The following is a 112,688-nucleotide window of genomic DNA, read 5'->3' as shown; positions in this document are numbered from 1 at the left end:
CGCTGGCTGACGGGCTGGGTGGGCGCGGAGACGGACGGCACGGAACCGGAACAGCGGCTGCGGGCCGCGGTCGCGGCCGCCGCCCACCTGCACCGGGTGCGCGGCACCCGCCGAGGCCTGTCGGAGGCCGTCCGGCTGGCCTTCGGCGTGACACCGGACATCTCCGAGAGCGGCGGCGCGAGCTGGACGGCCCGCCCGCTCGGCCCGTTCCCCGGCGCCCCCCGCCCGCACCTCCACGTCACGCTCCGCCTCCCCGACCCGCACCCCGCGGACACCCACCGCCTGGACGCCCTCGTGGCCGCCGCCCGCCCCGCTCACATGCCGTACACGGTCAAGGTGACCGCCGCCGAAAGGACCCCGGAGAGATGACCACCCAGAACTGCGCCGAGTGCGGCACGCGGGCCGAGCCCGGCCAGTCGTTCTGCGACGCCTGCGGGGCCGTGCTGAGCTGGACGGACCGGACGGACCGAACCCCGGCACGGGCGAGTACGACGGCGGGCGCGGACGCGGGGTCGTCCTCCCCGGCAGCGACACCGACACCGGCACCGGCCGCCCCCGAGCCCACGCCTCCGCCGACAGTGGTCCCGCCGAACAACCGTGACGACCACGACCCCGACCCCGACCATGACTCGGACGACGAGGACACGACGGAAACTCCCCTCCCGGTAATCCCCCCGGAAGAGCCCACGGCAGAAACCACAACGCCGGCGCCCGCTCCCGCTCAGGCGACGCACGAACCCGCCCCCACGCCCCCCGCTCCCGCGGCTCCCACCGCCGACGACGAGGCGATGGCGGCCCGGGCCCGCTCCCTCCTCGTCCCGGTCGCCGACACGGAACCCCGCCCCGACCCGACCCCGTCGGTCGCCCCGGTCCTGCCGGGCAGGCCGATCGCGGACCGGCCGCAGGTCCGCGCCCCGGGCCCGGTCCAGGGCGAGATGCACGGCGTCGCCTGCCCGTGGTGCGCGACCCCGAACAACCCCGACCGGCACTACTGCATGCGCTGCGCGATGCCGATGACCCTGGAGGACCGCTCCACCCTGCGCCTCCCCTGGTGGCGTCGCCTGTTCAACCGCAACGGCGAGGCCCCCTGGGCGGGCGACCGTCCGCGTCTGCGCCGTACGTTCGACCGGATCGTCACGTGGGTGGTGGCGGCGGTCGTCCTCACGCTCGTGATCCTGGCGGCGGTGAACACGCCGGCCGCGATCCAGGCCACGAAGGACCACTTCGCCAAGCGCGCCCCGGTCTTCGCGGACTCGTACGCGGCGTCGCGCTCCTACCCGGGGCACAAGCCCGAGCTGGCCTTCGACCGGATCAACAACACCTGGTGGGGCCCGGGCGTCTCGGAGTCGGGCGAGGGCGAGTGGATCGAGGCCCGCTTCGACCAGCCGATCCGGCTGCTGGACGTGGTCATCACCTCGGGCACGACGACCCGCCCCGACCAGTTCACCCAGTCGGCCCTCCCGCACCGCATCAAGGCGACGATCACCTTGAAGGACGGCACGATCACGACCCGCGAGCTCACTCTCGACCAGAGCGCGGGCGGCCAGCCGCGCTCGTTCCGCGTCGGCGAGGTGTCGAAGGTCCGCTTCACGATCGAGTCGTCGTTCCTCGCCTCGGGGGACAAGCAGGTGGCGATAGCCGAGATCGAGTTCTTCGGCAGGTCGAGCGCGAACTCGACGTGACGTCGAGGTAGGCGGGGACCAGCCGAGACAGCCGGCCGCAGGGATGGAACGCGGCCGGCTTTCTCACGCCGAGAACTTGCTTGCGTAACTCAAGCAACAGCTTTATAGTTGCCTAAGTTAAGCAACCGATCCACTGACCCGCCGTCTGCTGCCTGCGGAAGGACCTCGCCATGCTCGCCTCCTTCATCCGCTTCGTCGTCTTCGGCGGCGGCACCGGAGTCCTCTGCAGCCTGGCGGTCCCGGCCCTGGCCACCCAACTGCCCTGGACCCTGGCGAACGCCCTGATCACCATCGCGTCCACCCTCCTCTGCACGGAGCTCCACGCCCGCTACACCTTCCGCACCGGCCGCGCGGGGTGGCGTCGGCACTGGCAGTCGGCGGGCTCGGCGGCAGCGGCCTACGCGGCGACGAGCATCGCGGTCCTCACCCTCCACGCACTCCAGCAGTCCCCGAGCATGCTGAGCGAACAGGCGGTCTACCTCTCGGCCTCGGCCCTGGCCGGCATCGCCCGCTTCCTGCTCCTCCGCCTGGTGGTCTTCGCAACCCCCACGCCCACGCCCACGCCCACCCCCGCAACCCCCCTCGGCCTCCGGACCCCACTCGCCCTCACGGCGTGAGACTCTCCTGCTTCGCCAGGAGCATGACCGCGCACAGCAGTACGGCCGAGCCTGCGGCAGTGGCAGGGGTGAGCCGCTCACCGAGCAGCGTGACGCCGAGGAAGAGCGCCGCGACCGGTTCGAGCATCATCACCACGGAGACGGTGGTGGCGCGGACCGCCATCAGCGCCGAGAAGAACAGCGCGTAGGCGAGCGCGGTCGGGATCGCGCCCAGGTATCCGAGCAACGCGATCGACGTCGCGACGTCCCCGTCGGCGGGCAACAGCGCGCCGGACGGCGTCGCTGTGACCAGCAGGCACACCGCACCGACGGCAAAGCCGGCCAGCGCGCGGTCGTAGGGCTGCCCGGCCCGGCCGCGCCGTGCTTCGGCCTGGGTCAGCAGGTTGATCGCGGCCGATCCTGCCGCCGAGGCGAGCGCGCACAGGAATCCCCACAGCGGTTCGGTGCCTCCCGCTCGGGCATCGGCGCCGAAGGCCAGCAGGGCGAGCCCGGAGAGGGCGAGCAGGATGATGAGCGCGCCACGACGGCCTACCCGCTCGCTGAAGACGAGCCGTGCGCCCAGGGCGGTGAAGACCGGCCCGGCGCCCAGCGCGACCGCCGTGCCGACGGACAGGCCGGCGAAGGCGACAGCGGCCAGGTACCCGGTCTGGAAGACCGCCATCAGGACGCCGGTCGCCACCAGCGCGATCGGCCGGGCGCGCCCGTTGCCGACGGCCGGTGCGAGGAAGGCGCGTCCGGCGAGCAACAGCACGGCGCCGATGGCGAATCGCCAGCAGGAGACCGCAACCGGGCCGAGGCCACTGGTGCGGTAGAGCAGTGCGGCGGCGGCGCCGGCACTGCCCCAGGAAGTGGCAGCGAGGGAGATGTAGAGCAGGGGACGTAAGGGTGCAGCCCGCATGGATGACTCCGGTCGGTGGTCGCTGACGGCGCGTGGACTCGGCACGCGGGCAGCAGGCACCGCTCCGGCGGCTCCTTCAAGGAACGCTCGGAGGGAGTGGAGATCCGGTGGGGCCGCCCGCTAGAAGGCGGGCGGAGGCAGGACTGCGAGGGAGTACGGCTTCATGATCAGGACCCTACCCGGTTGGACCGCTATCTTCGAAGGATGTCGAATTTTTCGGACTGGCAGGACAGGATGCTGCGAGCGGTCTGGCGGCACGGCGAAAATATCCCGGAAGAAGTACTCGCGTGGATGTCCGAGCTGCATGGCAAATCCGGGGAAATACCGGAAATGGAATTCCGCGAACTCTGGACCGCGCGAACCTTCTCCATGGCGAGAACAGCATTCGAGGTAATCAGGAGGTCGGCGGAGGGCGAGACGGGGAAGAAGGTCACCGGGGAGGAGTTTTCTTACATCGACTATCTGCACGACCCGGAATTGGGGCCGGTCGGCACGGTTCGCATTAAGTCCGCGGAGGTCTCGACGCCGGATTGGGGAGATGTTTTGGGCGTCATGGCGGAAGGAGTGCAGGAATTTATCATGAGCCACTATCAAATGGTCTGGCCCGTCTGCGATCACCACGGCCGCGGTCTGCATACAGATTATTTTCATGAGACTGCAGTCTGGAAATGCACGGCAGGGATTTCAGATGGTCATGTGGTAAGAGCGATTGACCCTGCCGTTCAGCTGTAGATCACGGATTCTCGGTGCGTTCGTCATGAGACGAACTGCTGCCCGCCGTCGATGTCGTATGTCGCGCCGGTCAACGCCGTGTTGACCATGAGGTGGACGGCCAGCGCCGCGACGTCCGCGGGTCCGACGACGCGGCCGATCGGCAGCGTCGCGCGCAGCTCGGCGCGGCGTTCCTCGATCCGGTCGCCCAGCAGCGAGGCCGAGAGCGGGGTGTCGACGAAGCCGGCCGCGATGAGATTGACGCGTACCGGTGCGAGTTCGAGTGCGAGGGCCGCGGTGAACGGAGGCAGCGCGTTGGTGGCGGCGGAGGCGACCCCGAGACCTCGGCCGACGCGCCGTGCTCCGGTGCCCCCCATGAACACCAGGCTGCCTCCGGGTCTCACCCGGCCGACGGCGTTGCGCGCGACCTCGAGCTCCAGCACCGCGTGATCACTGATCGCGTCCCGTACGTCTGCGGCGCTCATGGCGAGCAGCGGCCCGTAGCTCGGGCCGCCGGCCGTCACCATCACATGGTCGATCGGGTCCGGCAGGTCCTGGAAGAACGTCGCCAAGGCCGCGGGATCGGTTGCGTCGAACGCCTCGGTGCGCTGTGTGCCGAGCTCTTCGGCCGCGCGCGCCAGCCGACCGGGATCGCGGCCGACAAGGACGAGTTCGGCACCCTCGGTCCGGGCACGCCTGGCCGTCTCCAGCCCGATGCCGGCGCTACCGCCGATGACAACGACGGTCCGGCCGAGCAGCTCGGGCTCGCGCCCTGGGATTGTCACTGCCGACTCCTCCTGCGGACCGGCAACACCACGACTTCGAGTCGCATCTCACCGGCTTGCACCGGAGGCGTTCCGGCGCTCCCGGAGGGTGTCGCTTCCACGCTGCCCATCTCCGCCTCCAGCGGTCGGTGGCACGGTTGGCAGCCCAGAACGCACGCTTCCCAGGTTCTGCAGCAGGCACCGTGGTCGCGCCGACCCCGCTCCTCGGAACCGAGAACGCGCCCCACACCATGAGAACCGCCCCGACCGGCCCCCGCAAGCCAGGGTCCCATTGTCGGCGGCGAGGGTTCAGCGCGAGCTGGAGGCGTTCCCCGAGCGGGGGTTCACCGTCACCGGGCAGGAATTCCACAGGTGCACGCCGGCCGTGAGCAGTTCCAGGACCGCACGTTGCTCGGCGGGAGTCCATTCCGCGGACTCGCCTCCGAACAGTTTCTCGTAGGCGCTGTTGTGCGGCTCTTCCTGGTGGGGCAGTTCGTGGGGCGCGTAGAGGCCTCGGGCGAGGTCCTCGAAGAAGTTCCATGCCTCCAGCACCGCGCCCGGTGGCAGTTTTCGGCGGGCCGGATCCTCGAGCCAGTGCTGGACTCGGGCCAGCTCCAGCACCCCCGGCTCGAAAGGGTCCGGCCTCCGGCCTCGTCGGCTCGCGTACGCCCGCGCCTGCCGGACGGTCACGAACAGTGGCACCTGTGGGCCGGCACCCGTTTCCGCAGGTAGTGCGAGTACGCGGTCGAGTTCGTCGTCCCGCCCGGCGATCCACAGGACCACTCCGCTGCGCACTCGCCCGCGCACCCGGTACGGATAGGGACCGTAGGCCCGAGCACCGCTTCCGGGCGCGAATATGTCCACCGTTGCGTTCTCCGTCACGCCGTCACATTGACACGGCCCGGGAGATCCGTCGCGGCATTTACCGGCGGTCGGCTTTACGGGACCTTGAACTCGATCTGGGCGATGGCCGGTCCGTCGCCCGTGACCTGACCCTCGCCGATCTTCTCGGTCCAGGAACCGTCCTTGTGGAGTTTTGCCAGAACGGTGGAGGAAAGGCTGACGGTGATCTGAATGCCGCCCTCGGCCGCCGGTGCGCGATCAATACTCACTTCGTGGCTCATGCGGACGACGTTACCGCCAACAACTCCCGCACCAACGGCTGTTGAGGTTTTATCCAAGGTAATGGCGTATGCGCCGATCACGCCCCCGCCGTCCCCGTCCCCGTCTCCGTCCCTGTCCCCGTCCCCGCTGCCCTCGCCCCGTCCATCGGGATCTCCACCTGGGCCACGAAGTCGGAGACCATGCGGTCGAAGAGGGTTGCGAGGTGGTGGAGGTCCTCCGGGGCCCACTCGACCAGGGCGGCCTGCATGCCCAGCAGGCCCGCGTCGCGGACTCGTGTCACTGCCGTTCGGCCCTCCTCCGTGAGCCGGATGAGCTGGGCGCGACGGTCGTCGGGGTCGGGGACGCGCACCACGAAGCCGGACTTCTCCAGTTGCCTGAGCTGACGCGTGACATGGGACGCCTCCACGGACAGGCGGACGGCGAGCACGCCGGGGCGCAGCAGCTCGTCCGTGGCCAGGTGGCGCAGGATCGCCACGGCGGCCCGGTCCAGCGGGAGTCCGACGAGGGACATCAGCCGTTCGTGCTGGCGAGCGCGACCGGCGAGGTACGTGATGCGGGTCAGAGCGCGCTCGATCGTGATCACGTCTGCGGAGACCGGTGCTGCGGGTGGCGGTGTGGGCATTACTCCACAGTACAGATACTTGCCAAACTCAAGCAAGATCCCCGCTCCGGCCTCACGCCGCCAGTGCGGCCCATCGATCGTTGCTTGACTTAAGTAAGCTCAATCTGGTTGCCTAACTTAAGCAATGAAGAGTCCAAGGGTGCGAACAAGTGCCTGAAGCAGCAGGAGCGTCCCCCATGCCCTCCATGACCGCCCGGCCGCCCAGACCCCACCTGGCCCCCAAAGCCCCCGGAGTTCCCGACGCGGCCGTCGCCGTCGCCCTCTTCGCCTGTTCGTTCCCCGGCAGTGTGATCACGTTCCCCGGTCAGGACCTGGACGTCCCCTGGTGGCCCGGCGTGGTGCTGGCCGCGGTCTCGTGCGCGGCGCTGGTCCGGCGTCGCGACCGCCCCCGCGGCACGGTCGCCGTGACCCTTGCCTGCGCGGTGGCCGCCTCCGCGCTCGGATACCTGCTCACGGTGCTGCTGCTCGCGCCGCTCATGGTCGCCCTGTACTCGCTGGCCGTCGCCACCGACCGCAGGACCGCCAACACCTTCGCCCTCACCTGCATCGCCGTGCTCGTCGGCACCGGTCTGTTCGCCGGGCCGGTCGGCGAACCGCTGGTGCTCAAGCTGCTCGGTCCCACCGCCTGGCTGCTGCTGCCCACCTCGCTGGGCACGGTGACCCGGCTGCGCGCCGCCTATCTGGACGCCGTCCAGGCCCGCGCCGAGGACGCCGAACGCACCCGGGAGGAGGAGGCGCGCCGTCGGGTCGCCGAGGAGCGCATGCGCATCGCCCGTGATCTGCACGACGTCGTCGCCCATCACCTCGTCCTGGCCGGACTGCAGGCCGGGGCCGTCGCCCGGCATCTCCCCGCCCGCCCGGAGGAGGCCGCCCGTCTCACCGCCGACCTGACCGGCACCACCGCCTCGGCGCTGCGCGAACTCAAGGCCACCGTCGGCCTGTTGCGGCAGGCCGGGGATGCCGAACAATCCGTCACCGGCACCTCCCCCACCCCGGGGATCGACCAACTCCCCCTTCTGGCCGCCTCGTTCAGGGGAGCCGGTCTGGACGTGACGCTGCGCACCGAGGGTGAGCCCGGTCCGCTCACCGCCGGCGCGGACCTCACGGCGTATCGGATCGTGCAGGAGGCCCTCACCAACGTCACCAAGCATGCGGGGGCCCGTACGGCCGAGGTGCGGATCGTGTACGCGGGGGACCGACTGGCGGTCACCGTCACGGACGACGGGAGTGCCCGCCCGAAGTCGCCGACCGCGGCCGGATCAGCCGGGTACGGGCTGATGGGGATGCGGGAGCGGGCCCGGTCGGCGGGTGGGCGGGTCCGGACGGGGCACCGGCCCGGCGGCGGCTACGAGGTCGTCACCGAACTGCCCCTGCACACAGGGCAAAAGAACGAGTCCCACCCCGCCTGACCGGGGATGGGACTCGTTCTCGATCTCGTTCTCTATGGAGCGCCGGGCAGGCCTTGCACCTGCATCTCCCCGCAGGAAGCGGGGCATCTTTCCTTGGACGACCAACGCAGAGGACGTTCACCGTTTTTGCTTTCCGGTGACCGGCTCAAGATCAAGCTTACCCCACCTTTGAGGCGCCGATGACCACCGTCGCCCACCGATGACCACCGATGAGCAGCCGTGATCAGGCGACGTCGTCGACCTTCAAATCCGGTCCCACGACCAGGGTGATGACGTCGGCCGCGGCCGAACTGTCCGCCGTCGGCTGCAGGCCGGGCAGTCGGGAGGCGAGGACGGCGGCCTTGGTGTCGAGGCCCGTCGGGTAGGTGACGGTCGTCTTCGTCACCGTCGCGGGCGCGTTGCCCGTGCCGGTGACGGTGTAGCCGGCCTTCGTCAGCTTCTCGGCGACGTCGGCGGCGCGTCCGGAGACCCCGGTGCCGTTGAGGACCTGGACCTTCACGGAGGAGGCGTACACCACGTTCTTCTTCAACTCGTCCAACTGCGCCTTGGTGACCTCCTTGTCCTTGGCCAGGGAGGTGAACAGGTTGGCGGCCTGCGGGTACTGCCAGACGACGTTGGCCCTGTCGGTGGGCTGGTCGGCCTCACGCCCGTAGTTGGGCACGGTCAGGAAGCTCAGCCGGTCGCTCGGTATCCCCTTGAGCTCGTTGGCGAGCCCGGTCAGCGGCTGGATGCCGGCCATGTCGGGGTCGGTCGTCAGCGACTTGGTGGCGGACTGCAGGAAGCCGAGCATCGCGCTCGGGCTGGAGAGCTTGGACTTGGCCTTCTTGGCCAGGGCGTCCATGAACTCCTGCTGGCGGCCGATGCGTCCGATGTCGGAGTTGTCGCCGACGCCGTAGCGGGCGCGGACATAGCCCAGCGCCACCTCGCCCTTGACGGTCTGGCAGCCGGCGTCGATGTTCAGGTTGGCCTTCTCGGAGCGGATGGCCTGCTCGGGGCAGACCTCGATGCCATCCAGCGCGTCGACCATGCCTTTGAAGCCGGAGAAGTCGACCGACATGAAGTGGTCAATGCGCAGGCCGGTGTTGGACTCGACGGTCTTGATGGAGCAGGCGGCAGCCTCGGCGACCTTGCCGTTGCTGCCGCCGATCGCGAACGCCTCGTTGATCTTCGCGTGGTGCAGGGAGGACGAGTTGCCGTCGCCCTTCTCGCAACCGGGTATCTCCACCCACGAGTCACGCGGGAAGGACACGACCGAGGCCCACTTACGGTCGGCCGGTATGTGCAGCACCATCAGCGTGTCGGACTGCATGGTGGTCAGGTCCTTGCCGTACTTGGCGTTGGCGCCGTCGCGGCTGTCGGAACCGACGATCATGATGTTCTTCGAGCCGGGACTCAGGTTGACCGGGCGGTCCTCGCCCAACTTGTCGTCCACGTCGGCCGAGTTGATGTTGTTGTTGAGGTCGTTGTAGACCCAGGCGCCGACCCCGCCCATCCCGAGGATGACGACGGCGGTGACGCCCGCGCTCCACGCGAGGATCCGTCCGCGCCGGGTCAGCCGCGTGCCGCCGCCCTTGGCTCCGGCCGCCCTGCCCCTGTTCCCCCGGCCGGACGTCGCCTCCACCGCAGGCCGTCCACGCCTTCTCGTTCCGCTCACCGGCGCTCGCCCCTCCGCTTCGGCCGTCTCACCCCGTACACCGTGCTCGGATCGTCGGCGTTGGTCACCGCCGAACGACGGAACCCTACATGCGTGTAGGAATACGTCCGAGAAGCACAGGCGACTCAGGAGACTCACGGAGACACACAAGGGTTGCCCCCGCGCGCCCCCGAACTGCCCTCACACGCCCGCCGTCCGCCCCACGTCGAAACACGGCCCACGAGAACCGGACGGCAAGGATCGACGAACGCACACCCACCACCCGTGTGCATCCCCCTTCGCTCCCACCCGTTCGTCGGAAGGCTCACCCGTGGCTGCCCCCACGCCCCTCGACCACTCGGCCTCCGGTTACTCCGTCGCGCACGCCTACTGGCTGGCCGAGGCCGCCCGCGCCGCCTACAAGTCACCGGAGGAGGCCGAATACCTCTCCCACTCCTGGGGCTTCGACCGCTTCCGCCACTTCTCCTCGCCGCACACCATGCCGTTCCCGATCGACGACACCCAGGCGTACGTCGCCGCGAGCGACCGGATGGTCCTGGTGGCGTTCCGCGGCACCGAGCCGCAGAACCTGCGCGACTGGCTGAGCGACGTCAACACCCCGCCCGTGCCCGGCCCGGCGCGGAAGGGGTTCGTGCACTACGGCTTCCACCGGGCGCTGGACGTCGTCCATCCACAGGTCCGTGACACGGTCGCCGAGTTCAAGGACGACGGGCAGACGGTCTGGTTCACCGGCCACAGCCTCGGCGGGGCGCTCGCCATGCTGTCGGGGGCGCGCATGCACTTCGAGGCCCCGAACCTCGTCCCGCACGGCGTCTACACCTACGGCCAGCCGCGCACCTGCGACCGCGACCTGGCCAAGGCCTACGACACCGCGCTCAAGGGCCGCACGTTCCGCTTCGTCAACAACAACGACATCGTCCCGCAGGTCCCGCCCACGCCCGCCTTCCAGCACGTGGACGCGGTCCGCTACTTCGACGCCGCCGGCAAGCTCCACGACCGTATGCCGGCGCTGGGACTCCTCGCCGACAAGGTCAAGGGCGCGACGGCCGATCCCTTCGCGCCCGCGTCGGACGGCGTGCGCGACCACTTCATGGACACGTACGTCACGCTGCTGGAGCGGAATCTGTAGCGGGACCTGGAGCGGAACCTCCCAGCACGATGAAGACGGCGATGTCGTGGGTGGGGCAGCAGCCCGGTTGCACCGGCCCGTGCCCCGGCGGCGGATTGCGGATCACGTCCGCCGCCTCGGGTTCCGGTCCGACGGGACCGGGCTCGATGGCGTAGACGATCAGCAGCTGGTCCGGGTCCTCGGGGAGGAGCAGCGTCCGGAAGGTGGAGGTGAGCTCGCCGAGCAGCGGGTGCCGGAGACGGTATGTGCCGTGCATGGGGTCGACGACGTCCTGTTCGTTCCACAGCCGCAGGAAGTCGGGCTCTTCCGAGGCGAGTTCCGCGATGAACGCGTTCGTCTCCTCGTCCTCGGGATGGCGGCCCACCTCCAGGCGCAGCCAGGCGATGACGTTGCGCGCCAGGACCGGCCAGTCGAGCACCAGTTGCCGGATGGCGGGCTGCCGGTACACCAGGAGGGCCAGGTTGCGCTCGGGCACGGGGTCGAAGTCGAGGAAGATCTTCGACGCCGGGCGGTTCCACGCCAGCACCTGCGTCCGGCGGCCCATGATGAACGCCGCCGTGTCCGGCATGTTGTCCAGCAGCCACTGCGCCCCTTCCGACACACGGTCCGCGGCGGGCGGTTGTCGGCGGTCGGGGCGGGCGAGGTGGTGCAGATGGACGCGCTCCAGCTCGTCCAGGCGCAGGGCGCGGGCCACGGCGTCGAGCACGGCGCCGGAGACCTTGTGGTTGCGGCCCTGCTCCAGCCGTATGTAGTAGTCGACGCCGACCCCGGCGAGCTGCGCCAGCTCCTCGCGCCGCAGCCCGGGGACCCGGCGCATCCCGCCGAACGTCGGCAGACCCACGTCGGCCGGGCTCAGCCGGGCGCGCCTGGAGCGAAGGAAGGCGCGGAGTTCGGTGCGTCTGTTCAAGACCTCTCGACCTTTCCCGGCAGGCTCAGCCGTTCCCGGCAGGCTCAGCCGTTCCCGGCAGGCTCAGCGGATGCATGCCGCAGCATTGTGAACCAGAGGCCCATCCGGCCCCTCCCTCACCCCTGGCCGACTGGGCAGACTCGGTCCCGGCCGCTCACAGTCCCGGGCCGCCGAGAAATGTGACGCGCGGGGGTGGTCACAGCTTTCGGCGGTCCTGGGACGGCGGGCACTCGTGTCCGTTGTCCGGCAGGCCCAGGGCGTGCAGCGACGGCTCGCCGGCCGCCGGGACGACGAAGGTGAACGCGGCGGAGGTCGAGGGGATCCGGAGTGTGCGCTGGTCGCCGAAGGTGAGCGCGGGGTGGGGCTCCCAGGGGCAGCCGGCTCTCTCCAGCGCTGTGACGACGTCCGCGTAGGACGGGGCGCCGGGGAAGGAGCCCGTCCCGCCGGTGAGCTCCGGCGGCAGGTCCACGGTCTCGCGCCAGGTCGGAACGCTCACCAGTCGCACCTCGCGGCACCGGCAGACGGATATCTCCAGGTCGCCGTATCCGTAGAGCCGGGGCAGGCGGCTGCGTGGGCGCGTCGGGTAGCCGATTTCGCTGGGGTCGGCGGCCAGGGCCGACGTGACGGCTTCCCAGGATGCGCCGACGTGCACCGGGCCGAGGCGGGCGGTCAGCGCGGTGGAGGCGAGGAGGTCGACCAGAGCCAGAGCCATGGGTGGAGCGTTGCAGCAGGTCAGTGGGGCTGTCCAGCGGATTCACGGGACGGCCCCGGTCCGCGCGGGCGGGCCGGGGCCGTGCTTGCGGGTGAGGTGGGTCGGTTACGGGGCGTTGATCAGGTCGACCGGCGGGACCGACACCGTGCGGGCGCCCTCGGTGCCGCCGAGGACGACCTTGCGGAGGGAGACGTTGTTCTTGGTGTTGGTCTCCTGGAGGCGGTTCGCCGGGTTGGCGATGACCTGGATGTAGTAGGTGCCGTTCGGCAGGCCGGTGATGTCGAAGGACTGGCCGGGACGGTACTGGGTGTACGTGTCACCGGAGCCGACGTCGAGGACCTCGCGCACGGAGATGGAGTTCTGCTGGCCGCAGGCGGTCGACAGATCGGTGTTGTAGGGGTGCCAGTTGGCGTTCTTCACCGTGTAGTCGACGGCGTCGGTGTTGGCCAGGCAGAAGGCCTCCTTGCCGCTCTTCACGATGTCCTTCTGGTCCGCGGACAGCAGGTGGTAGCTGGCGAAGTCCGTGAAGTGCCAGTGCTCGTGGCCGATGCGCGGGTCCCACTCCATGGTGCCGGCCGGGGTGTAGCCGATCTGCTTGCCGGCGGCGTCGTAGAAGTACTGGTACGAGTCCATCAGGTCGGCGCCGGGCTTGCGGAAGCCGTCCACGACGAGCGGGGCGGGGCCCGCGTTCCAGACGTTGGCGCTGAAGGCGAGGTAGTCCTTGCCGGGCGCGTCGCCGTCCTCGCCGTCGGTGACGGCGATGTCCCAGGCCGGGAGCGAACGCAGGTCCGGCTTCGGCACGTTGGCCGGGAGGCCCGCCCGGCCGGTGGGCCGCTTGGCGTTGGCCTTCAGCCCGGGCGCGATCCGGGAGCCGTCGGTGTGACCTGCGCCGTCGCCGAGGTGGTGGGCGAGACCGCGGTCCTCCAGGGCGTGGGAGAGCGCGGAGGGGGTGGGGGCGTCGGCGCCGCGGGGGCCGTAGTGGTGGTTGGCCCCGGGCGCTCCCATGGCTCCGGCGGAGTGCCCGCCGTGCCCGCCATGGGCCGACGACGATGACGAAGAGGACGACATCGACGAGCGCATGCCGACGCCGCCCTCGCCGCCTTCCCCTCCGTCGTCGTACTGCCGGACCGTCACCTTGATGGTCTGCTGGTCGTTCGGGATCCCGAACAGGTCGCGGTACTTCTTCGCGACCGACACCTGGGCCGTGTACTCGCCCGCGGGCAGGTCGATCTGCCGGTCGTAGTCGACGGCGGTGGTGTTGGCCGCCCAGCCCTTCTCGACGCCCCACACCGAGCCGAGCGTGAACGGGTTGGTGGGGCAGCTCTCCGGATAGTGCGAGGTCGCCGGGGCGTCCGGACGCAGCCGCCCGGAGGCGTTGTTGGGACAGAACGCGCCCGTGGTCTTCTGCACCTCGGCCCCGGACGCGTCCTTGACGGACACCTCCAGGAAGCCGGGCAGCCCGCTGAAGTCCTTGACGGTCCCGGCGGGCAGCGTCTTCGTCTTCACCTTCGATCCGTCGCGCAGGATCTGCTGGGCGACGACCGGGTCCTTGTACGACTTGCGCGTCACCTTGATCTCGAGGGGCGCGTTGTCGACCGTGACATACGTGCCGAGGTCGAAGTCGAGGTTGAACCCGCCCTCCCACTCGTACCGGTCGAGGATCACGGATTTCGACGCGGCGACGAGCTTGAGCGTCGGCACGCCGGGTGTGCTCGCGGGCGCCGCACCGGCGCCGGGAGCGGCCCCGGCGACGGCGACGACGGTGAGCGCGGCCCCCGCGGCGAACGCCGCACGCTGAAGGCCCTTGCGATGGTGCTGTCTGGTCATCGGTTCCTCGTCTGCGAGTGCCATGGTCAGTGGCATCGGACTGGACAGCCCACGATCCGGCCACCTACCCGGACGCACCCCACGCGCCCCGGCCATGACTGTGAGCACCCTGTGAGAGTCCCAAACGGCAGTTCCGGGTTGCCTGTTGCCAAGCATCAGCGGAAGAACCACCGTCAACTACCGCCCCCCACAGCCCAGTTCCCCAAAAGTTCACCCATCCGAGTGAGCCCCGCCGCCTCGCCCACAGAACGTTCCACGAAAGCCGCACGGCGACGGCCGGTTAGGTCGTCGCCGTGGGCCTGGAGCCGGGGGGGTGGGTCAGAGGCCGTATCTGGATTTCAGGTGGCGCCAGAAGTCTCGGAGCATCCACTTGTCGAACTCGGTGATCTGGGTGGCGGTGCCGGCGTTCATGAGGAAGCAGCACTGGCCGGTCGGGGTCCAGTCGTAGAAGTCGTCGAGGCCGAAGGTGTGGCCGACTTCGTGCAGGTAGATGTGGATGTTCTCCTGGTTCACGACGGACGTGAAGTACTCCTGACCGACCCGCTGGCCCCAGTCGCCGCCGGCGCCGCCCTGGAAGCCCTTGGTGAGCCAGAGGGACTGGTCGTAGTGGCGGGCGGTGCCGCCGGGGCAACGGGAGTAGTTGCCGTCCTGGTGGAAGAAGCGGCCGCAGTCGGGGGCGCACTGCGGGGCGCCGGCCTCGTCGAGGACGTTGGTGTAGACGTCGACCGAGTTGTCGGTCCACTGGAGGGTGGCGCGGTTCTTGACCGCCCAGCCGACGATGTTGACCGGGACCGTGGTGTACGGCCAGTTGTTGTAACCCCGGCCGTTCTCCACCTGCGCGGCCGTCCACTTGGCGAACTGCTTCTTCAGGGCCGCGTGGATCTGGTCGCGCAGCGCCGTGCCGACGGGGGCGTCGGACTCCCAGCGGACGCAGTAGTTGATGCTGCCCCGGTTGGCCATGACCTGGTCCCAGCCGTAGTTCCGGAAGCCGTAGAGGTCGGGGTAGGTCGTCGAGACGTGGTTCCAGACCTGGTTCAGCGGCTGGACGAGGTTCGACGGCGGGCTCCACTCGTCGGCGGCCTCGGCGCGGGGAGCGGCGACGCCGGTCGAGTGGAAGAGGAACGCGGCGAGCGCCGCGAGGACGGTGAGCAGTCTTGCGGAATGCCTGTGCACGGTGAACTCCTCGTGTGGGGTACGGGATTCACTTGCTTTCGCGGTCGTGCTTCGTTCCCTGCTTCGTTCTTCTCCGGGTTGCCGCCGGGGGCCGTCCGGGTTGCCGTGTTTCGGCCGTGACTTCGTCCGGGTGGTTCCGTGGCGAGTCCGGGGTGGGGAGGGGGGCGTGGACGTCATCATGAGCCGGTGTTTCACTCCCTTCGCTCCCTACATCCCTTTCGCTCCCTTCGGGTTCCGCTGACCGCGCTGCTCACCGCCCTCGCCCTGCTCGTCGGGCCCGCGTGCGTTCCCGTCGGGCACGGGGCAGGTGCGCCGCCCGGGGCGTTCGGGGCGTACGTCGGGTACGACGACGCCGCCGTGCGGCGGATCGCGGGGCTCGACGCCTGGCTCGGCGCGGCCACCCCTCGCGTCGGGCACGCGTATCTCCCGGGGGACCGGTGGAGCAACATCGAGGGCGCGCCCGGGTATCTGGAGTACTGGGCGCGGTGGCGGAAGGCCCGCGCCGACCGGATGTTCGTCCTCAACGTGCCGATGCTGGAGGGCACCGAGGAGGACCTGCCGGACGCGGTCGTGCGGGAGGAACTGCGCAGAGGCGCTCGCGGCGACTACGACGAGCACTTCCGGACACTGGCCCGGCGGCTCGTCGGACTCGGGGTGCCCGATGCCGTGCTGGTGCTGGGGTGGGAGATGAACGGGGTCACCTACACCCATCGGTGCGGGCCCGATCCACAGGCCTGGAAGCGGTACTGGGTGCGGATCGTCCAGGCCATGCGATCGGTGAACGGGGGCGGGCGCGGCGGGCAGGGGTTCCGGTTCGAGTTCACGCCCAGTCGGGGGCTGGACGCCGTCCCGTGGACCGAGTGCTATCCCGGCGACCGGTATGTGGACGTCGTCGGCATGGACGCCTACGACCAGCCGCACGGCATGTCCTTCGAGAAGCAGGTCGCCGAGCCGTACGGGCTCGCCGCGCAGGTGCGGTTCGCGCGGGCGCACGGCAAGCCGGTCTCGTATCCGGAGTGGGGGCTGTACCGCAACGGCGACAACCCGGAGTACGTGCGGGGCATGCTCACCTGGTTCGCCGAGCACCGTCCGCTCTACCAGACCGTCAGCGACTACTGCCCGCACGGCGTGTGGCGGTGCCCCGACAACCCCCGGTCCTCGGCGGTCTACCGTGCGCTGGTCGCGGGGCCGTTCGGCTGAACCTCGCCGACCCGCCCGGCCCCTTCCCCTCCCCGGCCGCGCCACCGGTCCGATGATCCCAGGATGGGACGAGAACACCACGCGCACCTTCGCGCCGCACCCGGGGTCCGGGCCACCCTGCTCGCCCTCCTCGCCCTGCTCCTGCTCGCGCTCGCCGCCGTGCCGGCCGGAGCCGGAAGCCACGGGAACACCGGGTACAGCGGGTACAGCGGGTACGACGGGTACGACCGGAACAACAGAGGCGGCGATGCCGCCCGCGCCGTCCGCGCGCACGAGGCGGCCCGCAAGCGGGTCGAACGGCTCCGGGAGTCCGACGCCACGGCCTCGACGATCAAGGACGCCGAACGCCGACGTCGGACCGTCCGCGACGGGCTGTGGGACCGGCTGCGGGCCGGGGCCCGGGGCTCCGGCGACCCGGTCGCCGTCGACCCGTCCGGGCGGGGCGGCCGCTGCCGCTTCGGACAACGCAGCCGCTCACCCCAGCCCAAGCCCAAGCCAGAGCCAGAGTCAGGGTCAGAACCCAAGTCCGAGCCCAAGCCCGCGGCCGAGTCGCGCGCCGACCTCTGGACCGCTCCGATGCGGCGCTACTGGCTCTCCGCCGGCTACGCCGCCAAGGGCTCCCGCTGGGCCCGCCGCCACACCGGCCAGGACTTCGCCGTGGACTCCGGGACGCCCGTGTACGCCGTCGGCGCCGGCACCGTCCGCGCCACGACCTGCGGCGACGGCTTCGGCAACCAGGTCCTGATCCGGCACGGTGACGGCTACTTCACGCAGTACGCCCATCTGTCCCGCATCGACGTGCGCAAGGACCAGCGCGTGACGGCCGGCCAGCGCATCGGCCTCTCCGGCGCATCCGGCAACGTGACCGGCCCGCACCTGCACTTCGAGGTACGGATCACCCCCTATCTCGGCTCCGAGGTGGCCCCGCTGCCCTGGCTGCGCCGGAAGGCGGTACCGGTGTCGGGAACGCCGGCGCTCCCTTGACGGCCGTAGGGGTCCAGCCTGTCGACGGAACTAGTGAGTCCCGTGAGACGAGTGGGGCCGGTAGACGGACAGCGCCCAGATCACGAAGACGTCGATGGAGATCTGGATGACCGCCCAGAACGGTGCGTACGGCAGGAACAGAAACTGCAGGATCAGGCTCAGCGAGGCCAGCGTGATGCCGCTGACCCGCGCCCACTCGGCCTTCTCGATCCCGCCGAGCAGCGCCCAGCCCGTCAACGTCGCGACCACGCCGACGGCGAGCAGCAGCCAGCCCCATCCGGTGAGGTTCATCTCGTAGGCGTAGCTGCCGACCCGGGCGTAGACGTCGTCCTCGGCGATCGCCGCGATGCCCTGGAACACGGCGAGGACCCCGCTCACGAACATGAGCACGCCTCCGAAGACCACCCCGCCGGCGGCCAGCCCACCGCCCGCGGACGGAGCCGACGTCGAGCCGGGCGTGCCGGTGCCCTGGTGGGACGGGTCCCAGACAGGGGACTCCTTGCGCCTCGACGGCGGGGGCTGGGAGTGCGGCTGATCGCTCATGTTCCGACCATCCGTCCGGGGGAGGGTCGCCACCACGGGGGGTGCGCCGTATGGGTGAGCCGGCATGCGGGCGGGCCGGTCGGCCCCTTCACTGGAATCTCCGGAGGATTGATCTTGGAGGCGAGATGGCACGGACGAGCCTGAAACGGACGAGCCTGAGGAAGGGCGTACTGCTGGTGGCGACGGCGCTCTGTTGCACCGCGTTGCTGACCGGCTGCTCCGACGAAGACACGCCCTCCTCCGTGTCCAGTGCGGCCAGCAAGGCGGCCTCCGCCGCCGAGTCGGCCGCCAGATCGGTGGCCGGCGAGGCGACGGCGGCCGCGTCCTCGCTCGCGTCCTCAGTCGCGTCGTCGGCCTCGGACGCGTACGCGTCGGCGACGGCGGAGGTGGGCCGCGAGCTGGACGAGATCAAGGGCGGCACGGACGTCAAGGACGATGTGAAGCTCGGCACGCCCGCGGCCGACGGCGACCGCAGCGCGGTCGAGGTGACGGTCACCAACAGCGCCGACTCGACGAAGTCCTTCGCCGTGCAGGTGGACTTCGAGGACGCGAGCGGCAACCGGCTGGACGCGGTCCTGGTCACCGTCTCCGACGTGGCGGCGGGCAAGACCGGCAAGGCCACGGCCCGCAGCAACCGCAAGCTCTCCGGCGAGGTGAAGACGGAGGTGGCGAAGGCGGTGCGCTACTAGGACATACGGGTGACCGCCAGGGCCTAGGCCATCCAGAAGAAGACGGCCGTCATCCGCTTCTCCTCCAGCGTGGTGCCGGAGTAACCGGTCGCGGTGTGCACGAGGTTGGCGTTGTAGAGCAGCAGCCGGTTGTACTTGTGGGGCACCCGGACGTCCTCCTCGAAGGCGTCCGGCGCGACGAACCGGGTGCCGAGGGCCTCGACGAGGCTGTTGTGCGGCGCTTGGACGACGTTCCCGCCGAGCCGGCCGCCGGGCAGGGACTGCCGGTAGAAGCTGGTCCCGCAGTCCTTGGGGACGGACGGGTTGAGGTACAGCACGGCCGCGTACCGGCACAGCGACCGCGAGTCGGAGTGCGGCCGGGGCGTGCTCTCGCCCTCGCCGACGACCTGGATGCAGTTGTGGTTGAGGGTGCCGCCGCCGGGAGCCTGCTGCACCCACAGCTTCTGCGCGCCGGTCGCCTTCCTCACCAGCCGCTCCACGCGCCCGAGTTCGGCGGGCTCCAGCCCCGGCATGGTGCGCAGTCCGGGCCAGCTCTCCGCCGTGTACGGATACCCCTTGACCCAGTCGTCCTTGGCGAGACAGCGCGCGCGGATGGCGGCGATGTCGGCGTCGGGGAAGACGTCGTCGACGACCCAGTAGTCCCGGCCCTTGGTGGGCTTGCGGTAGGGCAGGACGGGAAGCGGTGCGGCCTGCGGGGCCCGCTGTGGCATGGACATGCAGCGAATCTAGGTCGGGGCTCCACCAGGACTCGCCCGCGTTCTGGTCGGGATTCGCCCGGGAAGTGGTCAACGTTCCGTCAACCGAGACAGCGGCATATAGGACCGATTCTGTCCTCCATGGGTGTCAGAGTGCCTTCACGGACGCGCGACCTGTCACGCGTCCCGCCACGCATCTCGTCACGTATCCCGTCACGATCGGAGCAACCCGATGAGCCGCCACATCCAGGTCACCTTCGACGCCCATGACCCGCGGGCGCTGTCGTCCTTCTGGCGCGACGCACTGGGCTACGTCCATCCCGCCCCGCCCGGGGTCGACCTGCCCGAGGGGTCCGACCCGCTGGCCGCGTGGGACGACTTCCTCGCGCGGATCGGCGTACCGAAGGAGGAACGCAACACGAGGTCTGCCATCGAGGACCCGGACGGACGCGGCCCGCGGGTGTTCTTCCAGCAGGTGCCGGAGGACAAGGTCGCCAAGAACCGCGTCCACCTCGACGTCCGTGCGGCTCCCGGGCTGGAGGGGGAGGAGCGGATGGCGGCGCTGGAGGCCGAATGCGACCGGCTCGTCGCACTGGGAGCGACGCGCGTACGCCGCCACGAGCCGGCTCCCCCGATGAGCGCGGGCTGGATCGTGCTGACCGACCCCGAGGGCAACGAGTTCTGCCTGGACTGACGCGAGGGAACCCCGTCCGCCCCGGACGGGGTTCCCTCGCCTCGCTACTGACCCCGGTAGAAGAAGACCGAACGCAGCTGGAGCCGGTCCGAGGCGGGACGGCCGTGCGGACGCAGGGTCCAGGTGTCGCCGGAGCAGTCGGGCTCGGTGAAGACGATCGCGAACTCGTCGGTGTCGTTGTGCGGGGCGAAGGCGGGCGAGGAGGCGTCCGGATCCGCGACTTCGGGAAGCGTGATGCACTCGCCGCTTGCCGGGTCGGAGAGGCTGACCGGCAGCGGCTGCCCGTCGAGACCGATGACCTTGTACCCGAAGGTGCCGGTCGCGGCCTGGGCAGGGGTGGCCAGAACGGCCGTGAGGGCGAGGGTCCCGCAGGCGGCGGCGAGGGAGTGCCGAAGACGCACGAAGTTTCTCGTTTCGTGAGAAGAGCCAGGTTCGCCTGCACCCTTGCCACCGGCTGCGCCCCCTACGCGACGATCAGCAGCGGGAAGGTTTCTCTGTCATCCGTTCGGCCCAGCGAACAGATCATCGGCGACGGTGGCATGGACAGCCCGCTCGGACCAGACGGTGAGCTGCTCGCGGACGTGATCAGGAACCTCGATGCCGCGCCAGCGCAGGATGCTCAGCGTCATTTCAACGCTCTTCTCGATCTTTCCCTGCTCGACGCCCTGCCCCCGCACCTCTTGGGCGAGCGGGTGCCGCCAGAAGTACTGCATCGTCGTCATCAGGTCCCTCCACATCTGCTTGGCCTGGGGGTCTGCCAGGCACGAGTCGACGTGATCAACGAGCTACGCCGCGTTCAGTTCGCACCAAACGAGCTTGCCCCCGTGCCCCATCCGGGACAGTGGCTGCCAGTGCCATAGGTCCGAGCAGGCCCGTACCAGCGCCATACCCCGGCCGCTTTCCGCCTCCCCGAGCGACTCCAACCTGCTTGGCGGGTCCGGCGGTTCGGGGTCCGCGTCCCAGGCACCGATCTGGAGGACGCCGTCCCGGAAGCGCAGCCGGAGGCAGGCCGGGCCCTTGGTGTGCAGGACGGCGTTGGAGACCAGCTCCGAGGCGAGGAGCTCGGCGGTGTCGATGAGGTGAGCGAGGCCGTTGACGGTGAGGACCGCGCGGAGGGTGTGGCGGGAGACGGTGACGGCTCTGGGGTCGATGGGGACGTAGAGGGAGTACTCCCAGGAGTCGGCGGCGGGGACGGTTTCGGGCATGGGTCGGCTCCAAGTTGGTGGGGGGTGGCTGGACGCGGTGGCAGTGCCGCAGCCGTCATGGCAGGACGGAACGGTGCGCTTCCGCAGAGTGAAGCTCGCGTCACCGACGGTAGATCTAAATATAGAGACGCGGCAAGCCGATCCCGTAATCTGAAGCCGAACGAGTCGCGCTCACGGGCGCGTTGAACCTAGGAGCGGTCGAGAGCTGTGAGGCGCGAAGCAACGGCACGCCAACTGCGTCTGGCGACTGAACTGCGCAGACTCCGCGAGGCGGCAGACCTCAACGCCCGCCAAGCGGCCGCGCTGCTCGGCGTGAGCCCCACCCAGATCACTCACATCGAGTCCGGACTCGCGGGCGTCAGCGAAGAGAGACTGCGTCGCCTTGCGTCCCACTACGCCTGCACGGACGGTGAGTTCATCGACGCCCTCGTCGCCATGGCCACCGACCGGACGCGTGGCTGGTGGGAGGAGTACCGAGGCCTGCTGCCGACATCGTTCCTGAACCTGTCCGAGCTGGATCACCACGCCACGTTCCACCGTGAGGTGGCGATCGTGTTCGTGCCCGGCCTGTTGCAGACGGAGGACTACGCTCGCGCCGTTTTCTCCTCCCGGGTCCCCGAACTCACCCCTGAGGAACTTGAGTTGCGCGTGCGCTATCGAATGGCCCGCCAGAAGAAGATCACCTCGTACGACGTCGTGATCCACGAAGCGGCACTGCGCATCAGAGTCAGCGACCGCAGCGCATCGAGGGTTCAACTCACACGGCTCGTGGAACTTTCCGAGGCGGACCACATCACTCTGCGCGTCGTCCCCTTCGACCTGGACGGCTTCTCCAGCGCTTCAGGCGCGATGACGTACGTGGGTGGCAGCCTGCCCAAACTGGACACGGTGGTGCGGGACGCACCGCACGGCACAGTTCTTGTCGACTCCGAGACTCAACTCGACGCCTATCGAACGCGCTTCCGTAGAGTGCAGGCTGCGTCACTCGAACCCAAACCGTCGCGCGACTTCATTCACAAGCTGGCCGACGAGCTTTGAGGAGCCGATGAATCTCCCCGACAACTGGCAGAAGTCCTCTCACTCCGGCGAAGGCGACGGCAACACCTGCCTCGAACTCGCCTCCACCTCCGCCACCCTCCACCTCCGCGAATCCGACGCCCCCGCCGTTGCCCTCACCGCACCCCCCGCCCCCCTCGCACATCTCCTTCACTCCATACGCACAGAAGCCCCCGGAATTGTGGCCTCCATCACAGCGCGCCCGGAACACCCCTGCTGAAGTGACCGAATGATCGGTCTTCTGCTTCGCGCGCTCCCGTTCTGGGTGCGCGAGCCTCTGCTCGTCGTCTTCGGCGTCGTCTTCAGCGGCTTCCTGTTCTACGCGGCCGTTCGCGACGACGAGTGGAAGATGGCCGCCCTCGGGGCCGCCGTGGTCCTGTTCACCGCCATCCGCGTGCACACCATGAACCGCGCGCTCAAAGCCCGTCGGCTGCTCAAGGACATCGAGGGCGCGCCGTCCGCGTGATCTCGTCCCCCACCGATACCTTTCCCGCCCGTCGCACGGCGAAGTACGCGCCGAAGGCGATGCCCTTGTCGGTGTCCGCGTCGTCGTCGGTGCCCCTCGTGCGGCGGTAGGTCGCCAGGGTGCGTAGGGGTTCCGGGCCGTCCCGGCGGCCGGTTTCCTGGTCGACCATCGTGATCGCGCAGCGGATCGTCCGTTCCGTGAAGGTGAGTTCGGTGTCGGCTATGGACAAGTGAGGCGCGTCGTCCTCGGTGTGAGGGGTGGGCCAGCCGTCGATGACCAGGTTGGGGCGGAAGCGGTTCATGGGGAGGGGCGCGGAACCGCGTTCGGTCAGGCGGTCGTTCAGGGCCGCCAGGGTGGCGCGGGAGATGACGTGCAGGCGGTTGCTGTTGCCTGCCGGAGGACTGACCCGGACCAGGGTGCTGGGGACGCCCAGAAGGTCGGTGAGCCAGGCGTTCGCCGCCGCGCCCTCCCCCTTGACCGGATCCCGACCCGGCGCGCTCAACGTCAGTTCGCCGTCGACGAGTTGCGGGGTGATCAGCGCCAGGCCCGGGTCGCCCCACTGCCAGCGGACGTCGCCCTTCTCGTCGAGGATCGCGTAGGCGCGGTCGTCGACGAGACCGCTCGGGGTCACCGTCGCCTCCGTCAGAGCGATGCCCGCACAGCCCTTCACCGGGTAATACGTGATGCCTGCCAGCCTCGCTGCCGTCATCCCTGACTCCCCCTCGCGCCTTCCCGGCTCTTCCCGTCCAAGAACTTTTTGCCGAACCCTGTGAGTCCGAACCGCTTCCCGCCCGTATTCCTGTGTGTCGGAGCCCACCGGGCAGCGACATAGCGGCGGATTCCCCGACCGGGCAGGAGGAACGGTGCAACTTTCGCGGAACGCGATGGGAACTCTCTTCGTGGGCGGCGCGATGACCCTCACGCTCGGAGCGCTCGCCTACCCATCGATGCTCGGGCTGGACACGGTGTCGACGTCCACCGACCGGATCATCGCCAACACCCAGTGGGGGCCGCTGACGGAAGGCGACCGCAACTTCGTCGTGGCGGTGCGCGCGGCCGGCCTGTGGGAGTACCCGGTCGGGCAGATCGGGCTCCAGAAGGGGCAGAGCAAGGCTGTTCTGATCGCGAGCCAGCACCTGATCGACGGGCACGCGGCGCTGGACGAGACCGTTCGCAAGATCGCGCCGATGCTGAACGTCACGATCCCCAACGTGGCGAGTCCGCAGCAGGAGGGGTTCGTCACCACCCTCAAGGCGGACCAGGGCAAGCAGTTCGACGTCGACTTCGCCAACATCCTGCGCCAGACGCACGGCTCCATCTTCAACACCGTGGCGAAGATCCGCTCGACGACGAAGAACACGCTGGTGCGCGCCCTGGCCGACCAGGCCAACGACACGGTGCTGGACCACATCACGGTGATGGAGAACACCGGTCTGGTCGACTTCGACACGACGCTGTTCAACCAGACCACGCCGCCGAAGCTGCCCAAGTCGGACATGACCCCGCCGGTCCCGCCCGCCGGTCAGCCGCTGGTCGTCCTGACCCCGCCGCCGAACGCCACGTCCACCCCGGTGGACCTCAGCGCGGCCGTGGGCGGTCAGCAGCAGCAGTCCCAGTAGGCGCTCTCAGCACCACCGCTCCTCACTCAGGCCAGCCAGACCGTCGTGTCCGGGGGGAGGGTTCCTCCTCCCGGTCCATGGTCGTCCAAAGGCATGCTGGTCAGGAGCACCTCCCCCGGTGGGAGCGGTACCGGTGCGTCCGACAGGTTCGTCATGCAGCGCCAGCCGTCCGAGCGGGCGAAGAACAGGACGCCCGGGGTGTTCGTCGTCCCGTGCCAGGTGAGCTCCTCGCCCGACAGCAGCTTGCGGCGCAGCCGCAGGGCCGTTCGGTAGAACTCCAGGGTGGAGCCTTCCACGCCGGTCTGCGCCTCGGCCGCATAGCGTGCGAAGTACGGCGGCTGCGGCAGCCATGCGCCGCCCGCGCCGAAGCCGTACGACGGTCCTGTCGTCGTCCAGGGCAGTGGCACCCGGCAGCCGTCCCGACCCTTGTCGGCGTGACCCGTCTGCTCCCAGAGGGGGTCCCGGAGGGCGTCCACGGGCAGATCCGCCACCTCGGGCAGACCCAGTTCCTCGCCCTGGTAGACGTACGACGATCCCGGCAGCGCCAGCATCAGCAGCGTCGCCGCTCGGGCCCGGCGCAGACCGGCCTGCTCGTCCACGCGCGGGACGGTGCCGTCGGAGAGCAGCCAGGCGTTGCGGTCCGTGCCCGGCGGGAGCATCAGGCGTGAGGGGTGGCGGACGACGTCGTGGTTGGAGAGCACCCAGGTGGCGGAGGCGCCGACCGCTCGGGCCGTGGCCAGGGAGTCGGTGATGACCTCACGGAGCTGCTCCGCGTCCCAACCCGCCTGCAGATACTCGAAGTTGAAGGCCTGGTTGAGTTCGTCCGGGCGGGCGTAGAGCGCTCGGCGGGCTCCCGGGACCCAGGCCTCGGCGACGGCCGTGCGGGGCGGGGTGTAGGAGTCGAGGATCGTGCGCCAGTCGCGGTAGATCTCGTGGACCTCGTCGCGGTCGTAGAAGGGGTGCGTGCCGGGCGGCAGGTGCGACAGGGCGTCCTCGCCGCTCGACTCCGGGCCGCCCAGGTCGCGTAGGGGCTCGGTGAGGTCCTTGGCCAGGGCGTGGGCGACGTCGATGCGGAAGCCGTCGACGCCTCGGTCGGACCAGAAGCGCAGGGTGGTGCGGAAGTCCTCGCGGACCTCCTCGTGGGACCAGTCGAGGTCCGGCTGCTCCCGGGTGAAGAGATGCAGGTACCACTGACCGTCGGAGATTCTCTGCCACGCGCTGCCGCCGAAGACCGACTGCCAGTCGGTGGGCGGGAGTTCGCCGCTCGAGCCGCGGCCCTCGCGGAAGACGTAGCGGTCGCGGGCCGGGGAGCCGGGGCCGGCCGCCAAGGCCTCCTGGAACCAGGGGTGCAGGTGGGAGGTGTGGTTGGGGACCAGGTCGACGATCACCTTCAGGCCGAGGCGGTGGGCCTCGGCGGCCAGCGCGTCGAAGTCGGCCAGGGTGCCCAGGCGCGGGTCGACGTCCCGGTAGTCGGCGACGTCGTAGCCGCCGTCGGCCAGCTCGGAGGGGTAGAAGGGCGAGAGCCAGAGGGCGTCCACGCCGAGGCCGGCCAGGTGGGGCAGCCGGTCGGCAACGCCTCGCAGGTCTCCGAGGCCGTCGCCGTCCGCGTCGGCGAAACTGCGCGGATAGACCTGGTAGACGACGGCCTGGCGCCACCAGTCGGGGTGGTGGGAGGAGAAGTCGGTCACGAACGGAATTCTGTCCAACTTGCCGGGAAAGCGAACCTGCGGGTCATTCGGAGTAGATCATTCCGTACCCGGTGGAAGTGCGGTGAACGTGTGACGCATTCTTGAACCCCCCGAGGTTTGACACAGGTTGACAGCGGTCTGACCTGCACACGACGATGACCTCACACTGCGACGCCCGTTACCAGAGGGCCCAGTGTTTCTCCTGAGTTTTCCTTCTGAGCTTGCTGTCTTCTGAGTTTTCCTCCTGATCTTTCTGATCTGACCAATCAGCCCTGGCGACTCGCCGAGTAGGGGATTCGCCAAGAATGGGATTCGCATGTCCATAGCGAGACGTGTCACCGTGCGCCGCCTGCTGGGGACGGGCGCCGCTTCGCTCACCCTGTGCGCCGCTTCCGTCGCCGCCGCGTCCGGCGCCTTCGCCGGTACCGGGACGCCCGGCGGCGACGGCTGGAAGTCCGGCGGCCAGTACCAGCCGGGGACCGGCGCGGGCACCGAGACGGGGACCGACCGCTGCCAGTTCTCGCTCGACGGCAAGAACTTCTTCGACTCCGTGCGGGTCGACGACCAGACCCTCAAGCCGAGCCAGGACGGCAAGATCCACATCACCGTCCGGGCGGCCGCGAACGCCGGCACCTGCACCGCCTCCCTCGCCTCCTACCTCGCCCACGGCGCCACCTTCGCCACCTCGGGCGAGCAGGTGTTCGTCGACTTCGACAGCGTGACGGTCAAGCCCGGCCAGACCGACACCCTCGACATCGCCGTGCCCGACGCGGGCTGCTACGCGCAGATCGACCTCTACCGGGGCGCGGTCAAGTTCGACGGCGAGCTCGACGCGAAGGACGGGTTCGTCCACGGCGAGCTGCCCAAGGGCCCGGACCGTCCGGTCATCAAGGACAAGCTGATCGCGGCCTGGAACGGCGGCACGAAGGACTGCACGGTCACCGAGGAGCCGCCGGCCAACAACCCGCCGACCGTTCCGTCCACGTCGCAGCCGCCCACCACTCCGGCCGCGAACACGCCGTCCGGCACTCCCTCCGGCTCGCCGTCCGGCAGCCCGTCGGAGAACACGTCGACGTCCCCGTCCCCCTCGGACTCGACGAGCCCGACCCCGTCCGCCTCCGAGTCGACGACCGCCCCGGCCCCGACGCCCAACGGCGGTGGCGGCGACCTCGCCGAGACCGGCGCCAACAGCGACACCCCGCTGATCGCGGGCGGCGCTGCGGCGCTGCTGGCGGGCGGCGCGGCCATCGTCGTCGCGACCCGCCGCCGCAAGGCCGCGACCCGCGCCTGACGCCTGCTCGTTCGATCGCCCCGGCACGCTCTTGGTGCCGGGGCGATCGCACGTTGCGGCCGGGGCCGCGTCCGCTCGAAAACCGGTGGAGCCGCGCCGCTGAGCGCCGCTACCGTGCTGCCGGACCAAGTCGTCTGGGCAAGGACGTGCCGTTGTACACCGTGTGAGACCTCCCGAGTGCTGATCTGTCGCGCGTCGCGCATGTGCGCCGCGCTGCTTTTTGCTGCGGACTTCTCACTGAAACCGGTGTACTTCTGTGCTCGAAAACTGGGTGGTCATGCCCACCTGCCTGCCGCTCGTGCTGCGCCGTTGCCATACGTGCGCGTCCGACCGCTTCCGGGCGAACGGCAAATTTCGCGTCAACGCAAACCACAAGCTCCTCGACGCCTGGCTCCTCGTGCTCTGCACCGGGTGCGGGGAAACGGCGAAGCTCACGGTCCTGGAGCGGATGCAGGTGCGCTCCGTACGACCTGAGCTGCTGGACCGGCTGCACGACAACGACCCCGCTCTGGCAGCCGAGTTGCTCCAGGATCCGGTCGTACGGCGGCGTAATCGCATCGCCCTCGACTGGGACGACGCCTGGCGCCTCGACACCGGCGGATCGGATCACCCGGACCGCGAGGTGAGCGAGGTGATCGATGCGAGCGAAGTGATCGACGTATCGGTCCGCTTCGCGGCCCGGATCCCGGTCCGGCCGGTGCGGCTGATCGCTGAAGGCTGCGGTCTTTCGCGGGCCGAGGTCGAGCGACTGCTCACGGAGGGGAGTCTCGTCTCGGCGGTCCGGCTGAGCGGCAAGCTCTCCGACGACTTCACCTTCACGCTCAAACGCTGAGCCCTGCCGTAGGTCCCCCAGGGCCGTAAGGGTCCTGGGGGACCTACGGATCCTAGGGGGACTACGGGTCCGCACAGCACGTTCTTTGGAAAGTCCGCGGCAACCCACAGCCGTCCTCGCTAACTTCCGCGAGGTGTACAACCAACGGACTGTCGCCGACGGCCTGCGGCTTGCCGTGCGCGCGTCCGTGTACGCCGTGCTGGGCGGCGCCGCGCTGCTCGCCATCGCGACCGTCGTGTCCGTCCTCGGACCGCTGCTCGCGCTCGACCTCTACACCCCGCCGGTGGCCGCCTGGTGGACGGTCTTCACCGCCGTCGCCGTCCAGGGCGTGCCGTTCCTCCTCCTCGGGACGGTCGTGTCGGCGGCGATCGGCGCCTTCGTCCCGGAGCGGGTGTTCCGTCGGCTCCTGCCGCGCAACCCCGCGCTCGCCGTGCCGGTCGCGGGGGTCGCCGGGGTCGTGCTGCCCGGCTGCGAGTGCGCCTCCGTTCCGGTGGCCGGGAGCCTGATGCGGCGCGGGGTCGCCCCGGCGGCCGCCCTCGCCTTTCTGCTCTCGGCGCCCGCGATCAACCCGGTCGTGCTCGTCGCGACCTCGATCGCCTTCCCCGGCCAGCCGAAGATGGTCCTGGCCCGGCTGCTCGCTTCGCTCGCCACGGCCGTGGTGATGGGCTGGCTGTGGGCGCGGTTCGGGAAGGAGAAGTGGCTGCGGCTGCCGAAGCCCCGGACGGCCGGGCAGGAGTCCCACGCCACCGGAGGAGCCCGCGCCTTCCTCACCGGCCTGCAGCACGACTTCCTCCACGCCGGCGGCTTCCTGGTGCTGGGCGCGGCGGCCGCGGCGACCTTCAACATCGTCGTCCCGCGCTCGGTCCTCGACGTCTTCACCGGCTCCCCGTGGCTCGCGGTGCCGCTGCTGGCCGTCCTGGCGGTCGTGCTGTGCGTGTGCAGCGAGGCCGACGCGTTCGTCGCCGCCTCCCTGAGCGCCTTCCCGCCCACCGCGCGGCTGGCGTTCATGGTGGTGGGCCCGATGGTCGACCTGAAGCTCATCGCCCTCCAGGCGGGCACCTTCGGCCGGTCCTTCGCCGTACGGTTCGCGTCGGCGACCTGGGTGGTCGCCCTGACCGTCAGCGTCCTCGTGGGGTGGTGGCTGCTGTGAGGCGGTACGGACCGGCGGCACTGCTCCTCCTCACCGGCGGGGCGGTCCTGCGGATCACCCTCGGCAGCGAGCTGTACCTGCGGTATGTGCAGGCGGGCCTACGTCCGTACCTCATCGTCTCGGGGGTCGCGCTGGTCCTGCTGGGCCTGGTGACGGCGGTCCTGCGCCACCGCACCCCGGAACACGACGATCACCACGAATCTCATGAACCCCACGAACCCCACGAATCCCACCTGGACGATGAGCAGGAGGTGGGCCACGAGGGGCACTCGCACGGCCCCGCCGGCCCCCGGGTGGCCTGGCTGCTCACCCTCCCCGCCCTCGCCCTCCTCCTCTTCCCGCCCCCCGCCCTCGGCTCCTACAGCGCCGGCCGCGAGGCCGCCCAGCGGGCCGCGCAGGGCGTCGGCGCCTTCCCGGCGCTCCCGGCCGGAAACCCGCTGACGCTCACCGTCGGCGAGTTCAGCTCACGCGCGATCTACGACAGCGAACGTTCGCTGACGGGCCGTACCGTCCGCCTGACCGGCTTCGTCACCCACGGCGACGACGGCGCCTGGTACGTCACCCGCCTCACCGTCACCTGCTGCGCCGCCGACGCCACCACCGGCAAGGTCGAGATCCGGGGCGCGGACGACGACGTCCTGCCCGCCGACACCTGGGTCACCGTCACCGGAACCTGGCTGCCGAAGGGCGAGCTCGGCTCCGACGCGGCCTGGCCGCCGCTGCTGACGGCGACGACGGTCACCCGGGTGAAGCAGCCGGCGGACCCCTACGAAAAGCCGTAGCGGCCGCCGATTCCCGGTTCACACCTGCACGCGCCCCTGCTTCCGGACGTCCTCGAGCCGCCGTACGCCGAGTTGCACGGCGGCCTGGGTCGCCGCGTTCGGGGCGTCGTCGAGGCCGCCGTTGGTGAGGCCGAAGGCGTCCTCGCCGGCCCGGACGGCGGCGACGTCCAGGGTGAGGACCGTCGGGTCGCCGCCGTTCTCCTCGGCGGTCGCCCAGACGGTCAGGCTCACCCGCAGGCCCTGGCGGACGTCGCCCACCTCCGGCAGCGGCAGCTCGGAGACCTGCACGTCCAGCACGGTGTCGCCGGTCGCCTCGGCCGTGAACCGGGCGCACTTCTGGGGCATCGTCTTCAGCCAGGCCAGCTTGCGGTCGACGTCCGCCGGGCGGTTGCCGGTGAGCTGGTAGCGGAGCTGGGCGCCGGCGTCGGGGTCGTCGAGTGCGACGACCGCGCGGGCGGGGCCGCCGAGCAGTTCGTCGGCGTAGAGGTCGTCCAGGAGCTTCTGGCAGTCGGCGGTGGGGGTGGTCGCCTTCAGCATCCCGTCCCGCCAGGTGGCCGCGCCGTGGGTGGGGGTCCAGGGCGCGCCGAGGTCGGTCTCGGTGATGAGAGCGGCCTGCGCCTGCGCCTCGGTGAGCACGGGCGCGGTGGTCGGCGCGGTCGGCTTGGCCGAGGACCGCACGACGGTCGGCGTGGCGGGCGCGGCGGTCGGGGGATGCTCCAGCCCGAGGGTGGCGCAGCCGGTGAGGACGCCGAGGAGCAGTGCGGAGGAGGCCAGGAGGGTACGACGGCTCATCGGGGGATGCCTCCAGAAGTGCGCGCGGGGTCGTGCCGGGCTGCCTCCTCTCACGGCAACACCGGTACTACGCCCCGACCAGCGCGGCGGGCCGTACGGGTTACCTACGTTGCTGCGACCGAGTGGGCCACCGGGCATCGACCGGGCTCGGGGACGCGGCGGGGCGGTGCTTGGCGGGGACGGGGAAGCGCGGGCGCACGTGAGGGGGCGGCCGCCGGTGCGCTACCGGGCTGCCGATGTGCGTCGCCGGGGCGGGGTGCGGGGGTGTGGCGGCCGGTACGGCTGCGGTCGGTGGGGGTTGGGGAGTGGGGCGGGCGGCCGTCGTCTCAGGGAGGCGGGGGCGGGTGCGGGGGACTGGGCTGTGGGAAGGATCGTGTCCGCATAGGGTCGGGAACGACCGGGTTGGTGTGCGGAAGGAGTCCTTACGTGACCGAGCAGAGCAGCGAGCTGCCCATCCCCGTGATCATCGACTGCGACACCGGCGTCGACGACGCCCTCGCCCTGCTGTTCGCCGTACGCCATCCCGGCCTGGACGTGCGGGCGGTGACCTGCGTCGCCGGGAACACGGACGTGGACGGCGTCGTCCGCAACACGCTGACCGTGCTGGAGCACGCGGGCGCCGGCGACATCCCGGTCGCCCGGGGCGCCGAGCGCCCGCTGATCGAGCCCGCCCGTTCGGCGTCGCATGTGCACGGACAGGACGGCATGGGCGACCTGGGCCTGCCCGCCCCGACCCGCCGCCCGGTCGACGTGGACGCCGTCACCCTGCTGCGCCGCGAGATCCTGGCCTCCCCGCGCCCGGTCACCCTGATCCCCACCGCCCCGCTGACGAACATCGCCCTCCTGCTGCGCACCCACCCGGAGGTGACCCGCAACATCGAGCGGATCGTGTTCATGGGCGGCGCGGTGACGACCGGGAACGCCACCCCGGTCGCGGAGTTCAACGTCTGGCACGACCCGGAGGCGGCGGCGGTCCTGCTCACCGCGGGCGTGCCGATCACGATGTACGGCCTGGACGTGTTCACCCGGGTCCTGGTCCCGGCGGCGGACGTGGCCCGGCTGCGGGCGAGTTCGGAGCCCCGGCTGCGGCTGGCCGGCGAACTGCTCGCCCACCGCGACCCGGCCACCTCCGGCGACCCCACCCCCACCGGCGGTCTCGGCGACGCGGGCGCGGTCTGCGCGGTGGCCGACCCGGCGGGCCTGACCACCGAACGCCTCCCGGTCGAGGTCTCCCTCGCCGCCGGCCCGTCCCGCGGCCAGACGATCGTCGACCGCCGCCCCCGCCACGGCGAGTCCGAGATCCACGACGGCATCCGCGAACAGGCCCTGGTGGACGTGGCGTTGGACGTGGACGTGGAACGCTACGTAAAGCTGTGGCTGACGACCCTGGAGGGCCCCTAGGCGTCTGGGTGCCGGGTACCCATCTGCTCAGTGCTCGCGCGGTCGCGCCGGGGCGCGGCGCAGCGACGCGAGGAGGCGGTCGAGGTCTCCGCGTGCCGTGTACGTGCGGATCGGGTCGATGTAGTCGCGTGACTCGATGATCCGACCGTCCCGGATCCGCATGACGAAGACGCAGGGCACCTTGGCCGGGGAGCCGTCCGGCGACATGAACTCATAGGCGAACTCGGCGACGATCACCTCTGGGTCCGCGGTCTCGTGCACGACGACATCGACGACCCGCCTCTTCGGCAAGGACTCCCGGGCCTCCGGCGGCACCGTGAAGTGCTCCCGGAGCGCACTGCGACTCGTCAACGGCTCGGACTGCGGCGTCGCCATCGGATGGCGGACATCGGTGACCTCGCCGTACAGGTCGGGCAACTCGTCGAAGTTCCCGTCGGCGACCCCGTGAACAAGCCGGAGAAACACCTCGCGCGGGCTCGGGCTCGGGCTCACAGCGTCTCTCCCATCCGTTGTCGTACGGCTACAGCGGCGGCTGGGCCGGGGCCGGGCCCAGGGTTGTCGTGCCCGGGGCCGTGCGGTGGCCGAGGCCGGTGCGGTAGGCGTCCAGGGCGGCCTCGACGCGGCCGGTGCGGCGCAGCAGGTCGCCCAGCAGACGGCAGAGGTCGGCGAGGTCGCCCGCCGCGCCCGCACGCTCCAGGAGGCTGAGGGCGCGCACGTAGTGCTCCTCGGCGGCCTCCGTGTCGCGGGCGTCCTCGGCGATGATGCCGAGCAGCCGGTGCGCGCCCGCGGAGTGCACGGCGCCGCGCTCGGGGGAGAGGTCGCCGAGGACGTCGTGCAGCAGGGCGGCGGCCTCGTCGGACTTGCCCCTGCGGTGCAGTACGTCGGCCAGTTCGACGGCGACCTGGCTGCTGTAGAGGGCGGCGCGCTGGGCCGAGAGCATGGCCTGCGCCTGCTTCAACTCGTCCTCGGCGCACTCCAGTTCGCCGTTCTGCGCGTACACGTAGCCGCGCATCCAGTGGCAGTTGGCGAGTTCGGTGCGCAGCTGGAGCTGGCGGTAGAGCTCGGCGGCCTTGGCCAGCGAGGCGTCGGCCTCGGCCAGGCGGCCCTCGGCCAGGAGGGTGCGAGCCACGGAGCGGTGCATACGGGCGACGAGCGCGGGGTCGCCGACCTGGGGCGCGAGGGCGAGGGCGAACTCGGCGGCCTGTGCGGCGCGGGCCGCCGCGCCCATGTCCATGTACGGGCCGATGATGGAGGCGTAGAGCAGCAGCAGCGCGTCCGGGTCGTGCAGTCCGCCCCGGTTGAGCTCGTCGAGCGTGGACTCCAGCAGGTAGACGGCGTACCGGAGTTCACCGGCGAGGTAGTGGGAGACGGCGCGGCCGCGCAGGGCCGGGACGCGGGCCGGGAGCGGGGCGTCGGCGAGTACGGCCTCGGCGCGCTCGAAGCAGCGGCGGGCCGCGTCCAGGTCACCCGTGTCGATCCCGCACTCGCCGAGCCCGAGCAGTGCGGTGGCCTGCTCCTCGGCCAGGCCGTGCTGCTCCGCCTCCGCGAGCAGCTCGGTGTACTGCCGTGCCGCCTCCTCGGCCTCGCCGGTGGCCAGCGCCCGCTGGGCCTCGGTGAGGCGCAGCCGCAGGTCGGTGACCAGCCGGGCGGGCCGGCCGGTCGCCAGCTCCTCGAAGTCGACGCCGAGCCGCTCGGCGATGTGCTTGAGCGCCTCGTCGGAGGGCCGCACCCGGCCTGCCTCCAGCGTGGACACATAGGCAGGGGTGTAGGTCGGCTCGGCCAACTGCCGTTGTGTCAGGCCCCGTTCGACGCGCAACCGCTGCACCCGCCGGCCGACGACCTCCGGTTCGTCCCGCTCTCCCACGCTCGACTCCCCCAACTCCCCCTGTGCCTCTTGCCGTTGGACTATCTCAGCCCCTAGGTTAAACAGCGAGTTAAGCACGCTTAATGGCTTGCTGACGTGAGTATCGCAGTCGCCGACGTTGCGAGGTAGCCGTGCCCGGACGCACAGCCGCACGCCCTTCCGCACGCCCTTCCGCGCCCTACGTCAGGGCCGTCGCCGCAGCGCTCCTGGCTGTCACGGCCCTGATCACCGCCGCCAACGCGGGCCCGGCAAGGGCCACCGACTCCGCGCCGGCCTCACAGCACGAGACGACCGAGCGGCGCTAGGCGGTGTCCCAGGAGGAACGTGACGCCAGGCTGGGCCTCACCGGTCTGACCGGTGCGGAGCGGGAGGCTCGCCTACGCCTGCTGAGGGAGCAGATCGACCGGGAGGTCGCCGCGGCGCGGGCCGCGCTGCGGGCCCGGCGGGCCGAGCGGGCCGAGCGCACAGGGCAGGGCGAAGACCCGTCCTAGACCAGTCCTAGGCCGTGTCCGACCTAGCGCGCGATGTCGGCGACGCCCTTCCGGCCGCAGACCTTCCGGTGGGCCGCGTCCGGTACGTAGGTGCGCCACTGGGACGGCGTCAGCTCGGTGTCGCCCGCGCGGAGGCAGACGCGGGCCACGGCGCGGTCCGGGTCCACGGCGTAGCGCTGGATCGGGACGTGCCGAGCCCCGGCGTACAGGGTGGTGTCGTCCCCGCTGAAGGCGAGGGTCTCGACGGCCTCGCCGGGGGTGGGCAGGGGGCCGCCCAGGGGTTGTTGGGTGGCCGTGTCCCAGAGTTGGAGGGTGCCCGCGTCGCCGCCGACGGCAAGAGTGCGGCCGTCCGGGCTGAGGGCGAGGGCGCTGACGGCCTCCGGGGTGTCGCCGAGCGGCGCGGGGAAGACGTTGCGCAGGACGCCCGAGCGGTGGCGCAGGTCGCCGTCCCACAGGGCGACCCGGCCGGTCTTGTCGCCCGCCGCCAGTCCGCTGCCGCCGGGGCTGAAGGCGAGCGCGTTGATCTCCTCGCCCTGGACGAGGTCCTTCGGCGTGCCCGTGCCGCCGGGCAGCCGGGCGGAGCGGTTGTCGCCGACCAGCAGCCCGCCGTCGGGGCGGACGGCGAGGTGGAGGCCGGCCAGGTCGGAGCCGGTGACGACGCTCTTGCGGCGATGGCTCGCGGTGTCCCACGCCTCGTTGCTCAGCGTGCCGATGTCCGGGGTGCGGGTGGTGTAGAGGGTGCGGCCGCCGGCGTCCAGGGCGAGGGTGACGACGGCGGTGCCGGCCGCGGACGTCGACAGGTCCAGGGAGCTCTGCCGCCAGTCGTGGTGGACGTCCCAGACGGTGAAGCGCTGCGGGGACGCCTGCCGGCCGGCGACCGCGATGCCGTAGGCGAAGGAGCCGCCGTCGGGGCTGAAGGTCATGAGCGGGGCCGTGTCCTGCGGGACGACCGGCAGGGCGGGGTCGTCGGAGACGGGCATCGAGGGGGCGGGGAGGGCGCGCAGGAGTCTGCCGTCCCGGGTGTCGTGCAGTTCGAAGCGGTAGCGGCTGCCCGAGCGCCGGGCGGTGGCCAGGGTGCGGCCGTCGGGGCTGAGCAGGACGCCGTCCAGGGGCTGTTCGCGCCACTGGGAGGTCATGGCGGTCGTGAGGTCGAGGGTGTGGACGGTGCCGCCCTCGAGGTAGCGCAGGAAGGGCCGGTCGGGGTCCCAGGCGAGGCAGTCGTAGACGTGCTGGTTGTTGAGCGGGTACCGGAAGACGGGGGCGTCGGGCTTCGACAGCCGCCAGATCCGGATCTCGTCGGCGCCGCCCGTCGCCAGGAAGGCCCCGTCCTTGCTGAGGGAGGCGTACTGCACGCCCTGGTCGGCGACCTCGCCGACCAGCCGTCCTGACGGGATGTCCCAGACGTGGACCCCGGTCGGGGCGACCACGGCGAACCGGTCCGGGCTGCCGTAGCCGTACGCCGCCATCGTCGTGTCGCTGTCGCAGAGGGCGCCCGCCTTCTCCCAGTCGCCGGGCAGCGTGCGGTGGGCGGCCGTGTCCCACACCTGGGGGGCATGGCCGGTCGGGCAGACGACCACCTTGCCGTCGTCGGCGCTCGGCATCACGTTCGTCCGGTCGGCGTCCCGGGTCTCGAACAGCAGCCGGTCGTCCGTGAGGGAGCGCAGCTGCACGCCGTCCTCGTACGTCCGGCCGAGCAGGTAGGCGCGGCCGCTCGGGGCGAGGCCGATGTCGTGGTCGCCGGTGGTCCGCCCGGCCTTCGCCCAGGTCCCGGCGGCCGTGTCCCACAGCCGCACGCCCTCGTCGTCGGAGAGCGCGAGGATCCGGCCGTCCGGTCCGGCCGCGAGCGCGTCGCCCGCCGGGAGGCTGCCCCGGCCGGTACGACGGTGGGTGGCCACGTCCCAGGTCTGCCAGACCCGGCCGCCCACGCCGAGCAGCGTCCGCCCGGAGTCGACGAGGAAGCGCCGCTCGCTGTAACCGGAGGCGGGGTCGGTGAAGGCGTCCGGCTCCGGCTGGGCGAGCGAGCCGAGCAGGGCTCGGCGGGTCTCCGGCAGCGGGGCGATCCGCCACGCGGCGACCCCGAGCAGCAGCGCGGCCCGCGGGTCGGTCGTGCGCAGTCCGTCGGCGACGGCGGCGATCCGGCGGGCGGTGTTCTGCGTGCGCTGCCGGTCGTTGTCCCGATGCTGCTCGAACGCGGCCAGGACGACCACCAGACACACCGCCAGCACCCCGGAGAGCGCTCCCACCAGCATCCGGCCCCGGCGCCTGGACCGGGCCGCGGCCAGCCGCTCCGCCTCCCGGGCGTCGAACGCGGCGAGGAGGAACGACCGCTCGACGGCGGTCAGCCCCGGGTCGGTCGCATGGTCGGGGAAGAGTTCCTCCGCCCGCGCCAGCCGGCTGCCCCGGTACAGCGCGCCCGGGTCGCGGTCGTGCTCCAGCCAGGCGTGCGCGCCCTCGCTGAGCCGACGGTGGTGTCTGAGCCGCTCCCGGTCCTCCTCGACCCAGCCGTGCAGCCGGGGCCAGCAGCCGATCAGGGCCTCGTGGGCGAGATGGACGCCGTCCTCGTCGGCCGTCAGCAGCCGGGCGACGGCCAGCCGTTCCAGCACCACCGGGGCCTCGGGGTCCGCGTACTCCCTGAGCTCGGCCCGGGTCAGCGGGCGGCGGGTGTCCGGCGTCCCCTGCCCCGGCTCCACCATCCGCAGCAGCAGCCGGCGGGCGGTGTGCGCCTGCGCCGGGGAGAGCTGCCGGTACACCTCCTCGGCGCTCGCCGCGATCGCGCCGCTGACCCCGCCGACCGCCTCGTAGGCGGCCAGCGTCAGCATCCGCCCCTTGCGCCGCCGCCAGGTCTCCAGCAGCGCGTGCGACAGCATCGGCAGCGCGCCGGGCTGGTCCAGGACCTCCTCGACGATCCGCGCGGTCAGCTCCCGCTCCACGAGCAGCCCCGCCGCCTGCGCGGGCCGCACCACCGTCTCCCGCAGCTCGTCCGCCGACATCGGGCCGACCAGCAGCGCGGACGACCGCAACGCGTCCGCCAGCCCCCGGTGCTCGGCGCACCGGGCGTAGAAGTCCGCGCGGACGGCGACCAGCACCTTCAGCCGGGAGGCCGGGTCCCGCGCGGCCAGCAGCAGCTCCAGGAAGCGGGCCCGCTCCTCGGGGTCCCGGCAGAGGGTGAAGACCTCCTCGAACTGGTCGACGACCACCCAGGCCTCCGGCTCGCCCTCCGCCGGGGCCAGCAGATGCCCGTACGTGGCGGCCGGCCGCGGCCCGGGTGTGAGCACCCGCAGCACCGCAGGACCCCCGAGCTCCGCGATCTTCTCCCGCAGCCGGGGAATCAACCCCGCCCTCAGCAGCGACGACTTCCCGCTCCCCGAGGCCCCGAACAGCACCGCGAACCGGTGCTCGCCGCACACCAGCCCCTGCACCTCGTCGAGCAGCCGGTCCCGGCCGAAGAACAGCGCACGGTCGTCCGGCTCGAACCGGGCCAGCCCCCGGTACGGCGGGGTCGCCTCCCCCTCGTCGTCGGCCGCGGCCTGGGCGAGTTCGGCCTCGGCCTCCTTCCACCGGGGCTCCCACTCCCCGGGATCCGCCCCGCAGGCCCGCGCATACCCCTGGACCACCGCGAGCGACGGCAGCCGCTCGCCGGCCGCCGCCTGCGAGAGCGTCGTCGCGGAGAAACCGGCCGTCTTCGCCATCGTGCGGTACGAGGGGGAGCCGGCGGACGCGCGCAGCTCACGGAGGTCGTTCGCAAGGCGTTGCACGGGACCGGCCTTGGGGTCCAAGGGTCGTTCGGGGCGTCCCACGGGCTCAAACTACGTTTCGTCGTGATCCGTCGTACACCAACGCCTGGTGTGAGGTTGATGACGTGCAGAAACCGCGCCCGGACAACGCACGGGAATTGATCGCCCCAGGGAAAGGGGCTGCCGATCAACTCCGGGCCCGCCAGCCTCGAACTCGTCCGAGCACTCGAGGAACTGGAGAGCACCCGCATGTCATCCCTGGCAACCAAGACGTCGCGCCTCGGCCGAGCCGCCGTCGTCGCCGGCACCGCCGCCGCGCTGACCCTCGGCCTGACCGGCAGTGCCGACGCGGCGATCCTCACCCCCTTCCCCTACATGGGCGCCGGCGCCCCCACGCAGGAGAAGTTCCAGCCGCTGTTCGACTACGACAGCGACAGCTGCTTCCCGGCCGCCGCCGTCGACTCCAGTGGCCGCCTCAACGGGGGTCTGAACAACTCCGGCTCGATCACCGGCGGCTGCCGCACCAACCACCTCGGCAAGGCCAACACCTACTCGCGGTCCAAGTGCGACAAGGGCACCGGCTGGTGCGCCGTCGTCTACACCCTGTACATGGAGAAGGACCAGGGCAACGCCGTCGTCGAGATCGGCCACCGGCACGAGTGGGAGGCCGCCGTGGTCTGGTGGCACGGCAACGACGAGTGGCCGAGCTATGTGTCGACGTCCGCCCACGGCAACTACACGACCAAGCGGTTCAACGACGTCGAGCGGGTCGGCAAGCGCTTCAAGGTCGTCTACCACAAGGAAGGCGAGTTCGGCACGCACTCCTTCCGCTTCGCCAAGGTCGGCGAGAAGGCGGAGGCCTGGGGCGGCGACAACTGGGACCGTCCGGCCCTGGTCCCCTACGACACCCTGTGGAGCCAGAACCGCACGGCCTTCAACGCGCTCGCCAACTCCGACTGGGGCCAGGCCAACTTCCCGCTCCAGGACAAGAACGACCGCTTCCGCAACACCCTGAACAAGGCCAAGCCGTCCGGTATCGGCTTCAACGCCTGGAGCTGACCTCCAACTGCCGCAACTGCTGCTGGACGTGATCCAGGGCGCCCTCGCGGCGACCGGGCACCCTGGCACGCAACTCGGCGAGCGCCGGCCCGAGCTCACGCGCTCGGGCCGCGCTGTCGATCCGCCCCCACTGGTGGTGCGCCCGGTCCACGGCCGCCTCCACCGCAGGAGCGTCGACCGGCTGCCCCACCTCCAGCCGGACGACGGCGACGGCCAGCCACGTCCGGCAGCTCCGCTCGGCGTCCCCGGCGAACATCGCCAGATCCGCCCGGACCTCGGCCCAGTGCAGGGCCTCCTCGGACCCCCGCCCGTGGGCGACCACGGCTGCCTGCTCCCAACGGGCGGCGAGGGAATCGGCATCGGCATGCCGCCCGGCCTGGACGGCCCCGGAGATGGCGGTATGGGGATCGGCGTCCTGGTCTTTCGGCCAAGGTGCGGCAGGGGCGGACAGCACCAGGTCCGCCGTCTCCCCCTCCCCGGCGAGTCGAGTGAGCGCGGCCTGGTGCAACCGCGAGATCTCCGGCCGCTCCCCACTGCGCAGTATCGTCGCGACCGCCTTCATATAGGACGGCGCCGCAACCCCCCGCCGCCCCGCGGGCGGAGGCGCGACCCGCCCGTACACGGCGGCCCCGGGCCCGCAGTCCAGCACGTTCGCGCGCAGCCACTCCCAGACTTCGGCGTCCGCATGCAGATCGAGCACCACCGTCGTGGACCCGGCCGCCCGCAACCGCAGCTCCTCCCGGAACCAGTGCCACGGCAGCGCCGTGTACCGCACGGTCGACGGCGTCGTCCGCGCCAACGCGAGATGCGGCAGCCGCTGACGCCGGTCGAGGTGCAGTTGTCCGGCGACGAACAGGGTCAGCGGCCCGGGCGCGGCCGCCGCGGCCCGCAGCCGGGTCAGCACGGCCTGCGGCTCCAGCGGATCGGCGAGTTCGACGACGTTCGCGGTGTCGGTGCCGGCCAGCACGGAGGGCGTCACGGCCGCCAGCACGGGGAGCACGGAGGCCGCGTCCACCAGACGTCCCTTGCCCATGGGCGAGGCCGCGAGCACCAGCACGGTTCCGGTCATGGTCCCCTCCCCTGTCGATCACGTACGTCAGCACGGTAACCGCTGCTGCTGCAAAGGGAGGTCTCAGGCCTGCAGACGCCGTACGGCGAAAACGGTCGTGTCGTCGTCGAGGCGCCCCCCGCAGTGGCGCAGCGTGCCGTCCCGCACGAAGGCGACCAGACGGCCCGGTTCGGCGTCGTGCGGATCGCGGGCGAGGGCCGCCGCGACCTCCTCGGCCAGCGGGTAGAACTCCCCGGCGCGGTCGCGTGCCTCGGTCACCCCGTCGGTGACCAACAGCAGCGTCGCGCCCGCGGCGACGGTCACCCGCAGGACCTGCGGCGGCCCGGCCTGCCCGACGACGAGCTCACCGAGCCCGAGCGGAAGCCGGTCGCCCTGCGGCAGCGCCCGTACGGCGCCCGCCGCCCCGCCGACCGCGAGCACCGGCTCATGCCCGAACCCGACGATCTCGATGTCTTCGATGTCGTCGGTGTCGTCGGTGTTTTCGATGTCCTCGGCGTCCTCGGCGTCCTCGGCGTCCTCGGCGTCCTCGGTCCTCGCGACGGCTCCCTTCGCGGCCTCCTCCCGCACCGGGAAGGCGATGAGCACGGCCGTCGCGAACCGGTCGCCGTCCGCCCGCCCGAGCGCCACCGTGTGCTGCCGATGCCGTCGCATCCGGGTCTCCAGCCGCGCGGCGACGACGCCCAGGTCCGCCTCGTGGTACGCGGCCTCGCGGAACGTGCCCAGCAGCGCGGCCGCCGTCTCCACCGCGCCCAGCCCCTTGCCCTGCACATCGCCGAGGAGGACACGGGTGCCGTGCGGGCCGGGCTGGATGTCGTAGAAGTCGCCGCCCATCCGGGCGTCGGCGTCGGCGGCGAGGTAGACCGCCGCGTGGTCGAGGCCGCCCCAGCCCGGCGGCAGCGGGCGCAGCACCGTACGGCGGGTCGTCTCGGCGATGTCCATCATGTGCAGCATCCGCCGCTCGGCGCGCACCCGGACCGACGCGGCCAGCACGGACAGCAGACCGCCGACGAGGACCAGGACGAAGTCGGCGGGGCCCTCCCGGTACTCGGAGGGCCAGGCGGCGTCGCTGGTGGCGTAGGCGACGAGGGCGAGCGCCGCGAAGAGCGCCGTCGTCCAGACCCCGCACAGCGCGGAGGCGATGGCGGCGACGAACACGCACCACGAGACGATCCGGAACTCGCCGGTGCTGTTGAAGTCGGCGTAGGTGATGACGACGAGCACGAGCAGCGGCACCAGCCAGGTGATGCTGCGGCCCTTGATCTGGAGCAACTGGTGACGTTGCAGGACGTCCCGGCGCCGGGCCCGCGGACGGCGGTCCATGAGACGAGCGAAACACGGGCCGGGACCGCCCGCATCCGGGAACCCGTCCCGCACGGCCCCGGCCACCGACTTGCCAGCGCCCCGCCCCAGGTGTGCCCTGGAGGGAGGCGGGGCGAGGAGAGAGGAGTGCTCCCATGTCTCATGCGGTGCCCACGTCGGGAGTACCGGCCGAGCGGAACCCGTTCGCACGGCCGCGGACACCCAACGTCTTCAGCGAACGGTTCCACCGCAACGCCCAGGCGTCGACGGCCGTGGTACTGGGGCTCGTCTACGGCTACTGGGTCGCGGCCAACAACCGCTCCGGCGGCCCGATCACCGGCTGGAACGTCCTGCTCGGCTTCGTGAGCGCGTTCGCGTTCGCGGCGCTGTACCTGGGCATCCACGCCCTGGCCCCCCACATGCGGCGCGAAGTGCACGCCTTGCTGTGGACGGCCTTCGCCGGCTGCGCCTTCGGCTTCCTGTACAGCCAGACCGGCGCGTCCGTCCTGCGCTCCACGGGCATGGCGCTGGCGGTCTCGGCCGTCACCATGGCCACACTCTTCTACCGCTACTACACGCACGAGGACGCGGAAGGACACCGCATCCGCTGACTCCCGCCACATGGGCCCCGGCGTGGTACGCCGGGGCCCATGCGTTCCCTCATCCCTCCACTCACCGGCCGACCGGGATCCTCTCCCAGCCGTCCGACGAGGTCTGTCCCCCAGAACCAGGAAACACCCGTTCGGGCGAACCCTCCACCGGAACATGTCACGGTGCGCCACCCGTACGGCCGCGATGGGCTCGCGCTCACCGCCCCGACCCCGTTGCCTTGAGGCGTGTCCCGAAGCCTGCGGACCGCTCTCTCGGCCGCCCTCATCGCGCTGTCCTGCCTGTTCACGCCGTTCGGCGCGCTCGCGGCCTGGGCGGCGTACGGCCTGACCGACACCCGCGGCTATGTGACCACGATGGCGCCGCTCGCCTCCGACCCGGCCGTGCGGGACGCCGTCGCGGACACGGTGGGTGACGGTGTGGCACGCGAGTCCGGGCTGAACCCGGTCTTCCTGCGGGAGGCGGTCCGCTCGTTCACCGCGACCCGCGCCTACCGCAGCGCGTGGGACGCGGGCAACGAGGCGGCGCACACGGCGGTCATGCACGCGCTCCGCGATGACGGCCGCGACAGCCGCGAGGGCCGCGCCGACGAGCCGGTCACCGTGGACCTGGCGACCGTCACCGCTCCGCTCAGACGCCAACTGACGGTCGATCACGTGCCGTTCGCCGAACGCATCCCCGTCGAGCACACGCGCGTGGCGCTGCTCCCCTCCGACGACCTGACCGCACTCCGGAAGGGCTATCGCGTGCTGGACGTAGCCGGTTTCTGGCTTCCCCTGACGGCCGTCGTGTTCGCGGTGGCCGGTATCGCGGTCGCGGCCTGCCGTCGCCGGGCGATCACCGCGACCGCCCTCGGCACGGCCCTGGGCGGCGCGTTCCTGGGCCTCGCGGTCGCCGTCGGCCGCCGGCTGACCCTCGCCGACCTCCCCGACCCGGCCCACCGCCCGGCCGCGGGCGCCGTCTACGACGCCCTCACCGCCACCCTGCGCACGGCCTCCTGGCTGCTGCTCGCGCTGGGCCTGACGATGGCGGCGGCGACCTGGCTCAGCCGGCCCGGCTCTCCGGCGGTCCGGCTGCTGCGACGCCGGCGAGCGTCCGCAGCGCCCGCGCAAGCTCCGGAGGCGGAGCCGACGCGAGTCCGAGCCTGACCGCGTCCGGCGTGCGATGCGGGTCGACGGCGAAGGCGGTACCCGGGGTGACGGCGATGCCGTGCGCGGCGGCCGCGGCCGTGAAGGTGTCCGCCCGCCATGGCGCGGGCAGCTCCCACCAGGCGAAATAGGCGCGCGGATCGGTCCGTACGGTGAACCCCGCGAGGTGCTCGGCGAGGATCGCCTGCCGTCGGGCGACGTCCGCCCGCTTCTCCTCGACGAGCCGGCGCACCACCCCGTCGCCCGTCCACCGCACGGCCGCCTCCACCGCGAACCGCCCCGCGCTCCACCCCCCGGACCGCACCGCGGCCCCCACCGCCTCCACCCGCTGCTCGGGCACGACGAGAAACCCGACGGTCAGCCCGGGCGCGACCCGCTTGGACAGTCCGTCGACGACATGGGTGAGCCCGGGGGCGTGGACGGCGAGCGGAACGGCGTCCGGGTGGAGGAACGACCAGATGCGGTCCTCGACGACGGGCAGCCCCGACTCGACGACCAGCCGCCCGAGTTCGTTCCGCCGCCGCTCGCTCATGGTCGCCGCCGTCGGGTTGTGCAGGGTCGGCTGGAGGTAGAGGGCGGAGAGCGGAGCGGCGCGGTGGACGGCGGCGAGCGCGTCCGGCCGCACGCCTTCCGCGTCGCCGGGGAGCGGCACGAGCACCAGCCCCAACCGCCCGGCGATCTCCTTGACCAGCGGATACGTCAGCTCCTCCACCCCGACCCGGCCGCCCGGCCGGACCAGGGAGGCGAGAGCGGCGGCGATGGCCTGACGGGCGTTGCCGGCGAAGAGGAGCCGGGAGGGCTCCGGCCGCCAGTCGGGGAGAGCCAGGAGGTCGGCGGCGGCCTCGCGGGCCGCCGCGGTCCCGTCGGCGGCGCCCGGACGCATCGCCTCCGTCAACGCGTCGGCCCGCAGCAGCGGCGCGAGGGAGGGCGCGAGCAGCTCGGACTGGCCCGGCACGGCCGGGTAGTTGAGCTCCAGGTTGACGGGCGCGGCGGTGGCCGACTCGATGAGCGCGCGCCCCTGCGCCCCGCCCGGCGCGGCCCGCACGAAGGTGCCCCGGCCGACCTCCCCCACCACCAGCCCGCGCCGTACGAGTTCGCCGTAGACCCGCCCGGCGGTCGAGGGCGCGATGCGATGCCGGCGCGCGAACCACCGCTGCGGAGGCAGCCGTTGACCGGGGCGGAGCCGCCCGACGGCGATGTCTTCGGCGATGCGGTCGGCGATGGACCGGAAGTCACCCACTCCCGCCCCCCTTCTTTCTGGGATTGCTGGGATTGCACCGAGGGCAAAGATCTTATTGCACCGAGGATTTCGGCCGCCCTACTGTCGATCACATGGCGCTTCCCCTTGTACTCGTCCACGGCCACCCCTTCGACCACACGATGTGGACCCCTCAGATCGAGGCGTTCTCGCCCACCCGCCGGGTGATCGCCCCGGACCTGCGCGGCTACGGAACCTCCCCGGCGGTCCCGGGCATCACACTGCTCTCCGACTTCGCGCAGGACATCGAGTCGCTGCTGGACGAGCTGAAGGTGGAGACCTTCGTGCTGGCCGGTCTGTCGATGGGCGGCCAGATCGCGATGGAGTGCTACGCGCGGCTCGGCGACCGCGTCCGGGGCCTGGTCCTCGCCGACACCTTCGCCGAGCCGGAGACCCCCGGCGGCCGGCTGGCCCGCAACGCCATGGCCGACCGGCTGCTCGCGGAGGGCATGGCCGGCTACGCCGACGAGGTCCTGGAAAAGATGGTCGCCCCCTACGCCGACCCGGCCGTCAAGGCGCACGTCCACCGCATGATGACGGCCACCTCCCCCGAGGGCGCGGCGGCGGCCCTGCGCGGCCGGGCCGAACGCCCCGACTACCGGCCCCTGTTGACACAGGTCACGGTCCCCGCGCTGGTCGTGGTCGGCGAGGACGACGAGTACACCCCGGTGTCGGACGCGGCGGCGATGCACACGGCGCTCCCCGACGCCGAACTCCATGTCGTCGCCCGCGCGGCCCACCTGCCGAACCTGGAGCGGGCGGCGGAGTTCAACGAGGTGCTGGAGAACTTCCTGGCGAAGGTCGAGGCGTAGCCTGGCCGGGATGCGTTCGACACGCGTGCGGCTCCTCGGCGCCTGGTGTGCGGGGCTGCTGCTGGCCGGGGTGAGTGCGGTCGTCGGGTGTCGGGTCGCCGACGCCGACGGCGTCACGCCCGTGCCGCAGCTGCTGGCGTTTCTGCCGTGGCTGATCGTGCCCACCGGGGCCGGGATCCTCGTCACGATGCTGGCCCGCTGGTGGACCGGGCTGCTGTGGGGAGTCGTCGTGCTCGGGCTGCTCGCCTGGTTCGTCGAGCCGTACGGGACCGGTGACGAACCCGGGGGCCCGGCGCTGGCCCGGCTGCGGGTGCTGACGTCGAACGTCGAGTTCGGATGGGCGACCGACGCCCTGATCCCGGTGGTCCGGCGCGAGAAACCGGACCTCGTGTTCGTACAGGAGTGCGAGTACACCTGCCAGGCGGCCGTACGGAAACAGCTCGGGGACGCATACCCCTACCGGCAGGCCGTGCCCGGGGACAGCTCCGTCGGCTCGGTCGTCGTCAGCCGGTATCCGTTGACGGCGGCGGAGGGCGTGCCCGGCGAGATGGGGATGCCGGGAGCGGTCGCCGACGTCGACGGAGTGGCCGTACGGCTCCAGCTCGCGCATCCCAAGCCGCCGCTGCCCGGCCAGGTGACCGTGTGGCAGCGGGAGCTGGGGCGACTGCGCGACTTCGCCGCCGCCCACCGGGACGGCCCGCTCATCCTCGCCGGCGACTTCAACGCCTCCCAGGACCACGCCGTCTTCCGCCGCATCCTCGACACCGGGCTGCGCGACGCGGCCCGCCTGGCCGGCGAGGACCGCGAGCCCAGCTGGCCGAGCAGCACCACGCCCGCCTTCGGCGCGCAGATCGACCACGTCCTCGTCTCGAAGCAGTTCGCGGCGAGCGACGCCCGCTTTCTCCGCCTCGACGGCACCGACCACCGCGCGCTGCTGGTGACCCTCACCCTGCACCAGGCCTGACGGCAGCGCCCCGAAGGGGCGCGGGGCGCTCACATTTGCGGCTCCGCCGCGCGGGCGCGACCAGCCACGACGGCGCCGCAGCAGAACGACGGCGCATCGCGGCAGATCGCGGCACTTCCAGCGGAGCGCCTAGCGACCGATGTCCTGGCCGTCCTTCCGCCAGACGGCCACGACGGCCGGGCGGACGTACTTGCCCGCGCCGTCCGGCCAGGCGCTGGCCGGCTTGTCGACGGTCGCGCCGTCGATCTCGCCCGGGTGCTGCACGGCGACGAGGACCCGACGGTCCTGGATGAGCGGACCGCAGGTCTCCGCGCCCTTCGGGACGGTCAGGAACTGCTTGAGCTCACCGCGCCGCGGACCGGTGGTGGCCACGCCGAAGAGCCCGTCGTGCGAGCCGAGCTGGGAGCCGTCGGTGGAGATCCACAGGTTGCCGTACGGGTCGAAGGCCACGTTGTCCGGGCAGGAGATCGGGCTGACGTCGTCCTTCGGGAAGCCCGCGAAGTAGGTCGCCGGGTCGTCGGGGTCACCGGCGACGAGGAACAGCGACCAGGCGAAGGCCGTGCTCTCGGGACGGTTGCGCGCCTCGGTCAGCTCCAGGACGTGCCCGTGCTTGTTGGCGTTGCGCGGGTTGGCCTCGTCGGCCTTGGCGTTCGAGCCGACGCCGCGGTTGGTGTTGTTGGTCAGCGCGATGTACACCTTGCCGCTGACGGGCGACGGCTCGATGTCCTCGGGCCGGTCCATCTTGGTGGCGCCCACCTTGTCGCCGGCCAGCCGCGTGAAGACGAAGACCTCTTCCGCGGTCATGCCCTCGACGTGCGAGACGGCGCCCTCGGCGGTGGCGGTGGCGATCGGGATCCACTGGCCGCTGCCGTCGAACTCGCCGTCGGCGGGCAGCTTGCCGGTGCCGTCGATCTCGATGGCGGGGGAGTCGCCGGTCAGCTTGGCGACGTACAGGGTGCCCTCGTCGAGCAGCGACAGGTTGTGCTCGCGCACGGCCCGGCTCGACCCCTTCTTCATACGCTTGCTGCCGACGAACTTGTAGAAGTAGTCGAACCGCTCGTCGTCGCCGGAGTAGACGACCGGCCGCCCGTCCGCGGTCATCCGCACGGTCGCGGCCTCGTGCTTGAACCGCCCGAGAGCGGTGTGCTTGCGGGGCGTCGAGGTCGGGTCGTAAGGATCGAATTCGACGACATAGCCGAACCGGTGGACCTCGTTGGGCTCCTGGGCGACGTCGAACCGCTTGTCGAACCTCTCCCACTTGCGCTCGGTGGCCCCGGTCCCGATCCCATAACGCTTGTCGGTGGCCCGGCTGCTGTTGGCGAAGTACTGGTTGAAGTTCTCCTCGCCGTGGAGCGTGGTGCCCCAGGGGGTCGTCCCGCCGGAGCAGTTGTTGAGCGTGCCGAAGACCTTGCGACCGGTCGGGTCGACGGAGGTCTTGAGCAGGTCGGACCCGGCGGCGGGCCCGGTGAGCCGGAACTCGGTGGTGGCGGTGACCCGCCGGTTGAGGTGATGCCGGGGGACGGCGGTCAGCTTCCCGGTCCTGCGGTCCTCCTCCACGACGACAGCGGCCAGCCCATGGGCCGCCCAGGCGACCTCGACCTGCTGCCGGGTCGGGTTGGCGGCGTCGTAGCCGCGGAACATGAGGATCTCGTCGGTGTACTCGTGGTTGGCGACGAGCAGCTGCCGGTCGCACTCGCCCGGGAGGGGCAGCAGCGCCAGGAAGTCGTTGTTGTACCCGAACTGACCGGCCTGCGCGGCGGCGGTCTGGTTCTCCGGGTCGAAGGCGGGAGCACCGCGCAGAATGGGCTCGCCCCAGCGGATGACGACGTTCTGCCCGTACCCGTCCGGGACGGTGACGGCGTCGAGGGTGTTCGGAGCGACGGAGCTGTAGCGCAGCCCGCGGGCCGCGCTGCCTGCGCCGCCGGGTTTCTTGGAGGCCTGCGCGGCGGCGACCGGCAGCGCACCGGCGGTCCCGGCAGCGGCCGCGACGGTCACGACGGCGGCGGCGCGCATCATCGTCCGGCGGCCGATGGCCCCCGCGATGACGTCACCGACGTACTCGTTGTCGCTGGTGTTGGGCACCTCGTGGAAACAGGCGTCACCACACCGGAAACGGCAGGTCATGGCGGAGCGACCGCCGGGATGGGACTGGGACGGCGTTCCGATCAACGGCAGAAGCTTGCGCACCTTTAATCTCCCCTTGCATGCCCTTGGTGTGAGCGTGACGGTAGGGGCACGTATGTGCGGAGGCGCTGCCGCAGCATGAACGAAGGGTGAATCCCAGGCATCCACAAGGGTGTTGGACTTGCGCGGAGGCGGCGGGGAGGCGGTATTGACACACCTGGATTCCCCACACTCACCCCTGCCCAAGATCACCACCCAGGGCCGCTAACCTTACGTGTCCGTCCTGGCCAGGGATTTACGGGCATCAACTCATGCGAAGGGTTGCGCATATGGGCATTCTCACTCTCCTGCGGAACGCGTTCGGCAGGTCCCGCAAGGGGCGTCCCGCCGAGGCAGAGGGTGCGGAACAGGTTCCTTCGCAGGAACGAACCGCCGCCCCTGAGGAGCGGGACCACGAGGCGACCGCGCCCACTCCGGCGCCGAAGCCGGAACCGACGGTCCCGTCCCCGTCCCCCGAACCCACCCCGAAGCCCACCCCGACCGCCCAGGTCCCCGAACCCCGCCCGTCGACCGACGACGAACACGACCTCGTCGCGGCAGCCTTCGACAACGTGTCGGTCCCGAAGCCGACGAGGTCGGAGGACCAGACAGGAACAAACGATCAGCCTGTGGCTGTGGCTGTGGCTGTGGACGCGGATGCGGACGGGGCTGCGGCTGCGGACACGGCTGCGGCTGTGGAGCCGGCTGCGGACGCGGATGTGGAGCCCGCTGCGGATCCGGCTGAGGCTGCGGACGCGGTTGCGGACGCGGCTGTGCCGGACGCCGAGGCTGAGACCGAGGTGACGACCGCGGAGGAGGCTACGGCTGACGCCGAGGCGGCCCCCGAGGCTGAGGCGGCCCCTGAGGCTGAGGCCGAGGTGACGCCGACGGCTGAGGCGGAAGCCGAGGCGGAGGTGACGCCGACGGCGGCCCCCGAGGCTGAGGCTGAGCCGACGGCTGAGGAGCCGGCTGAGGAGCCGGCAGCGGAGGCCCAGGCCGAGGCGCCGACGGCTGACGCCGAGGCGGAGGCCGAGCCTGTGGCTGTGGCCGAGGCCGAGGCCGAGGCCGAGGCCGAGGAGCCCGCGTCGGAACCGGTGACCGAGGTCGCCGAGGCCGAGGAGCCCGAGGCGGAAGCCGCCCCGGAGGCGACCGCAGAGGCGGCGGCGTCCGAGGAGCCCACGTCCGAAACGGTGACCGAGGTCGCCGAGCCCGAGGCGGAAGCCACGCCGGAGGCGACCGCAGAGGCGGCGGCGTCCGAGGAGCCCACGTCCGAAACGGTGACCGAGGTCGCCGAGCCCGAGGCGGAAGCCACGCCGGTCGCCGAGCCCGTCGCCGAGGTCGCCGAGACCGAGACCGAGCCGGTCGCGGCGACGGCGGAGCCGGCGTCCGAGCCCGAGGCCGAGGCCGCTCCGGAGGCCACAGCAGCCGCCGAGCCCGAGGCCGAGGCCGAGGTCGCCCCTGAGCCGGACCCGGAGCCCGAGCCGGTCGCGGTTCCGGTCACCGAGGAACCGGCCGCCGAGGCGGAAGTGTCCCCGGAGCCCGAGCCTGCTGCCGCCGAGGCGAAGCCCGAGGCCGAGCCGGTCGTGGCTGCCGTCGCCGAGGAGGCAGAGGCGGAGCCCGTTCCCGCGCCGGCCGCCGAGGCCGAGGCCGAGCCGGTCGCGACCGCCGTCGCCGAGGCGGCGGAGCCCGAGGCCGATGCGGAGGCCGCACCCGCCTCCGTCCCCACCCCCGTCGCCGCGGTCGCCGATGGCGGGGACGCACCACAGGGGCCACCCGCACCCGACGACGAAAGCGTCACGGGTGGTGCGGGTGGGAACACTGCCGCCGAGGGCGGAGCCGAGGCGGAGGTGGCGGGCAACACCCCTGACCTCCCCCCCGGCCTCGCCACCGCCTACGAAGCCGCAGCAGCAACCCTCGCCAAAACCCACCTCACCGACGCCCGAGCCAAGCTCTACCTCGTGCTCGACCGCTCAGCGTCCATGCGTCCGTACTACAAGGACGGCTCCGCCCAGGCCCTCGCCGAGCAGACCCTCGCCCTCGCCGCCCACCTCGACCCCGAGGGCCCGGAGAAGACGAAGGTCCACGTCACCTTCTTCTCCACGGAGGTGGACGGCACCGGCGAACTCACCCTCGCCGACCACGAGAACAAGATCGACGACCTGCACGCAGGGCTCGGCCGCATGGGCCGCACCAGCTACCACGCCGCCGTCGAGGACGTCCTCACCCAGCACCAGAAGGAAGCCCCCGGCACCCCCGCCCTGGTCGTCTTCCAGACCGACGGCGCCCCGGACGCGAAGACCCCCGCCACCCAGGCCCTCACGGACGCCGCGAAGGCCCACCCCGCGGTGTTCTTCTCCTTCGTCGCCTTCGGTGACCCGGAGAACAAGGCGTTCGACTACCTCCGCAAGCTGAAGCTGGCCAACACGACCCACTTCCTCGCCGGCGAGACCCCGCGCGAGCTCACGGACACGGAGGTCTACGAGGGCATCCTGGCGAACTGGCGCCCGTAGCCCCGTAGCCCTGAAGATCACCAATCGGCCGCCCGTCTCCCACCCCGTAAAACGGGAGGCGGGCGGCCCACCCATGTCGGCTACGATTTCAAGTTCAAGGCTCATAAGAACGACCGACGCAAAAACGGCCGCGACAACCGCCGCAACAACCGACTGGGAGCAGCCTCCGATGGCTCGACACCTCATCACCAGCGCCCTTCCGTACATCAACGGAATCAAGCACCTGGGCAACATGGTGGGGTCCATGCTCCCGGCGGACGTGTACTCCCGGTACCTCCGCCAGCGCGGCCACGACGTCCTCTACATCTGCGCGACGGACGAGCACGGCACGCCGGCCGAACTCGCGGCCAAGGAGCAGGGGCTCCCGGTCGCCGAGTTCTGCGCGCAGGCGCACGACGCGCAGAAGGCCGTCTACGATGGATTCGCACTCGCGTTCGACTACTTCGGTCGCAGCTCCTCCGCCCAGAACGTGGAGATCACGCAGCACTTCGCCCGCCGCCTGAACGAGAACGGCTTCATCGAAGAGCGCGCCATCCGCCAGGTGTACTCGCCCGCCGACGGCCGTTTCCTCCCGGACCGCTATGTGGAGGGCACCTGCCCGCACTGCGGCTACGACAAGGCCCGCGGCGACCAGTGCGAGAACTGCACCCGCGTCCTGGACCCCACGGACCTGATCAACCCCCGCTCGGCGATCTCGGGATCGACGGAGCTCGAGGTCCGCGAGACCAAGCACCTCTTCCTCCTCCAGTCGAAGCTCCAGCACGAGGTCGAGGAGTGGGTCGCCCGGCACGAGGCGGACTGGCCGCAGCTGGCCTCCTCCATCGCCCGCAAGTGGCTGACCGAGGGCCTGCACGACCGCGCCATCACCCGTGACCTGGACTGGGGCGTCCCGGTGCCGGCCGACACCTGGCCGGAGCTGGCGGCGGACGGCAAGGTCTTCTACGTGTGGTTCGACGCCCCGATCGAGTACATCGCGGCGACGAAGGAATGGTCGGACGCGGCGCCCGCCGGTGAGACCAGGGACTGGAAGTCCTGGTGGTACGAGGCGGACGACACCGTCCGCTACACGGAGTTCATGGCGAAGGACAACGTCCCGTTCCACACGGTGATGTTCCCGGCCACCGAGCTCGGCGTCCGCGAGCCGTGGAAGAAGGTCGACTACGTCAAGGCCTTCAACTGGCTGACGTACTACGGCGGCAAGTTCTCCACGTCCCAGAAGCGCGGCGTCTTCACCGACCAGGCCCTGGACATCCTCCCGGCGGACTACTGGCGCTACTTCCTCATCGCCAACGCCCCCGAGTCGGACGACTCCTCGTTCACCTGGGAGCACTTCACGGCCACGGTCAACAAGGACCTCGCCGACACCCTGGGCAACTTCGTCAACCGCGTCCTGTCCTTCTCCAAGAAGCGCTTCGGCGACGAGGTCCCGGCGGGCGACGCGCCCGGCGAGGCGGAGGCGAAGCTGGGCGAGCAGATCGCCGAGCTCCTCGCGGAGTACGAGTCCCAGATGGAGTCCCTCCAGTTCCGCAAGGCGGCGGCCGCCCTGCGCGCCCTGTGGTCGGCCGGCAACTCCTATCTGGAGGAGAAGGCCCCCTGGCTGGAGATCAAGACGGACAAGGACGCCGCGGCCCTCACCCTGCGCACGGCGATGAACCTGATCCACCTCTACGCGGTGGTCTCGGAGCCGTTCATCCCGTCGACGGCGAAGACCATGCGCGAGGCCTTCGCCCTGCCGGACGACACGGCGACCTGGATCACGGCGGACGAGGCCCGAGCCCTGACCGCCGTCCCCGCAGGCACCCCCTTCACCGTCCCCCCGGTCCTCTTCGCCAAGCTCACGGACGAGGACCTGGAGGCATACAAGGAGCGCTTCGGCGGCACCGAGGGCTGACGTCTCCCGGCAAGCCCCGCCAGGGAAGAACCTGGCGGGGAAGGGAAAAACGAAGACGGAGAAGATGTAGAGGAAAAGACGAAGGTCTTCCCCCGGCTTCGGCATGTTCTCGCCAAGCCGTATGGTTTCCGCCATGGCAGTCCCCGAGGTCATTCCGATCGCCTATGAGCCGAAGCACCGCACCGAGTCCATCGGACGGTACGCGGACGGCCAGTTCCTCGCGTCGGTCACGTACGCCTTCCCCCAGGGCTTCCGTCTCGACGACGGCTGGGAAGAGCACAAACGCCTCTACACCGTGCTGCACACCTTCGACGCCGCGGGCCACTACCGCGACTCGGACATCTGGTGCGCCGGAACCTGGGCCGAGCAGCAGCGCAACCCGCACGGCGACGACTCGGTCCTCACCCGCGCCCGGGTCCGCCTGGCGACCCTGCTGCGCAGCCTGCCCCGCCGCTCCTACACGGACATCGCCGTCCGCCCCTTCCAACTCACCTACGAGAACGTCCTGTTCGGCCTGGTGATCCGCAAGGACGACGAAACCGAAGACGAAGACTGGGCAGAGCTCTACCCCGACCGCCTCGCCTTCGGCGCCCCCTGGAACGGCACGTACGACACCTGATCGCCCACACGGGAACCCTCGTCCGGGCCGAACCGAGCCGTCGGTCACCGGAGCATGAGGAACCGTGCTCCGGTGCGACCGGCGGTCTTTTCTAAGAACCACGGGGAGAAATAACCCCACCAAGCCCCACCCCTCCCGCCCGCGGCGCAAACTCACTCGCCCGAGTGAATATGCCCAACTCGGCTGGATTCGGGAGGGGTTGCCTGCCTTACGCTCAGCGCGACAGAGCAGCACCGCAGACATGCGGCAGAACATGCGACGGCCCCCGCCGGGACTGCAATCCCAATGCGAGGGCCTGACCACCGAGGAAGAGAAGAGCTTCCTGATGGATACCGAAAACCCTAGCGCGCCCCAGCGCCCCCAGTCCCGTATCCCGGGCAAAAACCACCCCCACAGGGGTCCTCATTCCGGCGTCGTCCACGACAACGCCCGCCACACCACCCGCTTCACGGTGATCGGCAACCACCTCGCCCAGCACCGATATCCACTCCACCCCCGACGGCCCCCGCTACGCCACCCGCAAGGACTTCGTCTACGGCGAGGACGTCACCATCGCCGACTGGACGATCTCGACCCAGAACCTGCCGCGCTACGGAGGCGGGGCGGGCGAGTGAATCCTGTTCGGGCAGGCTTCCGCCGGGGACGCGAGGGCCGGGGGCTCGTGGTCTCCCGGCCCTCGCGCGATTTTGGGGTTACTGCAGGACGCCCGCGCCCGTGGTCGTGGCCAGTGAGGTCGGCAGGTTCTTTGCCGATGTCTCCAGGCCCGTCGTGAGGGTCGGGGTCCAGTTGACCGTCGTCTTCAGGTCCTTCGACGAGGCGGCGTTGTACGCTGCGACGACGTCCGTGACCGTGCCGTTGACGACGTTGCCGGAGCCCTTGACCGAGCCGGTTCCGTCGCCGCTGAGGAGCTTGGCGACCTTGCCGCCGGTCGGCACCTTCCAGTAGTTGTTCTCGGCGATGACCTGGGCCTTGGCGCGCGAGTTGATGCTGTACTGCGTCGCGTAGCCGTTGAGGGTCGTGACGTCGTAGTAGTTGTTGTAGATGTGCACCTGGCCGACGCGGGCCAGCGGGGCGCGCTGGACGATGCCCTTCCAGATGTTGTGGTGGATGGACACGCGCAGCTTGCCGGCCGGCTCGCTGTCGCTGCTTCCGATCAGCATCGTCTTGTCGTGGTTGGTGAACTGGTTGCGGGACACCGTCACCAGGTCCGAGCTCTTGGTGATGTCCAGGGCGCCGTCGTGGATCTGGTACTCGCGGCCGTAGTACTTGGGGTTGGCGCTGTCCAGGTGGGGCGCGTCGGTGAACGTGTTGTGGTCGGCCCACACGTGGGTCGCGCCGCGCAGGGTGACGGAGTCGTAGTTGGAGTTCCAGTTGCCGTCGTCGCCGTCGGTCGGGTCCCACTGCGGGAAGCAGTCCTCGGTGGCGCCGAAGGTCAGGTTGCGGACGACGACGTTGTCCACGCTCTGGATCTGGAGCATGCCGCCGGAGATCCCGGCGGCCGTGCCCGGCACGCCCACGATGCTCGTGTTGGCGGGCACCTTGAAGACGATGTTCTTCGCCTGCTTGGTCTGCGCGGCGGCGCGCGCCTTCTCCTGGGTGCCGGAGGGCAGCTTGGAGGTGCCGTAGGAGGCCGGGTCGTACGCCTTCAGATAGGCCGAGAGCGAGTAGCCCGTGCCCGACGCGTAGTTCGCGCAGGTCAGCTTCTTGCCCGCGTCGTCGGTGTTGGCGTCGATGGTGCCCTTGACCTTGATGATCCGGGGCGTGGTGTCGGACGCGGAGCCCAGCGCCTTCACGAGCTGGGCGCGGGTGGAGACGGTGAAGGTGTGTGCGGCGTCGGCCTTGGCGCCACCGGTCGTGCCCGTGCCGGAGGAGGCCCAGCCGTCCTTCGCGGCGAGCGTCTGGTGGTACAGGTCGACGGTCCCGGCGTTCGCGTTCATCACGACGACGCCGGCGCCGACGCCCGCGGCCACGGCGGCGGCGGTGATCACGAGGGCGCGGCGCGAGCGGAGGGACCGGCGGTGGGAGGTAGCTGCCACGGGGGATCCTTACGGGGAGGAGCGGGCTTACGTCCTGTCAGTGGTCGCCGCCGTGTGAAGAGTTGCCGCCCGTCAAGAATTTTTTCCGCCGACCCGTGCGTCACCCGCTCAAACGCCTTCACGATTCCCTCACCTGCCCCTTAAGGTGCCGCGAGGGGGGCAAACGCCGCCCATGGGGACGAACTTGGGGGACTTCCATGGCACTTTTCGGGAACGCGCATCCGATCGACCCGGCGCAGGCCCAGCAGGACTACGCGCGGCTGCTGGGGCAGGGTGAGCAGGTCCAGGCCGCCTTCCTGCTGATCCGGGACACCATCATGTTCACGGACCGTCGGCTGATCCTCGTCGACAAGCAGGGGATCACCGGCAAGAAGACGGAGTACCACTCCATCCCGTACCGCAGCATCACCCACTTCGCGGTGGAGACCGCCGGCACCTTCGACCTCGACGCGGAGCTGAAGATCTGGGTCTCCGGCTCGTCCGTGCCGATCGAGAAGACGTTCACCAAGGGCGTGGACATCTACGAGGTGCAGGCGATCCTCACGCAGTTCGTGGCGAAGTAGCGCAGTAGCGCAGTAGCGCCGGTCCGTGAAGGGCGGGGGCCGCCGGTGTCACTGGCGGCCTCCGCCCGGACCGCCACCGCCGCCGCCCCCGCCGAACCCGCCGCCCTCCGGGGCCTGGCCGGCCGTCGCCGTCCCGATCTGCTGCGCCGAGCCGAGCGTGCCCGGCTTCGCCGCGAGGCCGCCCGTGCCGTCGGCGCCGTCGGCACCGGTCGGCGCCGATCCTCCGGAGTAGATCCGGTACTCCTTCCCGGACTTGATCGCGGACGACGAGAAGACGACGTTCTCGATCTGCTTGGACGTGACGTACGTGGCCACGACCTTGCCGTCGGCGTCGACCACGTGCAGGGTCGTGCCCGCCGGGACGGAGGAGTCGAGGGTCGCCGACAGCCAGCCCTGCGCCGAGTCCTCGTCGGGGGCGACGACCATGCTCGAACTGCCGGCGGCGAGCAGGGTGCCGCCGCTGATCGTGAAAGCCCCGTTGACGTCGAGCGCGCCGTTGCCGCCCCGCTGGGGGCCGTTGACGACGACCGTGCCGCCGGTGATCTCGGCGGTGCCGTTGGAGTCGAGGCCGTCGCCCTCGGAGTCGACGAGCAGGGTGCCGCCGCTGACCGTCAGCTTGAACGCGCCGACGTTCTCACCGCCGCCCCCGCCACCCGGTCCGCCACCCCCGCCTTCCTGGGAACTCCCGCTGCTGCCGGACGCGTTGATGCCGTCGTCGCTGGCGACGAGCGAGACCGCGCCGCCGCTCATGACGATGTCGGCGCCCTCCAGGCCCTCTTGCGCCTTCGTGACCTTCACCGTGCCCTTGTCGATGACGAGGTCGCCCTCGGCGTGCACCCCGTCGTCGCCGCTCGCGGCCGACACCGTGGCCCCGGCGAAGTGGACGGCGCCGTCGCTGTGCACGGCGTCGTCGGCGGCGTCCACCGCGATCGTCCCGCCCGCCAGGACGCCGATGACGCCGGCCTTCAGCCCCTTCGCCGAGACGTCGTCGGAGGGCTCGGCACCGCTCCCGCCCCCGCTGCCGACGGTCAGCCGGCCGCCGGAGACGACGAGGTCGGTGGCCGCGTCGACGCCGTCGCCCTTGGCGGTGACGTCGACCGCGCCGCCCGTCACGGACACGTATCCGGAGTCCGCGTCGTCCTCGTTGTCGGCCTTGAGCCCGTCGCCGCCCGCGTCGACGGTGAGCGTGCCGCCCTGGACGACCAGGTAGTCCTTGCCCCGGACGCCGTCGTCGGCGGCGGTGACCCGCACCGTCCCGGAGGCGATGACCAGCCCGTCCTTGCTCGCGATCCCGTCGGCGCCGTTTCCGCGCACGGTGAGCGTGCCGGCGCCCGCGAGCGTCAGGTCGCCGGCGCTGAACAGGGCGGCGTTGACATCGGCGTCGTCGGCGTAGGAGTCGGCGTCGGAGAGGGTGTTCGCACTGCCGTCGGCGAGGACGACGACGAGCTCGTCCACCGCGGTGGCCGCGACGGCCGCACCACTGGAGCTGGAGATCTTCGCCCCGTCGAGAAGCAGCTTCACCGTCGCGTCGGGGGCGTCGACGACGATCCGCCCGTCGGTGAGCGTGCCGCTGAGCCGGTAGACGCCGGCGGCGGTGATGGTCACCGTGGAGCCGTCGGCCTTGGCGCCCGCGCCGTCGACGGTGGCCGAGTCGCCGGCGAGCGTGATGTCCACGGCGCCCGATACATCGGCGACGCCGTCGACGTCGTGGGCCTTCTTGTTCGCGGCGAGAACGGCGGCGGCGCTCTGCGTACCGTCGACGGCGACGCCCGCCGAGCTCGACGCGGACGCGCCGGAACCGGCGTCGGCCTCCTCGGAGCCGCCCGACGAGCAGCCGACGAGCGCGGCGCAGGCCAGGGCGGCGGAGGCGAGGCCGGCGGCCGACTTCCGCCGAACCGTTGTTCTGATGCTCATCCGGGGCTCCCGTCGAGGGCGGTGGGGAAGTGGCGCCGCAGGACCGGCAGCCAGCGGTGGGCGGGGAGTTCGGGACGCAGCGCGGCGAGGCCGGTGCCGTACTTGGAGACCGTGCAGGGCCGGTGCCCGAGCGACCACAGCAGTCGGTCGGCGCCGGATCCGGCCCGCCCGGCCTTCGTCTCGACGACGGCCCGGTCGGCGGCGCCCAGCGCCCGGGATCCGTCCGGCAGGGCCCAGAGCAGCCCGGTGTCGACGGTCACTCGGCTGCCGTCGTCGGGCAGCAGCAGGGTCGTGCGCCGGTACGTCGTGGTCAGCGCGGGCCGGAGGCGGAAGCCGCGGGAGTCGATGCCGGCCGAGGCGAGGACGGCGTCGACGAAGGCGCGGTCGGCGCCGTCGAGACCGCGGTCGTCGCCCTCGTACGGGATCCGCTGTTTGACGGTCGTTCCGCGCGGGCCGCGGGTCTTAACCTCCAGGAAGTCGAGCCCGGAGTCGAGGTAGCTGCGGATCCGCACCTTGAAGCGGCGCCGGCGGCCGCGCGCCGCGCCCAGGTAGGCGTCGAGCTGCGGGGTGTCGAAGTAGCGGGAGCGATACCCGAAGTCCCGCTCCCCGTCGATCTCCAGGACCCGTACGTCCGTGTCGAGCCCGCCGAGCACGAACGGCAGGTCGGCGAGGGGGAGTACGTACTTGCGGTCCAGGCGGGTCAACAGCTCGGCCTGTGCGACGAGTTCGTCGAGTCCGACGGGTCGCAGGGCGCCGACGGCCGCGCCGAGGGAGTCGAGCGCGGTCACGCCCGCACCCCGGGGACCCCGGGCCGCCGCACGGGTTCGTCGGCCGAGGGGGCGGCAGCCCGCGCCTTGCCCGGCAGCACGTATCTGACCTCGACCTGGGTGATGTCGTTGACGAGGTCGATGCTCTTCACCGACAGGTTCACCACCCGCCCGCCCAGCAGTACTTCGAGGTGTGCGCGCAGGGCGTCCTCGTCGGTGTACGCGGAGTCGAGACGCAGGCTGCGCGAGCGGTGCCGGGCGAAGAGGCGGGGGTGGTCGGCGACGAACAGCGTGCCGACGATCAGCACCGTGAGGGAGACGGGCAGCGCCGTCGCCTCCTCGGGGATGCCGTTGAGCAGGCCGATGGCCAGCGCCGAGAAGTAGTAGGCGATCTCGTGCTGCGCGATCTCGTAGGACCGCAGCCGAATGATCGACAACACCCCGAACAGGCCCATCCCCAGCCCGATGCCCACCGAGGCGGAGCTCAGGGTCATCGCCACGGCGAGCACGCCGACGTTGATGCCGAGGAACGCGGTGATCATGTCCCGGCGGTGGTGGCGGGGGAAGTACACGCCGAAGGCCAGGACGGAGATGGCGACGAGGTCCGTGACCACGAGGACCGATTGGGTGCTCATGACACGACGATGGGAGAGCTTCCTGTGCCCCGCCTTGGAGATTCCTTAAGCGACTTTGAGAAGTACAGAGAAAGTACGGAGGGAGTCTTGAGGGAGTCCGGGGAGAGTCTTGGGAGTTGGTGGATCCTCGCCGGACGGCGACGCGCGCCCGTGGCGTTGCGGACCGTACGGCCGCCCGGTCTGCTACGACTGCCCGGTGGACCTCATCGAGCAGCACCTGCGCCTCCTCGTGGACGTCTTCGGCGTGCCGTCCGCCCCGTTCTCGCTGGCCGGCGGCTACGCCCTGGAAGCCCACGGCCTGCTCCGACGCCCGCACGCGAACGTGGACCTGGCGACGGAGAGCGCCGAGCCGATGGCGGAGATCGCCCGGACACTGGGAGAAGAGCTGACGGGCCGGGGTCGCGGGACGACCGTTCAGGACACGGACCCGCTGTCGGCGCGGCTGACCGTCCTGGACCCGGAGACGGACATCGCGCTGCACCTCGCCCTCCACAAGGAGACCCTGTGGAGCCCGCCCGTGCCGACGGTCTACGGCGAGACGCTGTCTCTGCCGGACGCTGTGGGCACGAAGATCCGGGCGCTGTACGACCGCGGTCTGGCGGTGGACCTGATCGACGCCCGGGCCGCGGCGGCCCGCTTCAGCCACCCGGACCTGGAGGAACTGGCCCGTCGGCACGCGCTGGACGCGTTCGATCTGCCCACGCTGCAGACCAGGCTGGAGGGCACGGACCACTACCCGGACACGGCGTTCACGCGGTACGGCCTGACGGAGCCCGACATCGTCGACCTGCGGGCGTGGGCCCAGTCCTGGTCGACGGACATCGCGGAACGACTGCTGGAGGAGGGGGCGTCACCGGACGAGTGACCGGGACGCCCCCTGCCGCGAATCAGCTGAGCGGCTCAGCCGGCAGATTCAGCCAGGCGATTCAGCCGCCAGATTCAGCCTGCCGATTCAGCTGGCCGAGGCCGAAGCCGTCGCGGACTCCGTGCTGGACGCGCTCGGCTGGGCGGCGTCGTCGGTGCCGTCGTGGGTCGCGTCGGGCTCGACGCCCATGGTGATCGACCCGATGACGCCCTTGGCGATGTTCTTCTTGTTGTACTTCAGCTTGAGCAGACCGCCCTGGACACCGCTCTGGTCGTAGATCGTGTCCTCGGTGAGGGTCGTGCGCTCGGTGGTGCTGGTGGAGTACGGCTCCACCGTGGCCGAGAGGAGCACGGACTCCTCGTCGAAGAAGAACTGACCGGTGTGGCAGGTGTTCCCGCCCTCGTAACCGGCGTCGGTCCACTCGCCGTTCACGTGCACCTTGGTGTGGATGTGCACGGTGCGGCCGCGGTACCAGCCCGGGAAGATCGTCTTGAAGGTGACCAGGCCGTGCTTGTCGGTCTTCCAGGTGCCGCGCAGGTAGCGCTCGTCGTCGGTGGGCTCCTCGTGCCCGCCGCCACCGCCGCCACCGCCGGCCGGCGGCTCACCGGTGGGGGTGCCGGAGGGGACATCGGTCGGCGTGCCGGAGGGCGCGTCGGTCGGCGCGGTGCCGCCACCGCCGCCGGTGGACAGGCTCTCGTAGCCGGAGTAGATGCCGAGCGCGTCGCAGTGCCAGACGTCGACGGCGGCGTTCGCGATGGGCTTGCAGGTCTCGGAGTCGATCACCTTGAGGGCGAGGGTGAGCGGGATGCCCTCCTTGTCCTCGGTGATGTCCTGGCGGAGCTTGTCCGCGTCGATGTAGTACGGGCCCTCGGTGGTCTCGGAGGTGAGCTTGTAGCACTCACCGGCGCTGGCCGAGGCCTTGGCGGGCTTGCCCGCTGCCTTCTTCTCCCCGGCGAAGGCGCCGGCGGCGAGCGCACCGCCCGCACCGACGGCGACAGCCGCACCGGCACCGGCGACGACGACCTTGCGGCGGGTCAGATCACGCTTGTGCTTGGGGCCTTGCTGGTCGTCCGCGACGCTCTGCTCGTTGTCGTTGTTCTCGATGTTTCCCGTCATGAGCGCGAAACTAGGAGGCGGCCCTGTCAAACCCGTGGGAAAGGCCTGTGGAATTCCATGGCCAGGCAAAAAGGCTTCGGACGGGGGCCCGTTTTCAGCCGACTCATGATATTGAATCCGCCAAGGCAAGCCTTGCCTTACTGAATTCCGGGTCAGGTCCCAGTGCCGCGCGCGCCGTCCGGAGATGGTCCAGGCCCTCCTTCGCCACCCGTGTCACCTCCGCGTACTCCGCTGCCGTGCGGGCCTGCGCCAGCTGGGCTCGCGCCGCACGATGGCACTGCGCCGCGCTGGTCAGCGCCTGGCCCGCCGTCTCGTCCGCCCGCGCCCAGGCCCGCACGTCCGGGGGGACCAGGCCGCCGCCCAGGCGGACGAGCCAGTGGTTCGCCTCCGCCTCCGCGTCCAGGTCGGACGGACGACGGCTGCGCTGGGCGCGCCGCTGAGCCACCACCCCCACCACCGCGCCGACGATCAGCAGCACCGAAAGCGTGATCATGAACCCCGTGGATCCCATCGATCCCATCGCCGGCTTCCTCCCTTGCCCCGCCGACCCCGTCGACCCATGTCGATGCTTGTCGGCCCTTTGTCTGCCCTCTTCCCCTATGAGACGACAGGCCGCTGTGGGCGTACCCCGGGATTCCTGTGCGCTTCCGGTGAGGTCTCCAGGTGGGGACGACACCCGTCGCAGACGTGGGATGACCTGCCGTCAAACCACGGGTGAGCAGGGCGTGTTGAGGCAGCGGACGCATCGGGGGGTGCGCCGGCATGCGGATCGGCATCATGGGCGGAACCTTCGATCCGCCTGCCGTCGAGCTGTTCCTCATCGTCGGCACCGACGCCGCCGAGGGCATCTCGCAGTGGTACGAGGCCGAGACGATCCCCCGGCTCGCCCGGCCGATCGTGTGCGGGCGGGCCGACCACGTGCCGGACCCGGCGCGGCTGCCCCGGTCGGGACTGTACGTTCCCGCGTCCCCGTGGCGGATCTCGTCCACCCGGACACGCGCCCGCGTACGCACCGCCCGCGTACGCACCGCCCGCCGCCACAGCGCCCGGACGCGTACGGCATACGCGCCGGAGCGGGTGGCGGGGGCGGTGCGCGAGGTGCCGGCGGAGGTGATCGCGGAGGTGCCGGCGACCCCCGGCTGAGCTACGAGGCCGAGGCCGACGGGGATGCCGACGCCGATGCGCTGGGCGCCGGCGGGGTGTCCTGGCCGTCCTCCGTCGCGTCCGGGTCCACGCCGACCGTGATCGACCCGCGGACGCCCTTCGTGATGTCCCGCTTGTCGTAACGCAGCTTCAGCAGACCGCCCTGGACGCCGCTCTGGTCGTAGATCGTGTCCTCGGTGAGGGTCGTGCGCTCGGCGGTGTTGCTCACGTAAGGCTCCACCACCGCGGAGGCGAGCACGGACTCCTCGTCGAAGAAGAACTGACCGGTGTGGCAGGTGTTCCCGCCCTCGTAACCGGCGTCGGTCCACTCGCCGTTCACATGCACCTTGACGTGGATGTGCACGGTACGGCCGCGGTACCAGCCGGGGAACACCGTCCGGAAGGTGACCTGGCCGTGCCGGTCCGTGCGCCAGGTGCCGCGCAGATAGCGGGTGTCGTCCGTGGGCTCCGCGTGGCCGCCTCCGGGGGGCGCGCCCGTGGGTGCGCCGGTGGGCGCGTCGGTCGGGGGCTCGCCGGTCGGCGCGGGGCCGCCGCCTCCGCCGCCGCCGTTGCCCATGTCCTCGTAGCCCGAGTACACGCCCGCCGCGTCGCAGTGCCAGATGTCGACGGCCGCGTTCCGGACCGGCTTGCAGCTCTCCGAGTCGATCACCTTCAGGGCGAGGGACAGCGGAATGCCCTCGCGGTCCTCGGTGACATCGCGCCGGAGCTTGTCGGCGTCGATGTAGTAGGGGCCCTCGGTGGTCTCGGTGGTGAGCCGGTAGCAGACGCCGTCCTCGACCGGCGGCGTGCCCCGGTCGCCTCGGCCGCCGCGGCCGTCCTTGCCGAGCGCGTCGGCAGCGAACGCGGTGCCGCCGAGACCCGCCGCGGCGATACCGCCCGCGCCCACGGCCACGACCTTGCGACGCGTTAAGTCCTGTTCACTGTGTGGTTTCTGAGTTCCCGTCATGAGGCCCGGACGCTAGGGACGAAACCTGTCAGGAGCATAAGGAAGAGCTGTCATTTCCCGTGGAAAACGAATGTGGCCCGGAACCGACGTCGGTTCCGGGCCACATCCATGGGCGTACTACTTCGGCTGCGGCTTGCGCACCGAGAGGTGCAGCTCCCTCAGCCGGGCCTCCTCCAGCTCCGTCGGCGCGCCCATCATCAGGTCCTGGGCGTTGCCGTTGAGCGGGAAGGCGATGGTCTCGCGGATGTTCGGCTCGTCGGCGAGGAGCATCACGATGCGGTCGACGCCGGGGGCGATGCCGCCGTGCGGCGGGGCGCCGAAGCGGAAGGCGCGCAGCATGCCGGCGAACTTGTCCTCGACGGTCTCACGGTCGTAGCCGGCGATCTCGAACGCCTTGAGCATGATCTCGGGCTCATGGTTCCGGATCGCGCCGGAGGACAGCTCGACTCCGTTGCAGACGATGTCGTACTGCCAGCCGAGGATGTCCAGCGGGTCCTGGGTCTCCAGGGCCTCCAGACCGCCCTGCGGCATCGAGAACGGGTTGTGCGAGAAGTCGATCTTCCCGGTCTCCTCGTCCTTCTCGTACATCGGGAAGTCGACGATCCAGCAGAAGCGGAAGACGCCCTCCTCGAAGTGCCCGGCGCGCTTGGCGGCCTCGACCCGCACCGCGCCCATGATCTTCGAGACCTCGTCGAACTCGCCCGCGCCGAAGAACACCGCGTGACCGGCGGCCAGCGAGAGGCGCTTGGTCAGCTCGGCGACGTTCTCCTCGGTGAGGAACTTCGCGATCGGGCCGGTCAGGGAACCGTCCTCGGCGACCCGGACCCAGGCCAGACCCTTCGCGCCCTGCGAGACCGCGAAGTCGCCCAGCTGGTCGAAGAACTTCCGCGGCTGCGCGGAGACGTCCGGCACCGGCAGGGCACGCACATGCTTGCCGGCGAAGGCCTTGAACTCCGAGCCCTCGAAGATGTCGGTGATGTCGACGAGCTCCAGCTGGGCCCGCAGGTCCGGCTTGTCGGAGCCGTACTTCAGCATCGACTCGCGGAACGGGATCCGCGGGAAGGGAGAGGTGACATGGCGGCCGCCGCCGAACTCCTCGAACAGCTCCGTCATGAGCTTCTCGATCGGCTGGAAGACGTCCTCCTGCTCGACGAAGCTCATCTCGACGTCGAGCTGGTAGAACTCGCCCGGCGAACGGTCCGCGCGCGCGTCCTCGTCACGGAAGCAGGGGGCGATCTGGAAGTAGCGGTCGAAGCCCGAGATCATCAGCAGCTGCTTGAACTGCTGCGGAGCCTGGGGGAGGGCGTAGAACCGGCCCGGGTTCAGCCGGGACGGCACGACGAAGTCCCGCGCGCCCTCGGGAGACGTGGCCGACAGGATCGGCGTGGCCATCTCGTTGAAGCCCAGCGCCGTCATCTTGTGGCGGATCGCCGAGATGACCGACGTCCGCAGCAGGATGTTGCGGTGCATGCGCTCGCGGCGCAGGTCCAGGAAGCGGTACTCCAGGCGCCGCTCCTCGTTGACCCCGTCCTCGGCGTTGATCGTGAAGGGCAGCGGAGCGGCCGCGCCGAGCAGCTCGACCTCGCCGACCTCCACCTCGATCTCGCCGGTCGACAGGTCCGCGTTCACGTTCTCGGTTCCACGTGAAACGACCTTGCCGTCGACGCGGACCGTCGACTCCTTGGTCAGCTTGTCGAGAGCCTCGTACGCGGGCGTGCCCGGACGGGCGACGAGCTGCGTGATGCCGTAGTGATCGCGCAGATCGATGAAGAGGATGCCGCCCAGGTCGCGCCGATTGTGCAGCCAGCCGCTCAGCCGGACGTCGGTGCCGACGTCAGAGGCGCGGAGCTCGCCGCAGGTGTGGGACCTGTACCGATGCATCGTCGTTCATCCAGTCTTCGCGGATCGGGGGTATGTGCGGGGCGCGTTTCACGTGGAACGTGGCCCTGTTTCACGTGAAACAACCCCCAGCGTACCGGGCAGCCACTGATCGGCTCCCCGCAATACCGGTCTGGCGATCAGTGGCACTCTTCGTTCCCATCTTCCTAAAGTGGGGCAATGCGCACTGGCGAGCCGCTGCCCGCCGTGGGGGAGGTCCTCGCCTCCCTCGCGACCGGTCTCTGGCACTGGGACACCGCCACCGGACTGGTCACGGTCGACGCCGAGGCAGCCCGGCTGCTCGGGCTGCCCGCGGAGCAGACGGTCCTCACGGAGGCCCAGACCCGGGCCCGGCTGCACCCGGTCGACTGGAACGAGATCACCGGAGTGGTCCAGCTCGCCGTCGCCGAGGGCACCCTCGCCGAGGTGCGGATACGGATCATGGACGACCAGGGGCGGGTCGTCCGGGTCGTCCGCAGCCGCTCCAAGCCGTCCTTCGACCCGGCGAAGAAGGCGTACGAGCTGATCGGCACCCTCCAGGAGGTCACCGAGCCCACCCCGGGCACCCCCGCCGGACGGACCGCCGTCACCGGCGACTGGCGGCGCTCACGGGAGGCGTTCCTGCTGGACGCGGGCCGTGCGCTGGCGGAGGCACGGTCCACGGAGGAGGTGCTGCGGGTCGCGGCGGCCCTGTCGATGCCGGGCTTCTCCCCGGACGGACTCGCCGTCTTCGGCGTGGAGGGCGACCGGCTGACGATCATCGGCCACCACGGACAGGAGCCCGGCGACGAGGGCCCCTTCAGCCAGATGTCCATCCATACGGGCTATCCGGCCGCCGAGGTCGTGCGCACCGGCCGGGCCGTCTATCTGTCCTCCCCCGAGCAGTACAAGGAGCGCTATCCGCTCACCTGGCCGCTGGCCTCGCACTTCGGCCGCCACTCATGGGCGTTTCTGCCGCTGACGGTGGCCGGTCGCACGATGGGCGCCTGGATGGCCGGTTTCGCCTACCCGGTCGCGTTCACCCCGGACGAGCGGTCCGTGCTGACGACGGTCGCAAGGATGCTCGCCCAGGCCCTCACCCGAGCGGGCGCGGCGGAGACCCAACGCGAGCTGACCGACGGCCTGCAGCGCTCCATGCTCCCCAGCCTCGGCCCCGAGATACCGGGCATGACGCTCGCCGCCCGCTATATACCGACCGGCGGCGGCCTCCAGGTCGGCGGCGACTGGTACGACATGATCCCGCTCCCTGGGGGCGCCTCCCGGACGAAGTCCGGGGGAAGCCGGTTCGCCCTGGTCATCGGCGACGTCCAGGGCCACGACGTCCGCGCGGCGGGCCTCATGGGCCAGCTGCGCATCGCCCTGCGCGCCTACGCCTCCGAGGGCCACCGCCCCGACGCCGTCCTCTCCCGCTCCTCCGCCTTCCTGCACGGTCTCACCGACGCGGAGGGCGGCGCCGACCTGCGCTTCGCGACCTGTCTGTACGTCGAGGTCGACCCGGTGAGCGGGGTCCTGGAGACCGCCAGGGCCGGCCACCTCGATCCGGCGATCCGGATGGCCGACGGGACCGTACTGGTCCGGGCCACCGCCGGAGGCCTGCCGCTGGGCATCGATCCGGACGCCGACTACCCCACCACCCGGCTCGCCCTGGAACCCGGCGAGGCGCTGATGATGTGCACCGACGGCCTGCTGGAGACCGGCGGCCACGACCTGGACACCGGCTGGCAGCGCATCCGCAAGACCCTGGAGACGCACGAGGGCGACCTGGAGGAACTGGCGGACGCCCTGGTCCAGGCGGTGCACGGCCCGTCCTCGCACCACACCACCGGTCCCCTGTCCGACCGCCGCGAGGACGACATCGCCGTCCTGCTGCTCTGCCGCCAGGGCGCGGGCGGCTGCGGTCCGGGCGCCGCCCCGCCGGTCGAGCAGCCGGTGCGCCGCTCGGTGCTCACGGTCGCGCAGGCCGAGCCCGAACAGATCTCCGTGGCCCGGCAGCAACTGCGCGAGCTGCTGCACGACTGGACCTGCGAGGACCAGCTCGACTCGGCGGTCCTGCTGGTCTCCGAGACCCTGACGAACGTCCTCGTCCACACCGACGCCGACGCCCTGCTCGTCGCCGAGGTCATCGGGACGCCCGGCGAACGCCGCCTGCGCATCGAGGTCACCGACACCAGCGACGACCTCCCCCACAAGCGCCGCCCCGGTGAACTGGCCTCCTCGGGCCGCGGCCTGGTCCTCATCGAACTCCTCGCGGACACCTGGGGGGTGGCGCCGAGGGGAGAGGGCAAGAGCATCTGGTTCGAGCTCTACGAACCCGGCGACTCGGGGGAGAGCGCCGGCGGCTCGGCCGTCGGGGCGTAACGCTCGCGCAGTTCGTGCAGCACCGCGAAGGCGGCGGCCGTGACCGGCACGGCGAGCAGCATGCCCAGCACCCCGGCGACGGAGGCCCCGGCGGTGATGGTGACCATGACGACCGCCGGGTGCATCTGCACGGTCCGGCTCTGGATCACCGGCTGCAGCACATGTCCCTCCAGCACCTGCACGGCGAGCACCACCCCGAGCACCCACAGCGCGATGACGGCGCCCCGGTCGGCGAGCGCGACCAGCACGGCGACGGCCCCGGAGACGAAGGCGCCGAGATAGGGGATGTACGCCCCGACGAAGACGAGGGCGCCCAGCCCCACCGCCCCCGGCACGTCGAGCACGAGCAGCCCGACGGTGATGCAGACGGCGTCGATGAAGGCGATGAAGGTCGTCCCGCGCATGAACCCCTCGACGGCCCGGAAGGCCCGCCGGGCCATGGCCTCCAGGGTGTCGCCGGCACGGCGCGGCGCGAGCGAACGCAGACTGCCCATGGCCCGGTGCGAGTCACGGAGAAAGAAGAAGACGAGAAACAGCGCGAGGACGGCCACCGCGATGCTCTCGCCGACGACGCTGACCCCGCTGATGACGTTGGACGCGGCCGTCCCCCCGAACTTGGTCAGCAACTCCTTGGCGTTGGAGGCGAGGTCGTCCACGGAGGTGCCGGCGGCCCCGAACCGACCGGCGAGATCCTGCCCGGCGTTCTTGAGCGAGGCGACGATCTGATCCCCGGTCTCGATCAGCGCGGCGACGACGATGTACACGGCCCCGCCGACGACGGCGACGACCGCGACACACGTCAGCCCGGCCGACGCCGACCGCGGCACCCCGGCCTTCACCAACCTCCGATGCAACGGCCCGAGCAGGGCGGTCCCGAGCAACGCGAGCAACACGGGAGTGACGGCGGTACGCAACTCCGAGCAGAGCAGAATCCCCACATACCCGACGCCCGACGCAAGCAGAACCACGCCGCACCAGGCGGCCAGCCGACGAACGGGAAGCGGAAGCAGGTGCACGGGTCCAGCGGATCACGGGGGCGGGGGGTTGTCCTGCGGGGAGAGCCGCACGGATGACGGTTCGTCACTTTGACACAGATTCAACCCTTCGCCCCGAATGGGTGAACATCCTTTCTGTGAACACCTGTTGCTCCCGCATATGCCTAATGTCCGGCACGGAGGTGATGCTCGATGTACGAGCAGAACAACACACTGCCGCCGAACAAGTCGACGGCACAGCAGGACGCGATCGACGTCAACGACTTCGTGTTCGCGGCGACGGGGGCGCGGGTACGAAGGCTGACCACACCGGACGGGGAACACTGGTTCCCGGCGATGGACGTGGCGAAGCATCTCGGCTACGCAAACACACGAGATGCCGTGCAGAGCGCGGTCTCACAACAGCACACAACAACGTTCGGCGATATTGCACGTTGCGTCGGTGTGAGCGACGCAAGGCGCAATATTGCAGGTCACGGCTTCCGCACAACAATGAGGTTGGTGAACCTCCAGGGTCTCATCGAGCTCGTGAACAGCTGCATGAAGCCGGAGTCACAGCCCTTCAAGACCTGGGTCGCCGGAGTCATCGCCACCATCCAGCGCGACGGCTCCTACGCTCTGGAACCGGCCCCCGCACAGCCCGCCCCCGCCGGCGGCACCGCCTACGTCATGCCCCATCAGGTCGCCGACGCCATCGTGCGCCTCGAAGTGAGGAACATCGAGGCCGACGAGATGCTGGCCGCCTCTCAGAAGGAGCAGACCTTTCTCCTGCGCCAGATCAGCGCCAGCCAACACACGATCGCCAAGGCGCTTGTGGAGATCGCCCTGACGCTCAAGAGCCACCAGCCGGAACCGAAGCAGACACGCAAGAGCCACCAGCCGGGACAGAAGCTGACGCCCCAGCAACTCCTGGCCGACTGGCAGGCGAAGAATCTCGTCTTCACCGAGGACATCCACGCGGTCGCGGCCTATCTGGCGCCCGCGCTCGTTCTGGGCGAGGCCAGTCACCGCATCGAGGTGATCGCCACTCGCACGGGCCTCTCCGAAGCTCGCGTCCACGACTGCCTGCGCACCCTGCTCAAGCGCGGCTGCATGCGGCAGACCGGCTGCTCCGCTGACGGAGCGCCCGTCTACGTGCTCCCGTAGCAGCGCCACCGCAACACAAGACAGGCCCGAAGTCGCAAATCCAAGTTGCGGCTTCGGGCCTTCTCAAAACGTACCGGAACTCACGCGCCCTGCGGGCCGCCCTCGCCCATTCCGTGCACCGCCGGGATCGTTCCCAGGCGTCCCTTCTGGAAGTCCTCGAACGCCTGCTGCAGCTCGTCCTTGGTGTTCATGACGAACGGGCCGTAGTGCGCCATCGGCTCACGGATCGGCTGCCCGCCCAACAGCACGACCTCCAGGTCCGGCGTGTGGGAGTCCTGCTGCTCGTCCGCGCGGACCGTCAGCGAGGAGCCCGCGCCGAAGACCGCCGTCTGGCCCATGCGGATCGGACGCCGCTCCGCGCCCACCGCGCCCTTGCCCGCCAGCACGTACGCGAGACCGTTGAAGTCCTCGCGCCACGGCAGGGTGAGCTCCGCGCCCGGCGCGAGCGTCGCGTGGACCATGGTGATCGGGGTGTGGGTGATGCCGGGCCCGGCGTGGCCGTCCAGCTCGCCGGCGATGACGCGCAGGAGCGCGCCGCCGTCCGGGGAGGTCAGGAGCTGCACATGGCCGCCGCGGATGTCCTGGTACCGCGGCGCCATCATCTTGTCCTTGGCCGGCAGGTTCACCCACAGCTGGAGGCCGTGGAAGAGACCGCCGGACATGACCAGCGACTCCGGCGGCGCCTCGATGTGGAGGAGGCCCGAGCCGGCCGTCATCCACTGGGTGTCGCCGTTGGTGATGGTGCCGCCGCCGCCCTGGCTGTCCTGGTGGTCGAAGATGCCGTCGATGATGTAGGTGACGGTCTCGAAGCCGCGGTGCGGGTGCCAGGGCGTGCCCTTGGGCTCGCCCGGCGCGTACTCCACCTCGCCCATCTGGTCCATCATGATGAACGGGTCGAGGTGACGGTAGTTGATCCCGGCGAACGCACGGCGTACCGGGAAGCCCTCACCCTCGAAGCCGCTGGGCGCGGTCGTGACGGTGAGCACAGGGCGTGCCACGGCATCCGCCGGAGCGATGACGCGCGGCAGGGTCAACGGGTTCTCGACGGTCACTGCGGGCATGTCCGTACCTCCTTGGGCGACGTGCGTCCTACTTTAGTTGAGCATTGAACTTTCTGCCACCCATAACGACGGAGGCCCGGAGGACATTCCCTCCGGGCCTCGCGGCCGATCTCGACTAAGTTGTGGGAACCCTATGGCATGTCTGTGACAGCCAGGGAGCGGAAACGTTCGGGGAGCGGACCCGGGAAGGCCCTCAGCCGTACATCCGCCGCATGGCAAATTCGACCATCTGTTCGACAGCCTTGGCGTCGAACACCATCCGGTGCTCGCCCTCCATGTCGAGGACGAAGCCGTAGCCGGTGGGCAGGAGGTCGATGACCTCGGCCCCCATGACCACGAAGTACTTGGACTCCTTGCCCGCGTACCGGCGCAGTTCCTTGAGGCTGGTGAACATCGGGATCACCGGCTGCTGGGTGTTGTGCAGGGCGAGGAAACCGGGGTTGTCGCCGCGCGGGCAGTAGACCTTGGAGGTCGCGAAGACCTGCTGGAAGTCCTCGGCGGCCAACTGCCCGGTGGTGAAGGCCCGTACCGCGTCCGCCAGGGACGGCGGGGACGGCTCCGGGTAGAGCGGCGGCTGCTGGCCGTACCCGCCATGACCGCCGGGCATCTGCTGCTGCGGCGGCGGGGCGTACTGCTGCTGCGCGGCGCCCCCGTCCATGGGCTGGCCGTATCCGTACATGAGCGCAAGCGTACCGAGACGGGTCCGCCCCCGGGCGAGGTAGACCCTTCTCACACTTGGCCGAGTAGGGGTTGCGACTTATTACCGACGGGTAGCATCATCGTAGCTACTTGCTACTTGTTGGTACGTGAACTAGCGCGAGGATCCACCAGTGCCTCGCCGATCTCTCTAACGGATCATGGAGCCGTCGTCATGGGGCACTACAAGTCGAATCTCCGCGACATCGAGTTCAACCTCTTCGAAGTACTGGGGCGCGACAAGCTGTACGGCACCGGCCCGTTCGAGGAGATGGACACCGAGACCGCGAAGAGCATCCTCGACGAGCTGACCCGCCTCTCGGAGAACGAGCTGGCCGAGTCCTTCGCCGACGCCGACCGCAACCCGCCGGTCTTCGACCCGGAGACCAACACCGCGCCGGTTCCCGCGTCCTTCAAGAAGAGCTATCAGGCGTTCATGGACTCCGAGTACTGGCGGCTCGGCCTGCCCGAGGGGATCGGCGGCACCACCGCCCCGCCGTCGCTGATCTGGTCGTACGCGGAACTGATCCTCGGCGCGAACCCGGCCGTGTGGATGTACTCCTCCGGCCCGGCGTTCGCCGGCATCCTCTACGACGAGGGCAACGACGTCCAGAAGAAGATCGCGCAGCTCGCCGTCGACCGGCAGTGGGGCTCCACGATGGTCCTCACCGAGCCGGACGCCGGCTCGGACGTCGGCGCCGGCCGCACGAAGGCGGTCCAGCAGGAGGACGGCTCCTGGCACATCGAGGGCGTCAAGCGCTTCATCACGTCCGGCGAGCACGACATGTCGGAGAACATCCTCCACTACGTCCTCGCCCGCCCCGAGGGCGCCGGCCCCGGCACCAAGGGCCTGTCCCTCTTCATGGTCCCGAAGACGCTCTTCGACTTCGAGACCGGCGAGCTGGGCGAGCGCAACGGCGTCTACGCCACGAACGTCGAGCACAAGATGGGCCTGAAGGCCTCCAACACCTGCGAGATGACGTTCGGCGACCGGCACCCCGCCAAGGGCTGGCTGATCGGCGACAAGCACGACGGCATCCGCCAGATGTTCCGCATCATCGAGTTCGCCCGGATGATGGTCGGCACGAAGGCGATCTCCACGCTGTCGACGGGCTACCTCAACGCCCTCGAGTACGCCAAGGAGCGCGTCCAGGGTTCCGACCTCGCGGCCTTCGGCGACAAGGCCGCGCCCAAGGTCACCATCACCCACCACCCCGACGTGCGCCGCTCGCTGATCACGCAGAAGGCGTACGCGGAGGGCATGCGCGCCCTCGTCCTCTACACGGCCTCCGTGCAGGACGCGATCGCCGTGAAGGAGGCGAACGGCGAGGACGCGAAGACCGAGCACGCGCTCAACGACCTGCTCCTGCCGATCGTCAAGGGCTACGGCTCCGAGAAGGGCTACGAGCAGCTCGCACAGTCCCTGCAGACCTTCGGCGGCTCCGGCTTCCTGCAGGAGTACCCGATCGAGCAGTACATCCGCGACGCCAAGATCGACACCCTGTACGAGGGCACCACCGCGATCCAGGGCCAGGACTTCTTCTTCCGGAAGATCGTCCGCAACCAGGGCGCGGCACTCAACTCCCTCGCCGAGGACATCAAGAAGTTCCTGGCGCTCGGGACGGGCGGCGAGGAGCTGTCCTCGGCCCGTGAGCACCTGGCGAAGGCGGCCGTCGAGCTGGAGGCCATCGTCGGCCTGATGCTCACCGACCTCGCCGCGACCGAGCAGGACGTCAAGAACATCTACAAGGTGGGCCTGAACACCACCCGCCTGCTGCTCGCCTCCGGTGACGTGATCGTCGGCTACCTGCTCCTCAAGGGCGCGGCGGTCGCCGCCGAGAAGCTGGAGACGGCCTCGGCGAAGGACAAGGCGTTCTACACCGGCAAGATCGCGGCGGCGAAGTTCTTCGCGGCCAACGTGCTGCCGGGCGTCACGCTGGCCCGCAAGATCGCCGCGGACGTCGAGCTCGACCTGATGGAGCTGGACGAGGCGGCCTTCTAAGCCCCCCCTCCGGGACAACTGCCGGACCCGTTCCGGGGTCAGGGCTGTCCTACTCTCGCAACCGGGCAACACTCCACATCGTCCTCACGAGGGCCCGCTCCCATCGCCGGGAGCGGGCTCTCGTACGTCGTTAAGGTGAACACCATGAGCGAACCCCACCGCTTCGACCGCGGCCACACCGACGATCTCATGACGTTCCTGACGGCGAGCCCGTCGCCGTACCACGCCGTGGCGAACGCGGCCGAGCGCCTGGAGAAGGCCGGTTTCCGACAGGTCTCGGAGACGGACGCCTGGGACGGCACGTCGGGCGGCCGGTATGTACTGCGCGGGGGCGCGATCGTGGCCTGGTACGTCCCCGAGGGCGCCACGCCGCACACACCGTTCCGGATCATCGGCGCGCACACCGACTCCCCGAACCTGCGCGTCAAGCCGCTGCCCGACACCGGCACGCAGGGCTGGCGCCAGGTGGCCGTGGAGATCTACGGCGGCCCGTTGCTCAACTCCTGGCTCGACCGGGACCTGGGGCTGGCCGGCCGGTTGACCCTGCGCGACGGCTCGACCCGCCTCGTCGACGTGGGCCGCCCGCTCCTGAGGGTCCCCCAACTGGCCATCCACCTCGACCGGTCGGTCAACAACGACGGCCTCAAGCTCGACAAGCAGCGCCACCTCCAGCCCGTCTGGGGCCTGGGCAACGACGTGCGCGACGGCGACCTCATCGCCTTCCTGGAGCAGGAGTCCGGGCTCGCCCCGGGCCAGGTCACCGGCTGGGACCTGATGGTGCACTCCGTGGAGCCGCCCGCCTACCTGGGCCGCGACGAGGAGCTGGTGGCCGGCCCGCGCATGGACAACCTGCTGTCGGTGCACGCCGGCACGGCGGCGCTGACGGCCGTGGCGACCGGCGGTCAGAAGCTGCCGTACATCCCGGTGCTGGCCGCCTTCGACCACGAGGAGAACGGCTCGCAGTCGGACACGGGCGCGGACGGACCGCTGCTGGGCAATGTGCTGGAACGTTCTGTCTTCGCGCGCGGAGGCTCGTTCGAGGACCGGGCGCGAGCCTTCGCGGGCACCGTCTGTCTGTCTTCCGACACCGGTCACGCCGTCCATCCCAACTACGCGGAGCGGCACGACCCGACGCACCATCCGCGGGTCAACGGCGGGCCGATCCTCAAGGTCAACGTCAACAACCGGTACGCGACGGACGGCACCGGGCGCGCGATCTTCGCCGCCGCCTGCGAGAAGGCGGGCGTACCGTTCCAGTCCTTCGTCTCCAACAACTCCATGCCCTGCGGCACGACCATCGGCCCGATCACCGCGGCCCGGCACGGCATCCGCACGGTCGACATCGGCGTGGCCATCCTGTCGATGCACAGCGCACGGGAGCTGTGCGGCGACGCCGACCCGTATCTGTTGGCCAACGCTCTGGTGGCATTCCTGGAGGGCTAGGGCCACCCGGATGCGGTGGCCGGAACGTCCGGCCACCGCCGGTGTCCGACGATCCGCAGGGCGTCTGACGACCCGACAGATAGGACATCTTTAAGCATTTTGTAAGACTGGGGACCTTGTGCCCTTGTGTGAATATCGTGAAGACTTCGAGGCCTTGAGGCCCGGGGGGTGGAGCTGCCGGGCCGGCACATCAGCACCTCGGGGGGACGCGCACCGTGCTCGAACTCGCGGCCTCCCACGGCCCGCGGCCGCGCCGCGCGCGCCGACACGCCGCCCGCCGCGCCCACGCCGCCCCCGAGGCGCCGGACGGCAGACCGCGCCTCGCGGTCCTGATACCGGCCCACAACGAAGCGGACCGTATCGCCGCCGCCGTCGAGGGCCTGTGGGACCAGACCCGACGGCCGGACCTCATCGTCGTGGTCTGCGACAACTGCACCGACGAGACCGCCGGGATCGCCGCCGCCCACGGCGCGCAGGTCTTCCACACCGAGGACAACACCCACAAGAAGGCCGGCGCGCTCAACCAGGCCATCGCCTGGATCCTGCCCCACATGGACGACCGGGACCTGCTGCTCGTCCAGGACGCCGACACGGTCCTCAACCCGTGGTTCGCCGAGACCGCCCTCGCCACCTTCAACCGCAAGGTCGGCGCCGTCGGCGGCGTCTTCTACGGCGAGGACGGCGGCGGCTTCCTCGGCCTGCTCCAGCGCATGGAGTTCCACCGTTACGCGTGGGAACTGGAGCGCACCGGCGGCAAGGCGCAGGTCCTCACCGGCACCGGCACCATGTTCCGCGCCCGCGTCCTGCGCGAGGTGCGCGCCGCCCGCCGCGCCGGGGTCATCGGCGGCGGCACCGGCTACTACAGCCTCGCCTCGCTCACCGAGGACGACGAGATGACCAAGGCGGTCAAGACCCTCGGCTACCGCGCCATGTCCCCGGCGGGCTGCGAGGTCACCACCGAGGTCATGCCCAGCCTGGGCAAACTGTGGCACCAGCGGCTGCGCTGGCAGCGCGGTGCCCTGGAGAACCTGCGCGACTACGGCTGGACCAAGGTCACCGCCCGCTACTTCCTCCAGCAGTTCCTGATGGGCTTCGGCGCGCTGTCGTTCCTGATCTACCTCGTCTACATGACGACGTACACGACGCTGTACGGCTGGCCCGGCTTCTCGCCGTTCTGGACGGCGATCGGCCTGATCTTCGTGGTCGAGAAGACCGTCTCCGTACGCCGCGCCGGGCCCAGGGCCGTACTGGTCGCGGCGCTGATGATCCCGGAGATGCTCTACGACCTCTTCCAGCACGCCGTCTACTTCTCCTCGCTGTGGGGGCTGTTGCGCCGCAGCGAGGAGAAGTGGGTGGCCACCTGATCCCGCCCCCCACGCATCCACCTCGAACCCACCTCGAACCCATCCCGCTAGGAGAAGCACGATGTACGGAAGAGTGATCGGCGCCGGCACCACCGGCGCGGGCGGCGCCACGCTGGCGGCCACCGGACTGTGGCTGAACAGCATGGCGCTGCTCGTCACGGCCACCACGCTGGTGGCCGCGGGCATGGCCCTCTACAAGCTGGCCCCGCGCCCGCGCCGCCGCTGACCCCCGCGCCTGTCGGGGGCCGTTCAGGGAGTCAGGACCGTCCCGGCCAGCTGTAGTCGTAGGTCAGGGAGAAGGTGCGGGAAATCCACTCCCTGGTCGGCTCCCCAGGGGCCGGTCGGGCGGCCGTGTCGGCGATGGCGGCCCGTACCGCGGCCAGTTCCGAGGAGCAGTCGTCGGCGGTGAGCAGGACTCCGGCCCGCAGGGTGAGTTCGTGGACTTTCCGGTACGTCCACGCGGGCGCGAATCCCATGTTCAGGTAGGGGAGGTCGGCGGCTGTGCCGCTGCCGATGAGCAGGCGTCCGGTGAAGGCCGTCGGAACATCCGTCCCCCGGTAGTGCCACTCATCCTCCCGCCGGGGGCGCACACCGCCCAACGGGGGCGGCTCGGCGTCCGACCCGAGTCGGAGTCCCCGCAACACCAGGCGCCGCTCGACGACGGCGTACTCGCAGATGTAGCCGCGGTAGCAGCCGGTATGCATCGGCCCTGGCCCAAGACCGTGCTCGGCGGGGTCGAAAAGACCCACGCCGTCGACGGCGGTCACCCAGAACCGTCTTCCGCCGAAGAGCACCACGTCGGGCGCCTGTGCAGTCATGGCCACAGGCTATGGCCCCGGAAGGCTCAGAGCGCGTGCCCCGTCGTCGCGTCCACATGCGCCGGGACGGCCTCGTGCCGGTCGCCGACCGTTGACGTGCCGGTCGGTTCGAGGACGAGGATCTCGGTGGCCACGGGCGCGTACGGCTTGTGTTCGATGCCACGCGGGACAGTGAAGACGGAGCCCTTGGGAAGAGTCACGGTGCGCTCGCCCGCCGCCTCGCGCAGGGAGATCCGGAGCTCCCCCTCCAAGACCAGGAAGAACTCGTCCGTGTCGTCGTGGACGTGCCAGAGGTGCTCGCCCTCGACCTTGGCCACGCGGACGTCGTAGTCGTTGACGGTGGTGACGATGCGGGGGCTCCACTGCTGGGTGAAGGACGCGAGGGCGGCGGAGAGCGCGATGGGTTCCATGGGTTCCATGCGCTCATCGTCGGCCGTGGCGAGCCGGCCCTGCGAGTGCTAGGAATCGCATATGCCGAAAGGATCCTCGCAGCACACCCCGCACAGAGTCGCCGTCATCGTCGACGAGGGGACGAATCCCTTCGAGGTCGGGGTCGCCACCGAACTGTTCGGGCTCCCGAGGCCCGAACTCGGGCTGCCCGGACCTCTGTACACGGTGACGCTCTGCGCGCCCACCCCCGACGTGCGCATGAACCACGGGTTCTTCACCGTCACGGGAGTGCCGGGGCTGGACGCCGTGGACGACGCGGACACCCTCGTCGTACCCGGCCGTCCCGACAACGTCGTACCGCGCGGGGACGACGTCCTCGACGCGATCCGGCGCACCCACGCGCGCGGGGCGCGGGTGATGAGCCTGTGCACCGGCAGCTTCGCGCTCGCCGAGGCGGGAGTGCTGGACGGCCGCCGCGCCACCACGCACTGGATGTGGGCCGACCTCTTCCGCACGCTGCATCCCGGCGTACGGCTCGAACCCGACGTCCTCTTCATCGACGAGGGCGACGTCCTGACCGCCGCGGGCAGCGCCGCCGCGCTCGACCTCGGGCTGTACGTCGTACGGCGGGACCACGGCGCGGAGATCGCCAACGCGGTGTCGCGCCGGCTGGTGTTCGCCGCGCACCGCGACGGCGGCCAGCGGCAGTTCGTGGAACGGCCGCTGCCGGACGTCCCCGACGAGTCGCTGGCACCCCTGCTGACCTGGGCGCGGAAGCGGCTGGGGGAGCCGCTGACGGTGGCGGGGATGGCGGCGCGCGCAGCCGTCTCCCCCGCCACCCTGCACCGCCGCTTCCGCGCCCAGCTCGGCACGACCCCGCTGGCCTGGCTCACGGGGGAACGGGTGGCGCTCGCCTGCCGGCTGATCGAGCGGGGCGAGGAGCGCCTGGACGTGGTGGCGGCGAGGGCCGGACTGGGGACGGCCGCCAACCTACGCGCGCGCGTGCGGCGCGAGACGGGACTCAGCCCATCGGCCTACAGACGGCGTTTCGGACCGGCCTCCGGGGAACCGGTGACGACATGAGATTCCTCGTGCGCGACCGGCTCCTCGGCTTCGGTGACGACTACTGGATCGAGAACGACCGTGGCGACAGGGTGTACCTGGTCGACGGCAAGGCCATGCGGCTGCGGGACACCTTCGAGCTGAAGGACACCAGCGGGCGGGTCCTGATCGACATCCACCAGAAGATGCTCGCCCTGCGGGACACCATGGTGATCGAACGGGACGGCGCACCGCTGGCCACCATCCGGCGCAAGCGGCTGTCGTTGCTGCGCCACCACTATCGGGTCGCCCTGGCGGACGGCCGCACCGAACTCGACGTCAGCGGCAAGATCCTCGCCCGGGAGTTCGCGATCGAGTACGACGGCGAACTGCTGGCCGTCGTCTCCCGGCGGTGGCTGCACGTCCGCGAGACGTACGGCGTCGACGTCGTCCGGGAGGACGCGGATCAGGCGCTGCTCATCGCGGTGACGGTGTGCGTGATCCACCTGGCCGAGAAGGAGCGGGGGAACGACTGACACCGGGAGGGCTAGGAGGCTTCTCGGGGGCACCCGGCGTCCGACTGAGTCATCGTCCATCCGTCCCCGAGCACCTGGACACTCGTGGGTGCGGAGGCGGTTTCCGCATCAGCGCCGGAAGGAGCCGCCAGGGCACCCTCGCCCTGGTCCACGGCCGCGGGCTGCGCGGCGACCGGCTCAGCCGTGAGCGCCACCGTGCACGCCAACTGCAGCATGGCCGGATGGCTGAGCGGAGGAACGTTTTCGGGGAGCTGGACGGAGATGGTGAGATCGCTCTCGATCGCGACGTCCGGTGCATCCGTCAGGCGGGGCAGTTCCGTGGTGGCCGTCCCGGCCTCGCTCGCGATCGGTCCGCCGAACAGCAGGCGCACGACGACCCCGAGGTCCCCGCGGTCGTCGACCTCGCGGGGGTAGGGCGTCAGATCGCCGTCGTGCAGGAAATAGAGGCGGATGACGCTGGGCACCTTCGGACGCGGAGCAGCCATGCCGCTCGCCGGCGGGCCGGCCTGGATGACGTCGGACGGGGGGACCCCGCACGCCGCCAGTGTGAGCACGGCCGTGAGCCCGATCAGCAGCGCCGGTACGCGCGAGCCCTTCACCGGGCACCTCCTGCGGCGTCGCTGGCGTCGTCGTCGGCGTCGGCGTCGGCTGCGGAATCGCGGTGCAGGGGGAGTTCGACCGTGAACGCCGCACCGCCCCCGGCCGGATTCGCCGCACTGATGCGTCCGCCGTGCAGACGAACGTTCTCCGCCGTGATGGCCAGGCCCAGTCCGCTGCTCTCGCTCCTGGTCCGTGAGGTGCTCGCCTTGTAGAAACGTTCGAAGATGTGCGGCATGGCTTCCTCGGCGATCCCCGGTCCGTTGTCGGTCACTGTGATCACGGCCCACGCCACGTCCGCCCGCTCCTCCCGCACGCCCAGGGTCAGCCGCACCGGCGGCGCCCCGTGCCGCAGCGCGTTGCCGACCAGATTGGCCATCACCACGTCGAGCCGGCGCGGATCCACGCGCGCCCGGAGCACGCCCGGTGGGGGCAGCCGGGTCTCCACCCGGCCCTGCCAGCCCCGGGCGGAGAGGGTGCGCCGTACGGACTCGGCCAGGTCGATCTCGTCCAGGTTGAGTTCGGCCGCGCCCGCGTCGAAGCGGGAGACCTCCATCAGGTCTCCCACCAGCCCGCTCAGCCGGTTCGTTCCCTCGCTGATGAGCCGCAACGCGTCACTCGTCTCGTGGTCCAGGTTCAGCGCCTTCTCGTCGAGTACGTCGGTGACCGCCGACATCGCCGCCAGCGGCGTCCGCAGTTCATGGGAGACGTCCGCGACGAAGCGGCGCGCCTGGGCCTCCAGGCGGCGCAACTCCGCGACCGACTGCTCCAGTGCGGCCGCCGTGTCGTTGAAGGACCGCGAGAGGTCGGCCAGTTCGTCGGAACCGTTGACGGCCAGCCGGACGTCGAGGTGCCCCTCGGCCATCCGGTCCGTGGCCCGGCGCAACGCCCGCACGGGGCGCAGTACGCCGCTCGCGGCCAGCAGCGCCAGGCCGACGGCGAGGCCCAGTGTCACCAGGGTGGCGCGCTCGATGCCGCTGACCATCGCTTCGACGTAGGCCTGTTCGGTGTCCTGCGGCACCACCAGGTACAGCACGAGCCCCGAGAGCCTGGCGTCCATGCCCTCGCCGGGGTTGTACGTGACCGGCATTCCGACGACGAGAAAGGGACGCCCGTCGGCGCTCACCCGCTGGAACACCGCGGCGCGCTGGGTTCGTACGGACCGGAGCAGTCCCGGACTCAGCTTGTCGAACTCGGGACTCGGCGCGGCGGCGCGGAGGCTGCCGTACGTGGCCAGTACCCGCCACCCCTGTGACTGGTTGGCCTGGAGCAGCTGGTCCACCACCCTCTGCAGGTCCGACTGGCCCGGATTCGGCGGAGCATAGGCAGCCACGGCATTGTGGACGCTGGTGCGGAACTGCTGGATGACGGAGTCCTGGCTCTGCTGCAGCACCCCCGTGCGCGCCTCCCGGAAGGCGAGGGCTCCGGTGCTCAGGGCACTGGTCACAGCCACCAGGGCGAAGGCCGCCACCAGGCGGCGGCGCAGGCCGCCCCACGCCGGCGGGACGCGCGCCAGGACCGCCCGAAGGACCCGCACCGGCCCGGTGCCCCGCCCGCCGCTCACCGGGAACCGAAGCGGTACCCGAAGCCGCGTACGGTCTGGATGTACCGGGGATCCCCGCCCAGCTCACCGAGCTTGCCGCGCAGGCGCTTCACACAGGCGTCCACGAGCCGTATGTCCCCGTAGTAGCTGTGCTCCCAGACCGCTTCCAGCAGCTCCTGGCGGCTGAACACCCGGCCCGGCGAGGCCGACAGGGTCAGCAGCAGCCGGAACTCTGAGGGGGCGAGTGCGACGGGTTCACCGCGGTGGGTCACCGCGAGCCCGACGCGGTCGATGACCAGCTCGCCGTGCGACTCCGCCCTGGGACGGACGCCGTCGGAGAGCGACGCGTCGTGACTGCGCAGTACGGCCCGTATGCGCGCGTCGAGCACCCGGGCGTGCACGGGCTTGACGACGTAGTCGTCGGCGCCGGCCTCCAGCCCTGTGACGACGTCGTTGTCGTCCCCCATGGCGGTCACCATGATGATCGGCACCTGGCCGCGCTCCCTTATCCGCCGGCATACGTCGAGGCCGGAGATGCCGGGCAGCATGAGGTCGAGCACGACGACGTCCGGGCGGAAGGGGCGGAGCTGTTCCAGTCCCTCTTCACCGGTTCCGGCGGCGAAGACCTCATGCCCCTGGTGTCGCAGCGCCAGGCGGACGGCATCACGGACGTCCAGGTCGTCTTCGATCATCAGGACACGCGGCATTCCGGGAGTGTAGGCGGACCGCGTTCGGCGACCGTCCCGGAAGGAGCCCCTCCCCGAAGGCCGTTACAGAAGGGTCATCATCCGAACCAGAGACGATCAACTCCGGTCACCACGCTGGAGTTCATGGAGAGAATGCCTGGATCCCGCGCTGTTCGGAAACTGGCCGTGGCGGTGAGTCTGCTGCCGCTGCTGGCGGCTTGCGGAGCGGACGGCGAGACCGCCTCCGCCGGGAAGGAATCGGCCGGGTCGGCGGGGCAACTCGACGTTCCCGCGGACGCCGGTGCGGAGCTCAAGAACCAGTACCTCGTGGAGAACGCGATCGCAGACTGCATGAAGGAGCAGGGGTTCACCTATACCGCCGTCGCCCCCATCGATCCCGCGTCCACCTGGGCCACCGACGGGGCGGACTACGAACTCACCAAGAAGTTCCGGCAGAAGTACGGCTTCGGTTACACCGCGCGCGCCGTCTACCCCGACGACCCCGAGCTGGTGGGCGACAGGTCGGCGAACGAACCCTCGGACAACGCGAAATACGTCGAAACGCTCACTCCCGCACAGAAGACCGTCTACGACAAGGCGCTCGGATCCGTCCCGGGCTCGGAGAAAGGCCAGAACGACTGGACCGGTTGCCTGGCAACGGCCAACAAGAAGGTGTACGGCTCCACGTCGCCCAAGGAGCTGCTGGACGCGTCGTCACGGAGCCAGGAGAACGCACAGGCACTCAACGGTGATCAGAAGCTGGTCGGCCTCGCGCAGTCGTACGCCTCGTGTCTGAAGCGGGACGGCATCCCCGTCACGACCACGCAACCGACCAGCATCGGGGAAATGGTGAAACTCCAGGCGTCCTCGTCCGCTCCCCCCGGTGGCGGTGGCGCCGCCGCCGCGGAGAACCCCGACGGGACCTCCACGGAATCCATGAGCAAGGAGGAGGCTCTGCCGCTGCTCACCAAGGAGATCGCCCTGGCGATGAAGGACCTGGAGTGCGGCAAGGACTTCCGGGCCGCCTACTTCCCGAAGTTCTTCAAGAACCCGGGATCCACCGGTGCCGGGTGAACCGTCGTCCCGAGCACCGAGGCGGCGCCGGGAGAGTGGGAGCAGCCGTCCCAGGCAGCTGGGGATCATCGTCGCCTCGGTGGCGCTGGTGGGAGCCGGCGGGTGGTTCGCCGGATCGCGGATGCAGTCGCCGGCCGATGCCGCCGCCGCACGTCAGCCCCCGAAGGCCGGACCGGTCACCGTCGCGGTCGAGCGCCGGTCGCTGACCGCGAGTGTGGTGGCCCAGGGCTCGGTGGAGTTCGCCTCACCGCAGAGCCTGGCCCTGGCCGGGCCCGTCGGCCCCCCGGATTCCGGCTCCGGGGGATCAGGGTCCACCGACGCCGTCGTCCAGCGGGTCACCAAGGCACCGGTCGCCGGGTCGGAGGTGAAGGAGGGCGACGTGCTGATGCAGGTGAGCGGGCGACCGGTCCTGGTGCTGCGCGGATCCGTACCGATGTACCGCACGCTGGGTCCCGGCACGTCCGGGGACGATGTCAAGCAGCTCGAACGGGCCCTGACCCGGCTCGGGTTCAACCCCGGTGGGGCCACCGGGCAGTACGGGCAGGAGGATGCCGCGGCGGTGAGCCGCTGGTACAAGAGCAAGGGCTTTGTCGCGCAGGAGCCCGGCGTTGCGGACAAGCAGCAGCTGGGAACGCTGGAAGCGGCTGTGACCACCGCGCAGCAGGCCCTCCTCTCGGCCCGGAACCCGGGCGACGACACCGAGGGGTCCGGCAGCGGTACGGACACCGGTGACGAAGCCGGAAAGCTCCAGCTCAAGGCAGCACAGCAGCAGTTGGACGCGGCCAACGACGCGCTCTTTGCCTTCCGGGCCGGCTACGGAACCAAAGTCCCCGCGGGTGAGCTGGTCTTCCTGCCGGATCTGCCGGCCCGGCTGGACAAGGTGGCGGTGAAGACCGGTGACACCCCGTCCGGACCGGTCGGCACGGTGACCAGCTCCAAGGTCGTGGTGCGGGCCGTGGTGCAGGCCAGTGACGCCAAGTTGCTCCACAAGGGCATGACAGCGCAGGTGGAGACGCCCGACGGCAAGAAGGTGAAGGGGGAACTCGTGGCACTGGGCGACGATGTGCCGAAGATCGACACGACGGGCGGTCAAACCTCGCAGGGAACAACGATTGACGTGAGTGATGACGCGTCGGCTCCCGTGCCGGTGCAGATCTCCGTCCCGTCGGGGGATCTGGCCAAGAACGCCAACGGATCCGCGAAGGTGACCATCAAGGTGGGCTCGTCGGACGGTGACGTGCTGGCCGTGCCCATCGCCGCGCTGCACACATCGGCCGACGGACAGGCCAGGGTGCGGGTCCGACGCGGCGGCAAGGTGGTGGACGTCAAGGTCGAGGCGGGTCTCTCGGCGGAGGGACAGGTGGAGGTCACACCGTCCGGTGATGCCCTGAAGGCGGGCGATCAGGTGGTGATCGGACAGTGACCGGCCCGCCGGCGTCCGCCTTGCCGGCATCCGGCCCACCGACATCCGGCCCACCTGCATCCGGTCCGCTGACATCCGTCATGCCCGACGCGGACACGGACACGGTCATCCGACTCGTCTCCGTCGACCGGACCTTCGACTCCGAACCGCCGGTGCACGCCCTGCGGGACGTGAACCTGACCCTCCGGCGCGGCGAGCACCTGTCGATCGTCGGCCCGTCCGGCTCCGGCAAGTCGACGCTGCTCAACACCCTGGGGCTGCTGGACCGCCCCACCTCGGGCACCTACTGGCTCGACGGGGTGGAGACCAACCGGCTCGGCGACCTGGAGCGCACCTCGCTGCGCGGCAGCCGGATCGGGTTCGTCTTCCAGTCCTTCCATCTGCTGCCCTACCGGACGGTGGACGAGAACGTCATGCTCGCCGAGGCCTACCGCCGGCCGCGCCCCGGGCGCGGCCGGGCCGGCCGCCGCACCAGAGCCGAGGAGGCGCTGGAACGGGTGGGCCTGGCGCACCGGTCCGGCTTCCGGCCCGACCGGCTCTCCGGTGGTGAGAGGCAGCGGGTGGCGATCGCCCGGGCGCTGATGAGCGAGCCCGCCCTGCTGCTCTGCGACGAGCCCACCGGCAACCTCGACAGTGAGAACACCGAGTCCGTGCTCGATCTCTTCGACCAACTGTCCGAACAGGGCATGACCCTGGTCGTGATCACCCATGAGGAGGCGGTCAGCAAGCGGGCCGACCGGCGGGTCAGGATCAATGACGGGCTGCTCACGGAGGAGAGCCGATGAGGGCCGCACGGCGCCGTGCCAGGACCAAGGGCATCGAGCGTCCCTGGATGGACTTCAGGGACCTGTGGACCGAGGCGCTGGCAGCGGTCCTCGCCCGTCCGACGCGCTCCGCCCTGACCACACTGGGCACGGTTCTGGGCATCACCACCCTGGTCATCACCATCGGGGTCTCGGCCACGGCGGGCAATCAGATCGTCGGCCGGTTCGACGCCCTCACCGCCACTTCGGTCACCGTGGAGGTACCAGGGCCGGCCGGCTCCGTCCCGCTCGTCGACTGGTCGGGGGTGAACGCGGTCCGGCAGCTGGCCGGGGTCGAGTCGGTGGCGGCGATCGCGGACTCCACCGACACCGCGAGCGTCCAGGTACGTGCGAACGACGTGGTCTCCCCGGGGGACGTCACCGACCAGACCATGGCGGTTCTCGCCGCGTCCCCCACGCTGCCCGCCGCGGTGCGCGGCAGGATGACCACCGGGCGCTTCTTCGACGACGGCAACATCGCCCGGCACGACCGAGTGGCGGTGCTCGGCGACCAGGCCGCACGACTCCTCGGCATCAACTCGGTACGGGACTCCCCCGCGGTCTTCCTGAAGGGCCAGGCCTACACCGTGATCGGGATCCTCGGTGACGCCGAGCGGGAACAGCAGCTCTCCACCGGGGTGATCCTTCCGCCCACGACGGCCGAGGACCAGTTGGGCCTGGGAACGGTGACCCGGGTGCTGATCAACACCGCGCTCGGCGCGGCGAACCAGGTCGCCCACCAGGCGCCGATCGCGCTGGCTCCCGGCACCGAGGACGCCCTCGCCGTCACGGCGCCGCCGGACCCGGCCAAGGCACGCAAGGGAGTGCAGGGCGACGTCAACGGCCTGTTCCTGGTACTCGGACTGGTCTCGCTGGTGGTCGGGGCCATCGGCATCGCCAACGTGACACTGGTGACGGTCATGGAGCGGATCGGGGAGATCGGACTGCGCCGCGCCCTCGGCGCCTCGCGACGACAGGTCGCCGGCCAGTTCCTGGTGGAGTCGACGACCATCGGACTCCTCGGCGGCGTCATCGGCGCCGTGCTGGGCATGGTCGTCGTGGTGGCCGTCTCCGCCGTCAGGGACTGGACTCCGGTCCTGGACGTCCGTCTCGCTTTCGGCGCCCCGGTCGCCGGAGCCCTCGTCGGACTCCTGGCGGGTCTCTACCCGTCACTGCGGGCCTCCCGCATGGAACCCGTCGACGCTCTTCGCTCCTAGGACCTGTCCTAGGGGAGTGCCGCCCGGCCGGGCAGGTCCCGGTCGGGACCTGCCCGGCCGGGCGTGCCGCAGACGGATCGAAACCGAGGCCGGCCGTCGGCGGATCCGTCAGGGACTACTGCGCACCGGCCGCCGCAGGCCCAGCACCCGGTCCTTCAGGGCCGGGAACTGCTCCCTCGTCGTCGCGACCTTCGCGGGGTCGAACTCGACCGTCAGGACCTCCTCGTCCGGGCCCGCCTCCGCCAGCACCTCGCCCCACGGATCGACCACGATCGAGTGACCCGCCTGTGGAACTCCGGCGTGCGTGCCGGCCGTTCCACACGCAAGCACGAACGCCTGGTTCTCGACCGCCCGCGCCTGGGCCAGCAGCGTCCAGTGCGCCCGGCGGCGCTCCGGCCAGCCCGCGGGGATCACGAGGGTCTCGGCGCCGGCGTCGACGAGACCGCGGAAGAGTTCGGGGAAACGGAGGTCGTAACAGGTGGCGAGGCCGACGGTCGTCTCGGGAAGGCGGACGGTCACGAGCTCCTCGCCCGCGCCCATCAGCACGGCCTCGCCCTTGTCGAAGCCGAAGCGGTGGATCTTGCGATAGGCGGCGACCGGCTCACCGGAGGGGGAGAAGACGAGAGACGTGTTGTACAGGGAGCCCTCGGGGTCCCGCTCCGGGATCGAGCCCGCGTGCAGCCAGACACCCGCGTCGCTCGCGGCCTTGGCCATCGCCTCGTACGTCGGCCCCTCCAGGGGCTCGGCCTCGCTGCCGAACTCCTCATAGGCGAACGCGCCGGTCGTCCACAGCTCAGGCAGCACCACGAGGTCGGCGGCGCCGGCCTGCTCTCTTACCAGCGCGGCGACCCGCACCCGCCGCGATTCGACCGATTCGCCCTCTTCTACGGCGATCTGGATCAGAGAGGCGCGCACAGTACCACCGTCCTGGCATTCGAGTAGGCCACACAGGCCTACGATCGTCACACGAAAGCACTGCCGGGGTGCCTCACAGCAGCGTAACTTAGCGTTTCAAAACACCCGTCGACACCCGCCGACGTCCGCCGACATCCGCCACCTCCCGCTGGCAACGCCGCCACAACCCACCCGAGTACCGACCGCCGAGGGGTCCCGTTTCCGTGAGTCTGCATCCCACCCTCCAGCCCTACGCCGACGCCTGGACCCACTCCATCGAAGCGATATCCGAGCTGGTGCTGCCGTTGGTCGAGGCGGACTGGAACCGCCGGACACCGTGCCCCGGCTGGTCGGTACGCGACATCGTGTCGCATGTCATCGGGCTGGACTGCGAGATGTACGGCGACCCGCGCCCCATCCACACCCTCCCTCGTGACCTGTACCACGTCACCAACGACATCCAGCGCTACATGGAGATGCAGGTCGACGTCCGCCGCCACCACACGGCGCCGGAGATGACGTCGGAGCTGGAGTACACGGTCATCCGCCGCAACCGGCAGCTGCGCAACGAGTCGCGTCAGCCCACCCAGGTGGTGCGCGGCCCGCTCGGCACCGAGCTCACGCTCGAGGAGTCCATGCGGGGCCACGCGTTCAACGTGTGGGTGCACGAGCAGGATCTGCGCGCCTCCCTCGGCCGCCCCGGCAACCTCGACTCCCCCGGCGCGCACATCGCCCGTGACGCGCTGCTGGCCGCGCTCCCGGCGGTCGTCGCCGAGAAGTCCGGCGCCCCGCGCAGCTCCGCGGTCGTCTTCGACGTGCACGGACCGATCGAGTTCCTGCGCACCATCCGCGTCGACATCAACGGCCGCGGCACCCTGGAGACGGCCCCCGCGCTCGGCCCTGCCGCCGCGTTCACCCTCGACTGGGAGACGTACGTCCGGCTGGCCTGCGGCCGGGTGACGGCGGAGGCGGTCGCGGACCGGGTGAAGGCGGAGGGGGAGCCGGAGCTGACGGCGGCGATCCTGCGGAACTTCGCGGTCACGAAGTAGGACACGCTCGCCGCGGGGGGTGCGGTGGCGAACAGAACGGGCCCGTCGTGAGGATCACGACGGGCCCGTTCTGTTCCGACCGACTGGTCAGTGCTGGTCGCCGAGGCGTCAGCCCAGCTTGGCGAAGCCGTAGTTCAGCAGCTTCGTCGCGTCGGTGGCGCGCACCGACGCCGACGTGGACGCCAGCACCGTGCCCACGACGGTCTTGCCGTTGCGGGTGGCGGCGAAGACGAGGCAGTACTTCGCCTCCGGGCCGGAGCCCGTCTTCAGGCCGATCGCGCCGCTGTAGGTGGTCAGCAGCGTGTTGGTGTTGGTCCAGGCCGCCATGGTGCGGGTGGAACCGGTCTTGGTGATCGTCTTGGCCGTGTACGACTTGGTCTTGACGATCGCGCGGAAGTTCGAGCTCTTCATCGCGTTGATGCCGAGCTTCGTCAGGTCCTGGGCGGTCGAGTAGTTCGAACCGTTGCCGATGCCGTCGAACGAGTCGAACTTCGTGTTCGTCATGCCCAGCGCCTTCGCCGTGGTGTTCATCTTGCCGATGAACGACTTCACACGAGCGGCGCGGGTCGTGCCGGTGCCGAACTTGTCGGCCAGCGCGTACGCGGCGTCACAGCCGGACGGCAGCATCAGCCCGTAGAGCAGCTGACGGACGGTGACCTTGTCGCCGACGATGAGTCGGGCCGACGAGGCGCCCTTCGCCACGATGTAGTCGCTGTACGCCTTCTGGATGGTGACCTTGGCGTCCAGGTTCAGGTTCGCCTGGGACAGCACGATCTTGGCGGTCATGATCTTCGTGGTGGAACCGATGGAGAGCTTGGTGGTTCCGGCCTTGTTGTACAGGGCGGCACCGGTCGCGTTGTTCGCCACGAAGCCGGTCTTGGCGGCGATCGTGGGGACCGTAACTGCTTGTGCGGGTGCCGCGGTGAGGGCTCCGGTCGCGAGCACTGCGCCGGCCGTGAAGGCAACGGCTGCGGCCCTGCGGACTCGGATACCCTTTGTGGCGGTTATCAACTTAAATACCCCGATTACGTCGGAATGCCCCTGCGGTGCGGCCGAGTTGGAAAGACAAAGAAGAAGGGGCCGCACGTGTGTGACACGTAAGTAGCACACAAGGTTGTGCGCCTGCTGGGTCGAATTTCCGATTACTCGCCGAAACTCTTACCCGTCGCTCACCGTTGGTTCCGCATTCTGGACCGGTCCCCCCGATGCGTACGTGTTGTATCTATCCTGTGGGCATGCAGTCCTCCGCCCCGCCCGTCCCCACTGCTTCCGCCCCCTCGGCCACGACCGTTCCCGCGGCCACGACCGTTCCCGCACCCGCTTCCGTCTCCGTCTCCGTCAAGCAGCCGCCCGCCGCCGACCGTGTGTACGCCCACGTCAAACAGGGTGTCCTGGACCGCCGTTACCAGGGCGGCACCCTCCTCACCGAGGGAGAGCTCGCCGAGGCCGTGGGGGTCTCGCGCACACCGGTGCGGGAGGCGCTGCTGCGGCTGGAGGTGGAGGGGCTGATCAAGCTCTACCCCAAGAAGGGCGCCCTGGTCCTGCCGGTCTCCGCACAGGAGATCGCGGACGTCGTGGAGACCCGTCTGTTGGTGGAGGAGCACGCGGCGCGCAAGGCGGTCCCCGCGTCGGCCGCTCTGATCGAGCGGCTGGAAGAACTGCTCGCCAAGCAGAAGGAGCAGGCCGCGGCGGGCGACCTGGCCGCGGCCGCCGTGACCGACCGCTGCTTCCACGCGGAGATCGTCCGCAGCGGCGGAAACGAGATCCTGTCGAGGCTGTACGACCAACTCCGCGACCGCCAGCTGCGGATGGGGGTCGCCATCATGCACTCGCACCCCGACCGGATCGCCAAGACGCTCACCGAGCACGAGGAGATCCTCTCGGCACTGCGCGCCGGCGACGCCGAGCGGGCCGTCGAGATCGTGCACCGGCACGTCGACTGGTTCTCCCACCTGGCCCGCGGGGAGGTCCGGTGAGCGCCGGCGGCGCCCGCAGCGCGAACTCCACCCTTCCGGGTGACCCGCCCGGCGGACGGCGCGCGATCGCCGTCTGGGGCATCGGCGTCTCGGTCTACTTCGTCGCGGTCATCTTCCGTACCTCGCTGGGGGTGGCCGGTCTCGACGCCGCCGACCGCTTCCATGTGAACGCCTCCGCCCTGTCGACCTTCTCGATCCTCCAGCTCCTCGTCTACGCGGGCATGCAGATACCGGTGGGGCTGCTGGTCGACCGGCTCGGCACCAAGAAGGTGCTGACCATCGGCGTCGTGCTGTTCACGGCCGGCCAGCTCGGCTTCGCCTTCTCCCCGTCCTACGGCACGGCCCTCGCCTCGCGCGCACTGCTCGGCTGCGGGGACGCGATGACGTTCATCAGCGTGCTGCGGCTGGGCACCCGGTGGTTCCCGGCGCGCCGCGGACCGCTGGTCGCCCAGTGCGCGGGCCTCGCGGGGATGGCGGGCAACCTGGTCTCCACCCTCGTCCTGGCCCGCCTGCTGCACGGCATCGGCTGGACGGCCGCCTTCGCGGGCAGCGCGCTCGCGGGAGTGGTGGTCCTGGTCCTTCTGCTGCTCTTCCTGAAGGACCACCCCGAGGGCCATGAGCCCGAGCCGTTCCCGCACCACGGCGCGGCGTACGTGCGTCGGCAGATCGCCGCGTCCTGGCGTGAGCCCGGCACGCGGCTCGGCCTGTGGGTGCACTTCACCACCCAGTTCCCGGCGATGGTGTTCCTGCTCCTGTGGGGCCTGCCGTTCCTGGTGGAGGCACAGGGACTGTCACGGGCGACGGCCGGCGAACTGCTCACGCTCGTGGTCCTGTGCAACATGGTGGTGGGCCTGGTCTACGGCCAGATCGTCGCCCGCCACCACGAGGCACGGCTCCCGCTGGCCCTGGGCACGGTGGGCGCGACGGCCCTGATCTGGGCGACCACGCTGGTCTACCCCGGCGACCGGGCGCCGATGTGGCTGCTCGTCACGCTCTGCGCGGTCCTCGGCGCGTGCGGCCCCGCCTCCATGCTCGGCTTCGACTTCGCCCGCCCGGCGAACCCGCCCGAGCGCCAGGGAACCGCGTCCGGCATCACGAACATGGGCGGCTTCGTGGCGTCGATGACGACGCTCTTCGCGGTCGGCGTGCTGCTGGACGCGACCGGCGGCAACTACCGGATCGCCTTCTCCTGCGTCTTCGTCCTCCAGGCGCTCGGCGTCAGCCAGATCCTGCGCCTGCGCAAGCGGGCGGCCCGCCGGGAACGGGAACGCCTGGTGGCAAGCCGGGTGGAGACGGTCCACGTACCGGCGTAGGCACGGCTGACGGTTCGACGCGGAGGTTCGACGCGAACGTTCGACCGTAGGCACGGCTGACGGTTCGACGCGAACGTTCGACGCGGACCCGGCCGCGGACGGTACGAGGTGACCGTCCGCGGCCGCTGTCGCTGCCGCTACCCCCAGGTGATCAGCTGCTTCGGCTGCTCCAGGATCGCCGCCACGTCCGCCAGCACCTTCGAGCCCAGTTCGCCGTCCACCAGCCGGTGGTCGAAGCTCAGCGCCAGTGTCGTCACCTGACGCGGCTTCACCTTGCCCTTGTGGACCCACGGCTGGAGCTTGATCGCGCCGACCGCGAGGATCGCGGACTCACCGGGGTTGAGGATCGGTGTGCCGGTGTCGACGCCGAAGACGCCGACGTTGGTGATGGTCACCGTGCCGCCCTGCATCGCGGCCGGGGACGTCTTTCCGTCCCTCGCCGTCGACACCAACTCGCCCAGGGACTCCGCCAGCTGCGGCAGCGTCTTGCTGTGGGCGTCCTTGATGTTCGGGACCAGCAGCCCCCGAGGGGTGGCGGCCGCGATGCCCAGGTTGACGTAGTGCTTGACCACGATCTCCTGCGCCGCCTCGTCCCAGGAGGCGTTGATCTCCGGGTGGCGTCTGATGGCGACCAGCAGGGCCTTGGCGATGATCAGGAGCGGGTTGACCCTGAGGCCGTGCAGGTCCTTGTCCTGCTTGAGCTCCTCGACCAGCTTCAGCGTGCGCGTCACGTCGATCGTCACGAACTCCGTGACATGCGGCGCGGTGAACGCCGAGCCGACCATCGCCGCCGCCGTCGCCTTGCGGACGCCCTTGACCGGGACCCGGGTCTCACGCGCCGTGTCGTACGACGCCGGTGCCAACGCCACGGGCGCGGCCGCGGGGGCCGTGACCTGCGCCTGCACCGTCTGCGTCACCGGCTCGGCCGTCGGAGCGACCGGGGCCGCCGCCGCGTGGACGTCCTCGCGGGTGATGATGCCGTCCGGGCCGGACGGGGCCACCGTGGCGAGGTCGACGCCCAGGTCCTTGGCCAGCTTGCGCACCGGCGGCTTGGCCAGCGGGCGCTCCTTCACGGCGGGCGCACTGCCGTGGCCGTTCAGCTCCGTCAACACCGTGTCCGGGACCTGCGGGAGCGTGACCTCCGGGCCCTTGCGCGGACGCCGCTTGGTCGAGGACACGGCCACGCCGTACCCGACGAGCACCGGCTGGCGACCGGAGCCGGCGGGCTTCGCCGCCGCAGGCTTCTTCTCCGCGGCCGCCGAGGCCGTCGGCGCCTCCGCCTGTGTCTGCGTCTGCGCGGGCAGCTCGGCGACCGGGGTACCGGACTGGCCGGTCGCCCCGCCCGCCACGTCCACCGCGATGATCGACGTGCCCACGTCGACCGTGGTGCCCTCGGGGAAGTGCAGCTCGCGCACCACCCCGTCGTAGGGGATGGGCAGCTCGACGGCGGCCTTGGCCGTCTCCACCTCGCACACCACCTGGCCGTCCGTCACCGTGTCGCCGGGCTGGACGTACCACTTGAGGATCTCGGCCTCGGTGAGCCCCTCGCCCACGTCGGGCATCTTGAACTCGCGTACGGACGCTTCCGTCATCGTCGTCACGACCCTCTCCTCAGTACGCCAGGGCACGGTCGACGGCGTCGAGCACCCGGTCCAGGCCAGGCAGGTACTCCTCCTCCAGGCGCGCCGGCGGGTACGGGGCGTGATAGCCGCCGACCCGCAGAACGGGTGCCTCCAGGTGGTAGAAGCAGCGCTCGGTGATCCGGGCGGCGATCTCCGCGCCCGAGCCGAAGAACACCGGCGCCTCGTGGACGACGACCAGGCGGCGGGTCTTCTCGACCGACGCCTGGATCGAGTCGAAGTCCAGCGGGGACACCGAGCGCAGGTCCAGGACCTCCAGGTTCTTGCCCTCCTCGGCGGCCGCGGCGGCGACCTCCTGGCAGAGCTTCACCATCGGGCCGTAGGCGACGAGGGTCAGGTCGGTGCCCTCACGGACGACCTGGGCCTTGTGCAGCGGGCCCGGGATCGCCTCGGTGTCGACCGCGGCCTTGTCCCAGTAGCGCCGCTTGGGCTCGAAGAAGATCACCGGGTCGTCGCTCTGGATGGCCTGCTGCATCATCCAGTACGCGTCGGACGCGTTGGACGGGGAGACGATCTTCAGACCCGACACATGCGCGAAGAGGGCTTCGGGCGACTCCGAGTGGTGCTCGACCGCGCCGATCCCGCCGCCGTAGGGGATGCGGACGACGACCGGGAGCTTGACCTTGCCCAGGGAACGCGCGTGCATCTTCGCGAGCTGGGTGACGATCTGGTCGTAGGCCGGGAAGACGAAGCCGTCGAACTGGATCTCCACCACCGGGCGGTAGCCGCGCAGGGCCAGTCCGATGGCCGTGCCGACGATGCCCGACTCCGCGAGCGGGGTGTCGATGACGCGGCTCTCGCCGAAGTCCTTCTGCAGGCCGTCGGTGACCCGGAAGACGCCGCCGAGCTTGCCGACGTCCTCTCCCATGATCAGGACCTTGGGGTCCGCCTCCAGGGCGCGGCGCAGCGACTCGTTGATCGCCTTGGCCAGGGCCAGGTTCTTGGACGTCACGCTGTCCGCCATGTCAGTTTCCCCCCTCGTCCGCGAACGACGCCTGGTAGGCGGCGAACTGGGCCCGCTCCTCGTCGACGAGCGCGTGCCCGTCCGCGTACACGTTCTCGAAGATGGCGAAGTGGTCCGGGTCCGGCATGGCACGGACCGCTTCGCGCACTCGTCTGCCCAACGCCTCGCTCTCCGCGTCGAGTTCCGCGAAGAATCCCTCGTCCGTGTGGTTTGAGGCCTCGAGGTGGCGGCGAAGACGCAGGATCGGGTCCTTCGCCTCCCAGGACTCGCGCTCCTCGTCGGCCCGGTACTTCGTCGGGTCGTCGGAGGTGGTGTGGGCGCCCATGCGGTACGTGTACGCCTCGACGAGGGTGGGGCCCTCGCCGTTGCGGGCCCGCTCCAGCGCCCACCGGGTGACCGCGAGGCAGGCCAGGACGTCGTTGCCGTCGACGCGGACGCCCGGGAAGCCGTAGCCCTGCGCGCGCTGGTAGAGCGGGACGCGGGTCTGCTTCTCGGTGGGCTCGGAGATCGCCCACTGGTTGTTCTGGCAGAAGAACACGACCGGGGCGTTGTAGACCGCGGAGAAGGTGAACGATTCAGCCACGTCGCCCTGGCTGGAGGCGCCGTCGCCGAAGTAGGCGATCACCGCGCTGTCCGCGCCGTCCTTGGCGACGCCCATCGCGTAGCCCGTCGCGTGCAGCGTCTGGGAGCCGATGACGATGGTGTAGAGGTGGAAGTTGTTGCTGTTGGGGTCCCAGCCGCCGTTGTTCACGCCGCGGAACATGCCCAGCAGGTTGGTCGGGTCGACCCCGCGGCACCAGGCGACGCCGTGCTCGCGGTAGGTCGGGAAGACGTAGTCGTCGTCGCGCAGGGCCCGGCCGGAGCCGATCTGGGCGGCCTCCTGGCCGAGCAGCGAGGCCCACAGACCCAGTTCGCCCTGGCGCTGCAGGGAGGTGGCCTCGGCGTCGAAACGACGGGTGAGCACCATGTCGCGGTAGAGGCCGCGGAGGTCTTCGGGGGTGACACCGGCGACGTACTCGGCGTACTCGGCGTTCTTGCTGTTCTTGACCCGCTTGCCCTCGGGCGTCAGCAGCTGCACGAGCTCGGGCTCGGCGCTCTTCCTGGCGGCGGTGCGGGTGCGCTCGGTGCCGGTGGCGCCGGCCTTGCCTCCTGCGCTGCGTCGCGGCTTACGCGCGGCAGTGCTCTCCACGGTCACGTGTGCTCCTCCGTCGGTCCGGCCCCCGGGGTTGCCGGGTGACCTGAGGGTCCCCCCAGCCCGTTCAGAGCCTGGGGGAGGCTCACCTGTTTCCGACACCCGTGCACGGGGTGGGTGCCACTCGGCCGGAACAGGCGTGACAGGTGCCCCGGCGAGCGCCCTGCAGTCATCACGTTACCCAGTGCTCCACATTTCTGTGAAACCCCTCCTGACCTGCCTTTTTGCTTGGATTTCCAAGTAAATCGGCAAAGTCGGGAAGGTACCTGGTCACAGCCTTGCAGGAGGCCGGAGCAACGGCACGTTATCCCGGCCACCCCGGCCACGGGAAGAGTCGGTCTTCGGGCGGGTCGTCGGGCGGTGCGCCGGGGCGTACGACACGGCCGACGACCGTCGGCGACCGCCTGTGACCCCGGTTGACCTTCGATGACCTCACCTGACCTTCGGTGACTGTCTGTGACAACATCCAGCTCACAGCCTCGCATCGTGCCCTAGCATCGGGCGCGTGCCGCGCTCCTGTGTACCACCCTCAGTGCCCCACGCGCCCCCTCTGAGCGCCCTGCTCCGCCGCTACACCGCCGGCGCAGCGCTCGCCTGTGAGCCCGTCGAGGAGGGACTGCTGAACCGCGGCTACCGGCTGCACACCACCCGAGGCCGCTACTTCCTCAAGCACCACTTCGATCCGGACACCGCCGACCCCGCCTCCATCGCCCGTCAGCACCGGGCCACCGAGCGCCTGGCCGACCTCGGCGTCCCGGTCGCTCCCCCGCTGCCCGGCCACGACGGACGCACCGTCGCCGTCGTCGGCGGCCACGCCTACGCCCTCCACCCCTGGATCGACGGCCGCCACCGGCACGGCGCCCAGCTCACCCCCGGCCAGTGCGGCCGCCTGGGGGCGTTGCTGGGGGTGGTGCACGCCGGCCTGGAGCACGTGATGCCCTCAGGGGGCGCGGAACCCGTACTCCCGGCGCACGAACGGGAGCGCACCACCCCTGCCGACACCTTCGCGCTCATCGACGACCTCCTCGCGCGCGTGCGCCGGCACCGCCCCGCCGACTCCTTCGACGACCTCGCCCGCCACCGCCTCCTGGAGCGGCGCACGCTGCTGGAACGCCACGCGGACCGGCGTCCCCCGCACAGCGGCCCGGTCGGCTGGGTGCACGGGGACTTCCACCCGTTCAACCTGCTCTACCGCGGGGACGCCCCCGCCGCCATCGTCGACTGGGACCGGCTCGGCGTGCAGCCCCGCGCGGAGGAGGCCGTCCGCGCCGCCGCCATCTTCTTCGTCCGGCCCGACGGCGCCCTCGACCTGCCGAGGACGAGGGCGTACGCACGCGCGTACCGACGCGCGGCCGACGCCACTCCCTCCGAACTCGCGGCGGCCGTGCACCGCGTGTGGTGGGAGCGGCTCAACGACTTCTGGATGCTGCGCTGGCACTACGCGCGAGGCGACACCCGCGCGGACTCCCAGTTCCCGGCCTCCTCGGCCCTCGCGGTGTGGTGGACACGCGAGTACGACGCGGTGTGCGGGGCGTTCACGGACTGAGCGAACTCACCGGCGCACGGGCCCGGAAACGACCACGCGCGCGTGGAGCCCTGTCTCGGGCCCACGCGCGCGTGGAGGAGAAGCTAACTCGGGAACCTGACGGGTCGGCTCAGTTGCCGCCGCCGAGGCCGGTGCCGAGGGTGGTGGTGCCCTCCGTGCCGCCCGTCGGGTCCCCGCTCGGGTCGCTCGTCTGGGTCTCCGTGTCGGTCGGATCGTCCGACGGCTGGGTCTCCGTCTCCTCGTCCGTGGGCTCACTGCTGGCCGACTCGGAGGGGCTGGACGAGGGCGACCAGGACGGCGTGTAGGACGGCGTCCAGTTCGATCCGGAGCCCGAGCCGCTGCCGTCGTCCGTGCTCTCGTCCGTGGACGTCTCGCTCTCCTCGTCGGACGGCGACTCGCTGGGCGAGGCCGAGGCCGACGGTGAGACGGACGGCGACTTCGTGGTCTCGCTGCCGCCGCTGCCCTTCCCCTGGCCGTTCAGCGCGAGCGCGACGCCCGCGGCGATGGCGATCACCGCGAAGACGGCGAGTATCCACAGCTTGCCGCTGCCGCTGCCCTTGTTGCCGTGGCCCTCGAAGCCGCCGTCGTCACCGCCGCCGTAGCCGGCGGGCAGGATCGGCTGCGGGATCTGCGAGGTCGCGGAGCCGTCGGTGCCGTGCGGCAGCACCGTCGTGTGCGCGAAACCGCCGGGGGGCGTGCCCCGGCCGTCGTGCGCACCGACCGGGCCGGTGTTCCAGGTGCCGGTGTGGGCGCCCTGGTCGTACAGCATCTGCAGCCCGTACTGGACGAGACCGCGCATCTCCTCAGCCGTCTGGAACCGGTCGTCCGGGTCCTTGGCCAGTGAGCGCATGACGAGGCCGTCGAGCTCCGGCGGGCACTCGCCGTCCGAGGTCTGCGACGGCGGCACCGGAATGTCCTGCACATGCTGGTAGACCACCGACAGCGGCGTCTCGCCGGTGAACGGCGGCCGCAGTGCGAGGAGTTCGTACAGCAGACAGCCCGTCGCGTACAGGTCGGAGCGGTGGTCGACGGCCTTGCCGAGCGCCTGCTCCGGGGAGAGGTACTGGGGCGTGCCCATGACCATGCCGGTCTGCGTCATCGTCGTGGACGCGCCGTGCAGGGCGCGCGCGATGCCGAAGTCCATCACCTTGACAGCGCCGTTGTGCGTGATGATCACGTTCGCCGGCTTGATGTCGCGGTGCACGATGCCGTGCTGGTGCGAGTAGGCGAGCGCCTCCAGGACGCCGGAGACGATGATCAGGGCCTGCTCGGGCCCGGGCGCCTCGGCGTTGAGGAGCAGGTCGCGGATCGTGCGTCCCTCGACGATCTCCATCACGATGTACGGCACGCTCAGGCCGCCCACGAAGTCCTCGCCCGAGTCGTACACGGCGACGATCGCATGGTGGTTGAGCCCGGCCACCGACTGGGCCTCGCGTGTGAAGCGGGCCTTGGAGGTCGGGTCCTCCGCGAGGTCGGCGCGCAGCAGTTTCACCGCGACGGTGCGCCCGAGACGTACGTCCTCGGCCGCGAACACCTCGGCCATGCCGCCTCGGCCGAGTCTGTGGGTGAGCCGATACCGGCCGTCCCCGACCAACCCGCCGTTGCCCCAGTTCTCCGGCGCATCTGACATACCGCCGCCAGTCGCCTCGGGGTCGGACGGGCCCTGAGCGCGCTGCTGTGCCATCAGTCCTCGCCGTCGTTTCTGCCCGCGGTGCGCGCGGTGTTGTTACGGTCTCCGTCGGCCACGCTACAGCCTCTGCGCAAGCCGCCGGTCCGGGGCGATCCCCGAAGCGATGCCCGGGACGGACCCGGACGCCGGTCCGAGACGGACCGGCCATGAAATCTGTACTCCGTGCCGGCGTGCAAATTCTGTGTACCGCCCGTACGGCACCTGTAACGCTTCCGCGACGCTTCTTTCTCGTAGGGTCACGGAACGGGCACCGAGCTTGACGTGTCAGTGCCCTGCGGCAGACTTGGCCGGGAATAGCACTTTCGATCAACGACAGTCAACGGCGCCTGAAGGCCTACGGGGGACGCAGAAGATGAGCCAGGACGGCGCGCAGGGCCGGTACGCGGGGCGGGCGCTGGCCGCCGGCCGCTATCAGCTGCGCGACTTGCTCGGCGAGGGCGGCATGGCCTCGGTGCACCTCGCCTACGACGCCGTGCTCGACCGTCAGGTCGCGGTGAAGACCCTGCACACCGAACTCGGCCGCGAGCAGGCCTTCCGTGAGCGCTTCCGCCGCGAGGCCCAGGCCGTGGCCAAGCTCACGCACACCAACATCGTCTCCGTCTTCGACACGGGCGAGGACGAGGTCGAGGGGCTGACGACCCCGTACATCGTCATGGAGTACATCGAGGGCCGCCCGCTCGGCTCGGTGCTCGACGAGGACGTGCGGCAGCAGGGCGCGATGCCCGCCGACAAGGCGCTGAAGATCACCGCGGACGTGCTGGCCGCACTGGAGATCAGCCACGAGATGGGCCTCGTCCACCGCGACATCAAGCCCGGCAACGTGATGATGACCAAGCGCGGCGTCGTCAAGGTGATGGACTTCGGCATCGCGCGCGCCATGCAGTCCGGCGTCACCTCGATGACACAGACCGGCATGGTCGTCGGCACCCCGCAGTACCTCTCGCCCGAACAGGCGCTGGGGCGCGGTGTGGACGCGCGGTCCGACCTGTACTCGGTCGGCATCATGCTGTTCCAACTCGTCACCGGGCGGCTGCCCTTCGAGGCGGATTCGCCGCTTGCGATCGCGTACGCGCACGTGCAGGAGGAGCCGGTGGCTCCCTCCTCGATCAACCGGGCGCTGCCGCCGGCCGTCGACGCGCTCGTCGCCCGCGCGCTGAAGAAGAACCCGAACGAGCGTTTCCCGACCGCCGTCGCCATGCGCGACGAATGCCTGCGCGTCGCCGCCTCCTTCCAGCCGGCCCCGCCGAGCATCGTCCCGGGCGCGCAGACGTCGAGCGGCGCGGGCGTCGGCTCCGCGGTGTTCCCGCCGGTCGGCCAGAGCACCCCGGCGCCGCCCCACGCGGGCGTCCAGACGCCCTACCAGCCGGCCCCGACCCCGAACCCGTACGGCACGCCCCCGACCCCGGCGCCGTCCTACGGCTATCCGCAGCAGGGCGGCTACCAGACGCCCGCTCCGGCGTACGGCCACCAGCAGGCGCCGCACACCCCGCCCGCGTACAACCTCAGCCCGCAGCCGTCGACCACGGTGTCCGCGGGCGGCGGCCGCAAGAACAGCAAGGCGGTGCTGATCGGCTCGACCGTCGTCGCCGTGGTGGCCGTCGGCGGCCTCATCTCCGCCCTCATGATGAACGGCGGCAGCGACGACGACGCCAAGGGCGGTACGACCAGCTCCTCGCCGTCGGCGACCAAGGCGGCGGACTACCGCGGGCCGGACACCTCGAAGACCATCGAGTCGACGGAGTGCTCCGAGCCGCAGGAGTCGTACAACGACCCGGACAAAATCCAGGTGCCGAACTTCAAGTTCAAGTACATCGCTTCGGTCAAGGAGTGCTTCCAGGCCGCGGGCTGGAAGATGAAGATCACGAAGGTCGACGAGAACACCTACGGCGACGGCGCGGTCATGGACCAGTTCCCCTCCGCCGGAACCGACGTCGACCCGGATGAGATGCCCGAGATCGAGCTCAAGGTGTCCTCGGGCAACCCGGCGTCCTGACGTCGGGCGCTCGGGCTCTCGGGCACTCGGGCTCTCGGGCACTCGATATTCGGACATGTATCGGACATGTAGAAGGGGCCCGGCGTTTCGGACGCCGGGCCCCTTGTGCTTGGTCGCTCCCGTGGGTTCTACAGGTACGGGCCGCCCGAACGGCCGCCCGTGCGCGGGTCGTCGGCGCCCTCGTGGCCGACGCCCGGCGGCAGCGCGCGGCGCATCTGCTCCAACTGGGCCCGCGCGGCCATCTGCTGGGCGAAGAGCGTGGTCTGGATGCCGTGGAAAAGGCCCTCCAGCCAGCCGACCAACTGGGCCTGCGCGATGCGCAGTTCCGCGTCGCTCGGAGTCGAGTCCTCGTTGAACGGCAGTGACAGCCGCTCCAGCTCCTCGACCAGCTCCGGCGCCAGGCCGTCTTCCAGTTCCTTCACCGAGCTCGCGTGGATCTCCTTCAGCCGGACCCGGCTCGCCTCGTCCAGGGGAGCCGCGCGCACCTCCTCGAGCAGCTGCTTGATCATGCTGCCGATCCGCATGACCTTCGCCGGTTGCTCGACCATCTCGGTCACCGGGATCTCACGGGAGTCCTCGTCAGCGTCGATGCCGCCGAGCGCCATGCCGTCCTGACCTACGACCAGGATCTTCTGGGCGTTCTCCGGCGACCTTTCGTTCCTCGGCATCTCCATGCCGCCATTCTCTCGCACGTCCCCACCTCATCACCCTGGTGCCCCCCTCGAAGGCTGATCCACCGTTTCCGTTCGGCGGAGTCCGGAATGCGGCGACAGTTCCCTGATGTGAGGCTTATTGCGTCTTTTCCTTGGCGACCTGGCACCGGGAGGGGGTCACGAACGTGACTCCATGGCAGCAGGTGAAGTGCGCGACACGCGTATGCGTGGGGGTGGGCGTGGTCGCGACGAGCATGGCGAGCGTGATCGCGCTGCCCTACGGGAGCGCGCGCGCCACGCCGTACGCCGCCGTGTCGACGTATGCCGCCGTGTCGGCGTCCCTCCGCCCCACACCCAGCTCCACCGCCTCCTCCCCCGAGCCCGACCGGGCCGGCAGCCGGGCGGGCGAGGGGCGGCAGCGGCCCGGACGGGTGGACGACGGGGGAGAGGACGCGGAGACGGAGGACTCGGAGGCCGAGGGCACGGGCGACGAGGACACCGCGGGTGAGGACCCGGACGAGGTGAGCGGCGACGCGGAGGCCGGCGACGGCGACCAGGTCGACGACACCGACGCGTCCGCGTCCCCCGCCGTCGCCCCCGTGGCCTCGGACGGGCCGCAGGACGCCGTGCGGCAGGCGGCCACCCAGGGTGAGCGGGCCGACGGACCCGTACTGCAGATCCTGCCGCTCGGCAGCGGGCTCGTCCTCATCGGCCTGGGCATCGCCCTGGCCCTGGCCGCACTGCGCCTGCGCCGCTCCTAGAGCCTGTCCCAGGGCCTGTGCTACGCCGTGAGCAGGACCTTGCCGACATGACCGCTCTCCTCGACGACCCGATGGGCGGCGGCCGCATCGCTCATCGGGAGTTCGCGGTCGACGACCGGCCGTACCCGACCCGCGGCGATCAGGGGCCATACATGCTCGCGGACGGCCGCCACGATGGCCGCCTTCTCCTCCAGGGGGCGGGCCCGCAGCGAGGTCGCGCTGATGGCGGCACGCTTGGCGAGGAGCGCGGCGATGTTCAGCTCGGCCTTGATGCCGCCCTGCATGCCGATGATCGCGAGCCGGCCGTTGACGGCGAGGGCCTGGACATTGCGATCCAGGTACTTCGCGCCCATGTTGTCGAGGATGACGTCGGCGCCGGCGCCGCCCGTGGCCTGCCGCACCTCGGCGACGAAGTCCTGCTCCCGGTAGTTGATCAGGATGTCCGCGCCCAGCTCGGCGCACCGGTCCAGCTTCTCCTTGGTGCCCGCGGTGACGGCGACCCGCGCGCCGGCTGCCTTGGCCAGCTGGATCGCCATGGTGCCGATGCCGCTGGAGCCGCCGTGCACCAGCAGCGTCTCACCGGGACGAAGGTGGGCGATCATGAAGACGTTCGACCAGACCGTGCTGGTCACCTCGGGGAGCGCGGCGGCCCGCGTCAGGTCGACGCCCTCGGGCACGGGCAGCAGCTGACCGACCGGGACGGCGACCTTCTCGGCGTACCCGCCGCCCGCGAGCAGCGCGCACACCTCGTCGCCGACACTCCAGCCGGAGACGCCGGGGCCGATCTCGGCGATCCGGCCGGAGCACTCCAGACCGGGGTAGCGGGAGGCGCCGGGCGGCGGGTCGTAGAAGCCCTGCCGCTGCAGGATGTCCGCGCGGTTCACGGCCCCGGCCACCACCTCGACCAGGACCTCGCCCTCGCCGAACACGGGATCGGGGACCTCGTCCCACACCAGCGCCTCGGGACCACCAGGTTCGGGAATCGTGATCGCATGCATGAGGGGGACGCTACTCCTCGTCGCACCGCCGCCGGCTGCGGGCCCGCGCCGAAAAAAGGGTGCGATCACCGATGAGTTCCGGCCAGGGTAAAGGTCTCCCCATGCGTAACCCACGTGCGCGGAAGGACACCCCACCATGAGCCAGCACACGTCCGGCCTGGCCATCGAGACCGCGGGACTGGTGAAGACGTTCGGTGAGACCCGGGCCGTCGACGGCGTCGACCTCGCCGTCCCGGCCGGCACGGTCTACGGCGTCCTCGGCCCCAACGGCGCCGGCAAGACGACGACCGTGAAAATGCTCGCCACCCTGCTGCGGCCCGACGCGGGCGAGGCACACGTCTTCGGCCACGACGTCGTACGGGAGGCCGACGAGGTACGCGGCCGCGTCAGCCTCACCGGCCAGTACGCCTCCGTGGACGAGGACCTCACCGGCACCGAGAACCTGGTCCTGCTGGGCCGTCTCCTCGGCCACGGCAAGAAGGCCGCGCGGGTGCGTTCCGGGCAGCTGCTGGAGGCCTTCGGACTGACCGAGGCCGGTGGGAAACAGGTCAAGCACTACTCGGGCGGCATGCGGCGCCGTATCGACATCGCCGCGTCCATCCTGAACACCCCCGACCTGCTCTTCCTCGACGAGCCGACGACCGGGCTCGACCCGCGCAGCCGCAACCAGGTGTGGGACATCGTGCGCGCGGTCGTCGCCCAGGGCACCACCGTGCTGCTGACCACGCAGTATCTGGACGAGGCCGACCAGCTGGCGTCCCGGATCGCCGTCATCGACCGCGGTCGGGTGATCGCCGAGGGCACGAAGGGCGAGCTGAAGGCGTCCGTCGGCGCCGGCTCCGTCCATCTGCGGCTGCGGGACGCGGAGCAGCGGCCCGCGGCGGCCGAGGTGCTGCGGCGGACCCTGGACGCGACCGTGCAGCTGGAGCCCGACCCGGTCGCCCTCACGGCCCGCGTCGGTACGGCGACCAGTGGCATCGCCGCCGAGCAGGCCGCCCGGGCGCTCGGCGAGCTGGCCCGCTCCGGAGTCACCGTGGACAACTTCTCGCTGGGGCAGCCCAGCCTGGACGAGGTGTTCCTCGCCCTCACCGGACACGACACGCATCGCCCGAAGGACGAGGTGGCGGCATGAGCACCACGACGACCACGGAAGCACAGGACCTGGCCCCCGTTCGCACCGAGTCGCTCGCCGCGCTGCTGGTCGCCGGGGAGCGACCGCCGCGCCCGAGCGCGTGGTCGGCCTCCCTCACCTTCGGCTGGCGGGCGATCCTCAAGATCAAGCACGTGCCGGAGCAGCTCTTCGACGTGACCGCGTTCCCGATCATGATGGTGCTGATGTACACGTACCTGTTCGGGGGCGCCCTGGCCGGGTCCCCGGAGGAGTACATCCAGTTCCTGCTGCCGGGCATCCTGGTGATGTCGGTCGTGATGATCACGATGTACACGGGTGTCTCGGTGAACACCGATATCGAGAAGGGCGTCTTCGACCGCTTCCGGTCGCTGCCGATCTGGCGGCCCTCGACGATGGTCGGCTATCTGCTCGGCGACGCCCTGCGCTACACGATCGCGTCCGTCGTGATGCTCACCGTGGGCATGCTGCTCGGCTACCGCCCGGACGGCGGGTTCGCGGGCGTCGTCGCCGGGATCGCCCTGCTGGTCGTCTTCTCGTTCGCGTTCTCGTGGATCTGGACGATGTTCGGGCTGCTGCTGCGCACCGAGAAGTCGGTGATGGGCGTCAGCATGATGGTGATCTTCCCGCTCACCTTCCTGTCCAACGTGTTCGTCGACCCCAGCACCATGCCGGGCTGGTTGCAGGCCTTCGTCAACAACAGCCCGGTGACCCATCTGTCGTCGGCGGTGCGGGGGTTGATGGCCGGCGACTGGCCGGGCGTCGAGGTCGCCTGGTCGCTGGGCTGGTCGGCACTGTTCGTCCTGGTCTTCGGGCCGGTGACGATGCGGCTCTACAACCGCAAGTAGCGGGTGGGGGCGTTCAGGCCGGCGGAAGGGGCGGGACACCGGGCATGCCGGGCGCCCCGAGGGTGGGTCGTGCGCTGGGCGGGCCCACCCGCACGATGGTGACCAGCCGGTCCGTCGCCTCCAGCACGCCGATCGCCGGGTCGTCGTAGGCGAGGACGCGGTGCCCTCGGACGACGCTCACCACCAGGTCGGTCGTCTCGCGCGGGCCACGGCCCGTCTCGGCCTTGGTGACGGGCCGTTCGACGAGGTCCAGCCCATCGCCCTGCTGGATGAGGTCCTCCATGACCTTGCCCGCCGCCGGGCTGAGCACGGACAGGCCCAGGAGCCGGCCGGCCGCACCGGCGCTGGTGATGACCTCGTCGGCGCCGGACTGCTTGAGCAGCGGCGCGTTCTCCTCCTCGCGGACCGCCGCCACGATCTTCGCCCGGGGGTTGAGCTGGCGGGCCGTCAGCGCCACCAGGACGGCCGTGTCGTCGCGTTCGGTCGCGATGACGATGCGCCCCGCCCGCTGCACCTCGGCCCGGCGCAGCACATCACTGCGCGTCGCGTCCCCGACCACGCCCTCGTAGCCCTCGGCCGTCGCCGCGTCGACGACCTTCGCACTCGGGTCGATCACCACGACCTGCTCCTTGCGCAGGCCCGAGGTGCAGGCGGTCCGGATCGCGGACCGCCCCTTCGTGCCGAAGCCGACGACGACAGTGTGGTCACGCAAGGGGACCTCCAGGATCATGGACAGTTGGGGACTCATGGAGACGTGTTGCTTCATGACGGGCACCGACCCGCCGGGAACCATGGTGCCCGCCGATCGAATGACCACCACAGGGGGCACACGATGAAGGACCAGGAACGACACCCCGCCGGTCCGGCCCGGCTCTCCCTCTTCAGGTCCCTCTGGTACCGCTCGCGCACCGAGGCCCGGGACGACGCCGAGGCGGGCCGCTCCATCACGATGCCCATGCACATCAGTGTGCCCCCGCTCCAGCAGGTGCTGCGGCGCCTCGCCATGGGCCTACTGGTGCTGGCCGCCACCACCCTGATCGTCTACGCCGACCACGACGGGTACAACGACAACTCGGACGGCTCGGTCGGCCTCCTCGATGCCGCCTACTACGCCACCGTCACCCTCTCCACCACCGGCTACGGCGACATCACCCCGGTCAGCGACATGGCCCGGCTCGTCAACATCCTGGTCATCACACCGCTGCGCGTGCTGTTCCTGATCATCCTGGTCGGCACCACCCTGGAGGTACTCACCGAGCGCACCCGCCAGCAGGTCCGCATCCACCGCTGGCGGGCCCGCACCAGTGACCACATCGTGGTCGTCGGATACGGCACGAAGGGCCGGCACGCCGTGCAGACCCTCATCGGGCAGGGCATCCCCAAGGACCGGATCGTGATCGTGGACGCACAGCGGAAGTCCGCGAACATGGCCGGCGACGACGGGCTGGTCGCGGTGACCGGGGACGCCACCCGCTCGGAGACGCTCCTCAAGGCCGAGGTCCAGAACGCCTCCCGGGTGATCGTCGCCCCGCAACGCGACGACACGGCAGCCCTGGTCACCCTCACCGCCCGCCAGCTGAACCGGCGCGCCACGATCGTGACCGCCGCCCGGGAGGACGAGAACGTGCCGCTGCTCAAGCAGAGCGGCGCGGACACCGTGATCACCAGCTCCAGCTCCGCCGGCCGACTGCTCGGCGTCTCGATGGTCAGCCCGACCGTGGCCAGGACCCTGGAGGACCTGATGACCCTCGGCAGCGGCCTGGACCTCATCGAGCGCCCGATCACCAAGGCGGAGGCAGGAAAGGCACCACGGACCTGCGCGGACCTGGTCGTCGCCGTGGTCCGGGGCAAGGAACTGCTGGACTACGCCGATCCCCGGCTCACCAGTCTGCGGCCGGGAGACCACGTCATCACGGTCAGCCGGGCCGTTCCGCCCGCCGACCACGCATGACGATGTTTCACGTGAAACAGCGCCTGGCTCAAGGGGTGTCGAGCGCCCGATTCGGGGGGTGTTTCACGTGAAACACGGCGCATGTTTCACGTGAAACATGCGCCGATCCCGGCGGTCGCCCATGGCAGGTCGAGGAGCTCGGCCTCCTGACCCGCTCGCGCGCCGCCCGGTGGGACGACGGCGAGGGCGTCGGCGGCCGCGATGCCCCGCAGCATGGCCGGCCCGTTGTAGTGCAGCGGCCCGGCATGATCGCCCCGCAGGACGACCGGGATGAGCCGCGTGTCGTAGGGGTGCCCGTGCACCGTCTCCCTCAGCGGCAGCGCATACGACTCCGGGGCCAACCGGGCGGCGAGCGTGCGCAACAGGGGCTCGGCGAGGGTGAGCAGGCCGGAGACGGCCGCCAGCGGATTGCCGGGCAGGCCCACGAGGTGCTGATCGTCCTTGATGCGGGCCAGCAGCATGGGGTGCCCGGGACGCACCTTGACGCCGTCGACGAGGAGTTCGGCGCCGATACGGCGCAGTGTGGGGTGGACGTGGTCGACAGGGCCGGAGGCGGTGCCCCCGGTGGTGACGATCAGGTCGGCACCGGATGAGGTGATGGCCTTGTGCAGGACCTTCGCGTCGTCACGAAGCCTGCGGACGGCGGTGACCTCGGCGCCCAGCGCCCGCAGCCACGGGGGCAGCATCGGGCCGAGCGCGTCCCGGATGAGGCCGTCGTGCGGGCGGCCCTCCGTGAGCAGTTCGTCGCCCAGGACCAGCACCTCGACCCGGGGCCGGGGAACGACGGCCAGCGTGTCGTACCCGGCGGCCGCGGCAAGGCCGAGGACGGCCGGGGTCACCACGGCTCCGGCGAGCAGCAACTGGTCGCCGGAGCGGCACTCCTGACCCCGCGGGCGGATGTCCTGGCCGTGCTGCATCTCGCGGGTCGGGTGCAGTCGGTCATTGTCGTCGGTGCGGCCGTGCTCGCTGCGCAGCACCGCGGTGGTGTCCGGGGGGATCCGGGCGCCGGTGGCGATCCGGACGGCCTCGCCGTCGGCGAGCGGTGCGTGCGCCGCGCTCCCGGCCAGCACGCCCTCGTCCCGCACGTGCCAGGGGCCGGGGCCTGCGACCGCCCAGCCGTCCATCGCGGAGGTGTCGAAGGAGGGCAGGTCGGTGAGAGCGGCCAGCGGGGCGGCCAGGACGAGGCCGAGGGCGTCGTCGAGAGTGACGGAGACGGGGGCGCGGCGGGCGGCGGCGGACCGTGCGGCGCGGGCGGCGATCCTCCGCGCCTCTGGCCAGGGAGTGGCCTGGTGGCGGTGCTCTTCGGAGGCGGCCCGGTGCCCGGCCTGCGGGGCGGGGGAGGACTGCGTGCCGTTGCCGTCGCACTGCGCGGGGCCGTTGCCGTCCTTCACGAGAGCGAGCGCCTCCTCGACGTCGAGGTCCTCGGCATCGAGGCCCTGCCGGGTGCCGCGGGGCGTCATCCGGCGTCCGGACCGGAGCCGCCGGCCTTGTCCTGCTCGGCCTCCTCCGCCCAGCGCAGCGCCAGCGCGGCGGCCTTGCGGGCGGCCTCGGCGACGGCCTCCGGGCCGCCCTGGGCCCGGGCGGCCGCGTAGCCCACCAGGAAGGTGGTCAGCGGGGCCGCGGGCCGGGCCACCCCGTGGGCGGCGTCGCGGGCGAGGTCGAGGAGAAGGCCGGTGTCGACATCGAGGTCGATGCCCAGCTCGTCCTTGACTGCGGAAATCCATTCATCCAACACGTGGCCATGCTCCCTGATACGTGCCCTGGCGGTGGCGATGTCGTCCCAGGTGTCGCAGTCGAAGGACCCGACCGGGTCGGGGACGCGGGTGAGATCGAGCCCGGCGGTCAGCCGGCGCAGGGGCAGCCCGCCGAGGCCGCCCTGGTCCGCGGTGAGCGCCGCCAGTTCGCGGCGCAGGGCGGCGGTACGGTACGCGGCGACGAGCGGCTGGTCACGGCCGTCCGCGTCGGTGAGCAGCGCGCCCTCGGCCGCGTCGGCGCGCAGGGTGGTCAGCAGCCGCCGTACCGTGCCCGCCGCGAGGAACGGCAGGTCGGCGGAGAGGACGAGGACGTCCTCCGCGGTGGTGTGGCGCAGCCCCGCCTCGAGCGCGGCGACGGGGCCCGCACCGGGCGGGTCCTCACGCGCCCAGCGCACGGAGCGGGCGGTGCGGCGGGGGTCGGCGACGACGACCGTGGTCCGCGCGTCGGCGCAGGCGCCCAGCACCCGGTCCAGCAGCGCGCGCCCGCCCACCCGCACGCCCGGCTTGTCGGCGCCGCCGAGCCGACGGGCACCGCCACCGGCGAGCACGACGGCGTCGTATGCGGCGCCATGGACGGCGTCATCGGCGGCGTCGTGTTCGACGGACTCGGCGGGCTCGTTCGAGGTCACCCCCCGAGTATGCGGTCCGTCCCGGGGATGCGTGCCCCCTGGATCACGGGGAACGCGACAGCCCGCCCGCGTTCACAGCGTGCGCAGCAGCACCGCCGGCTGCTCCACGCAGTCCGCGACGTAGCGCAGGAAGCCTCCCGCCGTGCCGCCGTCGCACACCCGGTGGTCGAAGGTCAGCGAGAGCTGGACGACCTGGCGCACGGCAAGCTCGCCCTCGTGCACCCACGGCTTGGGGACGATGCGGCCGACGCCGAGCATGGCCGCCTCGGGGTGGTTGATGATCGGCGTGGAGCCGTCGACGCCGAACACGCCGTAGTTGTTCAGCGTGAAGGTGCCGCCGGTCAACTCCCCCGGGGTGAGGCGTCCTTCGCGGCCGGCCTCGGTGAGCCGCGCGAGCTCGGCGGTGAGCCCCTCCGCGTCCCGGGCGTGCGCGTCCCGGACGACGGGCACGACGAGTCCCCGCGCGGTCTGCGCGGCGAAGCCGAGGTGGACATGGTCGAACTGGACGACCTCCCGGGCCGCCATGTCGACGCTCGAGTTGAGCTCCGGGAAGCGGGCGAGGGCCGCGGTGCAGATACGGGCCAGCAGCGCGAGGAGGGAGATCTTCGGCCCGCCCGTCGCGTTCATGGCGGCCCGGGCACGCATCAGCTCCGTCGCGTCGGCGTCCACCCAGCAGGTCGCGTCCGGAATCTCGTGCCGGCTGCGGGAGAGCTTGTCGGCGACGACACCGCGGACGCCCTTGAGGGGGATCCGGCGGCCGCCGGAGAGCGCGGAGGAGGAGACGGGCTGTCTCGGTTGCGCGTGCTGGACGGGCGGGGCGGGCTGGGCCGGCTGGGCGACACGGCTGTCCGCAGTGCCCGCGCGCAGCGCGTTCTCGACGTCCGCGCGCAGGATCAGCCCGTCGCGGCCGGTGCCCGTGAGCTCCCGAAGGTCCAGGCCGTTCTCGCGGGCGAGGCGACGGACGAGCGGGGAGATCACCGGGACGGGCCCGTCGGCGACCACCGAAGCCGCCGCCGCCGCTGCCGTCGCCGTCGAAGCCGCCCGAGCCGACGGTGCCGCCGGCCGCTGCACCCGGCGCCTGCGCGCGGGGGCCTCCGCCGTGCCGTATCCGACCAGCACATTGCCCGAGCCGGAGCCCGAGCCCTCGGTCGGGCGGGCGGGCCCGGCCGGGCCGAGCGCTTCGCCGGAGGCAGGCGCGCCGACCGCGACCGTGATCAGCGGGGCACCCACGGGCAGTTCCGTGGTCTCCTCGCCGAAGCGGGCGGTGACCACGCCGCCGTAGGGGCAGGGCACCTCGACCATCGCCTTGGCCGTCTCGACCTCGACGACCGGCTGATCCACGGCGACGACATCGCCGACCTGGACCAGCCAGCGCACGATCGTCGCCTCGGTGAGCCCCTCGCCGAGGTCGGGCAGTCTGAACTCCAGCACCTGTGCCATCAGTTGTCGGCCTCCCACTGCAACCGTGCCACCGCGTCCAGGATCCGGTCGACGCCGGGCAGGTGGTGGCGCTCCAGCATCGGCGGCGGGTACGGGAGGTCGAACCCGGCGACGCGCAGCACCGGCGCTTCCAGGTGGTGGAAGCAGCGCTCCGTGACGCGGGCCGCGATCTCTCCGCCCGGGCCGCCGAAGGAACCCGACTCATGGACGACGACCGCCCGGCCGGTCCGCCGTACCGAGGCGCAGACCGTGTCGTCGTCGAACGGCACCAGGGAGCGCAGGTCGACGACTTCGAGATCCCAGCCCTCGGCGCTCGCCGCCTCGGCGGCTTCGAGGCAGACCGGCACCGACGGCCCGTACGTGATCAGTGTGGCGCTCCGCCCCGAGCGCCGCACCACCGCACGGCCTATCGGTTCAACGGTCCCCGGGTCCTCGGGGTTCCAGGAGTCCTTGGACCAGTACAGCCGCTTGGGTTCGAGGAAGACTACGGGGTCGTCGGAGGCGATGGCGGCACGCAGCAGGCCGTAGGCGTCGGCGACCGTGGCGGGCGCGACGACATGGAGGCCCGGGGTCGCCATGTAGTAGGCCTCGGACGAGTCGCTGTGGTGCTCGACGCCGCCGATGCCGCCGCCATAGGGCACGCGAACGGTGATCGGCAACGGCATCCGGCCGCGAGTGCGGTTGCGCATACGGGCGACATGGCTGATGAGCTGCTCGAACGCCGGGTAGGCGAAGGCGTCGAACTGCATCTCGACGACCGGGCGCAGGCCGTACATCGCCATGCCCACGGCGGTGCCGAGGATGCCGGCCTCGGCGAGCGGGGTGTCCGTGCAGCGGGCCTCGCCGAACTCCTTGGCCAGGCCGTCGGTGACGCGGAAGACGCCGCCGAGGGTGCCGACGTCCTCGCCCAGGACGTGCACAGAGGGGTCGGCGGCCATCGCGTCCCGCAGCGCCCGCGTGAGGGCCTGCGCCATGGTGGCGGGCTTGAGGGCGACGGTCGTCATCGGTGCGCGCCTTCCTGTTCCGCCTCGAGCTCCGCGCGCAGCAGCGCCCGCTGCTCCCGCAGTTGGGAGGTGGGTTCGGCGTACACGTGGGAGAACAGGTCCATGGGGTCGAGGACGGGGTCCTGGTTCATCCGGGCACGCAGGTCCGCGGCCATCGCCTCGGCGGCGTCCCGCGCGGATCTCTTCACGTCCTCGTCGAGCAGTCCGCGCGCGGTCAGTTCGCGCTCCAGCAGCTCGATCGGGTCGTGCTCGCGCCAGGTCTCGACCTCGGCGTCGCCGCGGTAGCGGGTGGCGTCGTCGGCGTTGGTGTGCGCCTCGATGCGGTAGGTGACCGCCTCGACGAGCGTGGGGCCGCCGCCCTCGCGCGCGCGGCGCACGGC

At 70.9% G+C, this 112,688-nt stretch carries 106 protein-coding genes and 3 pseudogenes (2 of these 109 cut by a window edge); 54 read left to right on the top strand and 55 right to left on the bottom strand.

Translation table 11 applies throughout. From position 1 onward, the window contains the following. The 3 genes from ABZ725_RS10935 to ABZ725_RS10925 all read left to right on the top strand — a co-directional run. Window positions 1-369 carry the 3' portion of a phage tail protein gene (locus ABZ725_RS10935; protein WP_358802381.1) on the top strand. 189 nt of this gene lie to the left of the window's left edge, so only the last 369 of its 558 coding nucleotides appear in the window; the start codon falls outside the window, past its left edge; it ends in the stop codon at window positions 367-369. Next, the gene (locus tag ABZ725_RS10930) at window positions 366-1,682 is read left to right on the top strand and encodes a zinc ribbon domain-containing protein (protein ID WP_358802380.1); all 1,317 of its coding nucleotides are present in this window, start codon (window positions 366-368) and stop codon (window positions 1,680-1,682) included. Before ABZ725_RS10935 ends, ABZ725_RS10930 begins: the two co-directional genes overlap by 4 nt. A gap of 170 nt (window positions 1,683-1,852) precedes the next feature. Next, entirely contained in the window at window positions 1,853-2,299 is a 447-nt protein-coding gene (locus ABZ725_RS10925) for a GtrA family protein (RefSeq protein WP_358802379.1), read from the top strand. Here the strand turns inward: ABZ725_RS10925 and ABZ725_RS10920 are convergent. Then, window positions 2,289-3,197, bottom strand: a complete 909-nt coding sequence (locus tag ABZ725_RS10920) for a DMT family transporter (protein WP_358802378.1) — start codon at window positions 3,195-3,197, stop codon at window positions 2,289-2,291. The genes ABZ725_RS10925 and ABZ725_RS10920 overlap by 11 nt on opposite strands. A 204-nt stretch (window positions 3,198-3,401) precedes the next feature. On the opposite strand from ABZ725_RS10920, the gene ABZ725_RS10915 reads away from it, so the two are divergent. Next, window positions 3,402-3,929 carry a hypothetical protein gene (locus ABZ725_RS10915; protein WP_358802377.1) on the top strand — a complete coding sequence of 176 codons (528 nt, stop codon included), beginning with the start codon at window positions 3,402-3,404 and terminating at the stop codon, window positions 3,927-3,929. Between the two features lie 23 nt (window positions 3,930-3,952). On the opposite strand, the gene ABZ725_RS10910 is transcribed toward ABZ725_RS10915, so the two are convergent. The 4 genes from ABZ725_RS10910 to ABZ725_RS10895 form a co-directional block, all read right to left on the bottom strand. Then, a complete protein-coding gene (locus ABZ725_RS10910; RefSeq protein WP_358802376.1) occupies window positions 3,953-4,693 on the bottom strand; it encodes an SDR family oxidoreductase in 741 nt (246 codons plus the stop codon). A gap of 288 nt (window positions 4,694-4,981) precedes the next feature. Beyond that, a complete protein-coding gene (locus ABZ725_RS10905) occupies window positions 4,982-5,554 on the bottom strand; it encodes a hypothetical protein (protein ID WP_358802375.1) in 573 nt (190 codons plus the stop codon). A 56-nt stretch (window positions 5,555-5,610) separates the two neighbouring features. Next, window positions 5,611-5,796 carry a hypothetical protein gene (locus tag ABZ725_RS10900; RefSeq protein WP_358802374.1) on the bottom strand — a complete coding sequence of 62 codons (186 nt, stop codon included), beginning with the start codon at window positions 5,794-5,796 and terminating at the stop codon, window positions 5,611-5,613. A gap of 77 nt (window positions 5,797-5,873) precedes the next feature. Next, window positions 5,874-6,419: a MarR family transcriptional regulator gene (locus ABZ725_RS10895; RefSeq protein ID WP_358802373.1), complete on the bottom strand. Its 546-nt coding sequence runs from the start codon at window positions 6,417-6,419 to the stop codon at window positions 5,874-5,876. A 176-nt stretch (window positions 6,420-6,595) separates the two neighbouring features. Between ABZ725_RS10895 and ABZ725_RS10890 the strand changes: the two genes are divergently transcribed. Further along, the gene (locus tag ABZ725_RS10890; protein WP_358802372.1) at window positions 6,596-7,828 is read left to right on the top strand and encodes a sensor histidine kinase; all 1,233 of its coding nucleotides are present in this window, start codon (window positions 6,596-6,598) and stop codon (window positions 7,826-7,828) included. Between the two features lie 223 nt (window positions 7,829-8,051). Here ABZ725_RS10890 and ABZ725_RS10885 read toward each other — a convergent pair whose 3' ends face one another. Continuing rightward, on the bottom strand, window positions 8,052-9,449 hold the full coding sequence (locus tag ABZ725_RS10885) for an LCP family protein (RefSeq protein ID WP_358802371.1): 1,398 nt from the start codon (window positions 9,447-9,449) through the stop codon (window positions 8,052-8,054). Window positions 9,450-9,792: 343 nt separating this feature from the next. On the opposite strand from ABZ725_RS10885, the gene ABZ725_RS10880 reads away from it, so the two are divergent. Beyond that, window positions 9,793-10,611 carry a lipase family protein gene (locus ABZ725_RS10880; protein WP_358802370.1) on the top strand — a complete coding sequence of 273 codons (819 nt, stop codon included), beginning with the start codon at window positions 9,793-9,795 and terminating at the stop codon, window positions 10,609-10,611. Here the strand turns inward: ABZ725_RS10880 and ABZ725_RS10875 are convergent. The 4 genes from ABZ725_RS10875 to ABZ725_RS10860 form a co-directional block, all read right to left on the bottom strand. Beyond that, a complete protein-coding gene (locus ABZ725_RS10875; protein ID WP_358802369.1) occupies window positions 10,586-11,518 on the bottom strand; it encodes a helix-turn-helix transcriptional regulator in 933 nt (310 codons plus the stop codon). The genes ABZ725_RS10880 and ABZ725_RS10875 overlap by 26 nt on opposite strands. 196 nt (window positions 11,519-11,714) lie before the next feature. Continuing rightward, window positions 11,715-12,230: a hypothetical protein gene (locus ABZ725_RS10870; protein ID WP_358802368.1), complete on the bottom strand. Its 516-nt coding sequence runs from the start codon at window positions 12,228-12,230 to the stop codon at window positions 11,715-11,717. 105 nt (window positions 12,231-12,335) lie between these two features. Then, a complete protein-coding gene (locus ABZ725_RS10865; protein WP_358802367.1) occupies window positions 12,336-14,057 on the bottom strand; it encodes a lysyl oxidase family protein in 1,722 nt (573 codons plus the stop codon). 318 nt (window positions 14,058-14,375) lie between these two features. Then, complete coding sequence (locus ABZ725_RS10860) at window positions 14,376-15,230, bottom strand: hypothetical protein (RefSeq protein WP_358802366.1); 855 nt, start codon at window positions 15,228-15,230, stop codon at window positions 14,376-14,378. A gap of 264 nt (window positions 15,231-15,494) precedes the next feature. Between ABZ725_RS10860 and ABZ725_RS10855 the strand changes: the two genes are divergently transcribed. After that, on the top strand, window positions 15,495-16,430 hold the full coding sequence (locus ABZ725_RS10855; protein WP_358802751.1) for a glycosyl hydrolase: 936 nt from the start codon (window positions 15,495-15,497) through the stop codon (window positions 16,428-16,430). A gap of 63 nt (window positions 16,431-16,493) precedes the next feature. Further along, the gene (locus tag ABZ725_RS10850) at window positions 16,494-17,414 is read left to right on the top strand and encodes a M23 family metallopeptidase (protein WP_358802365.1); all 921 of its coding nucleotides are present in this window, start codon (window positions 16,494-16,496) and stop codon (window positions 17,412-17,414) included. A 30-nt stretch (window positions 17,415-17,444) separates the two neighbouring features. Here the strand turns inward: ABZ725_RS10850 and ABZ725_RS10845 are convergent, their stop codons facing one another. Beyond that, entirely contained in the window at window positions 17,445-17,957 is a 513-nt protein-coding gene (locus ABZ725_RS10845) for a hypothetical protein (RefSeq protein WP_358802364.1), read from the bottom strand. 125 nt (window positions 17,958-18,082) lie between these two features. Between ABZ725_RS10845 and ABZ725_RS10840 the strand changes: the two genes are divergently transcribed. Then, window positions 18,083-18,646, top strand: a complete 564-nt coding sequence (locus tag ABZ725_RS10840; RefSeq protein WP_358802363.1) for an FxLYD domain-containing protein — start codon at window positions 18,083-18,085, stop codon at window positions 18,644-18,646. Between the two features lie 23 nt (window positions 18,647-18,669). Here ABZ725_RS10840 and ABZ725_RS10835 read toward each other — a convergent pair whose 3' ends face one another. Then, window positions 18,670-19,362 carry a DUF6445 family protein gene (locus tag ABZ725_RS10835; protein WP_358802362.1) on the bottom strand — a complete coding sequence of 231 codons (693 nt, stop codon included), beginning with the start codon at window positions 19,360-19,362 and terminating at the stop codon, window positions 18,670-18,672. 211 nt (window positions 19,363-19,573) lie between these two features. Here ABZ725_RS10835 and ABZ725_RS10830 point away from each other — a divergent pair, with 211 nt between their 5' ends. Next, window positions 19,574-20,035 carry a VOC family protein gene (locus tag ABZ725_RS10830; RefSeq protein ID WP_358802361.1) on the top strand — a complete coding sequence of 154 codons (462 nt, stop codon included), beginning with the start codon at window positions 19,574-19,576 and terminating at the stop codon, window positions 20,033-20,035. Between the two features lie 44 nt (window positions 20,036-20,079). Here ABZ725_RS10830 and ABZ725_RS10825 read toward each other — a convergent pair whose 3' ends face one another. From ABZ725_RS10825 to ABZ725_RS10815, 3 genes are all read right to left on the bottom strand, one after another. Continuing rightward, window positions 20,080-20,436, bottom strand: a complete 357-nt coding sequence (locus ABZ725_RS10825; protein WP_358802360.1) for a hypothetical protein — start codon at window positions 20,434-20,436, stop codon at window positions 20,080-20,082. A 96-nt stretch (window positions 20,437-20,532) separates the two neighbouring features. Continuing rightward, window positions 20,533-20,757, bottom strand: a complete 225-nt coding sequence (locus ABZ725_RS10820) for a hypothetical protein (RefSeq protein WP_358802359.1) — start codon at window positions 20,755-20,757, stop codon at window positions 20,533-20,535. A gap of 63 nt (window positions 20,758-20,820) precedes the next feature. Beyond that, on the bottom strand, window positions 20,821-21,240 hold the full coding sequence (locus ABZ725_RS10815) for an ATP-binding protein (protein ID WP_358802358.1): 420 nt from the start codon (window positions 21,238-21,240) through the stop codon (window positions 20,821-20,823). A 207-nt stretch (window positions 21,241-21,447) separates the two neighbouring features. Here ABZ725_RS10815 and ABZ725_RS10810 point away from each other — a divergent pair, with 207 nt between their 5' ends. Genes ABZ725_RS10810 through ABZ725_RS10800 form a run of 3 tightly spaced genes read left to right on the top strand, consistent with a single transcriptional unit; the run spans window position 21,448 to window position 22,762 of the window. Then, complete coding sequence (locus ABZ725_RS10810) at window positions 21,448-22,278, top strand: helix-turn-helix transcriptional regulator (RefSeq protein WP_358802357.1); 831 nt, start codon at window positions 21,448-21,450, stop codon at window positions 22,276-22,278. 7 nt (window positions 22,279-22,285) lie between these two features. After that, window positions 22,286-22,516, top strand: coding sequence for a DUF397 domain-containing protein (locus ABZ725_RS10805; RefSeq protein ID WP_358802356.1), 231 nt, complete (start codon window positions 22,286-22,288; stop codon window positions 22,514-22,516). 9 nt (window positions 22,517-22,525) lie between these two features. Continuing rightward, window positions 22,526-22,762, top strand: a complete 237-nt coding sequence (locus ABZ725_RS10800; protein ID WP_358802355.1) for a hypothetical protein — start codon at window positions 22,526-22,528, stop codon at window positions 22,760-22,762. Here ABZ725_RS10800 and ABZ725_RS10795 read toward each other — a convergent pair. Continuing rightward, complete coding sequence (locus ABZ725_RS10795) at window positions 22,731-23,471, bottom strand: MOSC N-terminal beta barrel domain-containing protein (protein ID WP_358802354.1); 741 nt, start codon at window positions 23,469-23,471, stop codon at window positions 22,731-22,733. The genes ABZ725_RS10800 and ABZ725_RS10795 overlap by 32 nt on opposite strands. Window positions 23,472-23,646: 175 nt before the next feature. Here ABZ725_RS10795 and ABZ725_RS10790 point away from each other — a divergent pair, with 175 nt between their 5' ends. Then, window positions 23,647-24,381: a DUF4142 domain-containing protein gene (locus ABZ725_RS10790; RefSeq protein WP_358802750.1), complete on the top strand. Its 735-nt coding sequence runs from the start codon at window positions 23,647-23,649 to the stop codon at window positions 24,379-24,381. 26 nt (window positions 24,382-24,407) lie between these two features. Here ABZ725_RS10790 and ABZ725_RS10785 read toward each other — a convergent pair whose 3' ends face one another. After that, entirely contained in the window at window positions 24,408-26,069 is a 1,662-nt protein-coding gene (locus ABZ725_RS10785; RefSeq protein ID WP_358802353.1) for a glycoside hydrolase family 13 protein, read from the bottom strand. 316 nt (window positions 26,070-26,385) lie between these two features. Here ABZ725_RS10785 and ABZ725_RS10780 point away from each other — a divergent pair, with 316 nt between their 5' ends. From ABZ725_RS10780 to ABZ725_RS10765, 4 genes are all read left to right on the top strand, one after another. After that, on the top strand, window positions 26,386-27,360 hold the full coding sequence (locus ABZ725_RS10780; RefSeq protein ID WP_358802352.1) for an LAETG motif-containing sortase-dependent surface protein: 975 nt from the start codon (window positions 26,386-26,388) through the stop codon (window positions 27,358-27,360). Window positions 27,361-27,616: 256 nt separating this feature from the next. Continuing rightward, complete coding sequence (locus ABZ725_RS10775; RefSeq protein ID WP_358802351.1) at window positions 27,617-28,192, top strand: DUF1062 domain-containing protein; 576 nt, start codon at window positions 27,617-27,619, stop codon at window positions 28,190-28,192. 133 nt (window positions 28,193-28,325) lie between these two features. Further along, window positions 28,326-29,342 (top strand): permease, encoded by a 1,017-nt coding sequence (locus ABZ725_RS10770; RefSeq protein WP_358802350.1) that lies wholly within the window; start codon window positions 28,326-28,328, stop codon window positions 29,340-29,342. Continuing rightward, a complete protein-coding gene (locus ABZ725_RS10765) occupies window positions 29,339-30,124 on the top strand; it encodes a TIGR03943 family protein (RefSeq protein ID WP_358802349.1) in 786 nt (261 codons plus the stop codon). Before ABZ725_RS10770 ends, ABZ725_RS10765 begins: the two co-directional genes overlap by 4 nt. A gap of 18 nt (window positions 30,125-30,142) precedes the next feature. Here ABZ725_RS10765 and ABZ725_RS10760 read toward each other — a convergent pair whose 3' ends face one another. Next, entirely contained in the window at window positions 30,143-30,916 is a 774-nt protein-coding gene (locus tag ABZ725_RS10760; RefSeq protein ID WP_358802348.1) for a hypothetical protein, read from the bottom strand. A gap of 426 nt (window positions 30,917-31,342) precedes the next feature. On the opposite strand from ABZ725_RS10760, the gene ABZ725_RS10755 reads away from it, so the two are divergent. Continuing rightward, a complete protein-coding gene (locus ABZ725_RS10755) occupies window positions 31,343-32,317 on the top strand; it encodes a nucleoside hydrolase (RefSeq protein ID WP_358802347.1) in 975 nt (324 codons plus the stop codon). Window positions 32,318-32,344: 27 nt separating this feature from the next. On the opposite strand, the gene ABZ725_RS10750 is transcribed toward ABZ725_RS10755, so the two are convergent. Both ABZ725_RS10750 and ABZ725_RS10745 read right to left on the bottom strand, forming a co-directional pair. Further along, window positions 32,345-32,809, bottom strand: a complete 465-nt coding sequence (locus tag ABZ725_RS10750) for a nuclear transport factor 2 family protein (protein ID WP_358802346.1) — start codon at window positions 32,807-32,809, stop codon at window positions 32,345-32,347. Between the two features lie 28 nt (window positions 32,810-32,837). Continuing rightward, on the bottom strand, window positions 32,838-34,181 hold the full coding sequence (locus tag ABZ725_RS10745) for a helix-turn-helix domain-containing protein (protein ID WP_358802345.1): 1,344 nt from the start codon (window positions 34,179-34,181) through the stop codon (window positions 32,838-32,840). Window positions 34,182-34,489: 308 nt separating this feature from the next. Between ABZ725_RS10745 and ABZ725_RS10740 the strand changes: the two genes are divergently transcribed. Next, window positions 34,490-34,672, top strand: coding sequence for a hypothetical protein (locus tag ABZ725_RS10740; protein ID WP_358802344.1), 183 nt, complete (start codon window positions 34,490-34,492; stop codon window positions 34,670-34,672). A gap of 23 nt (window positions 34,673-34,695) precedes the next feature. On the opposite strand, the gene ABZ725_RS10735 is transcribed toward ABZ725_RS10740, so the two are convergent. Then, a complete protein-coding gene (locus tag ABZ725_RS10735; protein ID WP_358802343.1) occupies window positions 34,696-38,469 on the bottom strand; it encodes a hypothetical protein in 3,774 nt (1,257 codons plus the stop codon). 186 nt (window positions 38,470-38,655) lie between these two features. Here ABZ725_RS10735 and ABZ725_RS10730 point away from each other — a divergent pair, with 186 nt between their 5' ends. Next, window positions 38,656-39,465: an NPP1 family protein gene (locus ABZ725_RS10730; RefSeq protein ID WP_358802342.1), complete on the top strand. Its 810-nt coding sequence runs from the start codon at window positions 38,656-38,658 to the stop codon at window positions 39,463-39,465. Here ABZ725_RS10730 and ABZ725_RS10725 read toward each other — a convergent pair. Both ABZ725_RS10725 and ABZ725_RS10720 read right to left on the bottom strand, forming a co-directional pair. Beyond that, window positions 39,449-40,534: a hypothetical protein gene (locus ABZ725_RS10725; protein ID WP_358802341.1), complete on the bottom strand. Its 1,086-nt coding sequence runs from the start codon at window positions 40,532-40,534 to the stop codon at window positions 39,449-39,451. The genes ABZ725_RS10730 and ABZ725_RS10725 overlap by 17 nt on opposite strands. Window positions 40,535-40,597: 63 nt before the next feature. Continuing rightward, a complete protein-coding gene (locus ABZ725_RS10720; protein ID WP_358802340.1) occupies window positions 40,598-41,854 on the bottom strand; it encodes a PP2C family protein-serine/threonine phosphatase in 1,257 nt (418 codons plus the stop codon). Between the two features lie 134 nt (window positions 41,855-41,988). Here ABZ725_RS10720 and ABZ725_RS10715 point away from each other — a divergent pair, with 134 nt between their 5' ends. Both ABZ725_RS10715 and ABZ725_RS10710 read left to right on the top strand, forming a co-directional pair. Beyond that, window positions 41,989-42,444, top strand: a complete 456-nt coding sequence (locus ABZ725_RS10715; protein ID WP_358802339.1) for a hypothetical protein — start codon at window positions 41,989-41,991, stop codon at window positions 42,442-42,444. A 225-nt stretch (window positions 42,445-42,669) separates the two neighbouring features. Beyond that, window positions 42,670-43,590 carry a hypothetical protein gene (locus tag ABZ725_RS10710; protein ID WP_358802338.1) on the top strand — a complete coding sequence of 307 codons (921 nt, stop codon included), beginning with the start codon at window positions 42,670-42,672 and terminating at the stop codon, window positions 43,588-43,590. On the opposite strand, the gene ABZ725_RS10705 is transcribed toward ABZ725_RS10710, so the two are convergent. Next, the gene (locus ABZ725_RS10705; protein WP_358802337.1) at window positions 43,487-44,830 is read right to left on the bottom strand and encodes a PLP-dependent aminotransferase family protein; all 1,344 of its coding nucleotides are present in this window, start codon (window positions 44,828-44,830) and stop codon (window positions 43,487-43,489) included. The genes ABZ725_RS10710 and ABZ725_RS10705 overlap by 104 nt on opposite strands. A 92-nt stretch (window positions 44,831-44,922) precedes the next feature. Between ABZ725_RS10705 and ABZ725_RS10700 the strand changes: the two genes are divergently transcribed. Both ABZ725_RS10700 and ABZ725_RS10695 read left to right on the top strand, forming a co-directional pair. Continuing rightward, on the top strand, window positions 44,923-45,660 hold the full coding sequence (locus ABZ725_RS10700) for an alpha/beta hydrolase (protein WP_358802336.1): 738 nt from the start codon (window positions 44,923-44,925) through the stop codon (window positions 45,658-45,660). Between the two features lie 10 nt (window positions 45,661-45,670). Then, window positions 45,671-46,624 carry an endonuclease/exonuclease/phosphatase family protein gene (locus ABZ725_RS10695; protein ID WP_358802335.1) on the top strand — a complete coding sequence of 318 codons (954 nt, stop codon included), beginning with the start codon at window positions 45,671-45,673 and terminating at the stop codon, window positions 46,622-46,624. A 129-nt stretch (window positions 46,625-46,753) separates the two neighbouring features. Here the strand turns inward: ABZ725_RS10695 and ABZ725_RS10690 are convergent, their stop codons facing one another. Next, window positions 46,754-48,811: a PhoX family protein gene (locus tag ABZ725_RS10690; protein ID WP_358802334.1), complete on the bottom strand. Its 2,058-nt coding sequence runs from the start codon at window positions 48,809-48,811 to the stop codon at window positions 46,754-46,756. A gap of 266 nt (window positions 48,812-49,077) precedes the next feature. On the opposite strand from ABZ725_RS10690, the gene ABZ725_RS10685 reads away from it, so the two are divergent. The 5 genes and pseudogenes from ABZ725_RS10685 to ABZ725_RS10665 all read left to right on the top strand — a co-directional run. Further along, entirely contained in the window at window positions 49,078-51,297 is a 2,220-nt protein-coding gene (locus ABZ725_RS10685) for a VWA domain-containing protein (RefSeq protein ID WP_358802333.1), read from the top strand. A 169-nt stretch (window positions 51,298-51,466) separates the two neighbouring features. After that, the gene (gene metG / locus ABZ725_RS10680; RefSeq protein WP_358802332.1) at window positions 51,467-53,188 is read left to right on the top strand and encodes a methionine--tRNA ligase; all 1,722 of its coding nucleotides are present in this window, start codon (window positions 51,467-51,469) and stop codon (window positions 53,186-53,188) included. A 133-nt stretch (window positions 53,189-53,321) separates the two neighbouring features. Then, the gene (locus tag ABZ725_RS10675) at window positions 53,322-53,807 is read left to right on the top strand and encodes a hypothetical protein (RefSeq protein ID WP_358802331.1); all 486 of its coding nucleotides are present in this window, start codon (window positions 53,322-53,324) and stop codon (window positions 53,805-53,807) included. 325 nt (window positions 53,808-54,132) lie between these two features. After that, window positions 54,133-54,285 (top strand): annotated as a pseudogene (locus ABZ725_RS10670) (helix-turn-helix domain-containing protein); the annotation flags it as partial. Then, window positions 54,284-54,421: pseudogene (locus ABZ725_RS10665) on the top strand (Uma2 family endonuclease); the annotation flags it as partial. The pseudogenes ABZ725_RS10670 and ABZ725_RS10665, both read left to right, overlap by 2 nt. A 78-nt stretch (window positions 54,422-54,499) precedes the next feature. Here the strand turns inward: ABZ725_RS10665 and ABZ725_RS10660 are convergent. After that, window positions 54,500-55,843: a polysaccharide lyase family 1 protein gene (locus ABZ725_RS10660; protein WP_358802330.1), complete on the bottom strand. Its 1,344-nt coding sequence runs from the start codon at window positions 55,841-55,843 to the stop codon at window positions 54,500-54,502. Between the two features lie 197 nt (window positions 55,844-56,040). On the opposite strand from ABZ725_RS10660, the gene ABZ725_RS10655 reads away from it, so the two are divergent. Further along, window positions 56,041-56,406 carry a PH domain-containing protein gene (locus ABZ725_RS10655; RefSeq protein ID WP_351905804.1) on the top strand — a complete coding sequence of 122 codons (366 nt, stop codon included), beginning with the start codon at window positions 56,041-56,043 and terminating at the stop codon, window positions 56,404-56,406. Between the two features lie 48 nt (window positions 56,407-56,454). Here the strand turns inward: ABZ725_RS10655 and ABZ725_RS10650 are convergent, their stop codons facing one another. Genes ABZ725_RS10650 through ABZ725_RS10640 form a run of 3 tightly spaced genes read right to left on the bottom strand, consistent with a single transcriptional unit; the run spans window position 56,455 to window position 59,722 of the window. After that, window positions 56,455-58,320, bottom strand: coding sequence for a carbohydrate-binding domain-containing protein (locus ABZ725_RS10650; RefSeq protein ID WP_358802329.1), 1,866 nt, complete (start codon window positions 58,318-58,320; stop codon window positions 56,455-56,457). Then, window positions 58,317-59,108, bottom strand: a complete 792-nt coding sequence (locus ABZ725_RS10645) for a VTC domain-containing protein (RefSeq protein WP_358802328.1) — start codon at window positions 59,106-59,108, stop codon at window positions 58,317-58,319. The genes ABZ725_RS10650 and ABZ725_RS10645 overlap by 4 nt, the downstream gene beginning before the upstream one ends. Continuing rightward, the gene (locus ABZ725_RS10640) at window positions 59,105-59,722 is read right to left on the bottom strand and encodes a DUF4956 domain-containing protein (RefSeq protein ID WP_358802327.1); all 618 of its coding nucleotides are present in this window, start codon (window positions 59,720-59,722) and stop codon (window positions 59,105-59,107) included. The genes ABZ725_RS10645 and ABZ725_RS10640 overlap by 4 nt, the downstream gene beginning before the upstream one ends. Window positions 59,723-59,918: 196 nt before the next feature. Here ABZ725_RS10640 and ABZ725_RS10635 point away from each other — a divergent pair, with 196 nt between their 5' ends. Continuing rightward, on the top strand, window positions 59,919-60,587 hold the full coding sequence (locus ABZ725_RS10635; RefSeq protein ID WP_358802326.1) for a hypothetical protein: 669 nt from the start codon (window positions 59,919-59,921) through the stop codon (window positions 60,585-60,587). Window positions 60,588-60,674: 87 nt separating this feature from the next. On the opposite strand, the gene ABZ725_RS10630 is transcribed toward ABZ725_RS10635, so the two are convergent. Both ABZ725_RS10630 and ABZ725_RS10625 read right to left on the bottom strand, forming a co-directional pair. Continuing rightward, a complete protein-coding gene (locus tag ABZ725_RS10630) occupies window positions 60,675-61,703 on the bottom strand; it encodes a dioxygenase (RefSeq protein ID WP_358802325.1) in 1,029 nt (342 codons plus the stop codon). Window positions 61,704-61,806: 103 nt separating this feature from the next. Beyond that, window positions 61,807-62,223 carry a hypothetical protein gene (locus ABZ725_RS10625; protein WP_358802324.1) on the bottom strand — a complete coding sequence of 139 codons (417 nt, stop codon included), beginning with the start codon at window positions 62,221-62,223 and terminating at the stop codon, window positions 61,807-61,809. 242 nt (window positions 62,224-62,465) lie between these two features. On the opposite strand from ABZ725_RS10625, the gene ABZ725_RS10620 reads away from it, so the two are divergent. Further along, a complete protein-coding gene (locus ABZ725_RS10620; protein WP_358802323.1) occupies window positions 62,466-62,846 on the top strand; it encodes a hypothetical protein in 381 nt (126 codons plus the stop codon). 1 nt (window position 62,847) lies between these two features. Here ABZ725_RS10620 and ABZ725_RS10615 read toward each other — a convergent pair whose 3' ends face one another. Together ABZ725_RS10615 and aspS are read right to left on the bottom strand one after the other, a co-directional pair. Continuing rightward, the gene (locus ABZ725_RS10615) at window positions 62,848-63,813 is read right to left on the bottom strand and encodes an intradiol ring-cleavage dioxygenase (RefSeq protein WP_358802322.1); all 966 of its coding nucleotides are present in this window, start codon (window positions 63,811-63,813) and stop codon (window positions 62,848-62,850) included. Window positions 63,814-63,930: 117 nt separating this feature from the next. Beyond that, the gene (gene aspS / locus ABZ725_RS10610; protein ID WP_358802321.1) at window positions 63,931-65,694 is read right to left on the bottom strand and encodes an aspartate--tRNA ligase; all 1,764 of its coding nucleotides are present in this window, start codon (window positions 65,692-65,694) and stop codon (window positions 63,931-63,933) included. 177 nt (window positions 65,695-65,871) lie between these two features. Here aspS and ABZ725_RS10605 point away from each other — a divergent pair, with 177 nt between their 5' ends. Further along, a complete protein-coding gene (locus ABZ725_RS10605) occupies window positions 65,872-68,049 on the top strand; it encodes a SpoIIE family protein phosphatase (protein ID WP_358802320.1) in 2,178 nt (725 codons plus the stop codon). Here ABZ725_RS10605 and ABZ725_RS10600 read toward each other — a convergent pair. Then, window positions 67,995-69,065 (bottom strand): AI-2E family transporter, encoded by a 1,071-nt coding sequence (locus tag ABZ725_RS10600; RefSeq protein WP_358802319.1) that lies wholly within the window; start codon window positions 69,063-69,065, stop codon window positions 67,995-67,997. The two genes, ABZ725_RS10605 and ABZ725_RS10600, sit on opposite strands and share 55 nt — an antisense overlap. A gap of 171 nt (window positions 69,066-69,236) precedes the next feature. Here ABZ725_RS10600 and ABZ725_RS10595 point away from each other — a divergent pair, with 171 nt between their 5' ends. Continuing rightward, window positions 69,237-70,190 carry a Bro-N domain-containing protein gene (locus ABZ725_RS10595; protein WP_358802318.1) on the top strand — a complete coding sequence of 318 codons (954 nt, stop codon included), beginning with the start codon at window positions 69,237-69,239 and terminating at the stop codon, window positions 70,188-70,190. Between the two features lie 80 nt (window positions 70,191-70,270). Here ABZ725_RS10595 and ABZ725_RS10590 read toward each other — a convergent pair whose 3' ends face one another. Together ABZ725_RS10590 and ABZ725_RS10585 are read right to left on the bottom strand one after the other, a co-directional pair. Then, a complete protein-coding gene (locus ABZ725_RS10590; protein ID WP_358802317.1) occupies window positions 70,271-71,251 on the bottom strand; it encodes a pirin family protein in 981 nt (326 codons plus the stop codon). Between the two features lie 193 nt (window positions 71,252-71,444). Continuing rightward, entirely contained in the window at window positions 71,445-71,930 is a 486-nt protein-coding gene (locus ABZ725_RS10585; RefSeq protein ID WP_358802316.1) for an SseB family protein, read from the bottom strand. Between the two features lie 192 nt (window positions 71,931-72,122). Here ABZ725_RS10585 and ABZ725_RS10580 point away from each other — a divergent pair, with 192 nt between their 5' ends. The 4 genes from ABZ725_RS10580 to ABZ725_RS10565 all read left to right on the top strand — a co-directional run bounded on the left by ABZ725_RS10580 (window position 72,123) and on the right by ABZ725_RS10565 (window position 76,982). Further along, window positions 72,123-73,949: an acyl-CoA dehydrogenase gene (locus tag ABZ725_RS10580; RefSeq protein WP_358802315.1), complete on the top strand. Its 1,827-nt coding sequence runs from the start codon at window positions 72,123-72,125 to the stop codon at window positions 73,947-73,949. A gap of 144 nt (window positions 73,950-74,093) precedes the next feature. Further along, window positions 74,094-75,392, top strand: coding sequence for a M18 family aminopeptidase (locus ABZ725_RS10575; protein WP_351905760.1), 1,299 nt, complete (start codon window positions 74,094-74,096; stop codon window positions 75,390-75,392). Window positions 75,393-75,607: 215 nt separating this feature from the next. After that, window positions 75,608-76,756, top strand: a complete 1,149-nt coding sequence (locus tag ABZ725_RS10570) for a glycosyltransferase family 2 protein (RefSeq protein ID WP_358802314.1) — start codon at window positions 75,608-75,610, stop codon at window positions 76,754-76,756. 61 nt (window positions 76,757-76,817) lie between these two features. Then, window positions 76,818-76,982: a hypothetical protein gene (locus tag ABZ725_RS10565; RefSeq protein ID WP_334578730.1), complete on the top strand. Its 165-nt coding sequence runs from the start codon at window positions 76,818-76,820 to the stop codon at window positions 76,980-76,982. A gap of 31 nt (window positions 76,983-77,013) precedes the next feature. Here ABZ725_RS10565 and ABZ725_RS10560 read toward each other — a convergent pair whose 3' ends face one another. Beyond that, window positions 77,014-77,574, bottom strand: coding sequence for a hypothetical protein (locus ABZ725_RS10560; protein ID WP_358802313.1), 561 nt, complete (start codon window positions 77,572-77,574; stop codon window positions 77,014-77,016). A gap of 26 nt (window positions 77,575-77,600) precedes the next feature. Then, window positions 77,601-77,993, bottom strand: a complete 393-nt coding sequence (locus ABZ725_RS10555) for a cupin domain-containing protein (RefSeq protein WP_358802312.1) — start codon at window positions 77,991-77,993, stop codon at window positions 77,601-77,603. 52 nt (window positions 77,994-78,045) lie between these two features. Here ABZ725_RS10555 and ABZ725_RS10550 point away from each other — a divergent pair, with 52 nt between their 5' ends. After that, entirely contained in the window at window positions 78,046-79,047 is a 1,002-nt protein-coding gene (locus ABZ725_RS10550; RefSeq protein ID WP_358802311.1) for a helix-turn-helix domain-containing protein, read from the top strand. Further along, on the top strand, window positions 79,044-79,541 hold the full coding sequence (locus tag ABZ725_RS10545; protein WP_358802310.1) for an LURP-one-related family protein: 498 nt from the start codon (window positions 79,044-79,046) through the stop codon (window positions 79,539-79,541). Before ABZ725_RS10550 ends, ABZ725_RS10545 begins: the two co-directional genes overlap by 4 nt. An 11-nt stretch (window positions 79,542-79,552) precedes the next feature. Here ABZ725_RS10545 and ABZ725_RS10540 read toward each other — a convergent pair whose 3' ends face one another. The 3 genes from ABZ725_RS10540 to ABZ725_RS10530 are packed head-to-tail and all read right to left on the bottom strand — an operon-like array spanning window position 79,553 to window position 82,388. Further along, complete coding sequence (locus ABZ725_RS10540; protein WP_358802309.1) at window positions 79,553-80,140, bottom strand: hypothetical protein; 588 nt, start codon at window positions 80,138-80,140, stop codon at window positions 79,553-79,555. After that, entirely contained in the window at window positions 80,137-81,702 is a 1,566-nt protein-coding gene (locus ABZ725_RS10535) for a HAMP domain-containing sensor histidine kinase (protein ID WP_358802308.1), read from the bottom strand. The genes ABZ725_RS10540 and ABZ725_RS10535 overlap by 4 nt, the downstream gene beginning before the upstream one ends. After that, window positions 81,699-82,388 carry a response regulator transcription factor gene (locus tag ABZ725_RS10530; RefSeq protein ID WP_358802307.1) on the bottom strand — a complete coding sequence of 230 codons (690 nt, stop codon included), beginning with the start codon at window positions 82,386-82,388 and terminating at the stop codon, window positions 81,699-81,701. Before ABZ725_RS10530 ends, ABZ725_RS10535 begins: the two co-directional genes overlap by 4 nt. 132 nt (window positions 82,389-82,520) lie before the next feature. On the opposite strand from ABZ725_RS10530, the gene ABZ725_RS10525 reads away from it, so the two are divergent. The 4 genes from ABZ725_RS10525 (at window position 82,521) to ABZ725_RS10510 (ending at window position 86,884) form a co-directional block, all read left to right on the top strand. Continuing rightward, complete coding sequence (locus ABZ725_RS10525) at window positions 82,521-83,441, top strand: hypothetical protein (protein ID WP_358802306.1); 921 nt, start codon at window positions 82,521-82,523, stop codon at window positions 83,439-83,441. A 79-nt stretch (window positions 83,442-83,520) separates the two neighbouring features. Then, the gene (locus tag ABZ725_RS10520; RefSeq protein ID WP_358802305.1) at window positions 83,521-84,864 is read left to right on the top strand and encodes a peptidoglycan-binding protein; all 1,344 of its coding nucleotides are present in this window, start codon (window positions 83,521-83,523) and stop codon (window positions 84,862-84,864) included. Between the two features lie 80 nt (window positions 84,865-84,944). Next, the gene (locus ABZ725_RS10515; protein ID WP_358802304.1) at window positions 84,945-85,649 is read left to right on the top strand and encodes an ABC transporter ATP-binding protein; all 705 of its coding nucleotides are present in this window, start codon (window positions 84,945-84,947) and stop codon (window positions 85,647-85,649) included. Next, entirely contained in the window at window positions 85,646-86,884 is a 1,239-nt protein-coding gene (locus ABZ725_RS10510; protein ID WP_358802303.1) for an ABC transporter permease, read from the top strand. The genes ABZ725_RS10515 and ABZ725_RS10510 overlap by 4 nt, the downstream gene beginning before the upstream one ends. A 108-nt stretch (window positions 86,885-86,992) precedes the next feature. On the opposite strand, the gene ABZ725_RS10505 is transcribed toward ABZ725_RS10510, so the two are convergent. Next, window positions 86,993-87,799, bottom strand: coding sequence for a carbon-nitrogen family hydrolase (locus tag ABZ725_RS10505; RefSeq protein ID WP_358802302.1), 807 nt, complete (start codon window positions 87,797-87,799; stop codon window positions 86,993-86,995). Window positions 87,800-88,002: 203 nt separating this feature from the next. Between ABZ725_RS10505 and ABZ725_RS10500 the strand changes: the two genes are divergently transcribed. After that, window positions 88,003-88,827, top strand: a complete 825-nt coding sequence (locus ABZ725_RS10500) for a maleylpyruvate isomerase family mycothiol-dependent enzyme (protein WP_351905719.1) — start codon at window positions 88,003-88,005, stop codon at window positions 88,825-88,827. Between the two features lie 108 nt (window positions 88,828-88,935). Here the strand turns inward: ABZ725_RS10500 and ABZ725_RS10495 are convergent, their stop codons facing one another. After that, window positions 88,936-89,838 carry a D-alanyl-D-alanine carboxypeptidase gene (locus ABZ725_RS10495; protein WP_358802301.1) on the bottom strand — a complete coding sequence of 301 codons (903 nt, stop codon included), beginning with the start codon at window positions 89,836-89,838 and terminating at the stop codon, window positions 88,936-88,938. A 224-nt stretch (window positions 89,839-90,062) separates the two neighbouring features. Between ABZ725_RS10495 and ABZ725_RS10490 the strand changes: the two genes are divergently transcribed. Beyond that, window positions 90,063-90,803: a GntR family transcriptional regulator gene (locus ABZ725_RS10490; protein ID WP_358802300.1), complete on the top strand. Its 741-nt coding sequence runs from the start codon at window positions 90,063-90,065 to the stop codon at window positions 90,801-90,803. A 65-nt stretch (window positions 90,804-90,868) separates the two neighbouring features. Further along, window positions 90,869-92,116: an MFS transporter gene (locus ABZ725_RS10485; protein ID WP_358802749.1), complete on the top strand. Its 1,248-nt coding sequence runs from the start codon at window positions 90,869-90,871 to the stop codon at window positions 92,114-92,116. Between the two features lie 137 nt (window positions 92,117-92,253). Here the strand turns inward: ABZ725_RS10485 and ABZ725_RS10480 are convergent, their stop codons facing one another. Genes ABZ725_RS10480 through pdhA (ABZ725_RS10470) form a run of 3 tightly spaced genes read right to left on the bottom strand, consistent with a single transcriptional unit; the run spans window position 92,254 to window position 95,915 of the window. After that, entirely contained in the window at window positions 92,254-93,717 is a 1,464-nt protein-coding gene (locus ABZ725_RS10480) for a dihydrolipoamide acetyltransferase family protein (RefSeq protein WP_358802299.1), read from the bottom strand. Window positions 93,718-93,727: 10 nt separating this feature from the next. Further along, window positions 93,728-94,720, bottom strand: coding sequence for an alpha-ketoacid dehydrogenase subunit beta (locus ABZ725_RS10475; protein ID WP_351905705.1), 993 nt, complete (start codon window positions 94,718-94,720; stop codon window positions 93,728-93,730). 1 nt (window position 94,721) lies between these two features. Beyond that, window positions 94,722-95,915: a pyruvate dehydrogenase (acetyl-transferring) E1 component subunit alpha gene (gene pdhA, locus ABZ725_RS10470; RefSeq protein ID WP_351905702.1), complete on the bottom strand. Its 1,194-nt coding sequence runs from the start codon at window positions 95,913-95,915 to the stop codon at window positions 94,722-94,724. Between the two features lie 529 nt (window positions 95,916-96,444). On the opposite strand from pdhA (ABZ725_RS10470), the gene ABZ725_RS10465 reads away from it, so the two are divergent. Beyond that, window positions 96,445-97,458, top strand: coding sequence for a phosphotransferase (locus tag ABZ725_RS10465; RefSeq protein ID WP_358802298.1), 1,014 nt, complete (start codon window positions 96,445-96,447; stop codon window positions 97,456-97,458). 109 nt (window positions 97,459-97,567) lie between these two features. Here ABZ725_RS10465 and ABZ725_RS10460 read toward each other — a convergent pair whose 3' ends face one another. Beyond that, on the bottom strand, window positions 97,568-99,145 hold the full coding sequence (locus tag ABZ725_RS10460; protein ID WP_358802748.1) for a protein kinase: 1,578 nt from the start codon (window positions 99,143-99,145) through the stop codon (window positions 97,568-97,570). Window positions 99,146-99,500: 355 nt separating this feature from the next. On the opposite strand from ABZ725_RS10460, the gene ABZ725_RS10455 reads away from it, so the two are divergent. Beyond that, entirely contained in the window at window positions 99,501-101,141 is a 1,641-nt protein-coding gene (locus ABZ725_RS10455; RefSeq protein WP_358802297.1) for a protein kinase, read from the top strand. 128 nt (window positions 101,142-101,269) lie between these two features. Here the strand turns inward: ABZ725_RS10455 and ABZ725_RS10450 are convergent, their stop codons facing one another. After that, window positions 101,270-101,815 carry a bacterial proteasome activator family protein gene (locus ABZ725_RS10450; RefSeq protein ID WP_351905693.1) on the bottom strand — a complete coding sequence of 182 codons (546 nt, stop codon included), beginning with the start codon at window positions 101,813-101,815 and terminating at the stop codon, window positions 101,270-101,272. A gap of 218 nt (window positions 101,816-102,033) precedes the next feature. On the opposite strand from ABZ725_RS10450, the gene ABZ725_RS10445 reads away from it, so the two are divergent. Then, window positions 102,034-102,555, top strand: coding sequence for a hypothetical protein (locus ABZ725_RS10445; RefSeq protein ID WP_358802296.1), 522 nt, complete (start codon window positions 102,034-102,036; stop codon window positions 102,553-102,555). 20 nt (window positions 102,556-102,575) lie between these two features. Here the strand turns inward: ABZ725_RS10445 and ABZ725_RS10440 are convergent, their stop codons facing one another. Further along, a complete protein-coding gene (locus ABZ725_RS10440; RefSeq protein ID WP_358802295.1) occupies window positions 102,576-103,553 on the bottom strand; it encodes an NAD(P)H-quinone oxidoreductase in 978 nt (325 codons plus the stop codon). 136 nt (window positions 103,554-103,689) lie between these two features. Here ABZ725_RS10440 and ABZ725_RS10435 point away from each other — a divergent pair, with 136 nt between their 5' ends. Beyond that, a complete protein-coding gene (locus ABZ725_RS10435; protein WP_358802294.1) occupies window positions 103,690-104,685 on the top strand; it encodes an ATP-binding cassette domain-containing protein in 996 nt (331 codons plus the stop codon). Beyond that, window positions 104,682-105,530, top strand: coding sequence for an ABC transporter permease (locus ABZ725_RS10430; protein WP_358802293.1), 849 nt, complete (start codon window positions 104,682-104,684; stop codon window positions 105,528-105,530). The genes ABZ725_RS10435 and ABZ725_RS10430 overlap by 4 nt, the downstream gene beginning before the upstream one ends. Window positions 105,531-105,543: 13 nt before the next feature. Here the strand turns inward: ABZ725_RS10430 and ABZ725_RS10425 are convergent. After that, window positions 105,544-106,242: pseudogene (locus tag ABZ725_RS10425) on the bottom strand (NAD(P)-binding protein); the annotation flags it as partial. 120 nt (window positions 106,243-106,362) lie between these two features. Between ABZ725_RS10425 and ABZ725_RS10420 the strand changes: the two are divergent. Beyond that, window positions 106,363-107,481 (top strand): potassium channel family protein, encoded by a 1,119-nt coding sequence (locus ABZ725_RS10420; protein WP_358802292.1) that lies wholly within the window; start codon window positions 106,363-106,365, stop codon window positions 107,479-107,481. 86 nt (window positions 107,482-107,567) lie between these two features. Here the strand turns inward: ABZ725_RS10420 and ABZ725_RS10415 are convergent, their stop codons facing one another. The 5 genes from ABZ725_RS10415 to pdhA (ABZ725_RS10395) all read right to left on the bottom strand — a co-directional run. Then, window positions 107,568-108,941: a molybdopterin molybdotransferase MoeA gene (locus tag ABZ725_RS10415; RefSeq protein WP_358802291.1), complete on the bottom strand. Its 1,374-nt coding sequence runs from the start codon at window positions 108,939-108,941 to the stop codon at window positions 107,568-107,570. Then, window positions 108,938-109,783, bottom strand: a complete 846-nt coding sequence (locus tag ABZ725_RS10410) for an NTP transferase domain-containing protein (protein ID WP_358802747.1) — start codon at window positions 109,781-109,783, stop codon at window positions 108,938-108,940. Before ABZ725_RS10410 ends, ABZ725_RS10415 begins: the two co-directional genes overlap by 4 nt. A 153-nt stretch (window positions 109,784-109,936) precedes the next feature. Next, the gene (locus ABZ725_RS10405; protein ID WP_358802290.1) at window positions 109,937-111,304 is read right to left on the bottom strand and encodes a dihydrolipoamide acetyltransferase family protein; all 1,368 of its coding nucleotides are present in this window, start codon (window positions 111,302-111,304) and stop codon (window positions 109,937-109,939) included. Next, window positions 111,304-112,308 carry an alpha-ketoacid dehydrogenase subunit beta gene (locus tag ABZ725_RS10400; RefSeq protein WP_351905669.1) on the bottom strand — a complete coding sequence of 335 codons (1,005 nt, stop codon included), beginning with the start codon at window positions 112,306-112,308 and terminating at the stop codon, window positions 111,304-111,306. The genes ABZ725_RS10405 and ABZ725_RS10400 overlap by 1 nt, the downstream gene beginning before the upstream one ends. Beyond that, a protein-coding gene (gene pdhA / locus ABZ725_RS10395; protein ID WP_358802289.1) for a pyruvate dehydrogenase (acetyl-transferring) E1 component subunit alpha crosses the window boundary here: on the bottom strand, window positions 112,305-112,688 show its 3' end. The gene runs 753 nt beyond the window's last position; 384 of the gene's 1,137 nt are visible here — the last part of the coding sequence; its start codon lies beyond the right edge, outside the window; its stop codon occupies window positions 112,305-112,307. Before pdhA (ABZ725_RS10395) ends, ABZ725_RS10400 begins: the two co-directional genes overlap by 4 nt.

The sequence above is a fragment of the Streptomyces sp. NPDC006872 genome, assembly GCF_040635845.1.
GTDB lineage: Bacteria > Actinomycetota > Actinomycetes > Streptomycetales > Streptomycetaceae > Streptomyces.
This window is presented reverse-complemented; position numbering and strand designations above follow the sequence as displayed.

Bases quoted from the DNA above. Each gene is read 5' to 3' on its own strand.
- ABZ725_RS10400 (WP_351905669.1), bottom strand. From the start codon at position 112,308: ATGACGACCGTCGCCCTCAAGCCCGCCACCATGGCGCAGGCCCTCACG.
- ABZ725_RS10840 (WP_358802363.1), top strand. From the start codon at position 18,083: ATGGCACGGACGAGCCTGAAACGGACGAGCCTGAGGAAGGGCGTACTG.
- ABZ725_RS10575 (WP_351905760.1), top strand. From the start codon at position 74,094: ATGAGCGAACCCCACCGCTTCGACCGCGGCCACACCGACGATCTCATG.
- ABZ725_RS10795 (WP_358802354.1), bottom strand. From the start codon at position 23,471: ATGACGGCAGCGAGGCTGGCAGGCATCACGTATTACCCGGTGAAGGGC.
- ABZ725_RS10440 (WP_358802295.1), bottom strand. From the start codon at position 103,553: ATGCATGCGATCACGATTCCCGAACCTGGTGGTCCCGAGGCGCTGGTG.
- ABZ725_RS10455 (WP_358802297.1), top strand. From the start codon at position 99,501: ATGAGCCAGGACGGCGCGCAGGGCCGGTACGCGGGGCGGGCGCTGGCC.
- ABZ725_RS10895 (WP_358802373.1), bottom strand. From the start codon at position 6,419: ATGCCCACACCGCCACCCGCAGCACCGGTCTCCGCAGACGTGATCACG.
- ABZ725_RS10675 (WP_358802331.1), top strand. From the start codon at position 53,322: ATGGCAGTCCCCGAGGTCATTCCGATCGCCTATGAGCCGAAGCACCGC.
- ABZ725_RS10790 (WP_358802750.1), top strand. From the start codon at position 23,647: ATGGGAACTCTCTTCGTGGGCGGCGCGATGACCCTCACGCTCGGAGCG.
- ABZ725_RS10850 (WP_358802365.1), top strand. From the start codon at position 16,494: ATGGGACGAGAACACCACGCGCACCTTCGCGCCGCACCCGGGGTCCGG.
- ABZ725_RS10630 (WP_358802325.1), bottom strand. From the start codon at position 61,703: ATGACGGGAAACATCGAGAACAACGACAACGAGCAGAGCGTCGCGGAC.
- ABZ725_RS10760 (WP_358802348.1), bottom strand. From the start codon at position 30,916: ATGAGCCGTCGTACCCTCCTGGCCTCCTCCGCACTGCTCCTCGGCGTC.
- ABZ725_RS10900 (WP_358802374.1), bottom strand. From the start codon at position 5,796: ATGAGCCACGAAGTGAGTATTGATCGCGCACCGGCGGCCGAGGGCGGC.
- ABZ725_RS10655 (WP_351905804.1), top strand. From the start codon at position 56,041: ATGGCACTTTTCGGGAACGCGCATCCGATCGACCCGGCGCAGGCCCAG.
- ABZ725_RS10695 (WP_358802335.1), top strand. From the start codon at position 45,671: ATGCGTTCGACACGCGTGCGGCTCCTCGGCGCCTGGTGTGCGGGGCTG.
- ABZ725_RS10815 (WP_358802358.1), bottom strand. From the start codon at position 21,240: ATGCCCGAAACCGTCCCCGCCGCCGACTCCTGGGAGTACTCCCTCTAC.
- ABZ725_RS10590 (WP_358802317.1), bottom strand. From the start codon at position 71,251: ATGCCCGCAGTGACCGTCGAGAACCCGTTGACCCTGCCGCGCGTCATC.
- ABZ725_RS10475 (WP_351905705.1), bottom strand. From the start codon at position 94,720: ATGGCGGACAGCGTGACGTCCAAGAACCTGGCCCTGGCCAAGGCGATC.
- ABZ725_RS10430 (WP_358802293.1), top strand. From the start codon at position 104,682: ATGAGCACCACGACGACCACGGAAGCACAGGACCTGGCCCCCGTTCGC.
- ABZ725_RS10920 (WP_358802378.1), bottom strand. From the start codon at position 3,197: ATGCGGGCTGCACCCTTACGTCCCCTGCTCTACATCTCCCTCGCTGCC.
- ABZ725_RS10730 (WP_358802342.1), top strand. From the start codon at position 38,656: ATGTCATCCCTGGCAACCAAGACGTCGCGCCTCGGCCGAGCCGCCGTC.
- ABZ725_RS10845 (WP_358802364.1), bottom strand. From the start codon at position 17,957: ATGAGCGATCAGCCGCACTCCCAGCCCCCGCCGTCGAGGCGCAAGGAG.
- ABZ725_RS10585 (WP_358802316.1), bottom strand. From the start codon at position 71,930: ATGTACGGATACGGCCAGCCCATGGACGGGGGCGCCGCGCAGCAGCAG.
- ABZ725_RS10615 (WP_358802322.1), bottom strand. From the start codon at position 63,813: ATGACGGGAACTCAGAAACCACACAGTGAACAGGACTTAACGCGTCGC.
- ABZ725_RS10830 (WP_358802361.1), top strand. From the start codon at position 19,574: ATGAGCCGCCACATCCAGGTCACCTTCGACGCCCATGACCCGCGGGCG.
- ABZ725_RS10780 (WP_358802352.1), top strand. From the start codon at position 26,386: ATGTCCATAGCGAGACGTGTCACCGTGCGCCGCCTGCTGGGGACGGGC.
- metG (WP_358802332.1), top strand. From the start codon at position 51,467: ATGGCTCGACACCTCATCACCAGCGCCCTTCCGTACATCAACGGAATC.
- ABZ725_RS10405 (WP_358802290.1), bottom strand. From the start codon at position 111,304: ATGGCACAGGTGCTGGAGTTCAGACTGCCCGACCTCGGCGAGGGGCTC.
- ABZ725_RS10930 (WP_358802380.1), top strand. From the start codon at position 366: ATGACCACCCAGAACTGCGCCGAGTGCGGCACGCGGGCCGAGCCCGGC.
- ABZ725_RS10580 (WP_358802315.1), top strand. From the start codon at position 72,123: ATGGGGCACTACAAGTCGAATCTCCGCGACATCGAGTTCAACCTCTTC.
- ABZ725_RS10800 (WP_358802355.1), top strand. From the start codon at position 22,526: ATGATCGGTCTTCTGCTTCGCGCGCTCCCGTTCTGGGTGCGCGAGCCT.
- ABZ725_RS10490 (WP_358802300.1), top strand. From the start codon at position 90,063: ATGCAGTCCTCCGCCCCGCCCGTCCCCACTGCTTCCGCCCCCTCGGCC.
- ABZ725_RS10890 (WP_358802372.1), top strand. From the start codon at position 6,596: ATGCCCTCCATGACCGCCCGGCCGCCCAGACCCCACCTGGCCCCCAAA.
- ABZ725_RS10565 (WP_334578730.1), top strand. From the start codon at position 76,818: ATGTACGGAAGAGTGATCGGCGCCGGCACCACCGGCGCGGGCGGCGCC.
- ABZ725_RS10415 (WP_358802291.1), bottom strand. From the start codon at position 108,941: ATGACGCCCCGCGGCACCCGGCAGGGCCTCGATGCCGAGGACCTCGAC.
- ABZ725_RS10605 (WP_358802320.1), top strand. From the start codon at position 65,872: ATGCGCACTGGCGAGCCGCTGCCCGCCGTGGGGGAGGTCCTCGCCTCC.
- ABZ725_RS10720 (WP_358802340.1), bottom strand. From the start codon at position 41,854: ATGGACCGCCGTCCGCGGGCCCGGCGCCGGGACGTCCTGCAACGTCAC.
- ABZ725_RS10625 (WP_358802324.1), bottom strand. From the start codon at position 62,223: ATGGGATCGATGGGATCCACGGGGTTCATGATCACGCTTTCGGTGCTG.
- ABZ725_RS10450 (WP_351905693.1), bottom strand. From the start codon at position 101,815: ATGGAGATGCCGAGGAACGAAAGGTCGCCGGAGAACGCCCAGAAGATC.
- ABZ725_RS10560 (WP_358802313.1), bottom strand. From the start codon at position 77,574: ATGACTGCACAGGCGCCCGACGTGGTGCTCTTCGGCGGAAGACGGTTC.
- ABZ725_RS10555 (WP_358802312.1), bottom strand. From the start codon at position 77,993: ATGGAACCCATGGAACCCATCGCGCTCTCCGCCGCCCTCGCGTCCTTC.
- ABZ725_RS10530 (WP_358802307.1), bottom strand. From the start codon at position 82,388: ATGCCGCGTGTCCTGATGATCGAAGACGACCTGGACGTCCGTGATGCC.
- ABZ725_RS10545 (WP_358802310.1), top strand. From the start codon at position 79,044: ATGAGATTCCTCGTGCGCGACCGGCTCCTCGGCTTCGGTGACGACTAC.
- ABZ725_RS10865 (WP_358802367.1), bottom strand. From the start codon at position 14,057: ATGACCAGACAGCACCATCGCAAGGGCCTTCAGCGTGCGGCGTTCGCC.
- ABZ725_RS10420 (WP_358802292.1), top strand. From the start codon at position 106,363: ATGAAGGACCAGGAACGACACCCCGCCGGTCCGGCCCGGCTCTCCCTC.
- ABZ725_RS10715 (WP_358802339.1), top strand. From the start codon at position 41,989: ATGTCTCATGCGGTGCCCACGTCGGGAGTACCGGCCGAGCGGAACCCG.
- ABZ725_RS10725 (WP_358802341.1), bottom strand. From the start codon at position 40,534: ATGACCGGAACCGTGCTGGTGCTCGCGGCCTCGCCCATGGGCAAGGGA.
- ABZ725_RS10700 (WP_358802336.1), top strand. From the start codon at position 44,923: ATGGCGCTTCCCCTTGTACTCGTCCACGGCCACCCCTTCGACCACACG.
- ABZ725_RS10685 (WP_358802333.1), top strand. From the start codon at position 49,078: ATGGGCATTCTCACTCTCCTGCGGAACGCGTTCGGCAGGTCCCGCAAG.
- ABZ725_RS10510 (WP_358802303.1), top strand. From the start codon at position 85,646: ATGAGGGCCGCACGGCGCCGTGCCAGGACCAAGGGCATCGAGCGTCCC.
- ABZ725_RS10595 (WP_358802318.1), top strand. From the start codon at position 69,237: ATGTACGAGCAGAACAACACACTGCCGCCGAACAAGTCGACGGCACAG.
- ABZ725_RS10640 (WP_358802327.1), bottom strand. From the start codon at position 59,722: ATGAGCACCCAATCGGTCCTCGTGGTCACGGACCTCGTCGCCATCTCC.
- ABZ725_RS10515 (WP_358802304.1), top strand. From the start codon at position 84,945: ATGCCCGACGCGGACACGGACACGGTCATCCGACTCGTCTCCGTCGAC.
- ABZ725_RS10805 (WP_358802356.1), top strand. From the start codon at position 22,286: ATGAATCTCCCCGACAACTGGCAGAAGTCCTCTCACTCCGGCGAAGGC.
- ABZ725_RS10550 (WP_358802311.1), top strand. From the start codon at position 78,046: ATGCCGAAAGGATCCTCGCAGCACACCCCGCACAGAGTCGCCGTCATC.
- ABZ725_RS10925 (WP_358802379.1), top strand. From the start codon at position 1,853: ATGCTCGCCTCCTTCATCCGCTTCGTCGTCTTCGGCGGCGGCACCGGA.
- ABZ725_RS10870 (WP_358802368.1), bottom strand. From the start codon at position 12,230: ATGGCTCTGGCTCTGGTCGACCTCCTCGCCTCCACCGCGCTGACCGCC.
- ABZ725_RS10915 (WP_358802377.1), top strand. From the start codon at position 3,402: ATGTCGAATTTTTCGGACTGGCAGGACAGGATGCTGCGAGCGGTCTGG.
- ABZ725_RS10435 (WP_358802294.1), top strand. From the start codon at position 103,690: ATGAGCCAGCACACGTCCGGCCTGGCCATCGAGACCGCGGGACTGGTG.
- ABZ725_RS10620 (WP_358802323.1), top strand. From the start codon at position 62,466: ATGCGGATCGGCATCATGGGCGGAACCTTCGATCCGCCTGCCGTCGAG.
- ABZ725_RS10525 (WP_358802306.1), top strand. From the start codon at position 82,521: ATGCCTGGATCCCGCGCTGTTCGGAAACTGGCCGTGGCGGTGAGTCTG.
- ABZ725_RS10650 (WP_358802329.1), bottom strand. From the start codon at position 58,320: ATGAGCATCAGAACAACGGTTCGGCGGAAGTCGGCCGCCGGCCTCGCC.
- ABZ725_RS10820 (WP_358802359.1), bottom strand. From the start codon at position 20,757: ATGACGACGATGCAGTACTTCTGGCGGCACCCGCTCGCCCAAGAGGTG.
- ABZ725_RS10835 (WP_358802362.1), bottom strand. From the start codon at position 19,362: ATGTCCATGCCACAGCGGGCCCCGCAGGCCGCACCGCTTCCCGTCCTG.
- aspS (WP_358802321.1), bottom strand. From the start codon at position 65,694: ATGCATCGGTACAGGTCCCACACCTGCGGCGAGCTCCGCGCCTCTGAC.